This is a genomic window from Arthrobacter sp. AL12 (genome assembly GCF_029960645.1).
GTDB lineage: Bacteria > Actinomycetota > Actinomycetes > Actinomycetales > Micrococcaceae > Arthrobacter.
In genome coordinates this window covers 21641-133916 of the sequence record NZ_JASBQY010000001.1, presented here as the reverse complement: position 1 = coordinate 133916, position 112276 = coordinate 21641, and the positions used below count along the sequence as shown (strand labels likewise).

The following is a 112276-nucleotide window of genomic DNA, read 5'->3' as shown; positions in this document are numbered from 1 at the left end:
CGACGTCGAGCAGCAGGGCCAGCGGGGGAGCCGACGGCGAGAGGGACGCTGAGGTCTCGGGAATTGTCATGGCCCCATTCTCCCAGCAGCCGGGCATCTTTGCATGTGTTGTGGACCGTACCGCCGGCAAGGTGTTGACTGTGGCAGCAAGGGCCTTGCGGTGTGACACATGGTTACTGTTTGGCTACAACCTCCCGGCACCGGGAGTCGTGGATTCCCTTGTCGGTCCAAGTTCCCTAGTCTTGCAGGGTGATATTCAAAGCCGTGGGCGAGGGACGCCCGTACCCCGACCATGGTTACAGCACGCCCAAGGACTGGGCAACGCTGCCGCCGCGGCCGGTCCGGCTGGATGAGCTGGTGACCACCAAGCGCACGCTGGACCTCGAGGCGCTGCTGGCGGAGGACTCGACGTTCTTCGGCGACCTGTTCCCGCACGTGGTGGAGTACCGCGGCGTCCTGTACCTGGAGGACGGCCTGCACCGGGCCGTTCGAACGGCGCTGCACCAGCGCACAGCGATCCACGCGCGTGTGCTGGTGATAAATGGCTAGGAAGCCGAAGGACGTCACCGTCCTGCACGGGCACCAGGTCATTACCGGCTCGGATCTGCGGGCCACCTTCGTGGAGGATGACGAGATGCACAACAATCCCGTCAGGATGCGACGACGCATCCTGCACGGAGTAGTTCTGGTGCTGCTCGTCGGGCTGGTGGCCGCCGCCATTGTGGTTGCGCTGGCGATCATGAACGGCCAGATCAAGATTCCGACGGCGGAGCGCAGGCAGGCGGCCGCGTCCGTCTGCCCGGAAGCGCGCTTCGACTACACGCCGCCGGAGACGATCAACCTCAATGTCTTCAACTCGACCTCCCGCCCGGGACTGGCCCGCTCCGTGGCCGATGAGTTCGCGGCCCGCAAGTTCATCGTCGGGGCCGTTGCCAATACGACCTCGAGCTACCGCGGGGTGGCGTTGGTCGTCTCCGGCGCCGCGGGACAGTCCGCGGCGTTCAGTGTGCAGCGGAACCTGCCGGGCTCGGATTACTTCCAGGACGGCCGGACGGACCCGAGCGTGGACGTCATCCTGACCGGAGACTTCCAGCAACTGACGAAACCGGAACTCGTCGACCAGACCCCGGGCCAACTCAGCTGCCCGCGCGAGGACCGGCGGATCGTGGACGAATCCGGGTTGCCCGTGACGCCGACGCCGTCGGCCGGGTAGCGCGGGGAGCCGGGCCCGGACGTCAGGAGGGCGCGCGGAGGGGCCTGCCGTCGTCGTCGAACCGGGCCCCGGCGCCGAGCTGGACGAACCGCACGGTCCGGGCAACCCGGGCCTCCGCCTCGGCGTCCTGGCCGGCGCCGTCACCGCGGGCCGCGCTGGAGGACAGGGTGCCGTGGATGAGCTGCGCGAGCTGGGTGATGTCCGACTCGGGCAGGTAGCCCTGGGCAATGCCGTCCCGGAGAATGCCCTGCAGGAGCACGCTGAGCTCCCCGACGTGGTCCGCCAGCTTCGCGAACGACGCCGGCGAGAGCACGGCCCCCATCGCGGGGCCCGGCGGCAGGTGCCGCCGGCTGAGGTCCTCGACCTGGGCGCGGACGTACAGGGCCAGGCGGTCCACCGGGTTCTCCAGCGCAGCCAGGGAATCGCGCAGGTCGACCAGGAACCGTTCGGTCTCGTCCAGCGCGTAGGCGATCAGCAGCTCTTCGATGTCCGCGTAGTAGTTGTACACGGCGGTGCGGCCGATCCGGGCGTGGCGTGCGACGTCGGTCATGGTCAGCCCCGGGAGCCCATGCGTGAAGAGGAGCTCACCGAACGCGGTCAGGATGCGGTGCTGGGTCTCGGCTCGTTGGGCGGCGTTGCTCGCGGCCGAAATCCTGGGCATACGGACACTTTAGCGCGATCTGTCAGTAAACCGGCGTTCATTGCCTGAAGCGACCCCCGGCTGGCGTGCCTGTCAGGGACGCGCCACTACAGCCGCCGGGCCTGGGTGGAGATCCGAGAAGGGGGCCGGCTGCGTTTGTTGGCCGCGTTCTGTGAGCCATGCGTCCAGTTCCGCGGCAGGGAGTGGCTTTGACATGAAGTAGCCTTGCGCCAGGTCGCAGCCGTAGTCGCTGAGTGCGCGGTATGCGCCGGCGCTTTCCACGCCTTCGGCGGTCATGTCCAATCCCAGGCTGTGCGCCAAATCTATCGTTGAAACCACCAGTGCCGTGGCGCGGGAGTCGTCCGTCATGGACAATATGAACGATTTGTCGAGTTTGAGCTCGTCGATGGGAAGTTCCCGCAGGTAGGAAAGGGAACTGTATCCCTTGCCGAAATCGTCGACGGCGATCCGGACGCCAAGATCTCGCAGCGTGGTCAGTACCGTGCGGGCCCGGTCGCGGTCGGCGACGAGGACGTCTTCGGTGATCTCCAGTACGAGGACGGAGGGGGACAACCCGCGCGCCGAGGTCATGGTGCCAATTTGGGCCGGCAGGCCGGAGTCGATGATTGAGGGCGCGGAAAGGTTCACGGCCACGGTCAGGTCCCGGCCCTTGGCTGCCCAGGCTGCGGCCTGGTCCAGGGCCTTGCCCAGGACGATGCCCGTCAAGGCCGGCATGAGTCCGGCTTCCTCGAACCGTTTCAGGAAGTCGTCTGGCTGTAGAAGGCCCAAGTCCGGATGTTGCCAACGGACCAGGGCCTCCACGCCCCGGACGTCTCCCGTGGCGAGATCGACCTTTGGTTGGAAATGCAGGAGTAGTTGGTCCCCGCACACGGCCTCTTTGAGCGTCTGCACGGTGTGGGCCTGGCGTGGGTCGAAAATGATCTCACCGCCGTCGTAGACGAAGTGGCCGCTGTGCGTCGATTTTGCCGTGTACATCGCCAGGTCTGCCCTGCGCAGCAACATCGTCAGGTCTTGCCCCTGGTCCGGGTAGCACGAAATTCCAATGCTGGCGTTTACGTGGACAGTGACGCTGCCCAGATCGAAGGGTTCAGCCAGTGCAGACCTCAACTTCAGGGCCACGGCCTGTGCTTCCCCGGCTCCGACGTTTTCGACATGCAGAACAAACTCGTCGCCGCCCATTCGTGCCAGCAGGTCCGTGGGCCGAAGCTGTCCAGCCAGGCGCGCGGACACCTGGCTGAGGAGGGCGTCGCCGACATCGTGGCCGAGACTGTCGTTGATCTCCTTGAACTTGTCGAGGTCCAGCAGCAGCACCGCACTGCGCCGCCGGCCGTTTGCGGCAAGACGCTTGGGCACGTCCGTGTAGAGGGCCCGCCTGTTGGGAAGCCCTGTCAGCTCATCAGTCCGCGCCTGACGCTGCACGTCCGCGAGCCGGATCCGTTGCCGGAAAACCAGCGGCAGCGCCGCCAGCGCCAGAGTCAGGCTGGCCAAAACCACAGCGAGGACGAGCACTCGCACCTGCGTACCCAAAATCAAGACGAACAAACTCGCCAGCGTTGCCAGGGCAGGAACTGCCTGGGACGGCAGGGCCCTTGCCTCGGCGCCGGGGGCATCGTCAGTGCGGCCCTGCATGACGACCCATGCGCCTATCAGGGCGATGCCCAGCGCCCAGGAGGCGTCCAAGGGGGTTCCAACGGCGTAGACACTGTTCAGCTCCAGCAGGGCATAGCCGATGTCGGCGCCGGCAAAAGTGAGCAGGCCCAGGACCAGCAGACCCCATCCCCGTCCGATGTTGCGCCCCGTGGTCGCTGCGATGCCAATCACCGCGGCCACCAAAACGAGGTCCAGCAAGGGATAGGCGGCGCCGAGAGCCATGGCCAGCGAGCGCGGGCCATCGAGGACCGTGTTCAGGATGGGGTCCAGAACGACCGCGAGCATCGCGGAGGCCCCAAGGGCGCCGACGGCGCTGTCGAGGACGACGGGCCAAGTCATGTCAGGCAGGCGGCGGCGGATGACCACGGCCAGGGTGGCCAGCATGAACACATAGAACCCTGTGTAGCCCACGTCGGCCGCCGAAGGCAGCGGCACGTCCTCGCCGGTGGCAGACTTCAACACGTAATAGGTTTCCCCGGCAGCCTGGCAGGACAATGCGCCCGCGGCGAGGATGATTTCCAGTCGCCGGCGCCCGGTGCGGTGCACTACCAGCCATCCGACCGCGGCGGGAACCCAAACCGTGAGCAGGGCAAGGAGACCGTCGACCAGCGGGCTGAACTCTTCAGCCGAACGAAAGGCTAGGCCGGCCGAAAAGGCCGCGGCCACGGCAAGGAGTCCGAGGATCCAGACCCGGGAATGACGCCCGTCAATCGCGGGGAATCCCCGCCGGCCAGCGGGCTCTTCGGTAGTCATCGATCTCCATCTTGTTGGTCGCCTGTCGTCGCCATTCAAGGACAGGAATCGATCGTCGGAACATGGAGTCAATCGACTGCCTGGGTCCACTATGCAACAACAAGGGCACGGCTCATGGCCGCGGCGCACGGACTCGCGGAAAGTTCAGCACGACAACGTCAGCTGGCTCGCGAACTGTCCAATCCGCCTTCGGCGGCGCAGCCTTCCGGGCCGCAGGCGTCGTCGGCTCCGTGGGCGTCCCCGCCGCCGGCGGCGCCGACCATTTCCAGCGGGCGGCTCTCCTGCCACGCCTGCTCGAGGGCGGCCGTGAAGGTTTCGGCGGGCTGGGCGCCGGAGAGCCCGAATTTCCGGTCGATCACGAAGAACGGGACGCCGGTGACGCCCAGGGCGCGGCCTTCCTCGAAGTCCAGCCGGACGTCGTCGGCGTATTTGTCCGTGGTGAACAGTTCCGCCAGCGCGGCCGCGGGGATCCCCAGATCCAGTCCCAGTGAGGTCAGGTAGTCCCGGCTGCCGATGTCCAGGCCCCGCTCGAAGTGGTCGCTGAGCAGGCGTTCCTTGGCGGCGTCCTGCTGCCCGTGCGTGGCGGCGAGGTGGATCAGCCGGTGGGCCGTGAAGCTGTTGGCGACCACGACGTCGTCGAAACGGTAATTGAGGCCCTCACCCCGTGCCTGCTCCGCCACATGCGCGAACATTCCGGCGACCTGCGCCGGAGCCAGGCCCTTGCGGGTGCTCAGGTAGTCCAGTTCGGTGCCGTCGTAGTGGTCGGGCAGCGACGGGTCCAGCTGGTAGCTGCGCCACGTCACCTCCACGGCCTCGCGGTGCGGGAAGGCCGCCAGCGCGGTTTCAAAGCGGCGTTTGCCGATGTAGCACCAAGGGCAGGCGACGTCGGACCAGATCTCAATCTTCATGCTCGCCACAACCCCGACGGGGGCGGCTCCATTCCCCGGCGGACTGTCGGGTTGGTCACGGGCGGGTCAGGCTGGGGGGAGGCGGCCCGGCATGCGCGCGTTCACGCACCCGCTCCCAAGGTGATCCGGCGCTCCATGACGAAGTCGTGTTCCACGGTGTTGCCGAGCGTGAAGGACTTGGTGCCGACCTTGCGGAAGCCGGACTTCTCGTAAAACCGGATGGCCCGGGCGTTCTGGCTGTTCACGCCGAGCCAGAGCCCGCGGGCGCCGCCGCCCGCCGCCGCGCCGATGCTGGCGTGCATAAGTTCGGCTGCGGCGCCGAGCCCGTGGTGGTCGGGGTGGACGTAGCACTTGCTGAGTTCGGTGGACGGCAGTTCGGTCAGGACCGAGGCCACGTCCGGGCCGCCGGCGGGACGGGCCACCAGCAGGCTGTAGCCGCGCAGCTCGCCGCCAGCGTCGATGACCAGGATGGTGACGTCAGGGTCGGCCAGATAGGCCCGGAAGTGGGCCTCGCTGAGGGTGTTGGCCAGGTGCGCCGCGATGTCCTCAGGCCGGGACTCCGGCGGACATGCGAGCGGGAAGGTGACGGCAGCAAGAGCAGCCAGCCTCCCGGCGTCGTCCGCTGTTGCTGTCCGGATCTGGTGCGTCATAGCTAAAACCCTAGCCCCGGACGTAGCCGACGCAGCTCCCGGGCTGCGCACGAACCCCTGGGCCCGGAAGACCGGCTCCGCCTCGTGATGCCGCAGGTCGGTGCTCCGGGGTGCGGCGGTATCAGTGATTCGGGGCCCCTTCCGGCGTGGCGTCGGCTTCGTAGCTGAGGCCGATCTGCCGGCGGATCTCGTCCATGGCGGCCATGACGGCCACGCTCTCGCTGGGCGGAAGAACCGTGCCGGCGGTGGCTCCCGCGTGGATGAGGCGTTCCATCTCGGCTGCCTGGAATTGCATCCCTCTGCCCTTGACCGGCTCGTCAAACCTCTCCAGGACGTTTCCGTGCGTGTCGAACCGGGTGAACGGCGTGGGATTGGACCAGATGGGTTCGATGTCGATCCAGCCTTCCGTCCCGATGACGACTGCCCGGGTGGCTCCGTCGGCATCCAGCGCGCAGTCCACGAGGGCCTGCTGTCCTTGTGGGTATTCGAAGATCGCCGCCGTCTGGCGGTCCACCCCTGTTGCCGTCATGGAGGCGCTGGCCCGGATGATCTCCGGAACGCCAAGGACATCAAAAGCGAAGGAGACCGGGTAGATGCCGAGGTCCAGCAGCGCTCCGCCGCCCAGGGCAGGGTCGTTCAGCCGGTGGGCGGGGTCCTTGGGAAGGTTTTGGTTGTGGCTGGCAACGATCTTCCGGATCTCGCCGAGCGTGCCGTCATGGATGATCTCGCGGATCCGGACCATGTGCGGCAGGAAGCGGCTCCACATGGCCTCAAGTGCCACCAGCCCCTTGGATTCGGCCAGTTCGACGATTTCCCGGGCTTCGCGGGCATTGATGGTGAACGGCTTCTCGATCAGCACGTGTTTCCCGGCATTCAAGGCGAGCAGTGCGTGGGCGTGGTGGAAGGTGTGCGGCGTGGCGACGTACACGACGTCGACGGCCGGGTCCGTGACCAGTGCTTCGTAGCTGTCATTGGCGGTGGGAATGCTGAACTTGCCGCTGAACACTTTGCTTGATTCCAGCGTGCGGGAACCGACGGCCTGCACCGTGAATCCGTTGTCGATCAGGTCCTGCGTCTGCAGCCCGGCGATGAAACCGGTGCCGAGGATTCCCCAGCGGATCTGTCCGTCGGAGGTTCCAGGTTTGGGGTTGGTCACGTCATTGGTCCTTTGTTGTCAGGAAACTGTCAAGCGGGTAGGCGACGTACGCGAATCGGGTGGAATCAGGGGACCAGCTGTTGACGTTCAGTGTGCCCTGGCCGCCAAAGAGCGGCCAGGTGTGCAGGGGTGCGGCCCAGTCGCCGGTAGAGACAAGCACGACGTCGACCGGCAGGTCAGCGGGGTGGCCCACGGTTCCGCCGGGGAATCGGATGTAGCTGGCCAGGCGGCCGTCAGGGGACAAGTGCGGGAACCAATCGGCCGTTTCGCTCTCCAGCAGCCGCTCGGCTACCGCACCGTCCGGGGCCCCGCCGCTGGCCCGGTTCAGCCGTTCGAGTTGTGCGTGGCCGGGTTGGATGGTGAAGGCTTCGGTGTTGAAGTAGAGCCATTCGCCGTCCGGGGAGTACTCGGGTCCGTCGCAGTGGCCATCGATGTTCGGCCCGGTGGCGGCGCCGCCCCCGGCCGGGATGGTGATGAGCCTGCCGGGCTGGGTGAAATCGCCGGCCTGGATCCCCACGTAGGCCAGTTCCTGTCCGTCCGGGCTCACTCCGTGCAGGAAGTGGAAGCTCCCATCGTCGTCGGTGATGCGCGTTGCCGCACCGCCGTCAAGGGCCGCACGGTAGATGTGGCCGTCGTTCGCCGAAAGGCAGATGCCGGTGCCGTCCGCCGGAGCCGGCGCGGCGCGATGCTGGATCTCGCGGCGGTTGTGCGCGGGACGGACGTGTGCGGGCCATCCGGCATGACGAGGCTCCTGACGATGACAACTGTGGACGGTGGCGTGTGTGACGATTGCCCGAAGATTCCGCTACCAAATCGGCCCTGGGCGTCCGAAAAGGTCCGGCGCAGCGCGGATCCACGATGCGCCGGACCGGTTGCGTCGCGGGTGTCCGGAACCGTAGCGGATCCTGGGCGCGCGGCGTGCGGTTACTGCTTGAACGCCGCGTCGAAGGAGGTGTTCGACGCCGGGAAGTCGTACTTCTTGAGCGCGGCGAGTGCTTCGGGGGCGCCGTGGAGCCGGTCCATGCCGGCGTCCTCCCATTCGATCGAGATGGGGCCGTCATAGCCGATCGCGGCCAGGGCGCGGAAGGACGATTCCCAGGGCACGTCGCCGCGGCCGGCGGAGACGAAGTCCCAGCCCCGGCGCGGGTCGCCCCAGGGCAGGTGCGAACCCATCACGGTGTTCCGTCCGGTGGGCCGCAGCTTCGTGTCCTTGCAGTCCACGTGATAGATCCGGTCCTTGAAGTCCCAGATGAAGGAGACCGGGTCGATGCCCTGCCACATGAAGTGGGACGGGTCCCAGTTCAGCCCGAAGGCCTCCCGGTGGCCGATCGCCTCAAGGGTGCGGACCGTGGTCCAGTAGTCGTAGGCGATCTCGGAGGGGTGGACCTCGTGGGCGAAGCGGACGCCGCATTCGTCGAAGACGTCCAGGATGGGATTCCAGCGGTCGGCGAAGTCCTGGTAGCCGGCCTCGATCACCTTCTCCGGAACGGGCGGGAACATGGCGACGTACTGCCAGATGGAGGAGCCGGTGAAGCCGACGACGGTGTCCACGCCCAACGCGCGGGCGAGCCGGGCGGTGTGCTGCATTTCCTCGGCGGCGCGGGTGCGGACGCCTTCGGGGTCGCCGTCGCCCCAGACCCTGGCGCCGACGATGGCCTCGTGCCGGAAGTCGATCGGGTCATCGCAGACGGCCTGGCCCTTGAGGTGGTTGGAGATGGCCCAGACCTTCAGGTTGTACTTCTCCAGGACGGCGAGTTTGGCCTCGACGTAGCCGGGTTCGTCCCAGCGCCAGGCGTCCAGGTGGTCACCGGAGACGGCGATTTCCAGGCCGTCGTAGCCCCAGCCAGCGGCCAAACGCGCGACTTCCTCGAAGGGCAGGTCGGCCCACTGGCCGGTGAACAGGGTGTACGGGCGGGCCATGTCAGGCTCCTTCAGTTGGCGGAATGGTGGCGGGGCCGGAGGCCAGTTGGATGATGGCGCTCTTGGCCGCCGCGCTTTCCTCGACTGCGGCCAGAATACGCTGGACGGTCAGACCGTCCTCGAACGACGGCGAGGGCTGGCTGCCGCTGCCGATAGCGACGAGGAAGTCACGGATTTGATGGGTGAAGGTGTGCTCCCAGCCGATCACGTGGCCCTGCGGCCACCAGGCGGCCGCGTACGGGTGAACCGGTTCGTTGACCAGGATGCGCCGGAAGCCCTGTTCCCGGACCGGGACGGTGGCGTCCAGGAAGCCCAGTTCGTTCAGGTCCTCCAGGTCGAACAGGATCGAACCCTTCTCGCCGTAGATCTCCAGTTTGAGCGAGTTCTTCTGGCCGGTGGCCATCCGGGAGACCTCCACCGAGGCGACCGCCCCGGACGCGAGGGAGAGCGTCGCCCAGGCGGCGTCGTCGACCGTCACCTTTTCCAGGCCGTGGGCGCCCGGCCGCTGGGTGGTGAAGGTGTGCAGCCGGCCGGAGACCTCGGTGACCTGGTCGCCGAGCAGGAAAAGCACCTGGTCGATGGCGTGGGAGGCAATGTCACCCAGCGCCCCGGAGCCTGCGGTTTCCCTGTTCAACCGCCACGTCATCGGCGACTCCGGGTCCACGAGCCAGTCCTGCAGATAGGCCGCCCGGACATGCCGGATCGCGCCCAGCCGGCCCTCGCCGATCAGTTCCCGGGCCAGGGCCAGGGCGGGGATGCGCCGGTAATTGAAGCCGACCATGGACTGGACGCCCTGGCTGCGGGCCGACTGGGCCGCCGCGGCCATGGACTCGGCCTCCGCCAGGGTGTTGGCGAGCGGTTTTTCCACCAGCACGTGTTTCCCGGCGGCGAGCGCGGCGACGGCGATCTCAGCGTGCATAAAGCCGGGGGCGCAGATGTCCACGATCTGGATGTCGTCGCGGGCGATCACCTCGCGCCACTCCGTGGAGGACTCCGCCCAGCCGTACTTGGCGGCGGCTTCGGCGACCCCGGCTGCTTCGCGCCCGACCAGGACGCGCTGCTCGAAGGCCGGGACATCGAAGTAGCTGGCCACATTGCGCCAGGCGTTCGAGTGGGCCTTGCCCATGAACGCGTAGCCGATCATGGCCACGCCCAGCGGTGAACCGGTCCCGGCGGGCGGGCCGGGCGGGGCATGGGGGGCCGCGGAATCTTGGGAAGTCATGACTGGGTTCCTAGAGGGTGGAGGCGGTGGGGTCCCAGTCCTCGGGGAGGGCTGCGGACGCGGGGGCGGAGCTGTCGACGTCGATGAAGGTGCCGGATTCCATCGACTCGGAGATCGAGACCATGGTGTCCAGCACGTGGTATGCGAGGTTGCCGGTGGCGCGGTGCGGGACCCCGGCGCGGAGGGAGCGAGCCATGTCCAGCACACCCATCCCGCGGCCTTGGCTCGGTCCGGTTGCCGGGATGACCGTCCACTCCTCGTCGCCGGCACGCCAGAGGCGCACCTCGCCGGTGAAATGGTTGGGGTCAGGCAGGGAGATGGTCGCCTCGGTCCCGGTGATCTCGACGAACCCCATCCGCTGCCGGGGGGATTCGAAGGAAAAGACGCTGTGGGAGGACCGGCCGTTCTCGAACTGGGCCATCGCGGACACATGGGTGGGAACCTCGACGGTGAATTCCTCCCCGGCCTTCGGCCCGGACCCGATCACGCGGATCTCCTTGGACTTGGAGCCGACGGCAGCGACCTTCCGGATAGAACCGAAGGTCTGCACCAGGGCGGTGAGGTAGTACGGTCCCATGTCGAACAGCGGCCCGGCGCCGTACTGGAACAGGAACGCAGGGTTCGGGTGCCAGGATTCCGGCCCGGGGGTCTGGAACGTGGTCATGGCGGTCAGCGGGGTGCCGATGTCGCCGCGTTCGATCAGCCGCCGTGCGGTCTGGAGCCCGGCGCCCAGGAACGTGTCGGGGGCGCAGCCCAGCCGGATGCCGGCGGCGTCGGCGGCCTTGAGCAGCCCGAGTCCCGAGTCGCGGTCCAGGGAGAACGGCTTTTCAGTCCAGACGTGTTTGCCCGCTTTGACGGCCGCGGTGGCCACCTCGACGTGCGCGGCCGGGATGGTCAGGTTCACGATGATCTCGACGTCGGGGTGGTTCAAGGCCGCGTCCACACCGCCCCACTCGGCGATGCCGTATTCCTTGGCGCGCGCCTGGGCGGCGTCCTCAAAGAGGTCGGCGATGACGTGGACCTTGAGGTCCGGGAAGACTGTCAGGTTGTCCAGGTACTGCTTGCTGATGTTGCCGGCGCCGATGACGGCGACGCCCACGGGGCCGCGTCCGGTTGCCTGGTTCGCTGCGGCACGGTTCGCTGCGGCGCTCATGCGTTCGCGCCCTGGGTGCTGGCGGAACCGCTCTGCAGGTATGTGAGGCTCTCGGCAATGCCTTCGAAGATGTCGCCCGCGTAGTCGTCAAACTCCACCACGCCGACTTCCAGTGACTTGGCGGCGCCGACAACGTCCCAGACGGCGATTTTGCCCTGGCCAGCCGGCTGCTGCGCCTTGGTTTCGGCGGTCAGCGGGCCGTCCTTGATGTGGATGAACTTTACCCGGTCGCCGAGTTTGGTCAGGATGTCGACGGGGTCCTGGCCGCCTACGGCAACCCAGTAGGTGTCCACTTCCAGGACCAGTTCGGGGTCCAGGAGATCCGCGAAGTATTCCAGTGCCGTGCGGCCCTCGATGGTGGACTCGAGCTCCCAGGCATGGTTGTGGTAGCCGACCCGGATGCCGTATTCGGCGCCCTTTTTCGCGGCTGCATTGAGCTTCGCGGCGGTGGCCTGGATGTCCTCGGCCTTCTGCCAGTGCTCGGCGGGCAGGAACGGATCGATGACGGTGCTGATACCCAGTTCTTTGGCGGCGGCGAAGATTTCGTCCTGGTCCTGGCCCAGCAGCGGGGCGTGGCCGGACGGTGCGGTGAGGCCGTTCTCCTTCAGTGCGGCACCGAGTTCCTTGGCCGTGGCCACGAAGTTGTAGGGCTCAACCTGGGTGAAACCGATCTCGGCGACTCGTCTGATGGTGCCGGGAAGGTCCGCCTGGATGGCGTTGCGGAGGGTGTAAAGCTGGAGTGAGTAGGACATGGTTCTCCTGGATTTGTAGCCGCTGGCTGTGGGCTGGTGCTGCATCTTCTCCAAGCTAGAAGTACTTTTGCCAGACGTCAATCAAAAGTCACGACAGCAGCGACAGCATATCGGGTTGTGACACTCATAAGCATCCGTGCTATTCATTCTGGTATGAATCGAAGCGCGGTCTCAGGTCCCGTCCGGGAAGGTACCAGTGGCAGCTCAGCGCTACAGGTCGCCGGCAGTCTGTCCCGTGCCGGGGACCTGTTCCAGCTCCTCCGCGACGGCAAAGCCCGCACCCGCGCCGAACTGGCTCTCACCACCGGGCTGGCGCGTTCCACCGTCGCGTCCCGCATCGACGCCCTGATGCACTCCGGACTGGTCGGCCCGGCAGGCGAGGCCAGCTCGAGCGGCGGCCGGCCGCCGTCGCGCTTTGCCTTCAACCCCGCCGCCCGTGTGGTTCTGGCGGTCGACGTCGGGGCCACCCACGTCATCATCGCCGTGACGGACCTGGGCGGGACGGTGCTGGCGGAGTGCCGGCTGGCCCAGGATGTCGCCGACGGCCCGGAGGCCGTGCTGGACCGGGTGGTGTCGGAAGGCATCAAGCTGCTGGGCCAGGCCGGACGCGGCAAGGACGGCCTCGCCGGCATCGGCATCGGCCTGCCCGGCCCGGTGGAGCATGCCACCGGGATGCCGGTGAAACCGCCGATCATGCCCGGCTGGGACGGGTTCGACGTCGTCCGGCACGTCCAGCGCTCGCTGCCGGTCCCGGTGCTGGTGGACAACGACGTGAACATCATGGCGCTGGGGGAGCGGACCGCCTACTGGCCGGAACACGAGAACTTCCTTTTCATCAAGGTCGCCACGGGAATCGGCGCCGGCATCATCAGCAGCGGCCAGCTCCAGCGCGGTGCGAACGGCACGGCCGGGGACCTCGGCCACGTCCGGGTGCCGCGCGGCGACGACGTGCTCTGCCGTTGCGGCAACTACGGCTGCCTTGAGGCGCTCGCCTCCGGCCCCGCCGTCGCGCATGCCCTCACCCTGCAGGGACTGGAGGCCGACAACGGGGGCGACGTGCTGCGGCTCGTGGCAGAGGGAAACCTGCGGGCGATCCAGGCCCTGCGCCAGGCGGGCCGCGACCTGGGCGACGTGCTCGCGACCGTCGTGAACCTGCTCAATCCGTCCGTCATCGTGATCGGCGGCAGCCTCGGCCAGGCCGGCGAACACCTCATGGCGGGGGTCCGCGAGGTGGTCTACCGGCGCTCGCTGCCGCTGGCCACCACCCACCTGCGGATCGGGCTGTCCATCGCGGGGGACCAGTCCGCGATCCTTGGTGCCAGCCAGATGGTCACCCAGTATGTGCTCTCGCCGGCCGTGATCGAGGCGACCCTGCAGGCGACGGGCTGACGCCGGAGATCCGCGCGGGTGTCACAATCGCCGGGTCCGGCCGGGGCCCGTGATAGCAATGGGACTGATGAAAGCATATTTCTGCCCGCCGGCCGAGCCGCGGCACCCATGAGCGCCAACGTCCTGGCGAACGTGCCCCGCAGCTGGATCCTGCTGGCAGCCATCGGGCTCATCGCCCTGAACATGCGCGGCCCGTTCGTGGCCGTGGCGCCGGTGGTCGGCCTCATGCAGGCGGAACTGGGCTTTTCCCCGGTGGAACTGGGTCTCCTGACCGGCATCCCGGTGCTGTGCTTCGCCCTCGCCGCGCCGCTCGCCGCCCTGACCGGACGCAGGCTCGGCGCGGAAGTCGCCATCACGCTCACCCTGCTGGGTGTCCTGCTGGGCGTGATCGTGCGGTCGGCCGGCAATGGCGCCGTCGTTATGCTCGGCACGGTGATTCTCGGCGTCGCCATCACGATCGGCAACATCGTGGTGCCGCTGATCATCCGGCGCGACTTTGCCCCCGCCCGGCAGGGCACGGCGATGGGCATCTATACCGCGGCCCTCAACATCGGCTCCTTTGTCACCGCCATGGTGATGGCGCCGCTGGCCGAGCTTCTTGGCTGGCGGCTGGCCCTCGCCGCCTGCGGGCTCTTCGCCGTCGCGGCCCTCATTGTTTGGGTGCTCGCCTTCCGCAGCCGGGCGTTCCGGCCCGAACCGGTTCCCGCCCCGGAGCCGGCCCGTGCCGGAATCAAGCGCGCGTCGCGCTGGATCACGGTCGGGCTGACCGCAGGATTCGCCGGGCAGGCGTTCTCCTATTACGGTGTGACCGCATGGCTGCCCAGCATCCTCGCGGACGAACTCGGCATGACGGCCGCGGAGGCGGGCGCAGGCTCCTCTCTGTTCCAGATCCTCGCCATCGTGGGCGGCCTGGGCGTGCCGCTCGTGGCCCGTTTCGCCAGCACGACGACGGTGGGGCTCACTCTGGGGCTGTTGTGGGTGACCGTCCCGGTGGGCCTGTTGCTGGCGCCGGAGCTGTGGTGGCTGTGGTCCTCCTTGGGCGGCATCGCCCAGGGCGGCGGCATCACGCTCATCTTCATCGCCATCATCCGGCTTGCCCGGGACCAGGCCTCGGCCGGCCGGATGTCCGCCGTCGTGCAGGGTGTGGGCTACTCCTTCGGTGCCCTGGCGCCGACCCTGCTGGGCTATGCCAACGGGGTCTCGGGCTCGTGGACCGGGCCGCTGCTGATGGTGCTCGGCTCGGTCGCGATGTTCATCCTCGGGACCGCGCTGTCCCTCCGGCACGTCCCGAAGGCGCACTGACCCGCGGGCCCCCCTGCCCGCGCTGCCCCGCGCTGTCCCCCCGGACTGCCTGGGCTGCCGCGCCGAGGTCCCACGCGCCGAGGTGACAGTTAAGGCCCATGTTCATGGCGAACATGGGCCTTAACTGTCACCTCGACGCCGTTGTCGAGTCCCCGAGGGGTCTTCCGTCGCTGGGCCACCGCCCCGGATCTCGGGGGTGCCTGTTGCGAAGGGCATGGCAGCCCAGCAGACGGAAATCTGTACCTTCCGGTGTGCTCCTGGCCTTAGGCGGCGACGAGGGCGGAATCCTCCGTGGGGAGGTGGCCGCCGTCGCTCGCTTCATGCAGGAACCTGTCGTAGGCCGGAAGTGTCAGGAAGGCGGGGAACGCCGCGGTGAGGGTGACTTCCTCGAAGATTTCCCGCGAATCGGCGAAGCGGTCGCCTTCGAAGCGTTCCAGCCTGACGAACTCCTCGTCCAGCATGTCCTCGACCCATTCGCGGGTGATGACCTCGCCCTGGTCCGTGATGGCGCGGGAGAAGATCCACTGCCACAGCTGCGAGCGGGAGATCTCCGCGGTGGCGGCGTCCTCCATCAGGTTGTGGATGGTGACGGCGCCATTGCCGCGGAGCCAGGACTCGATGTAGCGGATGCCGACCTCGATGTTGTTCCGGATGCCCTGTTCGGTGATGGTGCCGGTGGTGGAGGCGATGTCGAGCAGCGCGCGGTCATCCGGGGTGACGTCCTCGCGGAGGCGGTCCAGTTGGTTCGGACGGTTCCCGAGGACACCGTCGAACACCTCGCGGCAGACCGGAACCAGGTCCGGGTGGGCCACCCAGGAGCCGTCGAAGCCGTCGGCGGCGTCGCGGGTCTTGTCGATGCGGACCTTCTCGAGGGCGATTGCGTTGGCCCCGGCGTCCTTGCGGTTGGGGACGGCTGCGGCCATTCCGCCGATCGCCATGGCGCCGCGCTTGTGGCAGGCCCGGACCAGCTGTTCGGTGTAGGCGCGCATGAACGGCTGGGTCATGGTGACCTGGCTGCGGTCCGGCAGGACGAAGCGCGGTCCGCGGGTGCGGAAGTTCTTGATCAGCGAGAAAATGTAATCCCAGCGGCCGGCATTCAGGCCCGCGGCGTGATCGCGCAGTTCGTAGAGGATCTCCTCCATTTCGAACGCGGCCGTGATGGTTTCGATCAGCACGGTGGCGCGGATGGTGCCCTGCGGGATGCCGAGCAGGTCCTGGGCGAGGACGAAGATGTCGTTCCAGAGGCGGGCTTCGAGGTGGTTCTCGATCTTCGGCAGGTAAAAGTACGGGCCCTTGCCCTGGGCGATCAGGCGGCGGGCGTTGTGGAAGAAGTACAGGCCGAAGTCCACGATCCCGCCGGCGATCGGGGTGCCGTCAATGAGCATGTGCTTTTCCGGCAGGTGCAAGCCTCGGGGCCGGACCACAATTGTGGGCAGCTCCCCGGCGGGGCGGAGCTTGTACTCCTTGCCCTCGGGGGTGGTGAAGTCGATCCGGCGCTCAAGGGCGTCAGTGAGGTTGAGCTGGCCTTGGATGACGTTGCGCCACGACGGGGTGGAAGCGTCCTCCATGTCCGCGAGCCACACCTTGGCGCCTGAGTTCAGCGCGTTGATGGTCATCTTCTTGTCCACCGGACCGGTGATCTCCACGCGGCGGTCCGTCAGGCCCGGGGCCGGGGGAGCAACGCGCCAGTTCGGGTCGTTCCGCACGGACTCGGTCTCGCGGAGGAACCGCGGGTCCTGGCCCTTGCCGATCTGCTGGCGGCGGTCCCGGCGGGCCTGCAACAGCTCCAGGCGCCGACCCTTGGTTGCCTTGTGCAGCTTGGCAACAAATGCCAAGGCATCAGGAGTCAGGACCTCGCTCTGCCGGCAGATCGGCTGTGCGGTCAACGTAACGCCGTTGATGGTGTAGTCGTCAGTGAAGCTGTTCATGGTTGTTGCTCCTTGAATGTCCGCCGTTGCCCTATCACTTTTGGTCTCCAAGGGAGGCCGATGGGGACCAAAAGTGATAGGGCAACTGGCGGGAAAAGCTGGGGTTTAGTGGAACTGGCCTTCTTCGGTGGATCCCACCAGAGCCAGGGTGGATGCGTTCGGGTTGAGCGCGGTTGCGATGTCGTCGAAGTAGCCGGTGCCGACTTCGCGCTGGTGCTTGGTCGCGGTGTAGCCGCGGGATTCGGAGGCGAATTCCTTCTCCTGCAGCTCGACGTAGGCGCTCATGCCTTCACGGGCGTAACCGTGGGCGAGATCGAACATCGAGTAGTTCAGTGCGTGGAACCCGGCCAGGGTAATGAACTGGAAGGTGAAGCCCATGGCGCCGAGTTCGCGCTGGAACTTGGCGATCGTGGCGTCGTCGAGGTGCTTCTTCCAGTTGAACGACGGGGAGCAGTTGTAGGAAAGCATCTGGTCCGGGAAGTCGGCCTTGACGGCTTCGGCGAACTTGCGGGCCAGCTCCAGGTCCGGGGTGCCCGTCTCCATCCAGATGAGGTCGGAGTAGGGGGCGTAGGCCTTGGCCCGGGCGATGCAGGGTTCGATCCCGTTGCGGACCTTGTAGAAGCCCTCCGCGGTGCGCTCGCCGGTGACGAATTCCTGGTCGCGCTCGTCGACGTCGGAGGTGATCAGGGTGGCTGCCTCGGCGTCGGTGCGGGCGATGATGACGGACGGGGTGCCCGCGACGTCGGCGGCCAGGCGGGCGGCGTTCAGGGTTCGGACGTGCTGCTGGCTGGGGATCAGGACCTTGCCGCCGAGGTGGCCGCACTTCTTCTCCGAGGCGAGCTGGTCTTCCCAGTGCACGCCCGAGGCGCCGGCCTGGATCATGGACTTCATCAGCTCGTAGGCGTTGAGGGGGCCGCCGAAGCCGGCCTCGGCGTCGGCGACGATCGGGACCATCCAGTCCTCGACGGTCTGGATGCCCTCGGAGAACTCGATCTGGTCGGCGCGCAGCAGGGCATTGTTGATGCGGCGGACCACGGTCGGAACCGAGTTGGCCGGGTACAGGGACTGGTCCGGGTAGGTGTGGCCGGAGTTGTTGGCATCGGCGGCGACCTGCCAGCCGGAGAGGTAGATGGCGCGGAGGCCGGCCTTGACCTGCTGCACGGCCTGGTTTCCGGTCAGGGCGCCGAGGGCGTTAGTGTACTTGCCCTCTTTTTTCTCCTCGGTGAGCTGCTTCCACAGCTTCTCGGAGCCGCGGCGGGCCAGGGTGTGTTCCTCGGAGACGCGGCCGCGGAGGCGGACGACGTCGGAGGCCTTGTAGTCCCGAGTGACACCTTCCCAGCGCGGGTTGGCAGCCCACTCGAGCTCCAGTGCGGTGGCCTGCTGTTCGGGCGTCTGGGTGGGCTCAAATGCTGCAGTCATCTTTGTCTCCTTAGTGGGGCCCGGGCCGGTCTTACTGCTTCCTCGCAGTGCGACTGGATGATCCGGTGCGGTGTAACTTTTCCGTAAGACCTACTTTTCTGTACTTTCAACCGGCTTTCTAGATGAAAAGAGTGGAAAGAAATGCACTTCTTCGCGTATTCTCAATAAATGCACCCCGCCAGCTGGAATCGTCCCGCCTCCGCCGCCTCGCCCGCCGTCCCGGAGGTGGACGTCATCAGCATGGGCCGCCGTGTCCGCCACCTCCGCAAGGCCGCCGGGCTCACGCTCGATGACCTGAGCGCCACGGTGGGAACGGCCCCCAGCCAGCTGAGCCTGATCGAGAACGGAAAACGCGAGCCCAAGCTCGGACTGCTCCAGCAGCTCGCCGGGGCACTCGGCGTGAGCATCGACGAGCTGCTGGGCGCGGAGCCGCCCAACCGGCGCGCCGCGCTGGAGATTGAGCTGGAGCGCTACCAGCGCAGCCCCATCTACGAGTCCCTCAAGCTGCCCAAGATCCGCATCAGCTCCCGGCTCCCGATGGATGTGCTGGAGTCCATGGTGGGGCTGCAGCACGAGCTGGAGCGCCGGCTCAACGAGCAGGTCGCGACGCCGGAAGAGGCCCGCCGCGCGAACGGGGAACTGCGTGCCATGATGCGTGAGCGGAACAATTACTTCCCGGAGTACGAGGCCGAGGCGCAGAAGGTGCTGGCCTCCGTCGGGCACACCAGCGGCCCGCTGTCCCATCACGTCATCGCGGATATCGCCGGGCATCTCGGGTTTACCCTCCACCACGTGGGCGACCTGCCGCACTCAACCCGTTCGGTGACCGACCTGAAGAACCGCCGGATTTATCTCACCCAGAACGCGCGCAGCGACCACGACCCGCGTTCGGTGCTGTTGCAGGCGCTGGGCCACTACGTGCTGGGGCACCAGACGCCCACCAACTATGGCGACTTCCTGATGCAGCGCGTGGCCACGAACTACTTCGCCGCCGCGCTCCTGCTGCCGGAGCAGGCCACCGTGGAGTTCCTGCAGAAAGCCAAGCAGGCCAAGGAGATCGCGGTGGAGGACATCCGGGACGCCTTCGCGGTGTCCTACGAGACCGCCGCGCACCGCTTCACCAACCTCGCCACCCAGCACCTGGACCTGCGGACGCACTTCCAGAAGACCCACAAGAGCGGCATCATCTACAAGGCCTACGAGAACGACGGCGTGACGTTCCCGCAGGACCACACCGGCGCCATCGAGGGCCAGCCGTCCTGCAAGAACTGGACCTCCCGGGTGGTCTTCGACGTGCCGGACAAGTTCTCCGCGTACAACCAGTACACGGATACCCCGGCCGGGACGTTCTGGTGCACGGCGCGGACCGAGCGCTCCGCGAACGGCGAGTTCTCGCTTTCGGTCGGCGTCCCGTACGCCCAGGTGAAGTGGTTCCGCGGCCGGGACACCGCGGAGCGGTCCAAATCGACCTGCCCGGACGAAAGCTGCTGCCGGCGCCCGCCGGCGGCGCTGACCTCGGAGTGGGCCGGCAACGCCTGGCCCTCGGCGCGGGCGCATTCGCACCTGCTCGCCGCGATGCCGCCGGGCGCGTTCCCCGGCGTGGACGAGACCGAGGTCTACAGCTTTCTTCAGGCCCACTCGGGGAGCTGACACCTGACGCTCCTTCACGTTTTTGCGCGTTTTGCCGTGACGCTCCCTCGGGTTCTGTGCGGGTGGCCGGACTATATTGGGCGGTGTCAGCTAATGGATTCGTTCGCGGCGGCCGCGGGGGCACAGCGGACCGGACGTCTGGCCGTCTGCGCAGGATCCTGCGGGCCAGGAAACCTGCACCTGATCAACGGCCTGTATGACGCCAACCGCTCCGGAGCACCGGTGCTGGCCATCGCATCGCACATCCCCAGCAAGCAAATTGGCAGCAGCTTCTTCCAGGAGACGCACCCAGGCCGGCTGTTCAACGAGTGCTCGGTGTATTCCGAGCTGGTCAGCACCGCCGAACAGGCCCCCCGGGTCATGCACAGTGCCATCCAGCACGCGGTCGCCCTCCGGGGCGTCGCCGTCGTCACCCTGCCCGGGGACATTGCCGGGCTGGCGGCAACGGCTCCCACCCCGGTCCCTGCCGCTTTCCGGCCGGCGTCGCTGACGCCGGATCCCGCCAGCGTTCAGGAACTTGCCGATGCCATCAACGCAGCCGAAAAAGTGGCGATCTTCGCCGGCGCCGGTGTCCAGGGCGCCCACGACGAGGTGATTGCCCTGGCGGAAGCCGTCAACGCACCGATCGGGCATTCGCTCCGCGGCAAGGACTTTATGCAGTACGACAATCCGTACGACATCGGCATGACCGGGCTGCTGGGCTACGGCGCTGCCGCCGAGGGGATCGAGGACGCGGATCTGCTGGTCCTCCTCGGCACCGACTTTCCCTATGACCAGTTCCTGCCCGAAACCCCTACCGCGCAGGTGGAACGGGCGGCCCATAAACTGGGCCGGCGCACCGACGTCGACATCGCAGTCCACGGCGACGTGCTGCCGACCCTCGCCGCGCTGATACCCTTTGTCAGTTTCAGAAGTCGTCTGCACGGAATGTCAGAAGTCGTCTGCACCCGCCGGCTACCGTCTATGCCCCTATTGCTGTCAAACGCTCCGGCGTCGCCCTGTCACGACCCATAATGAGGCCAGAGACAACGCATTTCGGACCTGCCGGACCTCATCCGGATCCAGGCCTGAAGAAGGGGACGGCACGACGTGGAACCATCCAAGGCGGACATCCTGGCCGGATACTGCCGCGCGCGCCATGCCCTCGACGCCTGGCTGGAGAGCGCGTCGGCCGCGGATCTTCGACGCAGGAGCAACGGAACCCGGTGGACCAACGAGGAGCTGCTGTTCCACATGGTTTTCGGATACATGATTGTGCGCGCCCTGCTTCCGATGGTCCATGTCATCAGCAGGCTTCCCAAGCCCGTCGGTAAGGTCTTCGCCGCCGTCCTCAACGCGGGAACACGTCCGTTCGACGTCGTGAATTATTGGGGCTCCCGGGCCGCTGCCCTGGTCTACAACAGGCAACGGATGGGCCGGAAACTCGACAAGACCTTCACCGCGATCACCCGCAGACTTGAACGCGAGAGCCCCACGTCGCTTTCAAGATCTATGCCATTCCCTGACCGCTGGGATCCGTTCTTCGCCCCGACCATGACACTCAATGACGTCTACGCCTACCCCACACTTCACTTCGACTTCCACGCCCGACAGTTGAGTCCCAGTCCTCCGCCGCGGTAGGCGGGCCAAACGCAGGGAACGATCAGCCCGGGTGCTGCCGGTGGCGTGCGGTCATATCCGCCCGTGGGCACCTCCGGGGTGCGAGTGCCGGGGCAAAACCTGCTGACCGGTTGGACAGTCCAGCCTGGACTGCCGACCGCTCATGCGTCCGGGCCGACACCACGCACGGCGGCGCGCAACATCTCGGCGGAGGGAAGCCCCGCCATTTTGTCCTCCGAGCGATAAACGCGGCAGCTCAGGGCGGGTGTGGACCCGGCAGGAAACAAGTCCCGTCCGTCCGCGATGAACGACGGTGAACCGTGGAAACGCAGCGCCTGCGCCTCGTCCTCGGAAGCTACCTCACGGACCGTTACGCGTCCGGTGTCTTTTCCTTCGGCTGCCAGTGCTTGACGGAACAGATCCAGGGCCGGACCGCTGTTCGGGCAACCCTGGATGGTACGCAGTTCGTAGTCCATGGCTCAGCCGTTCCCGGGGCGCAGGGACAGACCGAGAGTCTTCGGTTCAGGACTGGAACCACAGCCTTCGCAGCAGCCCGTGGCCCCGGATTCCTCAGCGTCCCTCTTCGATGTGAGGGGTGCGTCCGAATCAGCCCGGCCGCCGACGTGGAGCCCGTCCGCGCCCATTTCAGGGGCGGAGCAGCAATCGTCCGTTTCGGCGTCGGGGGCATCTTCGGTGTGCGGGACGGTGCAGCAGAGGTCTCCGCGCCAGGCGTTGATGCCCTCGCGGACGGCGATCGCGGCGATGACGAGGGCTGCGCCGGCGTCGGCCCACCACCAGCCCAGCGTGCTGTTCAGCACCAGTCCCACCAGCAGGACCGCGGAGAGGTACGTGCACAGCAGTGTCTGTTTGGAATCTGCCACCGCGGTCCTGGAGCCCAGTTCCCGGCCGGCCCGGCGCTGAAGCCAGGACAGGACCGGCATGATGGCCAGGGACAGGGCCGCGATCACGATGCCCGGTGTCGAGTGCTGGGCTTCGCCGCCGCCGGTCAGGGACCGGACCGAGTCCACGGTGACGAACGCGGCGAGGGCGAAGAAGGAGAACGCGATGATCCGCAGGGTCAGGTGTTCGCGCTGTTCAGGGTCCTTGGCCGAAAACTGCCAGGACAGGGCGAGGGCGGACGCGACCTCGATCACCGAGTCGAGTCCGAAACCGATCAGTGCTGAGGAATCAGCCATGTTGCCCGCCCAGAGCGCAACGGCGGCCTCGAGGATGTTGTAGGTGATGGTCGCGGCCGCGAACAGCCGGATCCGCCGGCTCAGAACGGCACGGCGGACGGCCGTCGGCGCAAGCTGAATCGTCGTGGTCACGCCAGGCACGTCCCGTCCGGTGCGCAGCAGGCCGGGTCAACGGCCAGCACCACACCGAGCAGGTCCGTGATGGCGTGACCCAACCGGGCGTCGGCGAGCTCATACCGGGTCCGCCGGCCATCCGGGACAGCCACGACCAGGCCGCAGCCGCGAAGACAGGTCAGGTGATTGGACATGCTCTGCCGTGAGACCCCGAGGGAATCGGCCAGGTTCGACGGGTAGGCAGATTCGGTGGCCAGCGCCAGGAGAATCCGGGCCCGGGTGGGATCCGAGACCGCGTAGCCGAACCGTGCCAGCACCGGGGCGTGCGTGAGGGTTTCCATACAGCAAAAGTACATCCACGCGTGTATTCATGCAATTGTGTACTGGAACCGGGGATCAGCCGGCGTCGCGCGGAGCGAACATGATCACGGCCACGCCGAGCAGGCAGATCACCGAACCCGTGATGTCCCACCGGTCTGGCCGGAAGCCGTCGAAGATCATTCCCCAGGCGAGGGAGCCGGCGACGAACACGCCGCCGTAGGCGGCGAGGATCCGGCCGAAGTGGGCGTCAGGCTGCAGGGTCGCGGCGAAGCCGTAGATGCCCAGGGCGAGGACCCCGAGTCCGGCCCACCACCATTCCTTGCCCTCGCGGACTGCCTGCCACACGAGCCACGCCCCGCCGATCTCGGCCGCCGCGGCCAGGACGAACAGCAGGATGGTTTTTGCGATAGTCACGGATTCATCATGGCAGTGCCTGGCTGCTCATCCGTGACGGGCCTCGCCGGTGACGATGTGGTCTGCGTGGTTGATGGCTTCGTGAATGAGCCGGATGAGGTGCCCGTCGCGGAGGGAATAGATGATATGCCGGCCATCTTTGCGGGTATCAACCAGACCGCCGAGGCGGAGCTTTGCCAAGTGCTGGCTGACCACGGTGCGGGGCACCCCGGAACCTTCCGTCAGCTCCGTGACGGTCCGCGGGCCCGCACTCAGTTGCCACAGCAGATGGAGGCGGGTGGGTTCGGCGAGCATCCGCAGCGTTTCGCTGGCCGCTGCCAGATGTTCCGGTCCGGGGGTGACCGGATGGACCAGGGACGGCTGTTCATCGGCTGTGCTCAACGGATTCCTTCGGTGTGGCGGATGCGGTGATCGGCATGGGTGAGTGCCGTGGCCAGGACAGGAATGCTCCTGCACTGCCGATTATCGCAATGATTGCCAGGGCCAGCGCGGCCCAGCCCAGTCCGGCCTGCGCGCCGACCCAGCCCGCGAGGGGGTAGGTCAGGATGTAGCAGGCGTGGGACAGGGAGAACTGGGCCGTGAATACATACGGGCGGGTGTGCTCATCGGAGGCTTCGCGCAAGAGGCGCGCCGACGGGGTGAGGATCGTTGAATTTGCGGCCCCGAGCAGGATCCACAGTGCCAGCAGCAGCCACCACCCGGCGTCCGGGGTTGCCAGGAATGTCACGGCTGTTACGCCGGCAAGAGCCAGCGGGATCACGGCGGCACCGGTGAGCATCACTGCGCGGTCCCCGAACCGGTCGAGTATCCGCGGCGCGGACAAAGCGACGAGCATCGACCCGATACCGAAACACGCCAGAGCCAGGGCAAGATCAGCGTCGGGACGGCGCAGCACGTCGCGGACGTAAATCACGGTATTGACCAGCACCAGGGCAGTCGGGGCGGCGACGACCAGGTTCAGGGCCAGCAGAGACCGCAGCCGCCGGTCGATCCAGAAGATCCGCGCGCCCAGAGTCGTCCTGTGCCACACGGACGATTGCGGCCCGGCCGGCGCAGCGACCCGGGGCAGAACCGTGATGGCGACCATGAACGCCGAGAACAGGAAGCCGGCTACCGTGCCAAGGAACAGCTTGTTGTAGCTGAGAACGGTCAGAAGCAGCGCCGCGGCGGCCGGGCTGACGAGTGCCTCCATGTCATAGGCCAGGCGGGACAGCGAGAGTGCGTGTGTGTAGTCCCGCTGGTCCTTCAGGATCGTGGGGATCAGCGACTGGAAAGCCGGCGTGAAAGTTGCGGAGGCGGACTGCAGCAGGAAAATCACCACATAGATCTGCCACGTCTCCGTGATGAAGGGCAGGCACAAAGCCATAGCCGCCCTGACCAGGTCCGCGCCGATCAGCACCGGCCTTTTCGGCAGCCGCGCCACCAGGGCAGTGATCACCGGCGCCAGACCCACGTAGGCCAGCATCTTGATCGTCAGCGCCGTGCCCAAGACCGCACCCGCGTTGCGGCCCGCCAGGTCGTACGCCAGCAGCCCGAGGGCGACCGTCAGCAGCCCGGTCCCAATCAGGGCCACGATCTGGGCGGCGAACAGTCGCCTGTAGGTCACATTCCGCAAAATCGACAGCATCAGTCCAACTCCATTAAGTGCATATGTGCATTGCTATGCACCTATGCTACTCCGGCCGGTCCCCCTCATTCGCCGCGTGTAAGGAATTCTCTATACCGAAGGATTTCAAGAACAGGTTGATTCGAGAATGGTGGTGCCCGCCGCGCACTGCTAAACACCGGCGCCGTTCCGTGGAAAACCGCCCTTGCGATGACAGCCGCCGACCATGCCCGCATGACTACTCACCGCATCGGATACGCCAGAGTCTCCACACGGGACCAGAACCTTGACCTCCAGCGCGGTGCGCTGCGGGCTGCAGGATGCCACCGCATCTATGAGGACACCATCAGCGGAACCAAAGCCACGCGCCCCGGACTCGCCCAGGCACTGGACCAACTACGCAACGGTGACACCCTCGTCGTATGGAAGCTGGACCGCCTCGGGCGGAGCGTGAAAGACCTGCTGGACTTCGCCGGCGGGTTAAGCGACAGCGGCATTGGTTTTATCAGCCTGACCGTTGGTGCACGCGACTTCTGACGATTTACATGTCGGTGCACGGGACTTCTGACAGCCCGATGTCAACAGTCCTCTGCACTCGCCCCGTACTTCCCCGGGATCCAGTGCACACGACTTCTGAAACTGACACCCTTGCTTCAACCAAAGAAGAACCGCCGCTTCCTGAATGCGATGCTGAAGAAGCACGACCGGCTGATGAACAAGGCGGTCGGCGCCTACACCCGCAAGGTGGAGACCAAGGAGCCGATCCACCCCGAATACGCCGCGTCGGTGCTGGACCAGGTAGCGGCGAAGGACGCGATCTTCACCGCCGACACCGGCATGTGCAACGTCTGGACCGCCCGGTACATCAACCCGCTCGGCACCCGCCGCCTGATCGGCTCGTACCTGCACGGGTCGATGGCGAGCGCGCTTCCGCACGCCATTGGCGCCCAGCTCGCCTACCCGGGGCGCCAGGTCGTGTATCGGGCGACGGAGGTCTGTCGATGCTGCTGGGGGAGCTGATCACGGTGGCCGCACACCGGCTTCCCGTGAACGTGGTGGTCTTCAACAATTCCACCCTGGGCATGGTCAAACTCGAGATGCTGGTGGACGGGCTCCCGGACTTCGGCGTCGACGTGCCGGACGCCAACTACGCCACGGTGGCCCGGGCGCTGGGGTTCCACGCCGTCCGCGTCACGGACCCGACCCGCATCGAGGCCGCCTACCGGCAGGCCTTCGCCCATCCTGGCCCGTCCCTGGTGGAGCTGATCACCGACCCCAAGGCGCTCTCCCTACCGCCGAAGATCAAGGGCGCCCAGGTCCTGGGATTCGCCACGGCAATGTCCAAGGCGCCGGCGAGGCCGTCAGCATGGCGCGCAGCAATCTCCGCAACATCCCACGGCGCTGAACCGGCTCCGCGGCGGTGCGCCAATCAAATGGAGGGCAAATCGTGACCCGGACGCCGTCGCCTTCGGTCCGACTCGCTGGTTTACTGGCCCTAGGTGGAGCGCCGCCGTTCCACTGTCACCGTAAGGCGGGCCCTGGGGCATGATGAAGCAGAAGGCGTTGGCGAGGATCGGTTCCGGGGCGGCGGCCGTGGCGCTGGCGATCACGGCTTGCTCAGTCTCGCCGCCAGCGCTGCTGATGGCCGACGGCGTCAAACGCGTTTCGGCGGAACAGTCCGCCTACCCGGCGGAGCTGGCCCAGCTCCGGGCATCGGCGCGGAAGCTGGGCGCCGCGCTGCTGGCAGACGGCGGGGACGCCCGAAAAGGAAACATGGTTTCGTCCCCGGGCAGCCTGCTGATTGCCCTGGCCATGCTGCGGGCCGGAGCGTCCGGCGCGACGGCTGCCGAGATGGACAGCGTGCTGGGACTCCCCGCCGAGCACCGGGACGAAGCGGTCAACGCGCTGTTGGCATCCCTGGAAGCCTTCGACGGCGACCCCGGCTCGGTGGACGAAAAGGACCCTCCGCGCCAGCCGGTCCTGCACACCGCAAACGGCTTGTTTGTGGACACAGGCGAGCCCACCGGGGAGGGCTACCTGCAGTCCCTGGCCCGGCATTACGGGACCGGAGTGTACCCAGTGGACTTCCAGGACGAGGCCGCCACCAAGCCGGCGATCGACGCCTGGGTGAACGAGAACACCGGCGGACGGATCAAAAAGGCACCCGCGAAGTATGACCGTAGGAACACTTTCAGCATGCTCAACGCGGTGTACTTCGCCGCGGCGTGGAAGACCCCCTTCGACCCGGCAGATACCGCCGAGTTGCCGTTCACGACGCCCGAGGGCGGGCAGGTTTCGGTCCCCACCATGTCGGGCGTGCAGGATCTTGCCTTTGCCGGGGGCGCGGGCTGGCAGGCAGTGGACCTGCCCTATGCGGAGGGCTTTGTGATGCGGCTGGTGCTGCCCGGCCCCGGGGCTTCCTGGCCGGGCGCGCAGGATCTTGCCGACGTTGCCCGGGACCTTGAAACGGCCGCCCCGTCTCCAACGCAAATCTTCCTGCCGAGGTGGGACCAGCAGAGCAACTGTGAGCTCCGCAAGGTGTTCACCGCATTGGGGCTGCGGGAAATGCTGCACACCGGGGCCGGCTTCGACTCAATCCAGCGCGGCCTTAAGCTCCAAGAGGCCGCCCAGTCCGCCAACATCACGGTGGCGGAAAAGGGCACAATCGCCGCGGCCGTCACCCAGATCAACGCGCGGGCCGTCAGCGGTGTGGCCGCGAAGAACGTGGTCCGCTTCGACCGGCCGTTCCAGTACGAAATCGTCCACGTCGAGACCGGGCTGCCGCTGTTCATCGGCAGGGTGTCCGATCCCCGCCCATCATGAGACGCTCCCTCTGATTCTGCAAGCAAAGACCGGACGCTTCCTCAGGACGTGAGGGGGCCTCCGGACGGGAGCTGCCGGACGTGAGGGGGCGTTGTATGTACGGCTAGCGCGGGCCGCCCTGCCAGAGGGCGTCGAACGGCGCTCCCGAGGCCACCCGGTTCCGGATCCCGGCGGTCACAAAGGCCTTGGCTGTCCTCGCTGCCTCCAGCGGCGTCGCGCCCTTGGCGAGCTCGGCCGTCACGGCGGCGGCCAGCGAGCAGCCGGCACCGGAGACTGCCACTTCGCCCACCTTCGGGGCCGACAGGACTTCCAGCGTCTCGCCGTCGTAGTAGACGTCGACGGCGTCGGGTCCGGCCAGGCGCACGCCGCCCTTGGCGAGCACCGCGGCGCCGCTGAGCTCGTGGATCCGGACGGCGGCAGCCTGGAGCGATTCGAGGTCGGTGATTTCGAGGCCGGAGAGGGATTCGGCCTCGAAGTGGTTCGGCGTGACAAACGTGGCCAGCGGCAGGATCTGAGCTTTGAGGGCCTGGTCCGTATCCAGCGCGTGGCCGGGCTCCTGGCCCTTGCAGATCAGCACCGGATCCAGCACCACGTTCCTGAACGCAGCGCCGGCCAGCGCCGCGGCGACCGTCGATATCGTCGCGGGACTGCCCAGCATGCCGATCTTCACGGTATCCAGCATGGACGGCGCGCCGGACGCGGCACCGTAGGCCGCCGTCGTCGCCTCGAGCTGGTCGGCGATGACCTGCTGGTCGATCGGAACGAAGCGGTGGTTCCAGTTGTCCTGCGGATCGAAGGAAACGATGCATGTCAGGTTGGCGATGCCGAAGACGCCGAGTTCCTGGAAGGTCTTCAAGTCAGCCTGCGCGCCGGCGCCGCCGGTCGCTTCGGAGCCGGCGATGGTCAGGACAACGGCGGGGGTGGCCGCGGCGGCGTCGGGGGCGGTGCCGGAAACAGCCGGCGTGGCGGAGTCAGTGGCGTTGGAAGTCATGGACCTATCCTGCCATTCCAGGAAAACCCGCCGCATTGTGCGTATGACCAATATGAACATAACCCACGTGTCACGGATCACGGGGAATAGGGTGGCGGACGGTGTTGCCTCTTGCGGCGCCGGATCCAGGAAGGTTCATTGATGAGCACCCAGCTGTCCGAATCGGCGCAGACGAGAAGAGCCGTCAGCAATATTCTCAAAGGCTCTGCCGGCAACCTCGTGGAGTGGTACGACCTCTACGTTTACACAGTTTTCGCGGCATATTTCCAGTCGCATTTCTTCAATTCCAAGGACGAGCTGCAGGCGGGCCTTGAGGCCATGGCCGTCTTCTCTACGTCGTTCCTGATGCGCCCGGTCGGCGCCTGGTTCTTCGGCCGCTATGCCGACCGCAAGGGACGCAAGGCGGCCCTGACGCTCAGCGTGACGATCATGTCCGCCGGTTCCTTCGCCATCGCCATCCTTCCGACGACCCAGCAGATCGGCGTCTGGGCACTGATTCTGTTGATCGTGGTGCGGCTGGTCCAGGGCTTCTCCGTGGGCGGCGAATACGGCACCAGCGCCACCTACATGTCCGAGGCCGCCACGTCCAAGCGTCGCGGATTCTTCTCCAGCTTCCAGTACGTCACCCTGATCGGCGGCCAGATGCTGGCCCTGCTGGTCCTCGTCATCCTGCAGAACACCATGGACAAGGGCGCCCTGACCGAGTGGGGCTGGCGTATCCCGTTCGCTATTGGCGGCGTGGCCGCGCTCGTAGTCCTGTGGCTGCGGCGCTCGATGGAAGAAACCGTGTCCGCCGAGCAGGTCGAGGCCGCCAAGGTTCCGGCCGTGGCCGGCGTTGCGCAGCCCGGCACCATGAAGCTGCTGTTCACCCAGCACTGGAAGCCGCTGCTGATCTGCATCGGCGTCACCCTCGGCGGCACCGTGGCGTTCTACACGTACACCAACTTCATCCTGAAGTTCATGAACGATACCTCCGGGATCGCCAAGACCGACACCTCCGTGATCAACTTCTGGGCGCTGTTCATCTTCATGCTGCTCCAGCCGGTCTACGGGATCATCTCGGACAAGGTCGGGCGCCGGCCGCTGCTGCTCTGGTTCGGCATCACCGGTGTCCTGTTCACCTGGCCGCTGCTCTCCACCCTGGCCGGCACCAAGGATCCGTTCACCGCGTTCCTGCTCATGATGGGCGGCCTGCTGATCGTCGGCGGCTACACCTCGATCAATGCACTGGTGAAGGCCGAGCTGTTCCCGGCCTCCATCCGCGCCCTCGGCGTCGGCCTTGGCTACGCGATCGCGAACTCGCTGTTCGGCGGAACGGTTCCGCTGCTGGGTGCGGCGTTCCAGAAGGCCGAGCGCGTGGACCTGTTCTTCACCTACGTCACCGTGGCCATCGCCATCTCGCTGGTGGTCTACATCTTCGCGCTGAAGAATAAGAAGTCCACCCACCTGGACCACGAACAAGGCCACGCGTGGGAGCCCGCTGCCGGACCGGCAGTTTCCGGCGACGGCCGCAGGGACGATGACAAGGACCTCGTCGACTCCTCGCGCCGCTAGCGTTTGTGGACCGCCGAACCGGCGGTGAGTACGACGACGGCGGGTTGCCGGCTCCGGGACTTTGCTCCGGCGGCCGGTGGCCCGCCGTCGTCGTTGAGAGGGTAGCCGGATGGGAGGCCGCCGCGAAAGCCAGGCCGGTCGGCGTGCCTGCAGACGGGAGGCGGGCCCGTGCCGCAACTCCAACAACAACTCCAGACCGCGGGTGAGAGAATGGTAGACGGTTCCGGCAGCCAGTTCTCCGGACCCGTCCAGTGCTAATACAGCCGGCTGGCCAGCGAGGTTCTCCCCGAGGACCCAGGACGCCGAGCGAACCACTATGAATGGAATACCCATGACTTCCGCCCAGACGTTCCCGGCCGCTGCGCCGCCAAAGTTCGCCTCCATTGGTTCCTCCTACTTCGGCATCCTGCTGGCCGTCATGGCGGTCGTGCTGATTCTGTCCAACATCGGGGCATCGAAGGGCGTGGCGATCGGCCCGGTCATCACCGACGGCGGCTTCTTCCTCTTCCCGCTGGCCTACATCCTCGGGGACGTCATCAGCGAGGTTTATGGCTTCAAGGTGGCCCGCAAGGCCATCATTACCGCCTTCGCGCTCTCCGTCTTTGCATCGCTCTGTTACTGGATCATCATCGCCTTGCCGGGCTTCGACGACGACTTCGGTGTCGCCAAGCAGACCGCTCTGGAAGGCGCGCTGGGCCCGGTTCCGCTGATCGTGCTGGCCTCCCTGCTGGCGTTCCTGGCCGGGCAGACCATCAACGCCTGGATCCTCGTGAAGATGAAGGCACGCACGGGGGAGAAGTCCCTTTGGGCGCGCATCATGGGGTCCTCGGTCGCCGGCGAGTTCGTGGACACGCTGATCTTCTGCAGCATCGCCGCTTCCGTGATTGGGATCACCGACGTCGGCACGTTCGTGAACTATGTCGTCGTGGGTTTCCTCTACAAGACCCTCGTGGAGTTCCTCTTCGTCCCGGTCACCGCGGCCTCGATCGGCTGGATCAAGAGGCGCGAACCGAGCTACGGCGCGTAGGGCGGCGGCCAGCGGCTCAGGGCGTTGGGCGGCCAGCCAACGCGCGAAGAATGCGGTTCTTGAATTCCTGCTCCCGGAAGAGGTCCTTCCACTCAACGCGAACAAACCGCCATCCCTCTTCCTCGAGGGCTTTCTCCCGGCGCCGTTCCTCAAAGATCACCTCGGGTGTGGGTCTGTAGTCGAAGTACTTGGTTCTGCCATCGAACTCGAGAGCGACCATCTCCTCCTTCCACGCAAAGTCCAGGCGATGCCGTCCGGCGCGGCTTGACACTTCAAACTGCGGCACCGGGGGCCTGATCCGTAGGCGGAGAATCAGCTCTCGGCTCAGGCTTTCGCCGGGAGATTCGGACCGCGGGTCGGCCGTGGCCAGCACGCGGCGGAACGTCCGGATCCCCCGACGGCCGTCCAGCGAGTCTGCCAAGGCCTGCAGTGCGGATTGGTCCGCGCCCAGCCGGAGCGCGTGGTCCGTGAGGATCAGTGCCTGCCTGAAGTGCAGCATCATGGCGCAGTCAGCAACGGTGCGCTCCAGGGATGTTGTCCGTAGTCCGTTGACAACGGCGACGTCGTCATCGGCGAAGGGACGCGTGTGGCAGCGGACGTCCCTCCCGTGGCGCTCGTTCGACGGTCGTACCTTCTGGAGGACATGGATTGCGTCATCCACGTCCCACAGGTGAAGCCGGCGGAGGCGCGCTGCGGACGTGTGGCTATAGAGGAAGCGGCCAGTCGACGTCGTCCGCGTTCCGTGGGCATGCGCATAGATGAGCTGCCTGCTCCGGGCACTCGGGGTCTGGGCGAGCCACACGCTGGCCCGGACGTAGCAGCCGTGTCGGAGCCGGACGAGCGTGCCCGACTCCAGGAGTGAACGGATGGCCCGTGAGCCATAACCGAGGTCCAACAGTTGCTCGGTGCGCCAGAGGTTGCCCGTCGGCGGCAACTCAAGTGGGTGGATCGTCATACGACCAGCTTCAACTCCCAAGCGCGCGGGCGGCAGGCTCTGACTTCGCTATGTGGAAAACCCGAGATCGCCGGATGGTCGCCCGATCGCCGTAAGTTTTCGGCGGTTTCGGCGGCAACCGGCGACGTCGGTGTAGCCGGAGTCATTGCCGCGCTGGTGTGGCCCGAGATCGCCGGATAGTCGCCCGTTCGCCGTAAGTTTTCGGCGGTTTCGAGTGCAACCGGCGAGTTCGACGGCTGGGACCACTGGCCGTGGCGGGCAGTTCTGCGGCCGGTGGTGGCTGTCAGCGGGAAACCCGGGCTGTGGTGCCGCGGACTACAAGGACCGGCTCGATCAGCTTGCGCTCGGGCTCAAGCGTCGGGTCCTGGATCCGTGCCAGCAGTGTCTGGGCGACATCGACGCCGACAAGGTCGGTGCGGTTTGTCCACGAACGACATGTTTAGGTACCGCGACTTGGTCAGCTGGGAGTTGTCGTAGCCGATTACAGAGAAGTCCCCCGGGACGGAGAGCCCGGGTGCCCTGGCGGCGGCGAGGGCACCCGGGCCATAGTGTCATTGGCCGCGAACAGGGCTGTGGTGTCGGGGCGGTGGTCGAGAATCCAGCAGGCGGCCGCGTAGCCGTCCTCCTTAGAGGTCCCCTGGGCTTCGCCGGCAATCCGGACCTCGACGCCGGCCTCAGCGATGCGGCTACGGAACCCTTCGCGGCGGTGGGCGGCGGCGCCGCCGGAGCCCGAAAGGTGCCCAATCCGCGTGTGGCCGAGCTCCAACAGGTGGTCCGCGCCCAGGCGGCCGCCCTCGTCGTCGTCAATTGTGATCAGACTTGCCGCGGCGGGGACCCCTGCGCGACGACGACGCGGCCGCCCTCGTCGTCGCTGCATCTCACGAACTGACGGCCCGGCAACCCACTTCGACGCCGAGTCGCCGGAACGCTGCGGGGTCGCCGGAAACTTACGGCGATCGGGCACGCTTCCGGCGACTTCGATGCCGGAGCGCCCCTTGTCAGCCCCCACCCCTCGGTCCGGGACGGGGGGACCCGGACCGGTGCCTGCCGCCGAAGGGGTGCGGACCCTGGAGGTCCCTCGACGCCGACTGGCGCAGCGCACCGCCGTCGTCCGTGCAGAACGCGCGAGGTCGCCGGAAAGGTGCGGGGTCGCCGGGACGTTCCGGCGATCTGGAACGCTTCCGGCGAGTTCGAGGGCGGGCGACGGCGGGCGGCGCCCATGCGGTGGGCGGCACCGGGGAGCTGGGCGGCGCCCAGGGGTCGGGCGCGCCCCTAGGAGTAGTACTGCCCCAGGGTCTCGGCCTTGAACTCGAAGAAGTTGCCAGCCTCGATGGCCAGCCTGGCGTCGTCGACCATTTTCACCACGAAGCGCTCGTTGTGGATCGAGATCAGGGTGGCGGAGACCATTTCCTTGGCCTTGAACAGGTGGTGGATGTAGGCCCGGGAGTAATTCAGGCAGGCGTAGCAGTCGCAGCCTTCCTGCAACGGCCCGAAGTCGCGCTTGTACATGGCGCCGGAGAGGTTGTAGCGCCCGGTGGGGTGGTAGAACGCCGAATTCCGGGCCACCCGGGTCGGGGAGACACAGTCGAAGGTGTCCGCGCCGTTTTCGATCGCGGTGAAGATGTCGTCCGGCTCGGAGATGCCAAGGAGGTGCCGGGGCTTGTTCTCCGGCAGTTCCTCGTTGCACCAGCGCACGATCGTGCCCAGGTTCTCCTTCTCCAGGGCCCCGCCGATGCCGAAGCCGTCAAAGTTCATCGCGCCGAGGTCGCGGCAGGCCTTGCGGCGCAGGTCCTCGTACTGGGCGCCCTGGATGACCCCGAAGAGCGCCTGGTAGGTCTTGCCGGGACGCTCGGACGTCAGCCGGAAATGCTCGGTGATGCAGCGCTCGGCCCAGCGCCGGGTGCGCTCCAGGGATTCCTCCTGGTAGCCGCGGGAGTTCTGCAGCGTGGTGAGCTCGTCGAACGCGAACATGATGTCCGCGCCGATCTGGTGCTGGACGTTCATGGAGATCTCCGGGCTGAAGCGGTGCCGGTCGCCGTTGAGGTGGCTCTTGAACCACACGCCTTCCTCGTCCACGTGGGCCAGGCGTTCCTTGCCGGGGGCGACGGCGTCGTCGGGGACTGCGGTGTCCGCAACAGGCGCAGTTTTCATGTCGATGACCTTTTTGAACCCCGAGCCCAGGCTCATCACCTGGAACCCGCCGGAATCCGTGAACGTGGGCCCGCGCCAGTTCATGAAGGTACCCAGCCCGCCGGCCGCGTCCAAAATGTCTGCGCCCGGCTGCAGGTACAGGTGGTAGGCGTTGGCCAGCACGGCCTGCGCGCCCAGCTCGGCGACTGACTCCGGGAGGACGGATTTGACCGTGGCCTTCGTGCCGACCGCGATGAACGCCGGGGTCTGGATCTCGCCGTGCGGTGTGGTGATGGTGCCGGTGCGGCCGAGGAAGTCCCCGCCATTGGCGCTGACCTGGGCCGCCGACGGCGAGCAGCTTTCGCTCAGGCGTTTGCCCACGCGGAAGGAAAACTCGGACTGCTGGGCCGGCAGGAGCGATGACACGGGTGATTCAGGATTGGCTGGCACGGTTCAAGTGTGCCAGCTAACAGCCGCCAACCCTTAGTGCAGCGGATCGGATGTGGGGTAGTTCTCAGCCCGCCACTTGTCCCAGTAGTTGCGGATGGACTCCAGCTGGTGCGCCCCGAGGTCATAGGTGGAGACGATGACCAGGGATCCGCCCTCGGGACGGATGTCCTTGATAACCGGCTGGTCCGCCACGATCACCAGGCCTTCGCCGTGTTCCGCGTAGTGGTGGACCGTGAGCCCCACCTGGTGGTTGCTGCGGAACCAGACCTTGCCGGAGACCTCCTCGCCCGTGGCCAGGGTCAGCGAGTACGGTTCGCCGGGCTTGGGGACGTCGGACAGGCCCAGCTTTTCGATCGCGGAACCTTCGTTCCCCGGGACGGAGAAGAAGAAGGTCCGGCGTTTGCCGTGCGGATGCCGTTCGAGGGCAAAGCGGAGCTGCTGGATGAAGGTCAGCCAGCCCTGGGTGATGTCCTCGTCCCAGGCGGCCCACTCGGAATTGTGGTCCACCGCGGCCCGCGTGACACTGACCTCCGTGCCGCCCGGGACCGGTTTTAAGGTGAACACGTCCCCGCCGTCGACCACCAGGGACGTGTGGTCGGCGCCTTCGATGACTTTGGGGCTGAAGTAGATCTCATTGATCTCGGCCGCCTGGTCGTCGGCGTCCCAGCCGTGCCACTGGGCTACCTTGGTGGGCTCGCGCAGCATTGTCCAGACCTGCTGCGCGTCGGAGTTGATCACAACGCTCAGATTGTTCGTCATGTGGTGAATCTACAACGCCCGGCCGGAAGGGGGTAGGGGTCAAATCCCTCAGGAACGGACGGACTCGAGTTCGTTGCCGATCCGGCGGTCCAGCTCCGGGGCGCCGATGGTTTCCGAGCCGCCGTGGGCGCGCAGGAAGAGCAGCGCCTCGAGCCGCAGGAGCCGCCACTCGCGTTCCGCATCCGGATTCGAGTTGTCCATCGAGCGGAAGATTTCCTTGTCGTACAGGTTCGGTTCGTTGAGCGAGCGCTGGCGGACCTTGGTGTTGATCCGGGCCTTGAACGGATCCGTTTCCATGGCATCGGGGGCGCGCAGGAACTTCTCGTAGACAGCTGCGCGTTCCTCCTGGCCGAGCTGGCGGCAGATGTAGCTGGAGAGGGCGAGGGAGGCCTCCACCGAGGCCCAGCGGCCGCGGTTGCCGTCGAAGGGCAGCACATTGAGCAGGTCCGCGACGGCGAGGGCGCTTTCGGCGTCCTTGAGGATGATGAAAAGCTCCTGCGCGAGGTCGCTGAGGTCCTTGAGGCAGCTGCCGGACTTCGTGTTGATGCCCTTGGCCAGCCGTTCGCTGAGCAGCAGCACCCCAGTCGAATTCGGGTGGGCCTCGGCCACAGCCTGCACCACGGACTCCGGCGTGCCCTCCAGGGCAGGGATGAGCGCCAGGTCCTCTTCGCTGGGGCCGCTCGCCGCCGGCGGCACGGGCGGCAGCGGAGGGACGACGACGGCGGGAGCCGCGGCTTCCGCGCCCTCGTCCTGCCTGGTCCGGTCATGCCTGGTCCGGTCCTGCCCGCGGGCGCCGCCCTTTGCCTCGGACGCATCGCCGGCCGGGACGCCGGACGCATCGCGGGCCGGTTCGGGCGGCAGCGGGGAGCCGGCATCCTCGACGGTGGGTTCTTCAGTCGTGGCGGTAGCGGCGACGATCAGGACGGTGGAGGACGCCGCGATCCGGAGTCCGCCGCCTCCTGTGAGGGTCGCCAGGACCATGGCAGGGGTGCCGAAATCGTCGGTTTCGACGTCAATGCGCTGGATTTCGGCGGAGCGGTTGCCGTCGGGCAAAAGCAGATGATCGCCGCTCTGCAGATATCCAGCCTGCTGTTCGATGTAGTTCGGGGCGGCCGGGGGGTGGGTCATTGCAGTCCTTAAATTCTTTTGCGGTCCGCCCAACAGTCTACAAAGGCGCGCGCGGGAAGTCGGGGACGCAGCCGCCGTCGGTCAGTTCCCGACGCCGGCGAAGGCCAGGGCCTGGCGGATCAGGGCACCGCGGCCGCCGCTGAATTCCAGCTGGACATCCGAGCTCATGACTTCCTGCGGGGTCATCCAGGTCAGTTCCAGCGCGTCCTGCCGCGGCGAGCAGTCGCCGGTAACGGGGATGATGTACGCCAGGGCGACGGCGTGCTGGCGGTCGTCGGTGAACCCGGTGTGGGACGGGGACGGGAAGTATTCGGCGACCGTGAACGGCACCGGGCTGATCGGCAGCTGCGGGAAGGCCAGCGGGCCGAGGTCCTTCTCCATATGCCGCAGCAGGGCCGCGCGGATGGTCTCGCGGTACAGCACCCGGCCGGACACCAGGGAGCGGACCATCGTGCCGTCCTCGTCGGCCTGCAGGAGGGTGCCGACCTCGTTCACGAACCCGAGCGGATCCAGCCGGACCGGGACGGCCTCGACGTAGACCATGGGCAGCCGGCCGCGCGCCTCGAACAAATCTTCGTCGGAGAGCCAGCCGGGGTTCGGGTCAGGAGTGCGAACGTTCATGGTTAAGTTCTACCCCATACCTGCGGCTGGGGCGTGGTCCCGCTCACCCGGCGGACGGCGCCGCGGAGATCCAGAGTGGCGGGTGGGCGGCGATGCCGTCGGCGTCGGGGTTGGCCACGTGCAGGGTGGGGATGGCGGCTTCCTCGATGATCGCGGCCTCGTTCCCGGCCTCGTTCAGACGCCCACGGAGTGCGGCCAGATCGCCGGCGTATTCGAAGCCCAGGCCGGCGCTCCCGGTCCCGGAGCCGGCGCCGACCATCAGGATCCCGCCGTTCTTCGCCACAAAGGCCTCGGATTCGGCAGTGTTCATGTCGGCGCTGCCGACGGCTCCGCTGCCCGGCAGCGGGCGAGGCTCGGCGCCGATGTCACGCAGCGTCCGGGCGGCCGCCACGGCGTCCTCGGAGAACCAGACCCCGACGACGGCGATGCCCGGGTCCGCTTCGGCGGACCCGCCCCAGCTTCCGTCCGCGGCCCGGGCGGCCGGGTCGGCGAGGAAACTGAAGCCGTCCGCGGCCGTGATCCGGCAGGACTGCCCGTGGTCCGCGTCGATGAGTTCCGCGGCGGTGCCCCCTTCGGCGGCGCCGGACTCCTTCGTCCGCCGGGCGAATTCCTTCAGGTCGCCCACCTCGACTCCGAGGGATGTGGTGCCGTCCTCGGCCGAGCCCTGCTCGACAAAATGGAGGGCGAGCCGGCCGGAGCCGGCGTCGAACTCCCGCCAGGTGGGCTCGTCGACGGTCTTGACCATGCCAAGTCCGGTGAGCAGCCGCTCCCATTCATCAAGGCGGGAGGTGAAGTGGATCGGGCGGACACGCAGCATCTTTGCTCCTCAAGGTGGTGACGGTTTTCGGCTCTCAGGGATATAGTCCCACCAAATGGGTGTCCGTGGTCAGTGCGGAGCAGAATGGTGCCATGGCTGGTGAACTAGAGGAACTGCTGGTGAAGGATGCCGCCGAGTGGCGGGCGTGGCTGGAGCGCCACCACGCCCAGAGCCCCGGCGTGTGGCTGGTGCTGCACAAGAAAGGCGGCTCGGTGACGGAGCTGGACTACGAGGCCGCCCTGCAGGAGGCCCTGTGCTTCGGCTGGATCGACGGCCAGGGCCGGCGGCGCGATGAGCATAGCTCGTTCCAACGGATGACCCGCCGCGGCCCGAAGAGTATGTGGTCGGCCCGGAATGTGGAGCGGATCGGTCGCCTCGAGGCCGCCGGCAGGATGGCGCCCGCCGGGCGCGCCGCCGTCGAGAGCGCCAAGGCCGACGGCCGCTGGGAAGCCGCCTACTCCGGCCCGGCGACGGCGGAAGTGCCCGAGGACCTGGCCGCGGCCATCGCCGCCGAGCCCCGGGCGCAGGCGATGTTCGACGTCCTGACCTCGGTGAACAGGTACGCCCTGATTTACCGGACCAACGCCGTCAAACAGGCCACCACGAGGGCGAGGAAGATCGCGGGATTCGTTGAGATGCTCGCGCGGCACGAAACGCCCTACCCGCAGAACAAACGGCCGCCTGCCCCCTGACCGGCACGGCCCCTTCCGGCCCCTGCGCAGGGGAAGCCCGGTCTGCCCCTAGAACCCGACGCCCATGGCCTGGGCGATCACCACGGCAGACGCCGAGGACCACGCCTGCGGATGGCACGACGCCGGATAGGGCACCGCGTGGCCGGACTCCTCGGCGGTGATGCCGGCGAACAGTTCCGGCAGGCGGTGTCCGAAGGAGCCGGACGCGGCCAGCAGGCCTTCGGCTATGGTCCGGGCTTCGGCGAGGAACCCCTCGGCAAGCAGCCCCCGGACCGCAATCGCCGTGTCATGGCTCCAGACCGAACCGCAGTGGTAGCTGAACGGCCAGAAACCGGCGGCGCGCCGGGAAATCGTGTGCACCCCGTAGCCGGAGAACAGCTCGGGGCTGAGCAGCCGGTCCGCCACGAGCCGGGCTTCCGAGGCGTCAAGGATGCCGGTGCCGAGCAGGTGCCCCATGTTGGATCCCGGGACGTCCAGAGGCTCGCCGTGCCCGTCGAGGGCCATCGCGGGGAAGGGGCCGTCGTCGTCCTCGACCCAGAATCGCTCGCGGAAGTTCTGTTGCAGCACCTCGGCAAAGTCCCGCAGCGCCTGGGCGCCCGGCTCGCCGTAGGCGTCGAAAAGATCGGCGGTGTCCACGGCGGCCTGGTAGGCGTAGCCCTGCACCTCGGAGAGCGCGATCGGGCCGTCGGCCTGCCGGCCGTCGCGGAACTGCATGGCGTCCCCGGAGTCCTTCCAGCCCTGGTTGCTGAGCCCGTGGCCGGTCGCGTCCTGGTAGCTGAGGAACCCGCCGTTCGTGCTTCCCGGCGCGCCGGCGGCGGCCAGCAGCCATTCCACGGCCCGGGCGGCGTTGGGCAGCAGTGAGCGGACGGCGGCGTCGTCCTGGCCGGCCTGGCCGAGCTCGGCCAGAAGGCACAGCCACAGCGGGGTGGAATCCACGGCGCCGTAGTACACCGGGGGCAGGCGCAGGCCCTGGCTCTCCAGGACAAGTTCCTTGGCCCGGAGTTCGTGCAGGATCTTTCCGGGTTCCTCCGCGGCACCCGGATCCTGCTTCGATCCCTGGAATGCCGCCAGGGCGCGCAGTGTGCCGGTGGCGAGCCCGGCATCGAGCGGCAGGAGCAGCCGGGCGGTCCAGAGTGAATCGCGGCCGAACAGGGTGAAGTACCAGGGCGCCCCGGCGGCAGCGAACGGCGCGTCCGGCAGCGCCCGGGTGGCCAGGCGGAGCCCGGCGAGCTCATCAAGGGCATTGTCCAGCAGCAGGCCCAGGGAGCCGGACGGTTCGGCGCGGACCCGGCGCGAGGAGGGCGGCGGGGCCGCCACCACGGCGTCCTCGCTGTCGGCCAAGACGGCCTGCCATTCCACCTCGAACGCGCGGCCGCGTCCTGCTTTGCCGCGCCAGAGGAGCCGTTCGCCGGACACGACGCTGCCCGGAGCGGCGACGGTCAGGGTCCGTGCGCCATCGCGCCAGCGCAGCGTCGAATCGTCCGCGAAGAACGGCTCGGAGGGTTCCCGGAAGCGGCTGAGCCGGATCGCGGCCATGTCGGTGAAGTCCGCGGCGAGCTGGACTTCAATTTCCACGTCGAGTGCCTCGAGGGACGTGCTCAGCCGGAGGGAGTGCCGGACGACGCCGGGCGTGACCGTCCAGGTCTGGAATAGTTCGACGGCGGGGTCCTCGGTGGGCCCGGCGATGCCGCGGACCAGCCCCCGCACCCGCAGCACGCCGCCGGCCTCGGCCTCCACCGTGGCGGGCTCCGGCTCAAGGCCGTTCACGCGCACCTCGGCCCGGGACAGCATCCGGGTGTCCCCGTGCAGCAGGCCGGTGAACCAGCCGCCCCCCGCGGCGCCGGCGGAGCCGTGGGCGTCGGCGGAGCCGTGGCCGCTGGCGAGCCGCCCCTCGGCGTCGAGCCACAACTGGGTGGGGGCGGCAACGGAGCAGTGCTGGCGGTGGAGCGCTGGCTGAACAGTCATGCGCCCCACCCTATGCCGGGAGCCGGACCGGCTCAACGACGGGGCCGCCCCGCGGAGGCTATTCCGGGGGCAGGTCTTCCATCGGGAAGGCCACCGCTTCGCCGACGACACGGAGGCACAGTTCGGTGCCCGGGCGGGCGATCGAGGCGTTCCAGTGCCGGATGGTGATGATTTCGCCGCCGCCGGGGTAGCGGTGGTCCGCCACGGCCCCCTCCGCGAGGACGGGCGGGACGGCGAGCTTGAGCCGCACAGTGGTTTCGGGTCCGAAATAGTCGGTGTCCACCACAACGCCGCGGATGGGGCCATCCTCGGCGATCCTGATCTGTTCCGGCCGCAGCATGAGCTGGACCCGTCCCTGTGCCGGGGGCCGGCGCACCGGGATTCCGCCCAGGGAACAGGTGGCGAGGGAGCCTTCCATCCAGGCGTCGAGGATGACGGCGTCGCCCAGGAATTCCGCGGTGGCGCGGTCCGCGGGGCGGGTGTAGACGATGAACGGGTTGCCGATCTGCGCCAGCCGTCCGCCGCGCATCACCGCGACCTGATCCGCAAACGACAGCGCCTCGCCCTGGTCATGGGTGACCAGGATGGTGGTGACACCGGCGTCCTGGAGCACCTTGCCCACCGCGCGGCGGGTCGCCACGCGCAGGCCGGCGTCCAGGGCGGAGAACGGCTCGTCCAGCAGCATCAGCTCCGGCTCGCGAGCGAGGGCGCGGGCCAGGGCGACCCGCTGCTGCTGGCCGCCGGAGAGCTCGTGCGGGCGCCGCTTGGCCATGGTGGAGTCCAGAGAGACCATGTCCAGCAGCTCGGCGACCCGGGCCTTGACGCCGCGGTGCCCGCCGGGGAGCTTGCCGGCATCGAGGCCGAACGAGATGTTCTGCCCGACGCTCAGGTGCGGGAAGAGTGCGCCGTCCTGCGCCACGTAGCCCACCTGGCGCTTGTGCGCGGGCACCCAGACGCCATCGCCGGCCACCTTGGTGCCGTTGAGCAGAATGCTGCCGGTGTCCGGGTGCTCGAACCCGGCGATCAGCCGCAGCAGCGTGGTCTTGCCGGAGCCGGAGGGCCCCACGATCGCCGTTGTGCCGCCCTTGGCCACCGACAGGTTGACGCCCATGAGGACGGCCTGGGGGCCGAAGTTCTTGGTGACGGCGTCGATTTCCAGGTGGTTGTTGGTGCTGGTGGCCACAGAGGCGGCGACCCGCGGTTGCGGGAGCCGGGAAGGGCTGTACTGGGTCACTGTCCCGCTGCTTTCTTGGACTGCTGGAAGAGGAGGTAGGTCATCGGCGCCGATATCAGGATCATCAGCAGGGCGTACGGCGCGGCGCCGGCGTAGTCGATTTCGCTGCTTTTGCTCCAGAACTCGGTGGCGAGCGTGGTGGTGCCGTTGGGGGAGAGCAGCAGCGTCGCGGTCAGTTCGTTCACGATCGCCAGAAACACCAGCGCGGCGCCGCCCGCGGCGGCGGGGGCGGTGAGCCGCAGCGTCACCCGGAGGAAGGCCAGCAGCGGCGGCTTGCCGAGCGCCTGGGCGGCCTCGTCGAGTTCCTTCGGTGCCTGGGCCAGGCCGGATCGGATGTTGACCAGGGCGCGCGGCAGGAACAGCAGCACGTAGGCCGCGATCAGCAACGCGGAGGTCTGGTAGAGGCTCGGCGCCGCCTTGATGCTGACCGTCACGAAGGCCAGGCCCACCACGATGCCGGGCATGGAGCTGGTGATGTAGTTGGACAGCTCCAGGGCCTTGCTGAACCAGCTGGGGTGCCGCACGGCCAGATACGCCATCGGGAACGCCACCACGGTGGTGGCCAGGGCGCCGGCGAGGCCGTACATCAGGGTCTGCAGCAGGGCCGGCAGGAACTCGTCGGCGGCCCAGATGTCCGGGCCGCCGGCGATGATCCAGCGCAGCACGAAGGTCAGCGGCAGACCGAAGGCCAGCCCGGTGAGCGCGATGAGGAACAGCTGGGCCGGGAGCTGGTGGGCGTGCAGCGGAAGGCGCAGGGCGCGGGCCTGGGCGCCGGAGCCGATCTTGGCGTAGCGGGCGCTGCCGCGGCTGCGGACTTCCACCAGCAGCAGGATCAGGCACAGGAACACGAGCACGCTGGCGAGCATGTTCCCGGCGGTGCCGTTGAAGGTGGACTGGTACTGCACCATGATCGCGGTGGTGAAGGTGTCGAACCGGATCATCGCGAAGGCGCCGTACTCGGCCAGCAGGTGCAGGGAGACGAGCAGCGCCCCGCCGGTCATCGCGATGCGCAGCTGCGGCAGCACCACGCGGAAGAAGGTGCGCCACGCGCCCAGGCCCAGGGACGCGGCGGACTGTTCGATGGCCGGGTCCAGCCGGCTGAGTGTGGCGGCGGCCGGGATGTAGACGAGCGGGAAATAGGACAGCGTGGCGATCAGCACCCCGGACCACAGACCCTCAAGCGACGGCACCGCGGAGACCCAGGCGTAGCTGTTGACGAAGGCGGGGATGGCCAGCGGGGCGGCGAGCAGCACCGCCCACCATTTGTGACCGCGGAGCTGGGTTCGTTCCACCAGCCAGGCGCCGCCCACGCCGAGGACCAGGCACAGCGGCACGGTGACCAGCATCAGCAGCACGGTGTTGAGCAGCAGCTCGCCCACACGGGCCCGGAAGATCAGGCCCACGGCGGTGTCCCAGCCGGTGGCGGCCGTCATGACGATGACGTAGCCCAGCGGAATCAGCGCGAACAGGGCGATCAGGACCGCCAGCACGGCAACAATGGATACGCCGAAAGGCGGGCGGGGGCGCTTGCCCCGGCCCGCCGTCATCGTGCTTCCGGGTGTTCCGGGAGCCGCCAGCTTGGTTGTCACGTGGTTAGAGCAGTCCTGCCTTGGTCATCAGCTCGGTGACCTTGGCGGAGTTCAGCTTGGCCGGGTCCACCGTCGGTGCCTGCAGTTCCGCCAGCGGGACGAGCTTCTCGTTGGCCGGGACGCCGGAGGCGATGGCGTACTCGAAGGAGGTGCCCTTCTGCAGGACTTCCTGGCCTTTCTTGCCGGTGATGAACTTGACGAAGGCTTGGGCCGCCGCCGCGTTCTTCGAGGAATTCAGCACGCCGCCGCCGGAGACGGACACGAACGCGCCCGGGTCCTGGTTCTTGAAGTAGTACGGCGTGACGTTCTTGGAGTTCTCGCCCGTCTTCGCCTGGTCGCCGTAGTAGTAGTAGTGGTAGATCAGGGCGGCATCGACTTCGCCGGCGTTGACGGCCTTCATGGCCGTGCTGTTGCCCTTGTAGGCCTTGAAGTTCTCCTTCATGCCCTGGAGCCAGGCCTCGGTGGCGGCTTCGCCCTTGAGCTCAAGCAGAGACGCGACGATGGCCTGGAAGTCGGCGCCGGATGGCGAGGCGGCCCACTTGCCCTTCCACTCCGGGTTGGCCAGGTCCAGCATGGACTTGGGCAGCTGGCCTTCGCTCAGCTTGGCCTTGTCGTACACCAGGACGGTGGAGCGGGCTGCGATGCCGGTCCACTTGTTGGTGGAGGGACGGAATTCGGCGGGCACCTGGTCGACGGTGGCCTTGTCGACGTCGGCGAAGAGCCCGGCGTTTTCCACCTGCGCCATGGCCGGGGAGTTTTCGGTGAGGAAGACGTCGGCGGGGGAGGCCTGGCCTTCCTGGATGATCTGGTTGGACATCTCGGTGTCGGAGCCCTGCCGCATGGTGACCTTGATGCCGGTTTCCGCGGTGAACGCGTCCACCCATTCCTTGGTCAGGGACTCGTGCTGGGCGTTGTAGACCGTGATTTCACCGGAGACCGCCCCGCCAGCGGCGGCGCTGCTGCTCGGGGCGGTGGCGGCTCCGGCGCCGCAGGCGGCCAGGCCGAGAGTGGCGGTGGCGGCAAGTGCGATACCTGCCAGCGCGTTCTTGCGGATCTTCATGGGGCTGCTTTCTGGAGGAAGGTCGTAGGAGCCCTAGCCCCCTGTGAGCGGGGAAGTTAGGGCATGCTCACTACGAAAAACTGTAGGTTAGCCAAACCTAAGCAACCAAGCTGAGAACGCCTTAAGTGATGAGGATCACATCAATTACGCAACTATTGCGTGACTTAATTCCCGGCGGCGATGGCGGCGGCCGCTTCCAGCACCATCCAGGCCTGCAGTTGGGTAGAGAGTTCGACGGCGGCGCCCGCCGGGTAGGTGTCCAGCGCGGGAAGTTCCGGGCCGGTGGAGAACACGATCCTGCCGCCCCGCCGGGCGAGCGGGTCCCCGGCCGGCACCAGGCGCCGGCCCTCCCAGAAGGCCTCTGCCGTGTCGTTGACGAGCGCCGCTGCCGTCGCCCGGGTCGCGGCGGGAAGCCGCCCGTCAACCGCCGCGAGCGCCAGGTACCGGGCGAGGATGCCGGTGAAGAGGCCGCCGTCGCCGGTGCCCTCGGCGCGCAGTACCGCGGCGCTGCGCCCCGGCAGGGGTGCGGCGAGGGTGAGGCTGCGGGCCACCGACGCCACGAGGGAGGCCGCGCGGGCCAGGTTGGCCGCGCCGCCGAGCTCCAGCAGGGCGCCGAGGACGGGGCCCTGGTTGTAGGTGTAGATGGCGCTTTCGAGCACCACGCCGCCGCCGGGGGCCATCCGCAGGCCGTCCCGGTACAGGCCCTGTTCGGAGTCGAACAGCCGGGCGTCCAGCCAGTCCAGCAGGGCCTGTGCCTTCGCCGTTTGGCCGGTGCGCGCGTAGTGGAGCGCCACCGGTGCCGTGGCCGGGGTGTTCTTGAAATCCCGCTTCTTGCTCCAGAAGGTGCCGCCCCCGAGGTCGTCCGTGGAGGCGGAATCGAACTGCAGCGTGAGGCGCTGCAGGACCCTGGCGTTGCGGCGGCGGCCGGCTTCCGTGCGGCTGTCCCTGGCGAGGTGTTCCAGCCGCAGCGTGGACAGCGCCAGCCAGGCCATGTCGTCGTAGTAGTTGTTGACCACGGTGAGGACGTTGCGGAGCCGGATCCCGGTGACGAGCCGGGAGGCGAGCCGGCCGGCGCTGGGCCGGTCCGCGCCGTCGAACCGAGCCCCGGGCCGTCCGTCCGTGCCGAGTTCGCGGCGTCCGGTGTCCACCAGGCAGTCCACGTAGTGCGCCTGCCACCAGTAGTGCCAGGGCCGGGCCAGGTTCTTGAGCCGGCCCGAGGGCCGGACGATCGCTGCGATGTGGGTTCCCGGCAGGAAAAAGAGCCGCTGCCCGAACAGCCTGGTCACCGAGCGGGCGGCTTCGTCGGCCCGGAAGGACCAGTCGGGGCAGGTGGAAATGTCAGCCGGGGTCATGGTCCCAGCCTAGTGGCGGCAGGGTAAAGGTGCAGAAAGCCCGCATTCCAGTTAACATTCACTAACTAATGTTCGCGGTAGTTCGTGACGCTGCCCACAGTGTCGCGGCGGGCTTGGGTTCCACATCAAGGAGGATGCATGGACATCAAAGGTACTGTTGCGCTGATTACGGGCGGAGCCTCCGGTCTGGGGGCCGCGACGGCGCGTCGCCTGTTCGACGCCGGCGCCTCGGTGGTCCTGGTGGACCTGCCAGGCTCCGCCGGCGCGGCCTTCGCCGCCGAGCTGAACGCCGGGGGCACTGTCCGTACGGCGGCCCCCGAAGCCGGCAGCGCGATGCAGCCGGGTAACCGGGCGGTCTTCGTTCCCGCCGACGTCACCAGCGAGGACCAGATCCAGGCCGCCGTCGACGCCGCCGTCGCCCTCGGTCCGCTGCGGATCGTGGTCAACTGTGCAGGGATCGCCACCCCCGGCAAGGTGCTGGGCCGGGAGGGCGTGTTGCCGCTGGAGAAGTTCAACCGCGTCATCCAGATCAACCTCGTGGGCACCTTCAACGTCATCCGCCTCTCGGCGGCCGCGATGGTGGCCACCGAGCCGGCCGTGACCGAGCTCGGCGGGCCGGAGCGCGGCGTCATCATCAACACCGCCTCCGTCGCCGCGTTCGACGGCCAGATCGGCCAGCCGGCCTATGCCGCCTCCAAGGGTGCGGTGCACGCGATGACACTGCCGATTGCCCGCGAACTGGCGCGCTCGCTGGTCCGGGTGGTCACAATCGCGCCGGGCATCTTCGAGACGCCCATGATGGCCGGACTGCCGCAGGAAGCCCAGGACTCCCTCGGCCAGCAGGTGCCGCACCCCTCCCGGCTGGGCCGGCCGGCCGAGTACGCACACCTCGCCGCGCACATCGTGGAAAACGCCATGCTCAACGGCGAGACCATCCGCCTCGACGGCGCCATCCGGATGGGGCCGAAATGATGCCTGCCGGGCTCGCCACTTCCCCCGCTCCCGCGGATTCCGTCGCGGGGCTGCCGACCGCCGATTTCTTCGACTTCGAGTCGATGCTCAACGCCCGTGAACAGGCGAAGCTGGCAGAACTGCGGGTGTTCCTGGCCCGCGAGGTGGCACCGTTCGCGGGCGAGTGGTGGAACAAGGCCGAGTTCCCCGCCCACATCCTGCCCAAGCTCGCGGCCCTGGAACTCAGCGCCCCGGCCCAGCGCGGATACAGCAACCTGTTCGCCGGTCTGGTCATTGCCGAGATGACCCGCGTCGACACCTCGCTGGCGACGTTCTTCCTGGTCCACCACGACCTCTTTGTTGAATCGCTCTACGGCTTCGGCTCCGAGGAGCAAAAGGCGCGCCTGCTCGAGGACGCCGCCAGCCTCCGGACCACCGGCGCATTCGCGCTGACCGAACCCGGCCATGGCTCCGACGTGGCCGGCGGCATGGAGACCGTCGCCCGGCGTGTGCCAGGCGGGGCGCCCGACGGCGGCGACAGCTGGGTGCTCAACGGCGCCAAGCGCTGGATCGGCAACGGGACGTTCTGCGACTACATGCTGGTGTGGGCTCGTGACGAGGCCGACGGTGGCGTCCGCGGCTTCATCGTCGACGCCACCCTGCCGGGGGTGAGCCGGAGCAGGATCGAGAACAAGATCGCGCTGCGCACGGTGCAGAACGCGGACATCGTCTTCAAGGACGTTCAGGTGGCCGAGTCGGACCGCTTCGCCGGAATCAACAGCTTCGAGGACACCAATGAGCTGCTGCGCGGTTCGCGGATCATGGTCGCCTGGCAGGGTGTTGGCCAGCAGCTGGCGGCGTTCGACGTCGCCCGGCAGTACGCCGTCGAACGCCGGCAGTTCGGGCGGCCGCTGGCGAAATTCCAGCTGGTCCAGCAGCAGCTGGTCACAATGCTCGGCAATGCCGTGGCGAGCATGGGCATGATGGTCCGGATCGCCCAGCTGCAGGACCAGGGCGCCGCGGACATGCCGCAGGTGGCGCTGGCGAAGTCCTACGTGAGCGCCCGGATGCGGGAGACCGTGGGGATGGGCCGGTCCCTGCTGGGCGGCAACGGCATCGTCACCGACTACCGGATGGCCAAGATCTTCGCCGACGCCGAGGCGATCTACACCTACGAGGGCTCGTTCGAGATCAACACGCTGATCGTGGGCCGGGCCGTGACCGGCGTGTCCGCGATCGTCTAGACCCGGTCGTCTAGAACAGCGCGGGCTCCTTCTCCCCGGCCTCGATCCGGTAGTCCAGGCTGTTGTTTTTCACCGGCATCGGGCACGTGCCGTACGGGGTGAAGGCGCTCGGGTAGTTGATCGCCCGGTTGAAGTCCAGGACCACGGTGCGGTTTCCCTGCGGGTCGACGCGCGGCCGGGCCGTGGAGACCTTCCGCCACTCATCCGTACTTTCGCCATTGGTCTCATCGTGGAACGTCACCGTCAGCGCGCCAAGCTTCTCCTCCTCGGCCTGCAGGTGGAACTCGTGGTCCTCGCCGGGGAGCCGGAACACCAGTTCGCCGACGGACCGGTGGACCCCGTCGACCAGCGGGTTGGCGGTGCCGATCGGGACCTCGACCGGCTCTGGATAGGGGTGGAAGGTGGCCTCGACCACCAGGTCCGGCCGGTAGTCAAAGGTGGGAACGCCGTCGAACCCGGTGAACACCGGCGACGCCGAATCCCGGGTGCGCACCGCGTACTTGTCGGCGCGCCTGGCGAGTTCCACCACGACCCGTCGGCCGTCCGCGCCGCCGTACTGGACCCACAGCAGCGATTCCTCATTGGCCAGCGCCGCGCTGATCGTGCCGTCCACGGGCTCGCCGGTCTCCACCAGCGTCAGGCCGTCGGCCGCGGCGGCGGTGAGGATCGCCGTCGGGCCGTCCGTGGACCACAGGCCGGGGACGAGTTCGACGGCGGCCGGCGCGCCCTCAAGCCACTGGAACGAGGTCAGGGTCAGCCAGCCGTAGTCGCTGGCGAGGGCCGTGTCACGGCTGTTCCGGAAACGCTGCCAGCGGGCTAACTGGGCTTCAAGATCAGGGTGCGTGGTGTTCACGGGTTCCTCCCAGACGGTACACGGCGTTGGCTACAACCCTAGGCCCCGCCCCGGCTGGCCGCTAGGTGCCGGGGCGGGGAACGCGGTCAGTTCCAGATGGCTTCGGCGTACTCCGGGTGGTCCACGAACGGGTTGCGGTTGCCCTGCCACTGCTCGTAGATTCGCTGGTTGCGGCGTTGCTCGAAGGCGTCCGGCGGATCGATCCGGTTCCAGTCCAGCAGCACGCTCATCTTCCCCATGTAGGGGGCCGTGCCGTTGTTGACAAGGTTGTTCATCTCCAGATCGGCGAAGCCGTCACCGCCCTCGTACCGGACCGCCATGTACATGATCATGCGGGCCACATCGCCTTTGACCGCGTTGCGGGGCTCCCAGGAATCCGCGTCGGTGTAGTTGCCCGGCGCCTCGGCGGACTGTGCCCCGCCAAGGTCGAAGTCCTTGTTGCCGCGTTCGGAGTTGACGGTGACGTCGGTGGGGCGCAGGTGGTGCACATCCGTTCCCGGGCCGGTGGCCGTGCCGAAGTCCCCGTGCGACTTGGCCCAGACGTGTTCCCGGTTCCAATCATCCACGCCGCCGCCGTTGGTGAGCTTGGACTGCGAGCGTCCCGTGTACAGCAGGATTACGTTGTTGCTGTTGGACGGGTCCTGGTCCGTGTCCTTCAGTGCAGCCCAGACCTGGTCGTAGCTGAGTTTCTGCTGCGCGGAGATGATCTGGTGCAGGCTGCTTTTCAGGGCCAGGCCGGTCTTTCCGGCAGCCGGAGCGTAGTAGCCATCGGACGTCGGGGTCGGGGTGGGCGTCGGGGTGGGCGTCGGTGCCGCCGACAGCGCCATGCTGGTGGGGCTCTTCAACCCGGCGTGCGAGAAGTAGGCCGTCAGTAATCCGGTGACATCTATCTTCTTGCCCATCAGGGACGGGGTGCTCTGCAGCCCGAACGGCGTGCGGTACGCCGTCGTGATTTGGACATAGAGCATCTTCGCCGTGCTCGTCTCGGCAGCCGAGTCGGCGATCGCTAGGGCCGTGTCCGCAGTGAAACCGCTGCGCAGTACGGTGGTGGCCGACGTCGGCTGGCCCACAACGTAGCCGGTCACCGCGGCCGCCGAGCCGTTCTGGGTCGCAATGGCCTGGGCAACGGTGAGCGGCGCGGCAGCGTGCGATCGGGGTGCAGACGCGGACTGCCCCACAAGTCCGGCGAACAGCAGGCTGAGGACGAGGGCGACGGCGATCAGCGGCCTGAGCCTGGTTGCGTCGGCCGGTGGCCATCCCGGGCGGGCGGGCAGGGCGGGGGGAGGCGGGGCGGTATTCACGGGGGGCTCCTTGAGGCAGGCTGACCGCCAGAGTGACGGCAGCGTGTATTGACAGAAGTTGTCAACAAAACCTCAAGATATGTCAATATAGAGTTGCCCGGAAGCACCGGCAGGCCGGAGAGCCCGGAGATTTCCCGGATGTTAGGCGGCGCTTAGGGCGCCGTTCAACAGTGCCTCACGGCTCCTACTTCCCGGACTGGCTGCTGGAGCGCCGCCGCCGTGCCGAAGCCGCCCTGACGACCGTGGTCTCGACCTGCTGCCTGCTCGGGGTCTCCACCAGGCGGATGGAAAAACTCGTCGAAACCCTGGGCATCACCCGGCTCTCGAAGCCCCAGGTCTCCGTCGTGGCCCAGCTGCCCGGGCCCGGGCAGCAGAACATCAGGCTCTACCAGCGGAAGGGACTGCTGACGCCGGACCGCACCGCCGGGGGCACGCGGCAGGACAGCGACTCGGACCTCAAAGTGCTGCGGCGGATCAGCGAGCTACTGGAGGAGGGGCTCAATCTGGCCGGCGTGGCCAAGGTGCTGGAGCTGGAAGCGGTCAACGCACGGCTGCAGAGCGAGCTGAAGCGCCTCCGCCCGCGCCGTGGCCAGTGACTACGCCTAGCGCCTCCGGCGATGCAGTGGGATTCCTCTAGCAGGTGACCCTGGCTGTGCGCGTAGTCGGCCGAAGCCGACCGGGCCAGCGAGGACTTGGGATGCGCGGCCATCACGGTCGCAATATCCTGCGTCGCGGACCGGTCGGGGCACCGGCGAATCACGGGATTAGGCGAGCAGGCGACCGGAGAGGGACTCCAGGATGGTGGCTGACACCTCGTCGCGGTGGCGCTCCGGTTCGAAGACGAGCCACTCCAGGCCCGCCATCAGCACGGCCCCGAAGACGCTCGACGCCATCAGGCCGCTCGTGCCGGCCGCCGAAGTAGCCGGCCGGGACTCGGCGATCGCCGCGGCGAAGACCGCGAGTGCGTCGTGCCGGAGAGCGAACAGGGTCTTCTGCCAGGCCCGGTCGGTCCGAAAGATCTCGGCCGCCATGAGCTTGGCCAGACCGGCATTGGCCTCGATGCGATCGAGCAGCACGATGATCAATGCCTCCAGAGCGGCACGGCCGTACAGGCCGATCCGCGCCGCCTGGAGGGAGTCGGCGAGCGCGCCGACCCCCTCCTGCAACAGAGCCTCGAAGAGCTTGTCCTTGGAGCTGAAGTTGTAATACAGACTGCCTTTGGCCACACCGGCGCGCTCGGCGACGTCGTCCATCGTGGTGCCGGTGATACCCCGGGTGGCGGCCAGTTCAAGCGCGGCATCCAGAATGGCCCGTTTTGTTCCTGTCGCCCGGGGCATTGCCAGTCCTTTCGTCGGTGTTGCTGCGGGCCCAAGGCCTAGATGGACAGCTCGGGGTGCAGCCGGGTGATGGTCCACATCCGCTGACGGGACGCGCTCCAGGCGCTGATGGCGATGGAGCCGACCAGGATGCCCACGAGCACGAGCACGGACAGCCACAGTCTAGAGTCGATCCCGCCCGTGATGAGCTGCCGCAGTCCGGAGACCACGTATGAGGCGGGCATCCACGGGTGCATGACCTGGAAGAAGACCGGGGTCGTCTCCACCGGATAGGTGCCGCCTGAGGAGCTCAGCTGCAGCATCAGCAGCACCAGACTGACCACGCGGCCGGCCGCGGTGCCGAGCAGGATGATGAACATCTGCTGCAGCGCCAGGAACGCCAGAGTCGTGAGGTAGATGAACGCCGACATACCCAGCCAGTGCGCCGGGGTGAGGCCGATGCCGTAAACGAGCACCAGAACCATAATAACGACCTGGCTGAGGCCGATCGCCATGGCAGGAAGGAAACCCGTCATGGTGGCACGCAGACCGGAGGCGGCGCTCGCCAGTGCCCTGGTGGGCAGAGCCCGAAGGATCAGCCAAGTGATCAGCGCACCAACGAAGGTGGCCAGGGCGATGAAGAACGGAGCGAAGCCCTCACCGAAGCTGCTGGAGGCATTCTCCCAGGTCTGGTTGAGGTCGACCGGGTTCGAGATGACCGAGGCCTTGGCGGCGATCTGCGCATCACTGTCGTCCGGTGCGGCTGCCGCACCGTCCCGGAGGCCATCGGCGAGAGTGCGGCTGCCGTCGGCGAGCTGCACCGTGCCGTCCTGAAGGGCGGTACCGCCGTCGACGAGTTGGTTGCTGCCCTCGACGAGCGAGCCGGTCCCGGCGGACAGGGCCGAGCTGCCGTCTGCGAGGGTGTTCGCTCCGGTTGCGGCCGTGGCTGCACCGCTGGCGAGTTGGCCCGTTCCGGCGGAGAGCGCGCTGGCGCCGGCGGCGACATCGGAGGCACCGGAGGCGACCTGGGCGGCACCGGGGGCACCGGCCGTGAGGGCATCCGAGAGCGTGGTGACGCCGGCAGCGAATTGGCCGCTTGACGTGGCATAGCTGGCAGTCTGGCCTGCCGCACCCTGGGTCTGGGTGTCGAGCGTGAGCGCGCCGTCGGAGAGTTTCGTCACGGAGGGCAGGAAGGCGGACGCCGGGGTTCCGGCCGGTGCAGCAGCCATGGCGGCCGCGAGGTCGCTCAGGCCTCCCGAGAGTGATGCAGTTCCCGTAGCGAGCTGTTTGGTGCCGGAGGAAATGCTGGCGGCCCCGGCAGCAAGTTGGTCTGACGAGCCCGCAAGAGTGGCTGCCCCTGCGGCGGCGGCGGCCATTCCATCTGACACCTGCTGGGTGCCTCCGGAGACTTGCTGAGCGCCATCCGCCAGTTGAACGGATGAGCTGGAGAGGGTGCTGGCGCCGTTGGACAGCGTCCCGATTCCGGTGGCCAGTGTTGACGAACCGTCGGCCAACTTAGCCGCCCCGTTGTCGAGGGTCACTGCGCCACTGGACAGCTCGCCCAGCCCGTCGACGAGCCTGCCCGTGCCGGTCTCGGCTGTCGTGAGGCCGTCGGCAAGGGTACCCGCGCCCTCTGCGGCGCTGCGGATGCCGTCACCGGCTTCGTTCACGGCCACGAGCATTGCGTTGACGGTCTGGTCGCCGATGTTCAGGGATACTGCGTCACGCAGCTGAACCATGGCCTGCTTGCCCATGGTTGAGGCCAGGAAGCTGTTGCTGTCGTTGTAGTCGACCTGCACTTCAGCCGGGGCGGGGGTGTCGGTGCCGGCAGAGACGGCATCCGTGGAGAAATCGGCGGGGATGGTGACGGAGAAGTAATAGTCGCCGTTGTTGACTCCGGTTGCGGCGTCGGCCGCACTGGTTTCGACCCAACCCAGATCGTTGCCTTCGATGAGCTTGTCGACCAGGTCATCTCCGGCGGTGACAGCTTTGCCGTCGCGCATGGCGCCGGTGTCGGAGTTGACCAGGGCGACGGGGAGGTGGCTGAGCTCCTTGTCGGGTGCCCAGAACGCCCAGAGATAGAGGGCGCCGTAGATCAGGGGGATGAACATCAAAACGACAAGCGCGATCTTGGGCAGCGTGCCCTTACCGAAGCGGCGCAGCTCCGTGCCGGTTGAGAGGAAGGCGAACATCTAGCGGATCTCCTGGTTCATGTACTGGACAGACGGGCTGATACCCAGATCCGCCCACATTTCAAAGTCGGGTGCGATGGCCGAGGCCACCACGGGGGTGCCGGCGGCCACAATGGCGCCGAGCCGGTCCCAGAGCTGCCGGCGAGCGTCGGCAGAGTGCACCTGTTCCACCTGGTCGAAGAAAAGCATCCGGGGCCGGCTCATCATGGCCAGTGAGGCACGCAACAGCACCATTCCGACCTCGTCGAGATCCCAGATCATGGTGCTTGCGGCCGGAATCGGGATATCGCCGAAGATCGGGCCGCAGACGCGGGCGACCTCGGCGTCGTCGACGGCGCGGATGAAGGCCCACCACGGTGCAAGCCAGGCGTGGCGCTCGCGGATGGCCGCGCCCACGCTGACCGAATCCTCGAGCGTGTCGATGCCGTGGAACCCAGAGACTCCGGTGCTGCGCTGAATGCGGCGGGCGTGCCGTGGCAGCTCCTCGCCTAGTACGGAGAGCGTGCCGGTACTGGGCTTCATCCGGCCGGCAAGGGTGAGCAGCAGGCTGGTGCGGCCGCTGCCCGCCGGACCGCAGATCACTGTCAGGCCATCGTCGGCTCTGAAACTCACCGGGCCGTAGACCGCGCCTCTTTTGTGACTCACGGTCAGGTCATCCGCCACCAGTGTCGTCTGCACGTCATTCCTCTCTCGTCAGCACTTTTGTACCGACTAGTCAGTATAGGACGATCCTCTCGAAGGCGCAACGGAGCGGGTTTTCAAGTCCATGGCTGAGTATCCCTCCGGAAACTGACCAGGTAATGCATGACGACCAGCACGGCACGGCCGTCTTGGTCCTGGCTGCGCTCACCAAACGGTGCCAAAGTGCTCGGTAGGGAACACTCGTCACTCCGCGTCGTGGTATCCGGCGCCGGCTCTCGCCGGTGCGGATGTCTTCGTCGGCGTCTCCTCCGGCACAGTGGAGGAACACCTGTTGGCGACGATGTCGAGTGATGCCATGATCTTCGCCCGGTCGAAACCCCAACCGGAGGAGGCCCCGGACGTGGCAGCGCGGTACGCGTAAATCGTGGCGACCGACGGCGTGTTCGTCGCCCTCGCCGAGAAGCTGCCCCGCGTCGCGGACCACCTCGAAGCCGCCCGAGAAGAAATCCTCGCGTTCACGCCCTTCCCCAAAGGCCTCTGGCGACAAGTCTGGTCAACAACCCGCAGGAACGCCTCAACCGGGAAATCCGGCGCCGCACCGACGTCGTCGGGATCTTCCCGGGCAGGGCCGCGCTGATCCGGCTCGTCGGCGCCGTCCCCGCCGAACAGCACGATGAACGGATCGAAGCCCGCCGCCACCTCAGACTGGGCCTCATCCAACAATCACAGACCGACGGCGCCATTCCCGCAGCAACCACCGAACACGAGGGCCCCAACCCGAACTGGCGCTCAGCGCCTAACCAAAATCAAGAAACACGCGACAACCGCGTTACACCACGCGAATGGACTTGACCTGCCCCGGCGTTGCCGTGAGGGCCGGTGCCGTTAAGGCCGGTGCGGTGAGGGTGCCGCGTGGCGGCTGAGGCTGGCGGCCACGAGCTCCGCCGCGGTGGAGCGGGCGGCTGAGGCGGCTGCGGGGTCGGCGTCGAGGACCCCGCTGGCCAGTCCGCCGTCGAGCAGCAGGGTGAGGCTGCGTGCGAGCCGGTCCGGATCCCGGGCGCCGGCCTGTTCGGCCAGCCCCCGGATCCATGCCAGGACGTGCTGTTTATGCGCCACGGTACGCGCGTGCACACGCGTGCCGGCGGCGGCCTCGGCGGCGGCGTTGATGAAGGCGCAGCCGCGGTAGCCGTCCCGCCGGCAGGCTGTGGCGAGGGCGTCGAAGAGTCCCGCGAGCTGGTCTGCGGGGTCCGGCCCGGCGGCCTCGGCGGCGGCGTGGAGCTGGCCGGTCCAGACGCCGTCCACCTTTTCCAGGTAGGCGAGGATCAGATCGTCCTTGGCCGGAAAGTACTTGTAGGACGTGGCCTTCGCGACGCCGGATTCGGTGATGATCGTATCGATGCCCGCCGCGCGCAAGCAAGGCGCCGTTCTTGCGGATCAGGAAGCGTTGACCGTGGAAGTCCTGTGTCATGGGCACGCGCCGGCGGAAGAAGCCGAGGACCTTGGACTCCTCCGCGTCCAGTTGCTCGTTGCGGTGGCGGATCATCCGGTAGCCGGTCAGCAGCAGGAACGCCGCAAAGAGGTAGAGCACCCACTCCGCGCTGGCGATTATCGCGGCGCCGGCGGCGATGAAGACACCGCGAAACACCCAGGCGCCGAGAACGCCGAAGAACAGCACCCGATGCTGGAATTCGCGGGGCACCGCGAAGTACGTGAGGATGATCGCCCAAATGAACTCATGATCGACGGCCAGCGACTTCTCGATAAGGTATCCGGCGAAATACTGCTGGCCGAACTCTGCCCCGTAAACCTGCCATACCGGGGCGCCGAAACCAACTCCTAAGGCAACCCATGCAGCAGACCATAGCGCCGCTTCACGGACACCGATCACATGTGTGTGGCGATGCGCGAACAGGTCCACAGCAAGCATCAGAACGATGACGCCAAGGACGGCCAACCAGGCCCAAAAGGGAACATTCATCAGGGGGAACCCGCTTCCAGTCAGTTAATACCAACCGGAGGTCTTTCCCGCCACAGGGGGCTTGCCCGCCGGGCCGCTCAAGGGCCGGACTGACGACGGAACAACGTGGGGATACTCCCCTCCACGGAGTTACACAACCACAGATGGACCTGGTTGGGCAACGGGCCGGCGGGTACAGTGCGGGTCGACTCCGCCGGCCGGATCGCCGTTCCCCCGGCCTGAAGGCCCGCCTCCAATGCCCGGGCGAGGGATCCCCGTCGCCGGGCTGACACTAGCTGAGACGGATTCCCAAGCTGCCGACGCTGCGGGTAACATCCCATAGGAACACGTAACCCGGCTCACAGTATCCAGCGCAGTGTACGAGCCTCGCCGACCCCTCGAAAGACTGTTGACATGGCTGACACTGCAATGAATACCGGCACAGATCTCGCCTCCGAACTGCGCGCGGACGTCCGCCGGGTCTCCACCCTCCTTGGCGAATCCCTGGTCCGCCAGCACGGGCCAGAACTCCTGGACCTGGTGGAGCAGGTACGCCTGCTGACCAAGGAATCCAAGGAGGCCGCCCGGGGCGGTGCGGATGCCACCGGGCCGTGGAGTTCGCACGACGTCGTCGCGCAGGTCCGTGAACTGCTCGGCTCCCTGCCCCTGGATCAGGCCACCGATCTGGTCCGCGCGTTCGCCTTCTACTTCCACCTGGCCAACGCCGCCGAGCAAGTCCACCGCGTCCGCGGGCTGCGCACCCGCCAGGAGAAGGACGGCTGGCTGGCCAAAGCAGTGGACGAGATCGCGGGCCAGGCCGGCGCGTCCGTGCTGCAGGAGGTCGTGAACGAACTCGACGTCCGGCCGATCTTCACCGCACACCCCACCGAAGCCTCCCGCCGATCCGTGCTGGACAAGGTCCGCCGGCTCTCGGACATCCTTGCCGAATCCACCCCCGAGGGGACCTCCGCGCGCCGCCGCCAGGACCGCCAGCTCGCAGAAGTGATCGACCAGATGTGGCAGACGGACGAGCTCCGCCAGGTCCGGCCCACCCCGGTGGACGAGGCCCGGAACGCGATCTACTACCTCACCGGCATCCTCGGCGACGCCATGCCGGAGATGCTCTCGGACCTCTCCGAACTGCTCGCCGAACACGGAGTCAGCCTCCCCGTGGAGAAGGCGCCGATCCGGTTCGGCTCCTGGATCGGCGGCGACCGGGACGGCAACCCCAACGTCACCGCTGCCGTCACCCGCGAAATCCTGCAGATCCAGAACCAGCACGCCATCCGGATCAGCATCGGCCTGATCGACGGGCTGATCTCCATCTTGTCCAACTCGACGGCCCTTGCCGGGGCGGACCAGGAGCTGCTGGACTCGATCGACGTCGACCTCAAGAACCTCCCGGGCCTGGACCGCCGGGTCCTGGAACTGAACGCCCAGGAGCCGTACCGGCTCAAACTCACCTGCATCAAGGCCAAGCTGCTCAACACGGGCCGTCGCGTGGCGGCCGGATCGACGCACGAACCCGGCCGCGACTACACCGCCACCGCGGAGCTCCTCGCCGAGCTGGGCCTGCTGGAGCGCTCGCTGCGCAACCACCACGCCGCCCTCGCCGCCGACGGCGCCCTGGCCCGGGTCCGGCGCGCCATCGCCTCCTTTGGCCTGCACCTGGCCACCCTGGACATCCGTGAGCACGCCGACCACCACCACGACGCCGTCGGGCAGCTGATGGACCGCCTCGGCGGGCCTGGCGTCCGGTACGCGGAACTCAGCCGTTCCGAGCGGCTCGAGGTGCTCGGGTCCGAGCTCGCCTCCCGCCGCCCGCTCTCCGGCCACCCGATCAAGCTCGACGGCGTCGCCGACGGCACCTATGACGTCTTCCGCGAGATCCGGCGGGCCCTGCGCACCTACGGCCCGGACGTGATCGAGACGTACATCGTCTCGATGACCCGCGGCGCGGACGATGTCCTTGCCGCGGCGGTGCTGGCCCGCGAGGCCGGCCTGGTCAGTCTCTTCGGCGCGGCCCCGTATGCCAGGATCGGCTTCGCCCCGCTCCTGGAAACCGTGGAGGAATTGCGGGCCTCGGCCGAGATCGTGGACCGGCTCCTCTCCGATTCCTCCTACCGCGAGCTGGTCCGGCTGCGCGGCGACATCCAGGAAATCATGCTCGGCTACTCGGACTCCAACAAGGAATCCGGCGTGATGACCAGCCAGTGGGAAATCCACAAGACCCAGCGCAAGCTCCGGGACATCGCGGCGAAGCACGGGGTCCGGGTGCGCCTCTTCCACGGCCGCGGCGGCTCCGTGGGCCGCGGCGGCGGGCCGACCTACGACGCCATCATGGCCCAGCCGAACGGGGTGCTGGAAGGCGAGATCAAGTTCACCGAACAGGGTGAGGTCATTTCGGACAAGTACTCGCTGCCCGAACTCGCCCGCGAGAACCTGGAACTCTCGCTCGCGGCGGTCATGCAGGGCTCCGCGCTGCACCGCACACCGCGCACCTCGGAGGACCAGCGCGAACGCTACGGCCACGTGATGGAGACCATCTCGGACGCCGCCTTCGCCCGGTACCGGACGCTGATCGATGACCCGGACCTGCCGGCCTACTTCATGGCGTCCACCCCGGTGGAACAGCTGGGATCCCTCAACATCGGGTCCCGGCCGTCCAAGCGGCCCGATTCCGGCGCGGGCCTTGAAGGCCTGCGGGCCATCCCTTGGGTGTTCGGCTGGACGCAGTCCCGGCAGATCGTTCCGGGCTGGTTCGGCGTCGGCTCCGGGCTCAAGGCCGCCCGCGAGGCCGGCCACTCGGCCCAGCTGGTGGAGATGATGGAGAGCTGGCACTTCTTCCGCTCGGTGCTCTCCAACGTGGAAATGACGCTGGCGAAGACGGATATGGACATCGCCGGCTACTACGTCTCCACCCTCGTGCCGGCGGAACTCCACCACCTGTTCCGCACCATCCGGGCAGAATACGAGCTGACCGTTACCGAGATCCAGAAGCTGACCGGCGAGGACCTGCTGCTCGACGCGCAGCCCGTCCTGAAGCGTTCCCTGGAGATCCGGGACCAGTACCTCGATCCGATCAGCTACCTCCAGGTGGAACTGCTGCGCCGGATCCGTTCCGAGGCCGCCGCAGGGAGCATGCCCAACGGCGAGATCGACGAACGGCTCCAGCGCGCCATGCTGATCACGGTCAACGGCGTTGCAGCGGGCCTGCGCAACACCGGCTGAACCGGTGCGGGGCGGGCGGCCCGTCCCGCTAGGGTTGTTCCATGCCGTCGTTCCAGACCAGACTGAAGATCACCGGGCTTAAGCCGGGCAACCCGCCGGAGGCCGTGATGGCCGCGGCCGTCGAAGCCCTGGAGACCCGGCACCACGTCGAGGCGAACCAGCTGGACCTGGCCGGCGGGGTTCCGCAGCTGAACCTGCGCTTCCTGGTCGAACCCACCTCGTACAGCGGCGAGAACCGCCAAGCGCTGGAGTCGGCCGCGATGATGCGCGACTCCGTCGAACGCGTTGCGGTGACCGGCCACCTGATGGTGCTCCGCCGCAACCGCGGCCGCTGGGCGCCCGTCTAGGCGGGTTCCGCCCGCCTCAGAAGTCGAGTTCCTCGTCGGGTCCGTCCACGACGGGGGAGCGATTACCGCGCCTCCGCGTGACGATCACGCCGAGGACGACCCCGACCAGGACGCCGACGCCGACTCCGATCAGGGAGCTCGCCCAGAACGGCAGCCCGGTGGCTGCGCCGGTGACATAACCGAGACCGACGGACCAGACGGCCCAGAGCAAGCCGCCGAGGGCCGCGCAGAGGCTGAATCCGCGCGTGGAGACGTTGGCGATGCCGGCGGCGGCAGTTGTCGCCAGCCGTCCGCCCGGCATGAAGCGGACCCCGATGATCGCCCCATAGGTGGTGGAGCGGCCGGCTTTCGCGATGGCGGTGTGCACGGCCTGATGGAACGACCGGCCCCAGCGCCAGCGGTCCAGGGTGTGGCTCAGGCGCCGTTTGAAGAGCTGGAACACGAGGATGTCGCCAAGCCAGGACGCTGCGGCGGCAAGGAGCACCACCAGGAAGGCGTTGGCGCGTCCGACGGCGGACAGCGCGCCGCCGGTGATGACCACCATTTCCGAAGGGAGGGGCGGAAAAATGGCATCGCCCATAACAACCGGGATGATCCAGAAATAGATCGCATCCCGCCAGCCGTCTGCGCTGCCGAAGTCCATGGGCACAAGTTACCGCATTTCCGGGCCGGCGCCCGTCCGTGAAGTGACGTGGCGGCCGGCTCGGGACTGTTCCCAGGTGGGGTCAGCTTCCTGCCGCCGATGAGCGCGCTTCGCTGAGCTCCAGCCCGCTGCGGTACGCTACCGGCTTGCCGGTCATCGGGTCGGTGAACCGGATCCCGCGCGCGAGCAGCTGGAGCGGTTTGGTGTAATCGTCCGGCGCCTTGTCCAGCAGTTCCGGGTAAAAGGCGTCGTTGACGATCCCTAGCCCCAGGGACGCCATGTGCACGCGGAGCTGGTGGGTCTTGCCTGAGTGCGGCTCCAGCAGGTACAGCGCACGGCGCCGGGTGGCGCCGTCGGCCGCGCTGCCGGCGAGGTGGCCGGCGGGAGTTTCCGGGCCGGGGTCGTCGTTTGCTGCGTCGGGGTCGGGGAAGGTCTGCAGCCGTTCGATCCGGGTTTCGGCGTTGGGTTCGCCGTCGATCACCTCGGCGAGCAGGTAGCTGCGGGACTTCGTCATCCGGTTCCGGACCACCAGGGGGAAGTCGGCGGCGGGGTGCCCGGGCGCCGGCTCGGCAGCCGCCACACACTCGTATTCCTTCTGGATCTGGCGTTTCTCGAAGAGCACCTGGTACCTGCCGCGGGTTTCCGGATTCGTGGAGAGCAGCAGGATCCCGGCGGTCATGCGGTCCAGCCGGTGCATGGGAATGAGGTCCGGCAGATTCAGCTGGTTCCGGAGCCGCACCAGCGCGGACTCCTGGATGTAGGTGCCGCCGGGGGTGGTGGGCAGGAAATGCGGCTTGTCCACTACGAGAAGGTGGTCGTCCTGGTGCAGGATCTTCAGTTCCACCGGGATCCGGAGCTCCGGCGGCAGCGTGCGGTAGTACCAAATGAAGGTGTGTTTCCGCAGTGGGGTGGCGCGGTCCAGGGGGATGCCGGCCTCGCCCACGATCTCTCCGGCGTCGAAGCGGTCCTCGATGCCCTGGGGGTCGATATGGCCCCAGCGGTGCATCATGTAGTCCATCGCGGTGTCCCAGGGGCCCTCGTCGGGGAGGCGAAGGCGGGTCGCATTGACGCCGTCGCGCACGGGCAGGGGGGATTGCATCACCGGTCCATTCTACTTTGCCGGCCCCGCCGCTCTGTTCCGGTGCCGCCGCGCTTGCGCGTGGGTGCGCCTCGGTGCCAGCCCGCCGAGGCGTGGGCTCGCCGCGTAGTGCTCCCGGGCGGCGAGATCGCCGGAACCTGCTGGCTTCGCCGTAAGCTACCGGCGATCGGGCACGCCTCCGGCGAACTCGGCGCATCGTCCCTCCGACGGTAAAAAAGTTCTTGACAATTAAAACTGTCGGTAGCCAGACTGGAGGCATGTTGGACATCGAAGTGATCGAAGACCCGGCCGCGGCGGAGGCCTCGCTGGACCCGATCCGGACCCGCATCCTGATGGAACTCGCCGAGCCCGGCTCGGCCACGCAGCTCGCCGCGAAGGTGGGTCTGCCGCGCCAGAAGGTCAATTACCACCTCAGGGCCCTGGAACGCCGCGGGCTGGTGGAGCTCGTGGCGGAGCGCCGCAAGGGCAACGTCACGGAGCGTATCCTGCAGGCCAGCGCCGCCTCGTACCTGATTTCCCCGGCGGCGCTGGCCTCCGTGGCACCGGACCCGCACCGGTTCTCCGACCGTTTTTCGGCGTTCTGGCTGCTGGCGCTCGCCGGCCGCATGGTCCAGGAGATGGGACAGCTCATCACGGGCGCCGCCGCGGCCAAGCAGCCCCTCGCCACCTTTGCCATCGACGGCGCGATCACCTTCCGCACGGCCGCGGACCGGGCCGCCTTCGCCGAGGAGCTGGGCATCGCGGTGACCCGGCTCGTGGACAAATATCACGACGGCGGACCGGGGGCCCCGGCGGACGGCGCCACCGCAGGCGGCGGACGCAAGCACCGCCTCGTCGTCGCGCTTCACCCGACACTGAATACGGCAACACCCAAGGCACCACCCACAAACCCGCCAGCTAAGGAACAGGACAATGACTGACAAGCGCAACTTCGAAATCGTCGTAGACACGGAACTGCCCGCCACCCCGGAGCGCGTCTGGGAGGCAGTCACCAAGAATGAAGCCGGCTGGATGTTCCCCACCGACGAGTGGCCGGCCGTGCGGCCCGTAGAGGACTACCCCCGCCACTTGGTGTCCCGGATGGAGGGACCGGCCGGCTGGTTCAACCAGCTGGAGCACGTGCTGGAGCCGCTCGACGGCGGCCGCGCCCGGCTGCACTACGTCCACAGCGGCGTCTTCACCGAGAACTGGGACCAGCAGTACGACGGTGCCAGCAAGCACACCGAGTTCTACCTGCACACCCTCGGCCAGTACCTGAAGTACTTTGACGGCCGGCCGGTGGTGTTCACGGACATCCAGGCCCCGCCCGCCTCGGCGGCGCCGGACGGCTTCGTGCGGCTCAAGAAGGCCCTGGGTGTTGACGGCGCGGAGCCCGGCAGTACCGTGGAGCTGGAGCTCGACGGCATCGGCCGGCTCTCGGGGGAGGTGGACTTCGCGAACGAGAACTTCCTCGGTCTGCGCACCGCGGACACACTGTACCGGTTCTTCGGCCGCAATGCCTTCGGTGCCACGGTCGGCATGACCGTCCACGACTTCAGCGGCGGCGGGGATTCCGAACCCACGGCGAAGGCGTGGGGCGGGTTCCTCGAGAAGGTCTACGCCTAGCCCGTCCGCACCTCCCGGTGCCGTCCCCGGCAGGGCAGCGTCGCCGAGCCGGGTCGTAAAAGCGGCGGGTGTCAGGCGATGGCTGCCGCGGGCGGGGCTCCGAGGCTGCGCCGCAACTGCGGGGACGCCTCCAGTTTGTCCTGGGCGGACCGCAGCGCCGCCACCGCGGTCTCTAGGTGCCCCGGTGGGAGCGTAAACGGCACCCGGAGATAGCGCTCGAAGGCGCCGCCCGTGCCGAAGCGGGGTCCGGCCGCCAGCCGGATGCCGAAGTCCGGGGCCACCACGGCGAGGGCTGTGCTGATCGGGGCCGGCAGTCGGCACCACACGGACAAGCCGCCGTCGGGCCGTTCGCTCTGCCAGCCCGGCAACCGTCCGGCGATGAGCTCCAGCAGTGCGTCCCGGTTGTCCCGCAGGGAGGCCAGGCGTGCCGGGAGGGGTTCGGCGAGGGCGTTGACCAGGTGTGCCGCCGCGAGCTGTTCCACCACCGGGCCGCCGAGGTCCATGGTGGTGCGGGCTGCGGCGAACCGCTGGATGAGGGGCTCCTCGGCCCGGATCCAGCCGGTCCGCAGCCCGGCCCAGTGCGACTTGCTGAGTGAGCCGATGGAGACGACGGCGGGGCTGAACGCGGCCAGCGGTGCGGAGGCGACGCCGTCGAGGTTCAACTCCCGGAGCGTCTCGTCCACGAGGAGGACGGTGCCGGCTGCAGCGGCGGCACGCACCAGCCGGCGCCGCTGGGAATCCGGCATCAGCCGCCCGGTGGGGTTGTGGAAATCCGGGACCATATAGGCCATGGCGGGCCGCTGCTGCCTCAGCGCGGTCTCGATCGCTTCCAGGTCCCAGCCCGGCCGGACGCCGGAGGCCCCGGATCGGGGGTGCGGGTGGGCGGCGGGCATGGCCACCGGCACCAGCCGGCAGCCCGCGGCCCGAATGGCGTCGAGCGCATTCGGGTAGCTGGGATGCTCCACCAGGACCTTGTCGGACCAGCTGGTCAGGGTGCGGAGCACGATGTTCAGCGCGTGCTGCGCGCCGGACGTCACGAGAATCTGCCGCGCGGTGGTGGGCACCCCGGCCGCGGAATAGTGCCGGGCGATGGCCTCCCTCAGCGGGTTCACGCCGAGCGCGTCATAGCCGAAGCCGGGCAGCAGCGCCGGCAGCTCGGTCAGCGCGGAGGCGAACGCCCGGTGCACCACCTCGCCGCTGGCCGGCAGCGAGGCATAGGCGAGATCGAGGATTCCGTCCGGAACGGCCAGGCCGGGAGCGCCGCTGAGATCCGCCCCGCCGCCGCCGCCGTTGCCCGGCGGACCGGACTGCGGGATGCACGTCCGGCCCCGGCTGCCTTGGCCGCTGCTGAGGAAGCCCTGCTCGCGCAGCAGGGCGTAGGCGGCGGTGACGGTCGTCCGGCTGATGCCGAGTGTTGCGGCCAGGGCCCGTTCGCTGGGCAGCGCGACATGCAGCGGCACCCGGCCGTCGAGGACCAGAAGGCGGACGACGTCGGCGAGCTCCCGGTAGGCGGGGGCCGCGCCGAGGTTCCACTCGCCGAGCAGTCGGGTGAGCGAACTGGGGTTCAGGGATCCGGACATAGGGCCAGTATTTCAAACTGGCTATGGAATGCAAGGCCAGTTGTCCGGGAGGATGGGGTGCATGATGACCCGCAGGCTCCTTCAGCTCCTTATCGGCCTCGCCATGTACGGCATATCCCTGGCCATGTTCATCCGCGCCGGCCTCGGCCTGGACCCGTGGGACGTGTTCCACCAGGGCCTCGCGGTCAAGACCGGGCTGAGTATTGGCACGGTCGTGGTGATCGTGAGTTTCCTGGTGCTGCTCCTGTGGATTCCGCTGCGGCAGTGGCCCGGCTTCGGCACCTTGTGCAATGCCGTGCTGGTGGGCGTCTTCGCCGACGTCGGGCTGGCGCTGATCCCCGAGTTCTCCCACCTTGGCGGGCAGGCCGGCATGCTCGCGGGCGCCATCGTGCTCAACGGGATCGCCTCCGCCTGCTATATCGGTGCCCGGCTGGGTCCCGGTGCGCGGGATGGCCTGATGACCGGACTCGCCCGCCGGACCGGCTGGTCGGTCCGGACGTCCCGGACCGGTATTGAGATTGTTGTCCTCGCCGCGGGCTGGCTGCTCGGCGGCTCCGTGGGCATCGGGACCGTGCTCTACGCCCTGGCCATCGGCCCGCTGGTGCAGCTCCTGCTGCCGCGGTTCACCGTGCCGGAGTCGAAGGAGTCCGGGCTGCCGGCGGCAGCCGATCCCGCGGTCGCAGCACCTTAGGCGCCGCACCTAAAGTGCTGCACCTTAAGGCGCCGCGCGCCAGTCCGCAGCAGCCTAGCGCCGGGCCGCCGCAGCCTGGCGCTGCCGGCCAGGCCGCCGCGGTACGAACCGCGGAGTGGAACTACGCGGGCCCCGGCAGCGGCTGGCATGTCGGGCACCAGTAGATGTCCCGCTCTTCGGTGCCGGTGGCTTTGGCGAGGACTCCGCGCCTTACCGGGGTCCGGCATTTCAGGCATGGCTGGTTTTCACGCCGGTAGACCCAGTAGCCGGGCAGCCCGAAGCTCCGGCCGACCACAGCGCCGCGCTGGTTCAGGACGGTGGTCCGGCGCCCGGCTCCCAGGTTGGCCTCCAGCAGCACCTTGGCGTCGGTGATCATTGCCGCCACGTCAGGCACCGCCGAGACGGGCGCCGCCGGGTGCACGCCGGAGAGGAAGCAGGCCTCGCAGCGATAGATGTTGCCGATCCCGGCGAGGTTCCGCTGGTCCAGCAGTGCGACGCCGATCGGGACGTCCGGCGCCGCGCGGATCCGCCGCTCCGCCTCGGCCAGGTCCCAGTCCGGACCCAGCAGATCGGGACCGAGGTGGCCGACCACGGAATCTTCCTCCGAGGTGCGCACCACCTCGAGGATGCCCAGCGAGAACCCGACGGCGTCTGCCGCCGCAGTGCGCAGCACGCAGCGAGCGGTGAACCCGGGCTTCCGCCAGCGGCCGCCGGGCGGGTAGACCTGCCAGGTGCCTTCCATCTTGAGGTGGGAGTGGATCGTCAGCCGGTCCGGCGCCTCGTGGCTCCCGCCGCCACCGGCCCGGGCCGGTCCCTCGAGCCGCATGAGCAGGTGTTTGCCCCGCGGGACCACCTCGGTGACGGTCCAGCCGCCCAGTTTGAGCGTGGCGAACCGCGGCACGCGGAAGTCTGAGGAGATGAGCTGCTGGCCCGCCAGCGCGGCATGCAACTGGGCGGCGGCGCGGAACACCGAATCGCCCTCAGGCACGGATCCTCAGTCCCTTGGGCGTGGAGTAGGCGCCGGCGTGGGCCAGTGCGGCGGCGACGGGCGTGTCGAGAATGCCGTGGCCGTTGACCTTTTCCATGATGAGTTTGTCCACCGCGCCCCGGGTGACCACTCCGACCAGGGCGGCCCCGGCCGCGGCCAGGACTTCGGTGTCCTCGCTGAAGGCCAGCAGGGTCTTGCCGCCGCGTTCCACGTAAAGGGCCAGGGCGCCGTCGACCAGCACCACCAGGGCGCCGGCCTTCCGGCCCGGACGGTGTCCGGTTCCCGCCTCGACGTTCAGGGCAGGCCAGGGAAGGGCGGCGCCGTAGGGGTTGGCGGGGTCCGTCGCGGCCAGGGCCAGGGCCACCGGGTCGGGTTTGTGGAGTTGGGTGTCTTCGGCGTAGGAACGCAGCCGGTCCACGGTCGCGGGGACGGCGAACTGTGCCGCGCCGAGGTGCTCGATGAAGTAGCCACGGCGGCACCGTCCGGCCTCCTCCAGCCGGGCCAGGACCTTGTACATCAGCCCGAAGCCGCCCAGGATGTTCTCGGCCATGACCGACCCGCGGGTGACCACGCCGTACCGGTCCAGCAGGAGTTCCGCGGTGGCCCGGGCGTGGATGGTGGCATCGAGTTCGGGGGCGGGCAGCGCGGACCAGCGGCCGGCGGCCAGCGGGGGAGTGGCTGCCGCGCCGCTCGCGGAGCCGTACCGGCCGCCGGTGAGCCCGGGGGATCCGAGCAGACCGGTCCCGTGGGCGCGGCCCAGCCTGCTCAGCCGGGGGGCCCGGGCCCGCGGGGCGCGGGCGACCTGACGGTGCGCGGTGTGGCCGCCGGCAATCATGGCCCGGACCGGGGCGAAGGTATCGCCCGTGATCCGGCCCGCCCAGGCGAGGTCCCAGAGCGCGGAGACGACGTCCTGGTCGCTGAGTACGGAATCCATGCCGCCGGCTACGTCGGTCAGCTGCCGGAAGAAGTAGCCGCCGCCGTTGTTGCGCAGGTGGTCCAGCAGCCGCTGCTGCGCGTCGCCGGGTTCGAAGTCGATGGCCGGGTTCAGGGTCAGCTCGGCCGAATCGGCCAGGTGCAGGCTGACCCAGCCGTCGTTGCCGGGGAGCGCGCCGGCGCCGGACCAGAGCACCTCACCGGCGGCCATCAGCTCATCGAGCATGGCGGGCTGGTAGTCGGACACCCGGCTGGCGAGGACCAAGGGCTCCCATGCGGAGGCCGGAATGGGCACACCGGACAGCTGGTCGACGGCCGTGATGATCCCGTCCAGTCCCCGCAGGGCCGACTGCCCGCGCTTGCCCGGGACCCGGACGTTCTGCCAGGCCGGCAGGAAGCGGCCGTACGCGGCGGCATCCACGGGCTCGACCTCGGCACGGAGCGCGGCGAGCGAGCGGCGCCGGAGCTTGCGCAGGACCTCGGCATCGCACCATTCACTGACGCCCGCCAGCGAAGGGGCCGTGGGCGCGGTGGCCAGGGTCCCGCCGGAGCCCGCGTCGCCGTCGCCGTCGTCGGCTCCGGGAGCTAGCGCAGCGGCCGGGGCTTGCGGAGGTGCGGCGTGCGGGCGGAACTCGCCTTCCACCACCCGTCCGTCCGCGGCGAGCCGCTTCAGCGCGGTGCCGACGACGGCGACGCCGAGTCCCAGCCGGGCGGCGGCCTCCGCGGAGGTGAACGGCCCGTGGGTGCGGGCATAGCGTGAGACGAGGTCCCCCAGCGGATCAGCGACCGGCTCGATGAAGGCCAGCGGCACACCCATCGGCAACGGGACGCCGAGGGCATCGCGCAGCCGTGCGGCGTCCTCCACCGCGGCGTAGCGTTCGGCGCCGCCGATGTTGACCCTGATCGCGCGGTTGGCGCGCTGGAGCGCCACCAGATGCGCGGTGGCATCGGCGATGGGAGGCACGACCTCGACCGCCGGTTCCGTTTCCGGAGCCTCGACCAGCCCAGCCTCGTCGCCAAGGGCTACCTCAGGTCCGGGCCCGGCCGCCGGACTAATCCCGGCAGCCGGTTCGAGCCGGGCGGCGACGTCCTCCGGGGTCAGCGGGCCCAGCAGGCGCAGCAGGTCCGCGACACCCTCCAGCCCGCGCACCTTCCGGTCCGGCGCGAGCCGCTGCAGCTCCCGCTCGGTGGCGTCGATGACCTTGGCGTCGAGCAGCTCGCGCAGCTCGACCCGGCCGAGGAGCTCGTTGAGCAGGGTCGAGTCCAGCGCCAGCGCGGCGGCCCGGCGCTCGGCGAGGGGCGAATCGCCCTCGTAGAGGAATTGCGCGACGTAGCCGAACAGCAGGGACTTGGCGAACGGCGAGGGCTGCTGGGTGGTGGTCTGCAGGATCCGCAGCTCCCGGCGCTCGATGGACGCCGCGATGTCTTTGAGCGCCGGAAGGTCGTAGACATCCTGCAGGCATTCGCGGACGGTCTCGAGGACGATCGGGAAAGTGGGGTACTTCCGCGCGACGTCCAGCAGCTGGGCGGAGCGCTGCCGCTGCTGCCACAGGGGTTGCCGTTTGCCCGGGTTCTGGCGGGGGAGCAGCAGGGCCCGGGCGGCGCACTCGCGGAAACGGGAGGCGAAGAGGGCGCTGCCGCCGACTTCCGCCGTCACGATCTGTTCGAGTTCTTCCGGATCGAAAAGGAAGAGCTCGGCCCCGGGCGGCTCGTCCTCCATCATGGGCACACGCAGCACAATGCCGTCGTCGGCGGCCATCGCGGAGCCGTCCATCCCGTAGCGCTGGTGCAGCCGCTGACCGACGGCGAGGGCCCACGGCGCGTGCACCGGCATGCCGAACGGGCTGTGCAGCACCACCCGCCAGTCGCCGAGTTCGTCGTGGAAGCGCTCCACCACCAGGGTGGTGTCGCTGGGGACCACCTCGGTGGCCAGCTTCTGCTCGGCAAGGTACTGGATTAGGTTGTTCGCGGCGAAATCGTCCAGGCCGCTGGCCTTGCAGCGTTCCATGGCCGGCCCGACGTCGGACGCGGACAGTTCGCGCACGAACGCGCCCAGGGCGCGGCCGAGGTCCACCGGGCGGCCGAGGGAGTCGCCCTTCCAGAACGGGAGCTTCCCCGGCTGGCCGAACGCGGGGGAGACCAGGACCCGGTCGTGGGTGATGTCCTCGATCTTCCAGCTGGTGGCGCCGAGGGCGAACACGTCACCGACCCGGGATTCGTAGACCATTTCCTCGTCGAGCTCGCCGACCCGGCGGCCGCCCTTGGCCGCAGCGGCGGCCGGACTGGCCGCCCGGCCGTCGCCGCTGGCGGAGCCCGGGGATCCGGAGGAACCGGTCCCTTCCGTCTCGGTGCCGATGATGTAGACGCCGAAGAGCCCGCGGTCCGGGATGGTGCCGCCGGAGGTGACCGCCAGCCGCTGGGCGCCGGGGCGGCCCTCGATGGTGCCCGCGTTGCGGTCCCAGATGATGCGGGGCCGCAGTTCGGCGAATTCGTCGGACGGGTAGCGGCCGGCGAGCAGGTCCAGGGTGGCCTCGAAGGCGGAGCGGGGGAGGGAGGCGAACGGCGCGGACCGGCGCACCGTGGCGAACCATTCCTCCACGTCGATGGAGCCCAGCGCCGTGGCGGCCACGGTCTGCTGGGCCAGGATGTCCAGCGGGTTCGCGGGGACGAAGAGCCGCTCAATTTTGCCTGCAAGCATCCGTTCCACGGTGATGGTGGTGTGCACCAGGTCGGCGCGGTGTTTGGGGAACAGGACGCCCTGGGAGATCTCGCCGACCTGGTGACCGGCGCGGCCCACCCGCTGCAGCCCGCTGGCCACCGACGGCGGGGATTCCACCTGCACCACCAGGTCGACGGCGCCCATGTCGATGCCGAGTTCCAGCGAGGAGGTGGCCACGACGCAGCGCAGCCGGCCGGATTTCAGGTCGTCCTCGATCAGGGCCCGCTGGTCCTTGGAGACCGAGCCGTGGTGGGCCCGGGCCAGCACCGGATCGGCCCCGGCGGTGCTGCCGGCCTGCGCCATCATGTGCGCCGGTGTCGCGGTGGAGGAGGGTACCGCAGCGGAGGCTGGCGCGGCGGGAGTGCCGCCGGCCGGTGCTCCCGCGGGCTCGAAGTCGGGAGCCCCCGCACCGGACCCGTCCCAGCCGCCTGCGGTCATCATCTGCCGCTCGGCGTAGATCTCGTTGAGCCGGGCAGTCAGGCGTTCGGCGAGGCGGCGGGAATTGGCGAACACGATGGTGGACTGGTTCGCCAGCACCAGGTCCACGATCTTCTCCTCCACGTGCGGCCAGATCGACGCCTGCGGCTGCAGCCCGGAGGCCGGGCCGGAGTCGAACGCGCCGGCCGCGCCCTGCAGATCGGACATGTCCTCCACCGGGACCGAGACCGTCAGGTCCCAGGTCTTCTTCGAGGGCGGGGCCACGATTTCCACCGGCGCTGAGCCGGCGAGGAACTGCGCCACCAGCTCCTTGGGCTCCACGGTGGCCGAGAGCCCGATCCGCTGGGCGGGTTTCGGGAGCAGCGCGTCGAGCCGTTCCAGGGACACGGCCAGGTGGGCGCCGCGTTTGGTGCCCGCGACGGCGTGGACCTCGTCGATGATGATGGTGTCCACCTCGCTCAGCGTCTCCCGCGCCTTTGAGGTGAGCATCAGGAAGAGCGACTCGGGCGTGGTGATGAGGATGTCCGGCGGGTGGCTGAGCAGCGAGCGGCGGTCCGACGCCGGGGTGTCACCGGAACGGACGCCCACGGTGATCAGCGGGGCGGGCAGGTCCAGTCGTTTGGCGGTCTGGGTGATGCCGATCAGCGGGGCGCGCAGATTGCGTTCGACGTCGACGCCGAGCGCCTTGAGCGGCGAGATGTACAGCACCCGGGTGTTGCGTTTGGGGGCCTTCCGCCGGGTGCCCTTCGCGGTGTCCCGGACGGGGAGTTCCTCGGGTTCGGCGGGGGCTGAGACGAGCAGCCGGTCGAGCGCCCAGAGGAAGGCCGCGAGCGTTTTGCCGGAACCGGTGGGGGCGACCACGAGCGCGTGGGCGCCGGAGGAAATTGCGTTCCAGGCACCGTTCTGGGCGGGGGTGGGCGCAGCGAACGCGCCCAGGAACCAGTCCCGGGTCGGCCGGCTGAACCGGTCCATGGCCTCGGCCGCAAGTGTGCCGCCGGCGAGCTCCTGCCCCTTCATTCCTCCATCATGCCTTACCCCGCCGACAGGAAATGCCGGGCGGCAATCGGGGCGGAATCACCCCCGGGAGGTGAGACTTTGCGCCCATGATCCGGACGGACATCGGCGGGAAATCTCACCTCGGCGTCTGCGTGGCTACCGGGCCTGGAAAACGCCGATGGTGAGCAGCCGGGTTTCGGCGTCGCTGCAGGCATCCCGGGGCTGGGCGATGAATAGCGAGGCGGTGTCTTCGGGCGGGTAGATGCGGAACCCGGCGGCGGGGGCCATTTTGCAGTCGGGGTGGTTCGCCGCCTGGCTGTAGCGCAGTGTGGCGGCACCGGCCTGCCCCGGCGCGAGCAGGATGTCGGCGGCCGGTGTGGACTCGTCGCGGGCTGCGGGGGCGCCGATCGGGGCACCGTTGGCGTCGGCGGTGAGGGAGACGCCTGCGAAGCCCTTCAGCACACACGGCTCGGCGCCGGAATTCGTCAGGATCAGCGTCATGTAGACGCTGCCGGCTGCGCCGCCGCCGGTGGAATCGATGGTGCCCGTCAGGCCGGCGGCTTTGCACAGTCCGGGTCCGGCGGGCGTGGACGCCGCCGGCGCGGGGGCCGGCGAGCCGGGGCCTGAAGAAGCCAGGGCGGTGGCCGCGCCGGTGGCGGCGGGCTGGCTCGCGGAGCCGGCGGGGGACGACGCCGGGGCGCTCGACGTCTGGGCCTGCGGCGTGCCGGTGCCGCAGCCGGCAAGGAGGAGCGCCGCCGCGGCTGCCGCCGTCGTGAATACCAGTCGTGTGTTGGTTCGCTGAGCCGTCATGGCACAACCTTCACCTTCGTTGTGGCCTGAGTCAACGACGCCACGACGGCGGGGCCGGATTGATGCCCGGATTGTGATTTCCGGGCATCAATCGAGGTCAGCTACTCCTTGGGCCCGGAGTTGGGTCCAGCGTTGCGCCCGGAGGTGGGTGCAGGGACACGCACCGGCGCAGGCGTGTTGCCCCGGTTGCGGACCAGCGCGAGGCCGCCGAGGGCGAGACCGCCGACGCCGGCCACCAGCCCGGCCCAGCTGCGGGCCTGGGCTCCGCCGTCGTTCACCGCAGCGGCCTGGACCGTCTCCGGAGTGGTGTCCGGCGTGCTGGCGGCATGGGCGCCGTGTCCGTCAGCCGCAGCAGCGGCCGCCGTAACCGTCACGGAGGGCGCCGGCGCTTTGAGGGAGTGCGGGTCCTGACCTTCGGCAGGGAGTTCGGACCAGTCGGTCTGACCGGCTTCGCAGTTCTGCAGCGTCGGGAAGAACAGGGTCTTCCCTGCGGCGTCGGGCAGTTTCACCGAGAGCACCAGGGCATCGCGGAGCGCGGGTTCCAGCGGCGTCTTGGCGGTGTAGACGATCTGGCGGGTCCGCTTGGTGATGGAGGTCCCGTCCGGAAGTTTCTTTGGTTCGGCTAGCTGTTCCGTTACTTTCGCGGCGGTCCAGCTGGGGTTGACCGTGGGCTGCGCGTCGTTGAGTTCGGCGGGGAGGGTGATGGTCACCTTCGTCGTGGCGGACTCCCCGCAGCCGTGCGGGATCCCGAAGGTCAGCAGGGAGTAGGAGTTCGCCGTGGTTTTGTCCGGGGTGACACCGACGTGCGCCGAGGCGCCGGTCATTCCGGCGAGCATCAGGGCAGCGGTGCCGCCAGCCACGGCCGTGGCGGTGAGGGTGCGGCGCAGGACGGAGGGGGATGCAGTTTGCACAGGGGTTGCCTTTCAGGCGTGCGCTGCCCAGCGGCGGGCGCACAAAATGGGGAGGGTGGCGCGGCGGCGAGGCGGATGGTCCGGGCCCGAGCAGAAGGCACAGGACGGCAGGGCACAGGGGCGGCCGCGGCCGGGAAAGGAGTCAGGAACGGACGACGGCGGCGGGCGGCCCGCGGCGGCAGTCGCGCCGGAGGTTCCGCCACGGCAGCGGTACGGACCTCGTCGGCCAGCCGGTGGCTGCCGGCACCGCGACGGCGCCGGGCGTCACCGCAGCCGGGAGCCGGAGCAGCGGGCGGAGCCAGGCCGCCAGGGCCCACAGGGCCGACTCGCCCCGGGCGAGGAGGAAGGCGCAGAGGAGCGTTGCGAGGGCGTGGCCGGCCAGCATCATCACGGAAAGTCCGGAATCCAGTCCTGACGCCGCGAGCGGGCTGTCAAGGCCGGTCGGGAACGACAAGGGCCCGGCGTGGTGCGCGAGGTCGCCCGCCGGTCCGGCTGCGGCGCCGGAGCGTGCGGAGGAAAGTGCAGGGGCGCCGAAGGCGGTGAAGGCCTCGTGCAGCACGAGTTGTCCCGCGCCGAGCAGCCCTGCCACGGCCGGGAGGTTCAGCTTCAGCCGGGTGGCGGTGGTGGCAGCCAGCCCGGTCAGAGCCAGCAGGGCCAACAGGATGCCGGGTGACGGCAGCTGTCCGCCGGCGAGCGTGTGCGCGCCGGCCGCCAGGGACAGGACGGTCAGTGCGCCCATGGCCGAGCGCAGGGCGTGGAAAGGTGCTCTGGCGGCTGTGCGCACGGGACACTCCCTTCACCAGCGGCGGCCATGGTTGCTCCCGCGGACGCTACCGGCTGCGGGCTGTACCCTGATTCTACCGGCGAGTTCTACCGGGCTGCGAAAAGCATCCCGGAAGGGGTCAGTCGGTCTCGGGGCCCGAGCAGAAGTGGCAGTCGTCCGGGCACGGTGCGTCTGCCGGGAGGTCTTCAAGACGGTCGCCGGTCCGTACGTCGGGCCAAAGTCCGGGGGCGCCGATGGCCCGATCCTGCTGCAAAGTCATGTGGTGTCCTGAACGTCATTGGTGCGGAACGCTGATGGATCTTAGCTAACCGTGGGCGGGGGCCGTCGCTCAATGGACTAATTGACGGCGGCGCCGGGTCGGTCTTGTGCAGCAGTCCAGCAGCTGTTCCGGGATTCCGGCGGCCCGCCGCGCGGCGCCGTGGCGGCGGAGGGCGGCCGGGCACAAAGAGACACCCCGGTCCTATGACCGGGGTGTCTCTCTGCGCCGACAGCGTGTCAGTTGAGCGTGTCTCTCAACCGTGTCAGCCGGCGGTGCGTGGTGACAACGTCAGCTGGCTGCCGCGCCGGCGAGCCGGAGCCAGGTGTCCACCACGGTGTCGGGGTTCAGCGAGACGGAGTCGATGCCCTCCTCGACCAGCCATTCGGCGAAGTCCGCGTGGTCGCTGGGCCCCTGGCCGCAGATGCCCACGTACTTGCCGCGCGCCTTGCAGGCCTTGATGGCCATGCTCAGGAGCTTCTTGACGGCCGGGTTGCGCTCGTCGAAGCTGTTCGCGACGATGGCCGAATCCCGGTCCAGGCCCAGGGTCAGCTGGGTCATGTCATTGGAGCCGATGGAGAAGCCGTCGAAGTAGTCCAGGAACTCGTCGGCCAGCAGGGCGTTGGACGGCAGTTCGCACATCATGATGACCTCGAGGCCGTTTTCGCCGCGGCGAAGTCCGTTCTCGGCGAGCAGGTCGATCACGCCGCTGGCCTCGTCCAGGGTGCGCACGAACGGGATCATCAGCTTGACGTTGGTCAGGCCCATCTCGTTGCGGACGAAGGACAGGGCCTCGCACTCCAGGTCGAAGCAGTCCCGGAAGGACGGCTCCAGGTACCGGGAGGCGCCGCGGAAGCCGATCATCGGGTTCTCTTCGTGCGGCTCGTAGGCGGGCCCGCCGATGAGGTTGGCGTACTCGTTGGACTTGAAGTCAGACATCCGCACAATCACCGGCTCCGGCGCGAACGCCGCGGCGATGGTCGCCACGCCCTCTGCCAGGCGCTTGATGTAGTACTCGCGCGGGCTGGCGTAGGCCGCGATCCGCTCCCGGATTTCCACAATGACCTCGTCCGGCTGCTCGTCCAGGTTCAGCAGTGCCTTGGGGTGGATGCCGATCTGCCGGTTGATGATGAATTCCAGCCGGGCCAGGCCCACGCCGTGGTTGGGAAGCTGGGCGAACGTGAAGGCCTGCTCGGGGGTGCCGACGTTCATCATGACCTTCACCGGGGCCTCGGGCAGCTGGGTGATTTCGGTTTCCTCGACGCTGAAGTCCAGGAGGCCCTCGTAGATGACGCCGGTCTCGCCGTCGGCGCAGGAGACGGTCACCTCGAGCCCGTCGGAGAGCACATCGGTGGCGGCGCCGGTGCCGACGACGGCGGGAATCCCCAGTTCCCGGGCGATGATCGCCGCGTGGCAGGTGCGTCCGCCACGGTTGGTCACAATGGCGGAGGCGCGCTTCATGATCGGTTCCCAGTCGGGGTCGGTCATGTCCGCGACGAGGACGTCGCCGGTCTTGAACGCGGCCATCTGGTCAATGGAGGTGAGGATCCGGACCTTGCCGGCGCCGATGCGCTGGCCGATGGCGCGGCCTTCGACCAGGACTTTGCCGGTCCCGTTGAGGCGGAAGCGGCTCAGGCTGCCGGAGGTCCTGCGGGACTGCACGGTTTCCGGGCGTGCCTGCAGAATGTACAGGCCGCCGTCGATCCCGTCCTTGCCCCATTCGATGTCCATCGGGCGTCCGTAGTGGTTCTCGATGGCGACGGCGTGGCGGGCGAGCTGCTCGACGTCGTCATCCGTGAGGCTGAAGCGGTTCCGGAGGGACGCCTCCACAGGCACGAAGTCGATGGTGTGGCCGATTTCGCGGTTGCTCGTGTAAGTCATCTGGAGGGCTTTTTCGCCCAGTCCGCGCTTGAGGATGGCCGGGCGGCCGGCCTCCAGTGCGGGCTTATAGACGTAGAACTCGTCCGGGTTGACGGCGCCCTGGACGACGGCCTCGCCCAGTCCGTAGGAGGAGGTGACGAAGACGGCGTCCTGGAACCCGGATTCGGTGTCCATGGTGAACATGACGCCGGAGGCGCCGACGTCGGAACGTACCATACGCTGGACGCCCGCCGAGAGCGCCACCTCGGCGTGCTCGAACTTGTGGTGCACCCGGTAGGCGATGGCCCGGTCGTTGTAGAGGGACGCGAAGACGTCCTTGATGGCCACCAGGATATTCTCGATCCCGCGGACGTTCAGGAAGGTTTCCTGCTGCCCCGCGAAGGAGGCATCGGGGAGATCTTCCGCCGTCGCGCTGGAGCGCACGGCCCAGGAGAGATCTTCGGAGCCGCCGTGCTTGTCCACCAGCTTCTGGTAGGAGGCGCGGATCTGCGCTTCAAAGTCCGGCAGGAAGGGCGTCTCGCGCATCAGCGCGCGGATTTCCTTGCCCGCGGCCGCCAGGGCCGTGACGTCGTCGGTGTCCAGCCCGACCAGCCGGTCGGCGATCTTCTGGTCCAGGCCGGAATCGGCCAGGAAGACGCGGTAGGCGTCGGCTGTCGTAGCGAAGCCGTCAGGCACCTGGACGCCGGCAGAAGTCAGGTTCTGCACCATCTCGCCGAGGGAGGCGTTCTTGCCGCCCACCCGATCCAGGTCCTTGAGACCGAGTTCTGAGAACCACAGGATGTCTGTCGTCATGGTTGCTGCTCCTTTGCAGATGGTGGCATGGGGTATCGCTGCCCCGCGTGGGGCGATCGCCGTTTTGAAGGCGCAAGTCTTGTCCACAGTGACAGGTCTAGGCCGGTGTTTCCACATGATGTGGTCCACGCAACACTCGTGGACCTGTTGTCCTAGTGCTTGAGGTTCATTTTTTGGAGGATGGTGGCGGCCATTTCCTCCACCGAGACGCTGGCCGAATTGAGGTAAGGTATCCCGTGGGACACGTACAGCCGCTCGGCGCTGCGGAGCTCAAAACCGCACTGGCGCAGCGATGCGTAGGGCGAGCCTCGGCGGCGTTCGGTGCGGACCTGGCTCAGGCGCAGGGGATTGGTGGTGAGGCCGAAACACTTTGAAACAAACGGCCGCAGCGGCCGGGGGAGCCCTTCGCGCTCAAAGTCCTCGTCCACCAGCGGGAAGTTCGCGGCGAAGATGCCGTGCTGCAGCGCCAGGTACATGGTGGTGGGGGTCTTGCCGCAGCGGGACGGGGCCACCAGGATGACCTGGGCCTTTTCGAGCGCGCGCAGGCTCTGGCCGTCGTCGTGCTCCATGGCGTACTCGACGGCGGCCATCCGGGACTGGTAGCGGGCGGCGTTGCCCAACCCGTGGGCACGGCCCGGTTCCCCGCTGGCCTCCGTTCCCAGCGCCCGCTCCAACAGGCCGACGTGGGTCCCGATCAGGTCCACGATGATCCCGTCGCAGGTGCCCAGGGTCTGGCGGATGTCGCTGCCGACGGCGGTGGAGAAGACGATCGGCTGCAGGCCGGTGGCGGCGCGGTGGTCGATCACCTTGACCACCGCCCGGGCCTGGTCGGCGGTGGTGATGAAGGGGATGGTGATGCGGTCAAACTCGGTCGCGGGGAACTGCGTCAGCAGGGTGTTGCCGAGCGTTTCTGCGGTGATGCCCGTACTGTCCGAAAGGAAGTAGACCGGGCGGGGAGCGTCATTGGTCATGAACGCATTGTGCACCAGTGCGGGCTGCTCGGTCTTCCATGACGCACCGCCGGGCGCCCGGTGCGGGCTGGACTGCGGGGAGTAGGCTGTGTCCCACGTCACTAAAGGAGCCCAAATGAGCTACAAATACCGAACCGTCAGCGTCCGCGGCACGGACCTGATCGGCACCATTGCCCGCCGGCATGGCGGTGCGCCCGAAATTTACGAAACTTCGAAAGACCCGAGCACGTCTGTCGTTCCCGTGTTCTTTCCGGACACCGGGGAGATCCGCTTTTTCGACCGGACGGTGCTGGAGGACGTGGTGATCCCGGCGGGTTAAGTGCTGCCGCGAATTTCGCTGGCACGCGCACGTAATTCTAAAAGCGTGGTCGCATAAACCACAGTAGGACGGAATTTTCAAGTCAAATTGAACCCTATTGCCTGTCAAAGCCAAGCCGTTTAGCCTGACGTTGGGATCTGGCCCGGGCATCTTTCTGGGGAGAGACCACATCGGTGTTCCGATCGAGTCGGATTCCGCAAAGGCTGGCTCCATGGTCTCAAAACGATGGAGCCAGCTGCGGGAATTTTCGGACCCGGCGGGGCCTTCCACCGAACCCTCCGATGAGAAGCTGCGCACCGTTCCCGCCTCAGGCGGGACTGCACCACTCCAAACCGGGCTGCCGATGGTCACTGTTGGGACACTGTGGATCGCTGCACTTGAAGGGGACCGTGATGAATTGCTTCGCCCGATCACCCAGCGAGGTGGATTCCACTTTTCGGTTGGTTGTCCTGGCGCCGCAGTGGTCGCACGTCCATGCATCTGGCATTTTTCCCCCGGTTTTGATGAAAGGCAGCTGTCCCGGTTTGAAGCTTAGGGTCGCTACGCCTGCTAGGGAATGGCTGGCCACCGGTAATCCAAAACTGCCGGGATATCCGGTCGTGCGGACGGTGCCCTTCTCCTTAAGGCGTCGGTGTTCCTTGCGGTAGGGGTGGTCTACACATTTCTCGTGGTTCGCGTCGTCTCACAATCATTCCGGGGCGTTCACGGTGATGCTCTGAACGTTCCTACTGAACTACTGGACGTTGATCTCGCTCCACGTCGATGGTGCCCTGGTCAGCGCGCATGCAAAACCGCACCAGTCGGCCCGACGCCGACGCCAGGTTCACCGGTGGGCGGCGCCTCGCACTGATCAATGGAGCGTGCGCGCTCACAGACCCGTTGGCCCTTCCCCATGCGAGGGCGTACGGCGTCCTCGCCGGCATCTTGCTAGGCGGACGGTACTGGGCCGGTCCCCCGCTCGGCGAGCCGCGGCCGCCGATCATCGGTCCAAGCCGGCGCCGGGCAATCGTCGACCCAAGTCGAAGCAGTCGAAACAGAAGCAAACGCAGAAGCGCGTCATGGCCTCAGCCGATGACCACTAAGACCAGAGTGCTCCGCAACATGAGACGTTGGGAGATCTGGGGCTCAGCCCTGCTGCGGCGGCACGCGCGTTGCCCCGGCGAGGCTGAAGACGGAGCGCTGCGGGAAGTTTATTACTGCTGCGTTGCCGCTGTCTTCTCCCGGAAAAGCAAAAGGCCCTGCTTCCCTTTTTTACAAGGGGAGCAGGGCCTTTCTCATCCGCGGTGACGGTGGGATTTGAAACCTCTCCCGCGCCCTAGCTGGCACGGAAAACCGCTAGAATTCGGGGTTTTCCATCATCCCAAATCACCCGTTTTCAGGGATGATGTGCCCAAAATGTGCCCAAAGTGTGCCCACGGCGAGCGCCTAAGAGAGTATGAGCGAGGGGACCAGTTGAAACTCCTCCGCCCAATACTGATGCATGTGCTGGAAGTCTGACTTCCCGATGATCACCGGCGTCCGGGTATGCGCCAACCGGCGGACGACAGAGGCCCGGTCCTCTGCAGGGATCATGTGCAGGGTGTTGCGGCAGAAGATGAGTTCAACTTCCGGATAGAGGTCCCGTATGAGGTCCCCTCGTGCCCACGTAATGCGCTCCAGGATGGCCGGAGTCACCTGCAGCCACGCGTCGGATGCGCGGGACGGGAGAAAGGCCCTGCGGGCGTCCTCCTGGGTGAAGTCGCCGTCAGCGATAGCGGCGTCAACCATGGCTTTGGGGTACTTACCTGCCTCGCACGCCTCCAGGGCGTCGGGCCTGATGTCGGTGGCGATGATGGACACAGACTCAGGCGTCCTGGCTGCCAGTGTGATCACTTCCTCTCCGGTAGCGATACCTGCGCACCACACACGAGAGTTCGGTGGTACGAATTCAAGGAATCCGGGCCATAGCTCAGGGTCGCGGGCCCAATCGGTCATACCCGTGGACCAAACCCAGGGCCTGCCGGCCGCACGCGCTGCGCCAGTGTAATCTTCCAGAAAGCTCATCTAATCCTCACTGTCATTTGCGACAGCAGAGGCCCGGACTCTGGGAGTCCGGGCCTCTGCTGGCGGCGCTGGCAGGGGCAACGGGGGGTGAAAAGTCCCCCGCACCTGCCATCGTTCCCTTTGCTGGTAGGTGCTCGCAAAAGCGCTACCGGGTGACGTTGACGCCTGGTCTGTTAGGCCTTCTCCTTGGCCGGAGCTGGTGCCGGCTTGGTCGCCCTGAGGGGCTTGTGAGCCAGCGTCACCTCTCCCGGGCCCGTGGGGGCGTTCCGCTCATCCTGGACGGCGAGCGCCCAATCTGGCAGGGCCTCACCGGGCACGAAGACGACGGCGAGGCCGGTGTCCGGGTGCGTGGTGTTGAGGTAGCCCACACACACGCGGTTGGCGCTGGTGCGCCTGCTCGGCGCGGGGGCTTCCGATACGGCGACGCTGCGGGCCTCTTCGCGGTCGATGCCCAGCTCCTCGACGAGCTGCTCCACGGTCAGAGAGGTGCTCATACTGCGCCCTGGATGGACTTGAAGACGGAGAACGCTCCGAGTCGTGCCGGCTGAACGTCGCCGCGCCAGTGAGCAATGATGCTGATCTGGCCGGTTTCGGCGTAGCGCTCCGTGAGTACCTGGATGGTGACTCCAAGGCGCTGGCCGATCAGGAGCTGGGACCAATCGCCTACGAAGAGGTCCGTCGCGCGGCCGGCCATCGTGCCCTGGGTGTAGGAAGGGATCTGGTTGGAGCTGTACCGGGGGATATCCTCGACGGCGGCGGGGATCTGGAGCGGCTGTCCGGTGGTGTCGGTGGCCTTGGCGTACTGCCGGCCAATCTTCGTGTTCCAAATCAGGCCGGTGGGCTCTTCGTTCGAGTCGCGGACCGTGTAGATGGCGTCCAGAACTTCGCCCCAGTAGGTGGCCGCGGTCTGGGTCGTGCCGTTGGCGGCTGCTCCCAGCACGTTGGCCGGACGGCCGGCGTTCAGTGCAGCCAGCACGCCGCGGGGGTTCGGCGGGGTGGGCAGGTTGATCGCGCCGGCACCGGCCACGATGCCGCCGTAGAGGGCAACGAGGTCGATGCGCTGCGCCAGGGCGCTGGCCAGGGCGTTGACAACGAGGCTTTGGCCGTTGTCGGTGTCCTGGAACCACTCCATGGAGGCGATGACCTGCGAAGACATGGTCTTGGCGTCCAGCGTCACATTGTCGAACGTGGGGTCTGACGCTGTGATCAGGCTGCCCTCAGCGCGGAAGGTGGCCGTGGGGTCGCCGGTAATGCGGCCAATGTTGACGGTCTTGGCATCCATGGGAACGATCGACGCGCCGGCCTTCAGCACAGCGGAGGTGTTCCGGGCCAGGTCGATGAGCTGGCTGCTCCATGCGGTGGGAATGGTGGCTGAGCCGCCGCCAGTGGTGGCCAGGGCGCGGATCATGTCCCCAAGTCCCTCGAACTGGGACAGCGCGGCCGCCTCAGAGCCTGCGGAGCGCTGCGAGTAGGTCTGTGCCACATCATGCTCAGCGAACCGCTGGCCGGAGCGCAGCGCCGCGGGGGCCATGGTCTCAGTCCGGACCCACTGGGCGGACTGGTCGACGCCGCGGGCCTCAGAGCTGCCGGGAGCGCCGGGGATGCGAGAGAGCGACTGCTCAGCGCTGCGTACGTCGTCCTCGAAGGATTTCAGCCGGCCTTCCTGGCTGCGGTAGCTGTCGAGCTCGGCCGTGAGGCCATCGAAAGTCTGGACCTCTTCCGGCGTGAGGCTCCGAGTCTCGGACTCGGCTACGTTCAGCAGGGCGGTTGCCTTGGCGTGAGCGGTTTTTCGCTTCTCGGCCAGCAGTGCAATGAGGTGCTTGGACAAAGGAATCAACTCCTGAAGTTAGCGCGGGATGCGCTGAGAGGGGGCTACAAAGGGGAATTTGATGCTGCTACGTCGCCGCGCCTGGGGAAATGGCGCTTCAGCTGGTGCGGTTAGCGCTGCCAGCGGCGGTATGCGGTTATCAGTTCCTGCTCTGCGGTGCGTTTCGCGCTGCCGCCTCTGCCGGGAGAGTTTCAGTCAGCCGTTCCGGGTCCGGTGCGTTTCGCGCTGCCGGCTTGTCCTGGCCTTCTGAAATTAGCGTAACAGGATCGGCGGACAATTCGTCAAGGGAACCGGCTGTGTTCGATTCTGCGGCCCTCTCGGGCTTCCGGCGGGCATCCGTCGTCCAGTGCTTCCGAACCAGCTCCAGCGACTCTGCGGCGGCTCCGAGAGATGCCGCCTTACTGCCCTCGGGATCGAGTCCGCCGTCAGTGAGAAATCCGGAGACCTGGCGAATAGCGGCGAGCGCCTGGTCAAGCTGGTAACGGGTTGGTGGTTTTGCCATGGTGGTGGGTCCTTCCGGTGGGTCTTTATGGTCTGTAGGGTCGCTACCCGGGGTTTCGTGTAGGCCCAACTTCCCCTAGATCTAGAGGGTTTCCCTACTAAAAAGGGCGCTACCCGGGGTTCTGCGAGGGGAAATAAAATGGAACATGCGCGGGTCGCCCGCATGCCCGATTCCTAAAAAATCGGGCTCTAATTCTCGGCGGCGATCGCTTGCTGTCTCTCCGCGAGCCAGCGGGCCCCGTCGATGCCGCCATGGGTCAGGGCTGCAGCTGCGAGGCCACAGGCCACGAGGGCCAGCGCCCGGGGGTTGGTGCTGCCAGTGATCATCAGGAAAGCGTCAGAGTCCCTGTCTTCCATCAATGCCTTGGTAACTGCGAGCGCTTCCTGTTCGGATAGCCGGCTGTCTGCTGTGGTGCTCATGCTCTCTCCCTGGTGTGTGTGGTGGGCTCACTGCCCAGTGCTTCCCGACCCGTCCCGACCCAAGACCCGACCCGACAAATCTAGATCCGGTGGGAAGGTGATCTGCCGGGATCTACTGGAATCAGGCGGATACCCTTACCGACTACCGACCCGACCCGTCCCTACCCGTCCCGACGAATCTGGATCCGGGATACCTCTGACCTGGATCCGGATTGGATTCGGTGGTTGATCGGTGGCTGGTCTTGTATCTACAAGCGTTACCCTGCCCTGCCCTGCCCTGCCTGGGCGCGTGCCCGTACGCGCGCCCGCGGGGATACCTTTTTGCTCTGATATCAGGGCTGATTCTGTTCTGATATCAGGCTGATCCCTGGGCCTGATTAGCGGCGGGCTTGCTGCGTCCCTGCGTCAGCTGTGCTGGCGAGACTGGCAGCCGCCCTGCGGCGCTGCTGGTGGGGCTGTTGCCCTGGCGGCGCCCGGGCGAGTCCTAGGCCGTGTGGTTGGCTGCTGTGGTCCGGGGTGCTGGCTCTGCGGATCTGGCCGGATGGTGCTTCCGTTGCGCGTGATGTGGCTGGAGCTGTCTGGCGGGGCAGCTCAACAGCGGGGAGAGCCTGCGGGCCGTTGGCCTTGGCAGTGTCTGGGGAGTCCTGGCGTCGGTTCGCCGGCCATATGGCCGCGATCAACGTCGCTAGGACTGCTATGAGTCTGATCATCGTGTTTCCTCCTTCCTTGGCTGGTGGGGTGGGTGTGTTCCTGGCGGACGTTACGGGACAGCTCCGACGCTGTGGGCCAGTCGTCTCAGCCGGATCTGTTCCCGGTAGGACGCTCCCTCAGCTGCTGCATGCTGGCCGATGCCCAAGCAGTCAGCGCAGATGCCCGACGCGCTCAGCTCGGACTCCGGCCGTGCCCGTTCGCACTGCCTGCACTCGGCGTCCGGCGGGGCGCTGGGTTTTTCTTTTGGGTTAAAAGGATTGGGTGCCACGGTGGCACCCCTCTTGGGACCCCCCAAAGGCAACATTTGGGACCCCTCAGCATGGGACCCCCCAGCATGGCGGGGGTCAATTGGCGGAGCCATCAGGAGTTTGTAGACCTTGGGGCGGTTGCCGGCGCGGTACTTGAGCGCCGCGGCCTGGTTGCCGTAGTCCATCAGTCCACAGGCGATCAGGTGCTTGATGTGGCGGCGGATGGTGTTCTCCCCAAAGCCGGTGTCAGCCATCAGCGTGGCGATGCTCGGAAAGATGTCATTGCCTTCCGGGTCGGCGTAGTTCGCCAGGATGGTCAGCATCCACCGATGGCTGGGCTCCAGCTCGTAAGCCTTGCCCTTCTCGATTGCCCACGTCTGGGCCTGCCAGCTCACCGGGGCCCATGCCCACGCGAGGACCTGGACGGGATAGCGACGGCGGGCAGCAGGTCGAGGCCGGCGCGGATCTGCTCCGGCTCAACCAACAGATACTTGGTCGTCGTCTGCATCATGGAGTGCCTCATTCCGTTCTGGATCGTGAAAGCGCTCACGCCGGCACGGTGCATTTCCGTGGCCGTGGCCGCCCTCAGCTGGTGGGGCCGGTGGTCGAGGCCGGCGCGCTTGATTGCGTCGCTGAGAACACCGGAGATTGAGTTGCCCATGACGTGCCCTTCGCCTGCGGCAAAGAGCTTGTTGGCAACGTAGTTCGGGAACCAATAGCCGTCCTCAGGCATGGACTGGGCAAGCTCCCACAGCGGATCAGGGATAGGCAGCGTTACTTCCTTCCGTCCCTTGCCGATGGTCTTCAGGGTGCGGGTAGCGCGGTTGATATCGCGGCCGTGGACTCGAGCTATTTCCGAGACCCTCAGGCCTAGGTAGTAGTGCAGCGCAACCATGGCGCGAGTCCGGCGGTAGATGCCGCCATTCAGCAGGGTGTTGATTTCGTCCACCGTGAACGGGTTCGGGGCGACAGAGCGCGTCGCTACCCTGGGGAGCTTGGCCGCCGGGTTATCCACGCGGTGGTCCTCATCCTGCAGCCAGGTAAAGAACGTGTGGAAGTCTGCGCGACGCTGGGCCCGCGTCGAGCTGGCCCACGTCTTGCCGGCCATCCACCGGACAAGCTCCCTTTTCGTCAGCGTCAGCAGAGGCCCAACCTCCCGCCCTACCGTCCGCATGAGGATCAGACGCTCTCGTATGGTCTTGGGGCTCAGGTCCTGGGCCTGCATGCTGTAGGTCCATTCCTCCAGTACCTCGGCGCTGGCTGGATCGAGACCGGCGAGCGCCGGGGCGGTGGTCAGTGTCTCGCTCATGCGGTCACGTCCTCAACTTCGAGGATGGTTGCGCCTAGCAGCTGGTGGAGGGCTTTGGCGGCGGCGAGGTCGAGGCGCGCGCCCGGGCGCTGGTCGATGTAGAACTCCACGCCGTCAGCGGCGCTCCACGCCGTGGTGATGCCCATGGAGCCATCCTGGGCGTACAGGTGCGGGCCGGAAAACGTCTGGGGGCAGTCGCAAGGGCTACAGATCCCGCATCCGGAGTCAGGGACAAAGCCTGCCGGCGGTTCCTGCCTGGCGGCGAGCGCGAGGCGGAAGCCCTCCTGCTCGGCTGCGTATTCGTCGGCTGCCTGCGGGGTGGTGAACCAGCGGTCAGCGTGGGAGTAGGCCTGGGAGTACTCCATTTTCCAGACGTGGCCGCCGTAGAAGTTGGCGTCGCGGGTGGTGTCGAGGTACACGCGCTGGATGCGGTCCTCGTGGGCCTCTGTGGTTCCCTGGGCGGTGGTGCTAGAGTCCTTCATAGCGATTCCTTGCTCTTGGTGGGTAGTGGATCTGCGAGCGCTTCCGGTGGGTTGTTTGGCGACAACACCGGGGGCGCTCTTTCTTTGTCTGCGGGCAGCTGCCGGCGGTCTGCGTCTAGGCACTGGCGAGTGCCTGGCCGGTCTGGGTCTGCGTCTGCGCGTCCAGCCATGCCTCTACGTCGCTGGCACGGTAGCGGACCGCGCTGCCAATCTTGACGAACTTGGGGCCAATGCCCTTGTAGCGCCACTGCGCCAGTGAAGCGGCCGGCTTGTGCAGCTTCAGGGCCAGCTGGGACGGGGTCAACAGTTCATCCATGGCGATCTCCTTGATATCTCAGCGATCGTTTTGATCGCCTGAGAATCAAGATACACGGCCGGAGTGTTTGAAACAAGTAGATCTTTGATAGATCATTTTGATCTGTCAGAATGTGGGCATGGCAGAGAAGAAGAATCCCCTGGGGCCCACGGGAGAATACGTGCGTGAAAACGTCGCGCGGTTGCGTGGCCGCATGCAGTACAAAGAGCTATCGGAACAGCTGGGGGAGCTTGGCCGGCCGATACCCCCTCTTGGGTTGCGCCGGATCGAGGCGGGCGAGCGGAGGGTTGACGCCGATGACCTTATGGCGCTGGCCGTAGCGCTAGGAGTACCGCCGAATAGCCTCCTGCTCCCGCATGTTGATCCTGGGGAAGCGCCGCCGGCCACCGCCGTGGGGGAAGTCGATTTTCAGGAGCTCTGGCATTGGGCAGACGGCATCATGCCCCTTCATGGCGCTGATACGGAGACGGCCGGGCAGCGAGCGGAACGGCGAGCACGGTCGCGGCCTGCTTTCCCTGGAGCTGGCAGCCCGGAACTGAGGGAGCTGCTGGACCGGATGGAGACCCTTTCTCACGAGGTCCAGTCCGTGGCCGAAAGGGTGCGCGACGTTGGCGACGATTGAGCCCTACGACACTACGGCGGGCAAGCGGTATCAGGTCCGCTACCGGAAGCCGGATCGGACCCAAACCAAGAAGCGGGGTTTCCGGACCAAGCGCGACGCTGAGTTGTTCCTGGCGTCGGTGGAGGTCTCTAAGGCCCGCGGGGAGTTCATCGACGCTACCGCTGCCAAGGCGCTGATAGGGCCGCTGGGGGCCGCGTGGCTGGCTCGGCAGACCCATTTGAAGCCGTCCGCGTACAGGCCGATTGAATCTGCCTGGAGAGTCCATGTGCTGCCAGCGTGGGGGAGTGTGGCCGTGGCCGATGTGCGGAGAACCGCTGTGCAGCAGTGGGTGTCCGAATTGACGGTTGGAGATCCGGACGCGACGCCGCCGAGGAAGCCCAAAGGGGCGACGCTGGTTATCCGGGCCTACGGAGTGCTTGCCGCCGTCCTGGACGACGCCGTGAGCGATCGGCGTACCCTCAGCAATCCGGCGCGTGGCGTCTCGCTGCCTCGGAAGGTGAAGAAGCCCCACGTCTACCTGAGCCATGAGCAGGTGCACGCACTGGCGGCCGCGAGCAAGTATCCGGGCTTGGTGCTGGTGCTGGCCTACTGCGGTATCCGGTGGGGTGAGGCGACGGCGCTGCGGGTCAAGCATCTGGACATGCTGCGGCGCCGGCTGATGATCGAGGAAAACGCGGTGCAGGTCGGATCTGTGATCGAGGTTGGCACTCCGAAGAACCATAAGAAGCGGACAGTGCCCTTCCCGCGGTTCCTGGTGGAGCAGCTGGCGCACCAATGCGAGGGCAAGGGCCGGGATGATCTGGTGTTCCCTGGGGAAAACGGGCACCACTTACGGCTGGCGCGGGTGCATGCGGACAATATGAGCTGGTTTGCCGGAGCGGTGAAGCGGGCCGGCGTCCCGCGGATCACTCCCCACGACTTGAGGCACTCGGCCGCGAGCTTCGCCGTGTCGGCCGGCGCTAACGTCAAGGTGGTCCAAAAGATGCTGGGGCACAGCTCGGCGGCCATGACGTTGGATATTTACGCGGACCTGTTTGACTCGGACCTGGACGCCGTTTCAGACGCTCTGGATCATGCCGTCTCTCTGGCGAATGTGCCCAAAATGTGCCCACGGGGCTGATTTCGGACAAGAGAAAGGCCCCGCATCCCTTGCAAATAAAGGGATGCGGGGCCGTTCTGTTTCGCGGTGACGGTGGGATTTGAACCCACGTTGGCTTTCACCAAACAACATTTCGAGTGTTGCACCTTCGGCCGCTCGGACACGTCACCAACCTGACTAGGGTACCGGAGCAAAGCACTCATCCACAAAACGGCGGGTCCGGGGCACCGAACGCAGCGAAGGGCAGACCGCCCACCGCGGCGCGCCCGGACCTCCGGGACTTCCCCGCGCATGGGCAGGGGACTAGATTCGTCAGCAAGATGACTCACTCAGACCAACAGCCCGCTACCGCCACCGCCTACTGGACCGTCGGCCCCGGGAAGGGGGAGCTCCGGCGCGAGGACCTGCCCGCCCCCGGCCCCGGCGAGGCGCTCGTCCGCACCCTGTTCACGGGCATCAGCAAGGGCACCGAACTTGTCGTGCACAACGCCCGCGTCCCGGAATGCGTGGCTCAGGAGATGGCCGCCCCGAACCAGGAGGGCTCCTTCCCGTCCCCGGTGAAGTTCGGCTACCTCTCCGTCGGCATCGTCGAGGACGGACCGGCGGAGTGGCTGGGCACAACCGTCTTCTGCCTCTACCCGCACCAGGACCGCTACGTCGTGCCGGTGGGTAAGCTCACCGTGGTCCCGGACGATGTCCCCGCCCGCCGCGCCGTCCTGACCGGCACCGTCGAGACCGCGATCAACGGAATTTGGGAGGCCGGGCCCCGGCTCGGGGACCGCGTCGCCGTGATCGGCGCCGGACTCGTCGGCGGCATGGTCGCCAAGCTCCTGGCCTCGTTCCCGCTGGCACGGCTGCAGCTGGTCGACGTCGACCCCGCCAAACGGGCGTTCGCCGATACCCTCGGCGTCGAGTTCAGCCACCCCGACGACGCCCTGCCGGACTGCGACATCGTGATCCACTGCTCCGCGTCGGAGGCAGGCCTGGAGCGGGCCCTGCAGCTCGCGGGCGACGACGGTGACGTCATCGAAATGTCCTGGTACGCCGACCGCAAAGTCACGGTGCCGCTCGGCGAAGACTTCCACGCCCGCCGGCTGTCCATCCGCGCCAGCCAGGTCGGCGTCGTGGCCCGCGCACGCCGCCACCGGCGCACCAACGCCGACCGGCTCCGGCTCGCCGTCTCGCTGCTGAGGGATCCCGGGTTCGACGTGTTCCTCACCGGTTCGTCCCCCCTCACCGGACTGCCCGACGTCGTCCAGCGGCTTTCCGACGGCGCGCTGGACGCCCTCTGCCACGTCATCGAGTACCCGGCCGGCGCTGACGCTGTCCCCACACACCCGGTCCGCGCAAACCATGCCACCGAATCCGCCCCCACAGAAGCCACGAGGTAATTTGTGTTCAACCTGACCGTCCGCCGCAACTTCATGATCGCCCACAGCCTCCCGCGCCCGGTCTTCGGCCCGGCCCAGGGCATGCACGGCGCCACCTTCGTCACGGAAGTGACCTTCCGCCGCCGGACTCTGAACGCCGACTCGATCGTCCTGGACATCGGCGAGGCCGGCGAGGTGCTGGATGCCATCCTCGAAGGCCTGAACTTCAAAAACCTGGACGAGCACCCGGACTTCGCCGGCAAACTCAGCACCACCGAGGCCCTGGCCCAGTACGTCGCCGACGCCGTTGCGGCGAAGATCCGCACCGGCGCGGACGGCCGGACGCTGGCCGGACTGGACGTCACGCTGCGCGAAACGCCCGACGCGTGGGCCAGCTACTCGCTCGACTTCGAGGCCAGCTAGGACTCCGGTGCCAGCCGGGAAGACCTCGCCGGCGGGGAACACCGCGCCGGCGGGGAACACGGTGCAGCCGGCCGGGCTCCGCATCCGCCTCGTGGTGCCCGGCAACGTGCGCCACAACTCGGGCGGCAACGTCTACAACACCGCCCTCGCCCGGGAGCTTGCCGCGCTGGGGGCGGACGTGGACATCCGCCCGCTCGACGGCGGTTGGCCGGTGGGCAGCCCGGAGGACCGGCGGCGCTTGGCTGCCCTCCTGCGCGGCGGCGACAGCGGTGCCGCCAACGACCATGACGCCGCCCACCATGTCGATGGCGGGGTCGACGACGCCGGCGGCACCAACGACCATTCCGCCGCCGATCGCCGGGTCACGCTCGTCGACGGGCTCCTCGCCTGCGGGGCGCCGGAGGAACTGGCGGCGGCCACGGCCGCCGGCCAGCCCGCCTGGATCCTGCTGCACATGCCGCTCGACGACACCGGGCACGGCGAAGCCGGGCTGGAACGCAGGGCGCTGCGGGCCGCGGCCGGGGTGATCTGCACCAGCACTTCGGCGGCGGCCGGGGTCCGGGCCAGGCACGGGCCGGACGGTGTCCGGACCGCCCTGCCCGGCAGTGACCCTGCCGCACTGGCCGCCGGATCGGAGCCGCCGCACCTCCTGGCCCTGGCCGCCCTGCTGCCGAACAAGGATCAGTCGCTGCTCCTCGCCGCACTGTCGGACCTGACAGACCTGCCGTGGACCGCTTCCCTGGTCGGATCCGACACCGCGGATCCGGCCTACGCCGCGCGCATCCGGGACACGGTGAACCGGCTGGGGCTGCAGGATCGCGTCAGGATCCCGGGGGAGCTGCGGGGCGGGGCGCTGGAGGCGGAATGGGCCACGGCCGACCTCAGCCTGCTCATCTCGCGGGCCGAAACCTTTGGGCTGGTGGTGACGGAGTCGATTGCACGGGGGGTGCCGGTGGTGGTCCGGGCCTGCACCGGCGCCGTCGAGGCACTCGCTGCCGGCACTCCGGAAGCGGCCGTGCCGGGAACCGCCGTCGCCCTCGGCGCAGATCCGGCGCCCCTCACGCGCGCGCTGCGGCGCTGGCTGTCCGAACCCGGCCTCCGCACCCGCTGGCGGGCCGCGGCGGTTGACGCCCGGGACCGTCTGCCCGGCTGGGACGCCACGGCACGGGCCGTGCTGGCAGCCCTGGACCCGCAGCATTCCGTTCAGGATCACCTGGACCCGCAGCATTCCGTTCCGGATCACCCGGACCCGGAGCGCCCCGCCGTGCAGCCCCGGGCTGCTCCGTGGGCTGCCCCGTGGGATGCGCCGCCGGAAAAGCCGCCCGCGGAAGATTCCCCTGCCGCGCCAGCGGGTGGACAATGACCCCATGACGCCGCAGCCCCTGACCACGCAGCCCCTGATGGCGAACGCGCCGCCGGCCCGGACCCTCACCCCGGAGCGGCTCCGCGCCTGGGCCTGGCACAAACAGGGCCTGGACGGTTCGCTGGCCGGCTGCACCGCCGAGCAGGTGTTCGCCCGCGCCGGCTGGGCCCGTTCCGTGGGCGGCGCCAACCCCTACCTGACGCTTTTCGCCCGCGCCGGGATCCGCCGTGAACAGGTGGACGCCGACGTCCTGGCACGCCGGATCCTCGAACTCCCGACGGCGCGCGGCTGCACCTACGTTCTGGGCCGGGACGACTTCGCCTGGGCGCTGCGGCTCGGGCTTGACGCCGCGGAGGCGACCGTCAAAGTGGTGGGCAGGCTCGGCGTGGACCGCGGCGAAATCACCCTCCTGGAGGAGCAGGTGCTGCACACGCTCGCCGAGGCCGCCGTCCCGATGGATCCGCGGCAGCTCAAGGAGGAACTCGGCGAATCCGTGCGGAACCTCGGCGAGGAAGGCAAGAAGAAGGGCGCCACCACCACGCTGCCCACGGCCCTGGGCATCCTGCAGTCCCAGGGGCGGATCCGCCGGGTCCCCGCCAACGGCGGCCTGGACCAGCAGCGCTACGCCTACGAACTGTGGAACCTGCCGTCCAGCCCGCTCGATGACGACCAGGCCCGCACCGAACTCGTCCGCCGCTACCTGGGCTGGACCGGAGGTGCCACCTTCAAACAGTCGCAGTGGTTCACCGCTTTCACGGTGGCCCAGAGCAAGGCGGCGCTGGCCGCCGTCACCGCGGTGGAGGTTCCCACCGCCGCCGGGGAGACGCTGTGGATGCTGCCCGACGACGTCGAACAACTCGCCGCGTTCCAGGAGCCGGCCGAAGAGCAGATCCAGCTCCTCGCCGGAACGGACTCCCTCGCGCTGCTGCGGCGCAATGCCGCGGAACTGCTGGCCGAGGAGGACCGGCACACGAATACGCTGGGTTCGCTGGCGTTGCAGGCGGACCTCCCGGACCATCCCATCTTCGACCGGGGCCAGATCATCGGGCTGTGGCAGTACGATCCGGGCACGGAGCGGATCGTGCCCTGGGTGTTCCATGGCCCCACGCCGGCGGTGACCCGGCGGATCTCCGAAGTCGAGGACTGGATCCGCGAGGACCTGGGTGACTTCCGGGCCTTCAGCCTCGACTCACCGGCCACCCGGCAAAAACGGATCAACAACCTGGCGGCCGCAGCGACAGGCTCCGCCGCGGCCAGTTAGCGCCGGAAGCCACGGGCACGGGCGAGCGGCGGTGGCCAGGGCTCAGGCGCCGCGGTGACCGGCGAAGAAGTCCTGCAGCAGCGCCGCGCATTCCTGCTCCCTGATGCCGCCGTACACTTCCACCCAGTGGTTGAGCCGGCGCTCGCGGAGGATGTCGAACACGGAGCCGGCGGCCCCGGCCTTCTCGTCCCAGGCGCCGAACACCACCCGTGGGATCCTGGCCAGTACCACCGCCCCGGCGCACATGGCGCAGGGCTCCAGGGTCACCACCAGCGTGCAGTCCGCCAGCCGCCAGCCGTCGCCGGCGCTCCCGTCGCGGGCGCTGAATTCCTGCAGACGTGCAGCCGCCGCGCGGATGGCCACCATCTCAGCGTGCGCCGTCGGGTCCCCGAGGGCCTCCCGTTCGTTGCTCCCGCTCCCGAGCACCGTGCCGTCGGGTCCGATGACGACGGCGCCGATCGGCACGTCCGCCGTGGCCAGCGCGGCACGCGCCTCGGTCAGGGCAAGACCCATCCATTCGGCATGGCGGGGCTGGGGGGAAGTCATTGCTCAATGATAGTTTCGATGGTGAGCAAGCTGTGCAGGCAGGCTGCCCGGCAACAACATTCGGGAGAAACCGTGAACACCGGAACACTGAGCTGGTGGGCGCGCCGGTGGGGCAAATGGGTGGTGCCCTACGCAGCGCTGTGGGTCACCATGCTGATCGGCGGCGTCGTCGTAGTGGTCCTGGCGCTGCTGAGTGCCGAGGTCTATGACGACGTGGTGGACGACGCAGGCCTGGCGAACCTGGACAAGCCCACACTGGGAATGATGGAACAGCTCCGCAGTCCCGGACTCGATGCCTTCGTCACGGGATTCACCAACATCGGGGGCGGGATCGGGATGCCCATCCTTGCCAGTATCCTCACCGCCTGGCTCATCTGGACCAGCCGGACCTGGCGGCCGCTGATCCTGATCGGAGGCGCCGCAGCGGTCTCCGTGACCGCCACCTCGCTGGGCAAGACACTGATCGGCAGGGCCCGCCCGGACCACTCCGACGCCGTCCCGCCCTACGAAAATTCCCCGTCGTTTCCGAGCGGCCACACGCTCAACACCACGGTGGTGATCGGGCTCGTGGTCTACCTCGCCTGTCTGCAGATCCAGAGCACCGCCGCCCGGGCCGGCCTGATAGTGGCCGGCGGGTCCTTCATCTTCGCGATGGGCATGAGCAGGGTCTATCTGGGCCACCACTGGATGACCGATGTGATCATCGGGTGGGTGCTGGGCCTGGCCTGGGTGGGCATCGTGATCCTGGCGCACCGGCTCTTCCACGCGATCCGGCACCGCGAGCACGCCGGTCCCGCGCCCACGTTCGACCACCCTGCGCACCTGCGCGACGGTGCCGCGGGCGGGGGTGCGGGCGGGGGTGCCCCGGAGGACGGGGACGACGTCGGCGCCCCCGGTCCCGCGGGAAGGCCCCCGGCCGCCGGGTGATAGTTTTGACCCATGCGCACTCTCGTTGTGGACCACCCGCTGGTCGCCCATAAGCTCACTGTTCTGCGGGACAAGAACACGCCGTCCCCGGTCTTCCGCCAGCTCACCGAGGAACTCGTCACGCTCCTGGCGTACGAGGCCACCCGTGAAGTGCGCACCGAGCCGGTGACCATTGAGACGCCAGTCAGCACCACCATCGGCACGGCTTTCACCAAGCCCACGCCGCTGGTGGTCCCCATCCTCCGTGCCGGGCTCGGCATGCTTGAGGGCATGACCAAGCTGGTCCCCACGGCCGAGGTCGGATTCCTGGGCATGGCCCGCGATGAAGAGACGCTGGACATCATCACGTACGCGGAGCGTCTGCCCGAGGACCTCACCGACCGCCAGATCTTCGTCCTGGACCCCATGCTCGCCACCGGCGGCACGCTGCGCGAGGCCATCAAGTTCCTGTTCAAGCGCGGCGCTTCCGACGTCACCTGCATCTGCCTGCTCGCCGCCCCGGAAGGCCTCGCGAAGCTGGAAGAAGAGCTCGCGGACGCCAACGTGACGATTGTGCTCGCCTCGATCGATGAGAAGCTCAACGAGAAGTCCTACATCGTGCCGGGCCTGGGCGACGCGGGCGACCGCCTCTACGGCGTGGCCGGCTGACCCAGCCGGCCGGCGTTGGACCCGCCCTCGCGGGCGGGTCCAGAGGCAGGCTCCGCGTAAGCGGGCCGGCCTACCCGATTGCACCGCCCGGTACTACCCTGAGCCCATGGACTGGAAACTAGAACTTGTTTATGTTCCCGTGTCCGACGTGGACCGCGCTAAGGATTTCTACGTCAACAAGGTGGGCTTCCATGCCGACTTCGACGAGCGGCCCATGGACGGCATCCGATTCGTCCAGCTGACCCCGCCGGGCTCCGGCTGCTCGATCGCCATTGGCGAAGGCCTCACGGACGCCCCGCCGGGCACCGCCCCCAGCCTCCAGCTCGTGGTCAGCGACATCCAGTCCGCCCACCGGCAGCTCAAGGACCACGGCGTGGACGTCAGTGACGTCGACGCGCAGGACTGGGGGCATTTTGTCTACTTCGCCGACCCAGACGGCAACAAATGGGCGGTGCAGTACATCCCCAACCGTCCCACCGGCTAGGCAGGCTGGTCTGGCCGGGCCGGGTGTTTAGTACCAGTTGTTGGCGTGGTGGAAGTTCAGGGCACCACACGGTGAGCCGTAGCGATCCTTGACGTACTCCAGGCCCCAGTTGATCTGGGTCCGGTAGTTGGTCCGGTAGTCGGCGCCCGCGCTGGCCATCTTCTCGGCCGGCAGCGACTGGACCACGCCGTAGGCACCGCTGCTCGGGTTCGTGGCGGTCGTTTTCCAGTCCGATTCCTTGGTCCAGAGCTTCATCAGGCAGGGCATCTGGCTCGGGGCCCAGCCATAGGATCCCAGCTGGCCAGCCGCGAACGCCTGGGCGCCGGCAGGATCATTGACGGCAACGGGGGCCGGTGCAGGCGCGGGTGCCGGGGCAGGCGCCGGTGCGGGGGCCGGGGCAGCCGGCGGTGCAGCGGGCGGTGCAGGCGCGGGTGCTTCGGCAGGAGCCACCGCGGCCGGCGGGGCCGGAGCTTCCGTGCGGGTGGCGGCCTGGTTCTCGACCCGGACGCGTTCAAAATCAAGGTGCGTCAGCGGATCCGCCGTGGCGGCTGCCTGCGTGGCACTGACCGCGTCGGCATGGCGGGCGGCCGTCTCGGACGCCTGGCCGGCCGCGCCGGCCCCCACGAGCACCGCGCAGGCGGCAACAACAACGGCTGCCCGGCGTCCGGTCGAGCCGGCGTGGCGGGCCAGCCGTGCCAGCGCTGATGCCGGCTTCGCCGGTCCGGCGGCGCGGTGGCGCGACAGCTTGGAGCTGGTGGAGTTTGCGGTGCCGTCAGGGCGCGGTTGGGCCTTGGATTCAGTCATGAATGCCTCTCAACGCCTGCGGAGTTAGCTGTCGGGTTCGGGTGAGGTCACCCGGCCGCACGGAAACTCACGTGTCGGCTTCACCCCAAGGGCGCAATGCGCAAAAATGCCCGGGAACTCTGGGTCCCCCGCCTCTGCCTGTCCAGCGGAATCCGGGAGGCGGCAGAGCTTGGCGTACATCCGGATATGCGGCCCTAGAGATGGCCGCACCCTAGAAACCGTACAGGAGTTGGAAGGCGAAGTCACATTTCGGTAACAGGAGTCCCGGCCGCGGCGGGTCGGCTTGCGCTCTGAACGGCGACTATCGTTAGTCAGGCCGCGGGCGGAGCCTCCGGCAGCCGAACGGTGAACTCGGTCCGTCCGGGCACGGAGGTCACACTGACGGTCCCGCCATGGGCGCCGACAATCGACTGCACGATCGACAGGCCCAGCCCGCTGGTTCCCTCGGCGGAAGCGCTCGGAGCGGGGGCCGTTGTGGTGGCGACTACGGCGACTCCGGCGGCTGCCTCGGACGACCGCTCTGGGTGTAGCGGACGCCGCGGAAGGGACCCCCTGCCGGTTGCCGGCGTCGCGAGGGCTGCCGGATTCCTGCGGGAAGCGTCCGCGCGTGTGAAGCGTGCAAAGACCCGGTCCACGAACTCGGGAGCAATCCCGGGGCCGTTGTCCGTCACGGTCACCACGGCATGTCCGTCTGCGGACCGCTTCACGCCGGTCACCACCGTGGTGCCGGGGCCGGTGTGTTTGCGCGCGTTGGACAGCAGGTTGGCCAGCACCTGATGCAGTTGGGGCGCGTCACCGCGGACCACCACAGGCTCTGCCGGGAGCTCCAGGCGCCAGACCCGGTCCGGGGCCATGACCTTCTCGTCGCTGACCGTCTCGATGGCCAGTTGGGTGAGGTCCACCTCGCTGAGCCTGAGCGGCTGGCCCTCATCCAGTCGGGCGAGCAGAAGCAGGTCCTCCACCAGGGCGGTCATGCGTTCGGACTGGCTCTGCACCCGGGCCAGGGACCTCTGGCCGTCAGGGGTGAAGTGTTCGGTCATTCGCATCAACTCGGTGTAGCCGCGGATGGCGGTCAGGGGCGTACGCAGCTCATGCGAGGCATCCGCGACGAACTGGCGGACCTTCATCTCGCTTGTCTGCCGGGCTTCCAGGGCATTGGAGACGTTATCCAGCATCATGTTCAGGGCATGGCCAACACTTCCCACTTCGGTGCCCGGATGCGCTGCGGACGCCGGCACGCGAACGGCAAGCCCCACTTCTCCGGCGTCGAGCGGCAGCCGGGAGACCTGCGTCGCCACCTCGGAGAGCTGATCGAGCGGTTTCATGGTCCGGCGGATCAGTGCCGTCCCGGCCAGTCCGATGACCAGGAGTCCGCCCGCGGAGACGACCACCATGGTCCAGACCATGGTGGCCAGGGTGTTCTGCTTCTCTGCGAGCGGGAGGCCGGTCACGATCACGTCGCCGCCCGGGGCCCCGGCGGCGACCAGCCGGTAGGCTCCGGCGGACAGGGTCCGGTCCACCGGCTCGCCCCACGGGGTGAGCCCCAGAAGCGCCTCGTCGTCTTCGCCGGTGAGGGATTTCCGGGTGGCATCCCCGGCGAGGAAACCGGCGCTGCGGACTGAATCGTTTTCGATTCTCGCGTTGAGGGTGCCGATGGCCTGTCCCCGCGCCTCGAGGGGGTCGGCGCGGCCGGGACGGCCGAACTCGCGGGCGCGGACCGCGGCCTGCTCCAGCTGGGTGTCGAGCTGCCTGGCCAGGAAGAAGTCCATCGAGGCATAGCTGACGATACCGACGGCCCCGCAGATCGCCACGAGCAGGGCCATGGTGACGAGGACAAGCCGGGTGCGGAGGTGCCAGGTGGACGGGTGGCGCCAGTTGAGCCCCGAGGGCCGGATCCTGGCGGAGCGTTTAGGCACGGTTCAGTCCGCCGGTTTCAGGACGTAACCGGCGCCCCGCACCGTGTGGATCATGGGTAGGCGGTTAGCGTCGACCTTCTTGCGGAGGTAGGAAATGTAGAGCTCCACGATGTTTGCCTGCCCGCCGAAGTCGTAGTCCCAGACCCGGTCCAGGATCTGGGCCTTGCTGACTACCCGCTTCGGGTTCTCCATGAGATAGCGCAGCAACTCGAACTGGGTGGCCGTGAGGTGCAGTTCCTCGCCCGCGCGCCGGACCTCTCTCGTGTCGATGTTCAGGACCAGGTCACCGACGACGAGTTCGGCCGTATCCATCGCAGCCACTCCGGAGCGCTGGACCAGCCGGTGCAGCCGCAGCAGCACTTCCTCCATGCTGAAGGGCTTGGTTACGTAGTCGTCCCCGCCCGCGGCCAGCCCGGTGATGCGGTCCGGGACAGCGTCCTTCGCTGTCAGGAACAAGGCCGGCACTTCCGGTGCGAAGCCGCGGATCCTGCCCAGCAGCTCGACGCCGTCGAATCCGGGGAGCATCACGTCGAGCACCAGCACGTCGGGGCGGAATTCCTTGGCAAGCTTCAACGCTTCGGGGCCGTCGGCGGCGACGGCAACCGACCATCCCGCCATGCGCAGCCCCATGCTCATGAGCTCGGAGAGGCTGGGCTCGTCGTCCACGACCAGTGCGCGGATGGGGGAGCCATCCGGATGGGTGAGCTGGGGCAGGTTATTGGTCATGGAGTGCGAAGTGGCCATGGGACAACTCTCCGTTCTGCCGGTTAGGTGCGGCTTTGGGGACCCTGTGTGGCGCCTGTGAATCCCAGCCTAGCGAGCTGGACATCCCCGGGGGCGGCCGGCAGGGCGGCACTTTTCGTTGCCCCGGGGTGACCACTCTGTGGAACGCTGGACTTCCAATGATAAGTAGGCGAAGGGTTTGCTCGGCCCGGCTTACCGTGAATGATTCCGGCCAACCGGAGGGTCGGTTCGAATTAAGTTCGGCGAGAAGGGCAAAATCTGCATGCACTGACCAGTATGCTTGTTATTTTATTGACGGCGGAGAATTGTGATCTGCACTACATTCCCGCGTTATGTCTCATATCGTGGACTTCCGCGTCCATTGTTACTTGCAAGTTTTCATTGTTACGTTGCACACTTCAATTGTGAACAAGAACTCAACAGCACCTGCAGCCGCAGTTTCCTGGATCAGCGCACCAGCTGATACCGAGAAGCCCTGTTGTCGAATGCACGCCTAACTTTTACACCCCAAAGGTTTCTAGGCATTCGCCCCCAGCCCAGCGTCGGGCGCCCTCCCCAGTTTTCATTGCGGGGACAAACAGCATTCGAGCCGCGATGACGGCCATTCACATTGAGGTAAGCAATCCATGTCAGTTGCATCCGGATACGTCCACATCTCCGTCCGAAACGCCAGCAAGGCCGGCCAGGCCTCCGGTATCCGCCAGGGCTTCGGCGGCCGGGCATCCTTCGCCCCCGCCGGATCCGGCAACAGCTTCCCCGCCCCGGGCTATGCCCCGCAGGGCTACAACCCCAACTCCTACGGACAGCTCCGCGCTGTCCCGCCGGCACCGGCCACGGCCCCGACTCCTGTGATTGCCCCGGGCGACGGCAGCCCCGTCCGTCCCGTCCCGAACGACAACGTCGCCCGCGGATTCGTCCTTTACATGGGGATCGACGAGGAAACGGCCGCGGCCGCCGGGACGTCCATTGCCAAACTGGCCCAGGAAATCCGGGCCTACGCCCAGTCGCTGGTCTCCGGCGCCGAAAGCTACGCTGCCGTCGCCGTCGCCCCGGCCAGCGCCCCGGGCTCCGCGCTCGACGTCGTCCGTTCCACCTTCGGTGACCCCACTGTCGGCGCCCGCCAGCGGTCCGACGCCGCCCGCCTGCAGCAGCCGCAGGAACCGCGTCCTTCCGGCGTGCTGATCGACCTTGCCCGCCGCGAGGTGGCGCTCGACGGCGAATCCCTGAACCTCACGTTCAAGGAGTTCGAACTCCTCAACTACCTCGTCGAGAACGGCACCCGCACCGTGGGCCGCGACGAGCTGCTAGAGGGCCTGTGGCGCAATGCCGAAGAGGTGCCCAACGAGCGGACCATCGACGTGCACATCCGCCGCCTGCGCTCCAAGCTCGGCCGCCTCGCCAACACCGTGCGGACGGTCCGCGGCCAGGGCTACCGCTTCTACGAGCACCCCGAAGTTGTTGTCTGGGCCGCTCCGGAATACTCGATCTAGGCTTAGGCCAGCAAAGCGCCCGTCCCTGAACTGGGGCGGGCGCTTTGCTGTCTCCGGAAGCTTCACGAGTGGCTGTTGGACTCTTTTGCGTTTCGGTGGTGGGGCGTAGTCTCGGACCCGTTGAGCCGATTATTGGGAGGAAGACATGTCTGTTGCACGGATTACTACCCTGAGCGCGAACTCCAAGACCTCGTTTGATGCAGCCATCAAGGAGGGCGTCGACCGGGCGAACAAGACCTTGCGCAATGTCACGGGGGCGTGGGTGAAGGAACAGAAGGTTGAAATCAGCGACGGCGCCGTCGTGGCCTGGCACGTTGTGCTGGAAGTAACGTTTGTCCTTGATGACTAAGCGGGCGCTGGCGGGATGCGTGCTCGGGGATCAGCCGCCCCACTAGGATTGATCCATGAGCGCGCATCACATCAAACGGCTGGTGATCATGCGGCATGCCAAGTCGGATTGGCCCGGCGGCGTCGCGGATCACGACCGGCCGCTCGAAGAGCGCGGCCACCGCGATGCCCCGCAGGCCGGAAAATGGCTGTTGAAGCATGGTGTGGTCCCCGACTTCATCCTCTGCTCCAGCGCCCTGCGCACCCGGCAGACGTGCACCTGGGTGTGCAGTGAACTCGGCGACAAGGCTCCGACGCCGAAACTCGAGGACGGGCTCTACGCGGCCTCGGCGAAGCGGATGCTGACCGTCATTAACCACGTCCCGGACACCGTGACCACCCTCATGGTGATCTCGCACATGCCCGGGGTGCAGGACCTCGCCATGCACCTTGCCTCCCGCGATTCCAACCACGACGCCTACATGGACGCCGCCACGCGGTGGCCCACGAGCGCGCTGACCGTCATGGAGACGGAGAAGTCCTGGGACGAGCTGGACGGCCAGGACGCAAGGCTCACGCACTTCAAGGTTCCCCGGGCCAAATAGCGCCACGGCCCGGCGCGCATTGTCCGTTTCCCGGTTCCATGGTCATGCAGGTGATTCTGCGGTTTACTGATGCTGTTTACTCGTGGACTTATGCCGATCGGGAGAATAAGGGGAATCATCGTGGATTCAGGACAGCTCATAGGGATCATCATCGGCGTCGTTGTGGTGATCGCGATCGTCGTGGTGGTAACCATGCTCAGCCGCAAGCGCAAGGTGGAGGCGAACCGCAACAAGGCGGTGGAAATGCGTGAAGAGGCCAGGACCGAAGAGATCGGCGCCAGGGAGCGCGAGGCGCAGGCTGCCCGGGCCGAAGCGGACGCCAAGCAGGCAGAGGTCGAGGCCGAACGGCTCAGGGAGGAAGCCAGCGCACGGCAGCAAGAGGCCGAGAAGGTCCGCGCCGGCGCGCAGGACCAGCTGCGAAAGGCTGACGAGCTGGACCCCGACGTCGTCACCACCGAACGCGATGCCCAGAGCCGGGACCAGGCGCCCCGGGAAGCCGCCGGCACCGAGGAGCTGCGCCGGGACCGCAGTGACCGGAACCCTTCCACCGCCGAACAGGCCGCCACTCCGGGCGGCACTCCGGGTAGCACCACAGGCGGCGGTCAGGCCCCCGGCAGCCAGGTTCCCCCCGGGACTGCACCCCGAGAACCGGTCCGCACCGACGAGCCCCGCGGTGACAACCCCCGGAACCTCTAACCATTCACACCGCACTTAATCTCCGGCCCGCAGGCCCGATCCGGCCCCGGCGCCGGACGGAACCGGCATAGTGGCAGGGTGAACCCTCGTCATTCCGCTCTGGCCCTGCTCGTCGCCGTCCTGTGGGGCGTCAACTTCGTCGCGATCGACCTCGGCCTGCACCCGGACGGAGCGGAGATGCCGCCGCTGCTCTTCGTCGCCATGCGGTTCACCCTGGTGGTCTTTCCCTGCATCTTCTTCATCCGCAAGCCCGAGGTGAGCTGGAAGGCGATCATCGGCGTCGGGCTGTTCATGAGCGCCGGACAGTTCGGCCTCCTGTACCTGGCCATGGCGCTGGGCATGCCCGCGGGCCTGGCCTCGCTGGTCCTGCAGGCGCAGGTGCTGCTGACCGTGCTCCTGGCCGCCGGTTTCCTCGGCGAGCGGCCGAGCCGGCGGCAGTTCGCCGGTGTGGTCTTGGGCGTGGCCGGACTCGCCGTGGTGGCCATCGGCCGCAGCCTGGTCGCCCCGGTGCTGCCGCTGATGATCGTGCTCGCCGCGGCGCTGTCCTGGGCCGCCGGCAACATCGTGGCCCGCAAGGCGAAGGCGGCGTCCGGGCTGGGACTCGTGGTGTGGTCGGGGGCCGTGGTGCCGCTGCCCCTGCTGGGCTTGTCGTTGCTGGTGGACGGGCCGGGGACCGTGTCGACGGCCCTGCTGGAAGTTCAGCCCGTCACCCTGGTGAGTGCCCTGTACACCGCCGTCTTCGGTTCCCTGGTGGGCTACGGCGTCTGGAACAGGCTGCTGGGGCTGTACCCGTCCTCCGCGGTGGTCCCGTTCACCCTCCTGGTTCCGGTGGTCGGGATGACGACGGCGTGGCTCGTCCTGGGCGAGGTGCCGACCGCCGCCGAGGTGACCGGCGGGCTCCTGCTGCTCGCCGGCGTGGCGACAGCGGTGCTGCGCCCCTGGAAGCTCCGACGGCGGGAGTCGCGTCCGCGCGCTCAGCGGCCGGGCGAGGTCCGTGCCGAGGTCCTCGCCGAGGATGTGGCAGGGGACTGGGTGGGGGACCTGGCCGCGGCGGTTCCCCCGGCCGAAGACGCCGGCCGGGGGAGGCCGGGGGATGCCGGCCGAGGGGCGGGAACCCGGGCCGGCTGAGGCTTGGCGGCCTGGGCCTTCGTTCCGGTCCTGGTTCCGGCCGCGGACCTGGGCGCCGGACGAGGGGCAGCGGTCCGGGTTGGTGCGGTCCGGGACGGTGCCGTCCGGGTTGGTGCGGTCCTGGACGGTGCGCGCCGGGCGGGTGCCGGCCGGGACGCCGGACCCCTCGCGCCTGACGCCGGTCGCCGCCGCGGTGCATGTCCGGCGGCGCGCGGACGCCGGTTCCTGCCGGGAAGGACGGTGCCGGCCACCAGCAGCAGCAGGGTGGCGGCGCCGGCGGCTGCCGCGAGGTAGAAGTACAGGTCCGGGTGCTCGGAATCCACCGGCGTCGACATCGCGTCCGGATCGGTGGTGAAGGCCAGTCCCCACTGCCGCAGGAAGGCGATGCTGAACGCAATAAACAGGATGCTCCCGATCCCGCTGGCTGCCAGGGTCCGGTGCCGGCGGCGGATAATCACCTCGGAGACGCAGGCGACGTAGGCCGCCGCGCAGGCCGCCAGGAACCACAGGAACACGGTTTCGTGGAGGGTGATGCCGGCCAGCGCCAACAGCCCCAGTGCGGCGAAAAACGCGCCGATGGCGATCTTGGTGTTGTGACCCATGTGACCCATGTGGTCAATCATCCCCGAGAGGGACTACTTCCTGACGTAGCCGCGCATGGACGCCATGATCGCGGTGACACTTTGCTCGCGGGTCCGCTCCGGGTTGTAGGTCTGCCGGTCCAGGCCCACCACGAAGCAGGCCCCGAAGATGGCCGTCTCCAGGCTGCCCCGGGACACCGCCGGATCCACCGGGTAGACGGCGGCCACCGCATCGATCGCTGCGCGGACCACGGTGAACAGCCGTTCCCGGAGCTCGGTGAAGGTCTCCTGCCACTCGCTGGGGGTCCGCCAGTTCTCGCTGACCCACAGCCGGGCAAAGGACGGGTATTCATCCATGAAGTCCATCGCCTGGCCGATCATCTCGTCCATCGCCGCCAGAGGGTCGGCCGAATCGTCACTGACGCTCAGCAGCCGTGCCAGCAGGATGTCCACGCCGTGGCGCAGCAGCTGGGCGATCAGGTCCGACTTGCTGCCGAAGTTGTAGTACACGGTGCCCTTGGAGACCCCGGCCGCCGCCGCGATCTCATCGACTGTCACCCCTGCCACTCCGCGCTCGCCAATTAGGTCCATCGAGGCCTCGAACAGCTTCTGCCTGGTCGCGTTGGTGCGGGCCGGCCGGAGCTTTTTCGCGGTCCCCGTGCTTTGGGCGGGAACCGCGGAAGCCGCCCTGCCCCCGGACGGCGCCGCGGCGCCGGAAGGGGCCCTGACCCCGGATGGCGCTGCCCCGACGGAAGGCGCCATGCTGCTGTCCGTGCGGCTGCTCATACGGCGATCTCCGGTTTCAGGGTCTTCAAGGTCCAGTACTTGTGCTTCCTTACGGCCAGGGTGGACAGGGCCGTGCCCAGCAAAGTGTAGCCAAGCAGCCCCAGCATCGTGGGCAGGATGACTGCCAGGTCAGCGCCGTAGATCAGGTGCCGCATGCCGTTGACGACGTACCCCATCGGCAGGAGCTGGTGCACGACGTGGAGCGGCTGGGGCGTGGTCTGCCAGGGGAAGGTGCCCCCCGAGGAGACCAGCTGCAGCACCAGCAGGATGAGCACCACGAGCTTGCCGGGGGAGCCGAGCAACGCCACGACGCCCTGGATGATCGCGCTGAACGCCATCGCGGCAGCCAGCATCAGGAACCACATCAGCCAGGGGTGGGCGGGGCTGAGGCCCAGGCCCACATCGACCACCAGGGTCAGCAGGCTCGCCTGGACCGCCGAGACGGCCAGGAACGGCAGCCACCCGCCGACGGCGATTTTCCACGCCGGGGCGTTCGACGCCAGAGCCCGCTGGGTGACTGGCCGCATCGCCTGGATCAGCATAAAGACGCCGATCCACAGGGCCAGGGTGAGGAAGAACGGTGCGAGGCCCGCGCCGTAGGAGCCGGCCTTGGCCTGCGAGACGTTGCTGACGGCGACCGGATCGGCCATCACCTTGGCAAGGCTGTCCTTCTGGGTGTCGGTGGGGTTGGGGACCTGGCCGGCGCCCCGGGCGAGTTCGGCCGCGAGGGTCCCGGCGCCGTCGGAGGCCGTGGCCGCCCCGCTTTCCAGCTTCGCCGCGCCGTCGTCGAGCTTTTGCGCGCCCTCGGAGAGCTTCGCGGCACCGTCGAGGGCGCCCTGCTGACCGGCGGCGAGGGTGGCGGCGCCGCTGGCCAGCTGGTCCGCCCCGGTGGATGCCTGGGTGATGGCGCCGCCGAGGGCGGGGGTGGCCGCCGCCAGCTTCGTTGCCCCCGCGCTGACCGCGGCGGACCCGTCCGCCAGTTGCTGGATCTGCGCAGCTGCGGCAGTGAGGGTCGCCGCGGGCCCCGCGGGCCCCGCGGGCCCGGGCGGGGCCGGCGGGGCCGGGTGGGCATCGAAGTCCGCGAGGATGGCCTCCGCCTGAGCCGGCGTGAGGGCCCCCGCTGCCACGAGCCGGCTGTTGGACGCGGCCACCCGGCTGCGTTCTGCCTGGGCGGTTGCCTGTGCGGCTGCCTTTTCGGAGGCGGCCAGCTGGCCGGCCAGGCCCTGGACCTTGGCCCCGAGCGCGGCGTTGCCGGCCGATACCCGGGCGGCGCCGTCCGCGAGTGCCCGGGTATCGGCAGGCAGCGTGGCGGTTTTGTCCTTGAGCTGGGACAGTCCGCCGCTGAGCTGGGCCGCCCCCGAATTCAGGGAGTTGGCGCCGTCCCGGAGCTTGAGCTGGCCGGCGTAGAGCTCCGCCGTGCCGGTCCGGAGCCCGCCCGTGCCCTGGTGGAGGGTGACCGTGCCGTCGTGCAGGCCGGCGACGCCGCCGGCGAGCTGCCCTGCGCCGTCGGAAGCCTTGAGCATCTGGGTGTGGATGGTCCCGAAGCCGGTGAGGAGCTGGTTGGCGGTTTCCTCGCCGACCTCGGCGGCCACCGTGGTGTGCACGGCGGTGGTGAGCTTGTCCACGATGGTGCTCAGCAGGTAGTTGTTCGCATCGTTGGTGGTGACGTTGAGCATGGCCTGGTTGGCGGCGTCGAAGCTGCCGGGAGAGACCAGGTTCGCCGAGAAGTCCCGCGGAATCTTCAGGGCGAAGGCGTACTTGCCGGTGCTCACGCCCTGGTCCGCCTCCTCCGTGCCGGAGACGGTCTGCCAGTTGAAGACGTGCCCGTCCGCGAGGCTCTCGGCGACCTTCCGGCCGGCCTCGAGCCGGGTGCCGTCGGCGGACGTGGCACCGGTGTCCTCCACCACGAGGGCCGCATCGATCTGGTTGAGGTTTCCGTAGGGATCCCAGTTGGCGTAGAGGTAGACGGCGCCGTAGAGCAGGGGCACCATGGTCAGCGCCAGGATGGTGAGTTTGGGCAGCAGTCCGCCTGTCATGCGCTTGAGTTCGGAGCGGGCCAGCCGCAGCACCGTCACTGTGCGTCCTCCAAGTCGAGTGCGCCGACCATTCCGAGGGTGCCGGACGTTGCAGGAACGTCCAGGGAAGGGTCCCGGCCGGCGGCGGGGCACGCGTTGCCGATCGCTGCGACCGGCCCGGTCCAGCGGTCCGGGACGCGGATAACGGTGGCGACGACGGCGAGCGGACGTCCGGCGTCGTAGGCCAGCTCCTCCAGCCGCGGCAGCCAGTCCTCCGGGTCCCCGTGGCGGTCCGGTGAGTCCACGACGAGCAGATCGGTGTGCGGATTCGCCAGGGCCAGGGCCGTGAGCAGCCCGATCCGGCGTGCCGGAGGCAGCTGTTCGGTCCACAGCCCGGCGACGTCCTCGAAGCGGTTGACCTTGAGCCAGGGTTTGCTGAGCAGTGAGCCCCGGTAACGGCGCGGGACCAGGGCCAGGTCCTCGGTGACGAGGTCACGGACGCTGAGGTGCTGCTCGGGTTCGTTAACTCCGGGGGAGTCCACCACGGCACTCGCCTGCCGCAGGGTCCTGATGCGGGCCCCGCCGTCCCACTCCGCGCCGTCCCATTCGAAGTGGCCGCCGGAGGGCTTGAGGCGTCCGGTCAGGGCCAGGGCCAGGGCGGTGCGCTGGTCCTGGCGGCTGGCCGAAACCAGCAGGAGTTCGCCGCGCCGGACCTGAAGGGACGTGGCCGGAAGCAGCACGTCCCGTCTGCCGTTCACGGAGAGTTGGTGCACGCGGAGCAAGGGGAGCCTTTCGCAGAAAAATGTCTACACCAAGGCTAACCGAACTGACCGGTCAGTTCAAATACGATCAGGGAAGTGTGATTAAACAGTTGCGGGGCCGGCCGGGCGAATCGTTGCCGCCGAATCGTTCCGCCGAGGTCAGACTTCGCGCCGATGTCCGCGGGAAACATCGGCGCGAAGTGACACTTCGGCGGATCAGAGCCGGGCGCCCCGCCGAGGTCATACTTGGCGCCGATGTCTGGGCGAAACATCGGCGCGAAGTGACACCTCGGCGGATCAGAGCGTGCAGTCGCCCCTCTGCGGATCAGAGGCCGTATTCCTCAAGCAGCCGCAGCCAGACCTCGCTGATCGTGGGATAGGCCGGCACGGCGTGCCACAGCCGGTCCAGCGGGACCTCGCCGACGATCGCGATCGTGGCGGCGTGCAGCAGTTCGGCCACATCCGGGCCGGCAAAGGTGGCTCCCAGCAGCACCTTCCGGTCCTCGTCGACCACCAGCTGCGCCCAGCCCTCGTACCGTTCGGAATGCAGTGAGGATCCGGCCACCTGGATCGGCAGTTCCACGGAGGAGACGCTGAAGCCCTCCCGTTCCGCCTGCTGCACGGTCCGTCCCACATTGGCCAGTTCCGGATCGGTGAACACCACATTGGGCACCGCATGGTCGTCCGCGGTCCGGGCGTACCGGCTCCACGGCGCGGCCTCGCCGCCGAGCTCGCCCCTGGCCCGGGCGGCAATGGCGTCACCCGTGGCCCGCGCACCGTACTTGCCCTGATGGGTCAGCATGACCCTCCCGGCGGCGTCGCCCGCGGCGTACAGCCACGGTTCGGCGTCGTTCCCGGTGCCGCCCGACACCAGACCGGTGGAGTCTGTGCTGAGCCGCAGTTCCCGGCCGTCCGCGGCGGCGAGTCCGACGCTCTCCAGACCGGTCCCTTCGAGGGCGGGATGCCGTCCGGTGGTGACCAGGAGCTTGTCCGCCGTCACGGCGCCGCCGCCCGCCAGCTCGAGGGTGAGGGAGCCGTCGTCGTTCTCGCGGACGCTGTCGGTTCCGGTGTGCAGGTGGAGGCTGACGCCGTCCGCCCGCAGCCCGGCGGCGACCAGCGCGGCTGCCTCCTCCGGGAAGGCCCGCAGCAGGCCGCCGCGGGCCACCAGGGTCACCGAGGAGCCCAGCCGGGCGAAGGCCTGGGCGAGTTCGGTGCCGGCGACACCGCCGCCCAGCACCGCCAGCCGGCGCGGGATCTGATGCGCGGAAGTCGCCTCCCGGGTGGTCCAGTAGTCCACGTCGGACAATCCTTCGACGGGCGGCACCGTGGGCGAGGACCCGGTGGCCACCACAACGGCGTGCCGTGCCGAGAGCACGTAGCTGTTGCCGTCCAGACCCGCGACTTCAACCTTTCGGGGGCCAGTGATCCAGCCGTGGCCGCGGATCAACTCGATGCCGGTGTCCTGGAGCCACTTGACCTGGCCGTCGTCCTGCCAGTTGGACGTGAAGTAGTCGCGGCGTTTCAGGACGGCGGCTGTGTCCAGGGTCCGGGTGATGGCTTCTTCGGCGCCGGGCACGGTCTGGGCGCCGTGAAGGGCGGTGCCGGGGCGCAGCAGTGCCTTGGAGGGCATGCAGGCCCAGTAGGAGCACTCGCCGCCCACCAGTTCTGCCTCAATGATCACTGCGGTCAGCCCGCCCTGCACGACGCGGTCCGCCACGTTTTCGCCCACGGCGCCGCCACCGATCACAATGACATCAAATTCTTGTTCAAGCTGTGCCGTCATGGCAAAAGCCTACGCCCGGTGCAGGGCCGCAGACCCGTGAGGAACGCCCTTTGCAGGACGTGGGACCACCGCTACTGTTGGGAACATACTTGGGGGAGGGCAGGGCCATGTCGGAAGAAAACGCGACCGCCGGAGGCGCGGGCAGGGCGGGCGGCCATGGAGCGGGCGGCCCGCGGAGCCTGGGAGCGGTGGGCGTCACCGGAGCCGGGCCCATGCCACCGGCGAGGTTCAGCGCGCAAGCCCGGCTCCGGGCACTGCAGGCGGACATAATGGAGCTGATCCTGGAGCGTGAGCTGGATGCCGGGGATCCGCTGCCGACCGAGCATGAGCTCTCCGCCGCGCTGGGTGTTGGCCGGAACACCCTGCGGGAATCGCTGAAGGTGCTCCAAGCCCTGGGAGTTATTGAGATCCGCCACGGCTTCGGCATGTTCGTGGCGCCGAGCAATTTTGACGCCCTCACCGACGGCCTCACGTTCCGGGGCCGGTTGTCGCTGCGGCATCACGGAGAGGAGGCCCTGCAGCTGGTGGACGTCCGGCAGGCCTTGGAGGCCGGTCTGATTGCGGCCGCCATGGACCTGATGACCCCGGAGCAGCTGGCGGCGGTCCAGGAAACCGTGCTCCGGATGGAGGGGCTGGCCGGCGCCGGGGCGAACTTCGTCGAAGCGGACGCCGACTTCCACTGCCGGCTGTTCGAGCCACTGAACAACGCGCTGCTGGTCAGCCTGCTGGGTGTCTTCTGGCAGGTGTACCGGCGGCTCCACGTGGAGCTGGGCGGAGCCGAGGACGTCGATCTGCTGGAGACAGCGGCCCTGCACCGCGGGATCTACGACGCCGTCTCGGCCGGCGACAAGGTTCTCGCGGCGCAGCGGCTCAACGGCCACTTCGACGGTATCCGGCTCCGGATCAGCCGGGCCGTCGCACCGTAGGGCGCACCTTGGCGTCCCGCCGTCGCGGCGCGCCGGGGAGTCCCTACGGTGCGACGCACCGGGGCCACCCGGCGTCGGGCGTTAAACAAATGATCCGCACCGGCGGACCGGTGCGGATCATTTTCTCTGTGCGCCCAGAGGGATTCGAACCCCCGGCCTCCTGTTCCGTAGACAGGCGCTCTATCCAGCTGAGCTATGGGCGCATCTTCGGTTCCTGGAACTTCTTGCCCCCGAACCTCGAATTACTTTACGCGAGGTGTGGCCGTAGTGACAAATCGAAACAGGTGTAATCTGGCCGACTAGACCGGTCTACGTGACCTTAGTCACAAAATAGGGCCACTTCGTACCATCTATTCCTTGTATTTCTGCGGTTTTTGATTTCCACGCCCCCGGACATCCCACATCTGTCCCCGATTTCGGGGGGTGATCTAGCCCTACATTTAGGACACACGACTGAACCCGAGGAAGGGAACCGTAATGGGAGATTTGGCGCGACTGCCGTTGCTTGAAAAAGCACCCACCACACATGCTGGCCTGCTGGCATGGGTTGAAGAGGTAGCTGAACTGACCCAGCCGGAGCGGATCCACTGGGTAGACGGCTCCGAAGAAGAGAACACCCGGCTCACGGATGAACTCGTTGCCGCGGGCACTCTGACCCGCCTGAACGAGGAGCTGTTCCCCAAGTCCTTCGCGGCATTCTCCGACCCCGCCGATGTGGCCCGCGTCGAAGAGCAGACCTTCATCTGCTCCGAGAAGGAACGCGATGCCGGCTTCACCAACAACTGGATGGCTCCGGCGGAGATGAAGGAGAAGCTGCACGGCCTGTTCCGCGGCTCCATGCGCGGCCGCACCCTGTACGTCATCCCGTTCGTCATGGGCCACCTTGACGCCGAGGACCCCAAATTTGGCGTGGAGATTACGGACAGCGCCTATGTTGTCGCCTCCATGCGCATCATGGCCACGATCGGCACCGAGGTCCTGGACAAGATCACCGCGACCAACGCGTTCTTTGTTCCCGCACTGCACTCCCTGGGCGCACCGCTGGCCCCCGGCCAGGCCGACGTCGTCTGGCCCTGCAACCCGGACAAGTGGATCGTGCATTTCCCTGAAGAGCGCTCCATCTGGTCCTTCGGCTCCGGCTACGGCGGCAACGCGCTGCTGGGCAAGAAGTGTTACGCCCTGCGCATCGCCTCTGTGATGGCCCGGGACGAGGGCTGGCTCGCCGAGCACATGCTCATCCTCAAGCTGACCTCGCCGGAGAAGAAGAACTACTACATCTCCGCTGCCTTCCCGTCGGCCTGCGGCAAGACCAACCTTGCCCTGCTGGACCCGACGATCGAGGGCTGGAAGGTCGAAACCCTCGGCGACGACATCACCTGGATGCGGATCGGCAAGGAAGGCGAACTGCGCGCCACCAACCCGGAGGCCGGCCTGTTCGGTGTTGCCCCGGGCACCGGCTGGGGCACCAACCCCAATGCCATGCGCGCCATCGCCAAGGGCCACAGCATCTTCACCAACGTCGCCCTGACGGACGACGGCGGCGTCTGGTGGGAGGGCATGACCGACGAGGTTCCCGCGCACCTGACCGACTGGCAGGGCAACTCCTGGACTCCCGACTCGGACCAGCCCGCAGCCCACCCGAATTCCCGCTTCTGCACTCCGATCTCGCAGGTCGACATGCTGGCCGAGGAATACTTCAGCCCCGACGGCGTGGAGCTCTCCGCGATCCTCTTCGGCGGACGCCGCAAGACCACGATCCCGCTGGTCACCCAGGCCCGCAGCTGGACCAACGGCATCTTCATGGGCTCCACGCTCTCCTCCGAGACGACGGCCGCTGCCGCCGGCCAGGTCGGCGTGCTGCGCCGCGACCCGATGGCCATGCTGCCGTTCATCGGCTACGACGCGGGCGACTACCTGAAGCACTGGATCAGTGTCTCCGGCAAGGCCAACCCGGAACGCCTGCCGCACATCTTCCTGGTGAACTGGTTCCGGCGCACGGCCGACGGCGGCTTCGCCTGGCCCGGTTTCGGCGACAACGCACGCGTCCTGAAGTGGGCCATCGAGCGCATCGAAGGCAAGGCGGACGCCGTCGAGACCCCCATCGGCTTCGTGCCGGCCGGGAACTCGCTGGACCTCAGCGGCCTGGACCTAACGCACGCCCACGTGGAAGACGCCGTCCGCGTGGACCGCGGGGAGTGGGATACCGAGCTCGCCTCCATCGAGGAGTGGTACGCCAAATTCGGTGACTCCCTGCCCGACGCCCTGCGCTCAGAGCTTGAGGGCCTGAAGGAACGCATGGCAGAGCACTAACAGCGGGCAGATCCGACTACGGCGGCCCCGCGCCTTTCGAAAGGTGCGGGGCCGCCGTCGTCGGATCAGGTCAAGCCGTGCGGAGCGCCTCGCCGGCAGGCGATCCGCGCGCGGGCAGATCAGGGCGGTTGGCGGGCCTTCATGCGCCCTGATCTGCCCGCCGGGGGCGCGCGTTCGCCCTGATCTGCCCGCCGGGGGCGCGTGTGCGCCCTGATCTGCCCGCCGGGGGC

The 112276-nt window shown here is 68.0% G+C and carries 99 protein-coding genes, 2 tRNA genes, 8 pseudogenes and 1 riboswitch (1 of these 110 only partly in view); of the genes and pseudogenes, 41 read left to right on the top strand and 68 right to left on the bottom strand.

Annotated elements, in window-relative coordinates:
• Nucleotides 1–70, bottom strand: the 5' end (the start) of a protein-coding gene (locus QK291_RS00610) for a hypothetical protein (RefSeq protein ID WP_282378096.1). The gene continues 845 nt to the left of window position 1, outside the view; only the first 70 of its 915 coding nucleotides appear in the window; it begins with the start codon at nucleotides 68–70; the stop codon falls past the left edge of the window.
• 179 nt (nucleotides 71–249) lie between these two features.
• Here QK291_RS00610 and QK291_RS00605 point away from each other — a divergent pair, with 179 nt between their 5' ends.
• Together QK291_RS00605 and QK291_RS00600 are read left to right on the top strand one after the other, a co-directional pair.
• Entirely contained in the window at nucleotides 250–549 is a 300-nt protein-coding gene (locus QK291_RS00605) for a type II toxin-antitoxin system VapB family antitoxin (RefSeq protein WP_282378093.1), read from the top strand.
• Nucleotides 542–1213 (top strand): LytR C-terminal domain-containing protein, encoded by a 672-nt coding sequence (locus tag QK291_RS00600; protein ID WP_282378092.1) that lies wholly within the window; start codon nucleotides 542–544, stop codon nucleotides 1211–1213. Before QK291_RS00605 ends, QK291_RS00600 begins: the two co-directional genes overlap by 8 nt.
• Before the next feature lie 22 nt (nucleotides 1214–1235).
• Here the strand turns inward: QK291_RS00600 and QK291_RS00595 are convergent, their stop codons facing one another.
• The 10 genes from QK291_RS00595 to QK291_RS00550 all read right to left on the bottom strand — a co-directional run bounded on the left by QK291_RS00595 (nucleotide 1236) and on the right by QK291_RS00550 (nucleotide 12038).
• Complete coding sequence (locus QK291_RS00595; RefSeq protein WP_282378091.1) at nucleotides 1236–1874, bottom strand: TetR/AcrR family transcriptional regulator; 639 nt, start codon at nucleotides 1872–1874, stop codon at nucleotides 1236–1238.
• Nucleotides 1875–1946: 72 nt separating this feature from the next.
• Nucleotides 1947–4277, bottom strand: a complete 2331-nt coding sequence (locus QK291_RS00590) for an EAL domain-containing protein (protein WP_282378089.1) — start codon at nucleotides 4275–4277, stop codon at nucleotides 1947–1949.
• A gap of 158 nt (nucleotides 4278–4435) precedes the next feature.
• Complete coding sequence (locus tag QK291_RS00585; protein WP_282378087.1) at nucleotides 4436–5185, bottom strand: DsbA family oxidoreductase; 750 nt, start codon at nucleotides 5183–5185, stop codon at nucleotides 4436–4438.
• A 101-nt stretch (nucleotides 5186–5286) separates the two neighbouring features.
• Entirely contained in the window at nucleotides 5287–5835 is a 549-nt protein-coding gene (locus QK291_RS00580) for a GNAT family N-acetyltransferase (RefSeq protein WP_282378086.1), read from the bottom strand.
• Between the two features lie 121 nt (nucleotides 5836–5956).
• A complete protein-coding gene (locus QK291_RS00575) occupies nucleotides 5957–6991 on the bottom strand; it encodes a Gfo/Idh/MocA family oxidoreductase (protein ID WP_282378083.1) in 1035 nt (344 codons plus the stop codon).
• Between the two features lies 1 nt (nucleotide 6992).
• Entirely contained in the window at nucleotides 6993–7538 is a 546-nt protein-coding gene (locus QK291_RS00570; protein ID WP_282378081.1) for a hypothetical protein, read from the bottom strand.
• A 377-nt stretch (nucleotides 7539–7915) separates the two neighbouring features.
• Nucleotides 7916–8911 carry a sugar phosphate isomerase/epimerase family protein gene (locus QK291_RS00565; RefSeq protein WP_282378079.1) on the bottom strand — a complete coding sequence of 332 codons (996 nt, stop codon included), beginning with the start codon at nucleotides 8909–8911 and terminating at the stop codon, nucleotides 7916–7918.
• A 1-nt stretch (nucleotide 8912) separates the two neighbouring features.
• On the bottom strand, nucleotides 8913–10133 hold the full coding sequence (locus QK291_RS00560) for a Gfo/Idh/MocA family oxidoreductase (RefSeq protein WP_282378076.1): 1221 nt from the start codon (nucleotides 10131–10133) through the stop codon (nucleotides 8913–8915).
• Between the two features lie 10 nt (nucleotides 10134–10143).
• Nucleotides 10144–11286 carry a Gfo/Idh/MocA family oxidoreductase gene (locus QK291_RS00555; RefSeq protein WP_282378073.1) on the bottom strand — a complete coding sequence of 381 codons (1143 nt, stop codon included), beginning with the start codon at nucleotides 11284–11286 and terminating at the stop codon, nucleotides 10144–10146.
• The gene (locus tag QK291_RS00550; RefSeq protein WP_282378070.1) at nucleotides 11283–12038 is read right to left on the bottom strand and encodes a sugar phosphate isomerase/epimerase; all 756 of its coding nucleotides are present in this window, start codon (nucleotides 12036–12038) and stop codon (nucleotides 11283–11285) included. The genes QK291_RS00555 and QK291_RS00550 overlap by 4 nt, the downstream gene beginning before the upstream one ends.
• Before the next feature lie 153 nt (nucleotides 12039–12191).
• On the opposite strand from QK291_RS00550, the gene QK291_RS00545 reads away from it, so the two are divergent.
• Entirely contained in the window at nucleotides 12192–13427 is a 1236-nt protein-coding gene (locus tag QK291_RS00545; RefSeq protein WP_282378068.1) for an ROK family protein, read from the top strand.
• Between the two features lie 108 nt (nucleotides 13428–13535).
• Entirely contained in the window at nucleotides 13536–14729 is a 1194-nt protein-coding gene (locus QK291_RS00540; protein ID WP_282378067.1) for an MFS transporter, read from the top strand.
• Between the two features lie 263 nt (nucleotides 14730–14992).
• On the opposite strand, the gene aceB is transcribed toward QK291_RS00540, so the two are convergent.
• Entirely contained in the window at nucleotides 14993–16657 is a 1665-nt protein-coding gene (aceB, locus tag QK291_RS00535; RefSeq protein WP_282378065.1) for a malate synthase A, read from the bottom strand.
• Between the two features lie 105 nt (nucleotides 16658–16762).
• Nucleotides 16763–18076 carry an isocitrate lyase gene (aceA, locus tag QK291_RS00530; protein WP_282378062.1) on the bottom strand — a complete coding sequence of 438 codons (1314 nt, stop codon included), beginning with the start codon at nucleotides 18074–18076 and terminating at the stop codon, nucleotides 16763–16765.
• Nucleotides 18077–18244: 168 nt separating this feature from the next.
• Here aceA and QK291_RS00525 point away from each other — a divergent pair, with 168 nt between their 5' ends.
• The 3 genes and pseudogenes from QK291_RS00525 to QK291_RS00515 all read left to right on the top strand — a co-directional run bounded on the left by QK291_RS00525 (nucleotide 18245) and on the right by QK291_RS00515 (nucleotide 21346).
• Nucleotides 18245–19726: a helix-turn-helix transcriptional regulator gene (locus QK291_RS00525; RefSeq protein ID WP_282378060.1), complete on the top strand. Its 1482-nt coding sequence runs from the start codon at nucleotides 18245–18247 to the stop codon at nucleotides 19724–19726.
• A gap of 99 nt (nucleotides 19727–19825) precedes the next feature.
• Nucleotides 19826–20623, top strand: a pseudogene (locus tag QK291_RS00520) (thiamine pyrophosphate-binding protein); the annotation flags it as partial.
• A 192-nt stretch (nucleotides 20624–20815) separates the two neighbouring features.
• The gene (locus QK291_RS00515; protein ID WP_282378057.1) at nucleotides 20816–21346 is read left to right on the top strand and encodes a DinB family protein; all 531 of its coding nucleotides are present in this window, start codon (nucleotides 20816–20818) and stop codon (nucleotides 21344–21346) included.
• 140 nt (nucleotides 21347–21486) lie between these two features.
• Here QK291_RS00515 and QK291_RS00510 read toward each other — a convergent pair whose 3' ends face one another.
• From QK291_RS00510 to QK291_RS00485, 6 genes are read right to left on the bottom strand one after another with little or no spacing between them, the layout of a single operon-like run.
• Nucleotides 21487–21801, bottom strand: a complete 315-nt coding sequence (locus QK291_RS00510; protein WP_282378055.1) for a hypothetical protein — start codon at nucleotides 21799–21801, stop codon at nucleotides 21487–21489.
• A 3-nt stretch (nucleotides 21802–21804) separates the two neighbouring features.
• Nucleotides 21805–22653: a cation transporter gene (locus QK291_RS00505; RefSeq protein WP_282378053.1), complete on the bottom strand. Its 849-nt coding sequence runs from the start codon at nucleotides 22651–22653 to the stop codon at nucleotides 21805–21807.
• Nucleotides 22650–22976, bottom strand: a complete 327-nt coding sequence (locus QK291_RS00500; RefSeq protein ID WP_282378051.1) for a winged helix-turn-helix domain-containing protein — start codon at nucleotides 22974–22976, stop codon at nucleotides 22650–22652. Before QK291_RS00500 ends, QK291_RS00505 begins: the two co-directional genes overlap by 4 nt.
• Nucleotides 22977–23031: 55 nt before the next feature.
• The gene (locus tag QK291_RS00495) at nucleotides 23032–23370 is read right to left on the bottom strand and encodes a YnfA family protein (protein WP_282378050.1); all 339 of its coding nucleotides are present in this window, start codon (nucleotides 23368–23370) and stop codon (nucleotides 23032–23034) included.
• Nucleotides 23371–23397: 27 nt separating this feature from the next.
• Nucleotides 23398–23751, bottom strand: coding sequence for a metalloregulator ArsR/SmtB family transcription factor (locus QK291_RS00490; RefSeq protein ID WP_282378048.1), 354 nt, complete (start codon nucleotides 23749–23751; stop codon nucleotides 23398–23400).
• Nucleotides 23735–24976, bottom strand: a complete 1242-nt coding sequence (locus QK291_RS00485) for an MFS transporter (protein ID WP_348994540.1) — start codon at nucleotides 24974–24976, stop codon at nucleotides 23735–23737. Before QK291_RS00485 ends, QK291_RS00490 begins: the two co-directional genes overlap by 17 nt.
• A gap of 234 nt (nucleotides 24977–25210) precedes the next feature.
• On the opposite strand from QK291_RS00485, the pseudogene QK291_RS00480 reads away from it, so the two are divergent.
• The 3 genes and pseudogenes from QK291_RS00480 to QK291_RS00470 form a co-directional block, all read left to right on the top strand.
• Nucleotides 25211–25492, top strand: a pseudogene (locus QK291_RS00480) (recombinase family protein); the annotation flags it as partial.
• 171 nt (nucleotides 25493–25663) lie between these two features.
• Nucleotides 25664–26427, top strand: a pseudogene (locus tag QK291_RS00475) (thiamine pyrophosphate-dependent enzyme).
• Nucleotides 26428–26524: 97 nt separating this feature from the next.
• The gene (locus QK291_RS00470; protein WP_282378903.1) at nucleotides 26525–27799 is read left to right on the top strand and encodes a serpin family protein; all 1275 of its coding nucleotides are present in this window, start codon (nucleotides 26525–26527) and stop codon (nucleotides 27797–27799) included.
• Nucleotides 27800–27902: 103 nt separating this feature from the next.
• Here the strand turns inward: QK291_RS00470 and QK291_RS00465 are convergent, their stop codons facing one another.
• Nucleotides 27903–28790 (bottom strand): hydroxymethylpyrimidine/phosphomethylpyrimidine kinase, encoded by an 888-nt coding sequence (locus tag QK291_RS00465; RefSeq protein ID WP_282378044.1) that lies wholly within the window; start codon nucleotides 28788–28790, stop codon nucleotides 27903–27905.
• 141 nt (nucleotides 28791–28931) lie between these two features.
• Here QK291_RS00465 and QK291_RS00460 point away from each other — a divergent pair, with 141 nt between their 5' ends.
• Both QK291_RS00460 and QK291_RS00455 read left to right on the top strand, forming a co-directional pair.
• Nucleotides 28932–30344, top strand: coding sequence for an MFS transporter (locus tag QK291_RS00460; RefSeq protein ID WP_282378042.1), 1413 nt, complete (start codon nucleotides 28932–28934; stop codon nucleotides 30342–30344).
• A gap of 331 nt (nucleotides 30345–30675) precedes the next feature.
• On the top strand, nucleotides 30676–31371 hold the full coding sequence (locus QK291_RS00455) for a queuosine precursor transporter (protein WP_282378040.1): 696 nt from the start codon (nucleotides 30676–30678) through the stop codon (nucleotides 31369–31371).
• Nucleotides 31372–31387: 16 nt separating this feature from the next.
• Here QK291_RS00455 and QK291_RS00450 read toward each other — a convergent pair whose 3' ends face one another.
• The 7 genes and pseudogenes from QK291_RS00450 to QK291_RS00420 all read right to left on the bottom strand — a co-directional run bounded on the left by QK291_RS00450 (nucleotide 31388) and on the right by QK291_RS00420 (nucleotide 38231).
• The gene (locus QK291_RS00450; RefSeq protein WP_282378038.1) at nucleotides 31388–32326 is read right to left on the bottom strand and encodes a type IV toxin-antitoxin system AbiEi family antitoxin domain-containing protein; all 939 of its coding nucleotides are present in this window, start codon (nucleotides 32324–32326) and stop codon (nucleotides 31388–31390) included.
• Nucleotides 32327–32676: 350 nt separating this feature from the next.
• Nucleotides 32677–33203 (bottom strand): annotated as a pseudogene (locus QK291_RS00445) (substrate-binding domain-containing protein).
• A 395-nt stretch (nucleotides 33204–33598) separates the two neighbouring features.
• Entirely contained in the window at nucleotides 33599–34906 is a 1308-nt protein-coding gene (gene tgt / locus QK291_RS00440) for a tRNA guanosine(34) transglycosylase Tgt (protein ID WP_282378034.1), read from the bottom strand.
• 33 nt (nucleotides 34907–34939) lie between these two features.
• A complete protein-coding gene (locus QK291_RS00435) occupies nucleotides 34940–35665 on the bottom strand; it encodes an SRPBCC domain-containing protein (RefSeq protein ID WP_282378032.1) in 726 nt (241 codons plus the stop codon).
• A gap of 48 nt (nucleotides 35666–35713) precedes the next feature.
• Nucleotides 35714–36793, bottom strand: a complete 1080-nt coding sequence (locus QK291_RS00430; protein ID WP_282378030.1) for a DUF6707 family protein — start codon at nucleotides 36791–36793, stop codon at nucleotides 35714–35716.
• An 81-nt stretch (nucleotides 36794–36874) separates the two neighbouring features.
• On the bottom strand, nucleotides 36875–37414 hold the full coding sequence (locus tag QK291_RS00425) for an NUDIX hydrolase family protein (RefSeq protein WP_282378028.1): 540 nt from the start codon (nucleotides 37412–37414) through the stop codon (nucleotides 36875–36877).
• A gap of 43 nt (nucleotides 37415–37457) precedes the next feature.
• Nucleotides 37458–38231 (bottom strand): VOC family protein, encoded by a 774-nt coding sequence (locus QK291_RS00420; RefSeq protein WP_282378025.1) that lies wholly within the window; start codon nucleotides 38229–38231, stop codon nucleotides 37458–37460.
• A gap of 92 nt (nucleotides 38232–38323) precedes the next feature.
• Here QK291_RS00420 and QK291_RS00415 point away from each other — a divergent pair, with 92 nt between their 5' ends.
• Nucleotides 38324–38923, top strand: coding sequence for a YdeI/OmpD-associated family protein (locus QK291_RS00415; protein WP_282378023.1), 600 nt, complete (start codon nucleotides 38324–38326; stop codon nucleotides 38921–38923).
• 48 nt (nucleotides 38924–38971) lie between these two features.
• Here the strand turns inward: QK291_RS00415 and QK291_RS00410 are convergent, their stop codons facing one another.
• The 5 genes from QK291_RS00410 to QK291_RS00390 form a co-directional block, all read right to left on the bottom strand.
• On the bottom strand, nucleotides 38972–40888 hold the full coding sequence (locus QK291_RS00410) for a glycogen debranching N-terminal domain-containing protein (RefSeq protein WP_282378022.1): 1917 nt from the start codon (nucleotides 40886–40888) through the stop codon (nucleotides 38972–38974).
• A 58-nt stretch (nucleotides 40889–40946) separates the two neighbouring features.
• On the bottom strand, nucleotides 40947–42122 hold the full coding sequence (locus QK291_RS00405; RefSeq protein WP_282378021.1) for an ABC transporter ATP-binding protein: 1176 nt from the start codon (nucleotides 42120–42122) through the stop codon (nucleotides 40947–40949).
• The gene (locus QK291_RS00400) at nucleotides 42119–43711 is read right to left on the bottom strand and encodes an iron ABC transporter permease (protein ID WP_282378019.1); all 1593 of its coding nucleotides are present in this window, start codon (nucleotides 43709–43711) and stop codon (nucleotides 42119–42121) included. The genes QK291_RS00405 and QK291_RS00400 overlap by 4 nt, the downstream gene beginning before the upstream one ends.
• A 4-nt stretch (nucleotides 43712–43715) precedes the next feature.
• Nucleotides 43716–44771 carry an iron ABC transporter substrate-binding protein gene (locus QK291_RS00395; RefSeq protein ID WP_282378017.1) on the bottom strand — a complete coding sequence of 352 codons (1056 nt, stop codon included), beginning with the start codon at nucleotides 44769–44771 and terminating at the stop codon, nucleotides 43716–43718.
• A 164-nt stretch (nucleotides 44772–44935) separates the two neighbouring features.
• Nucleotides 44936–46123, bottom strand: a complete 1188-nt coding sequence (locus QK291_RS00390; RefSeq protein WP_282378015.1) for a glycoside hydrolase family 76 protein — start codon at nucleotides 46121–46123, stop codon at nucleotides 44936–44938.
• A 138-nt stretch (nucleotides 46124–46261) separates the two neighbouring features.
• On the opposite strand from QK291_RS00390, the gene QK291_RS00385 reads away from it, so the two are divergent.
• Nucleotides 46262–47095 (top strand): 3-hydroxyacyl-CoA dehydrogenase, encoded by an 834-nt coding sequence (locus tag QK291_RS00385; RefSeq protein WP_282378013.1) that lies wholly within the window; start codon nucleotides 46262–46264, stop codon nucleotides 47093–47095.
• Nucleotides 47092–48318 (top strand): acyl-CoA dehydrogenase family protein, encoded by a 1227-nt coding sequence (locus QK291_RS00380; protein WP_282378011.1) that lies wholly within the window; start codon nucleotides 47092–47094, stop codon nucleotides 48316–48318. Before QK291_RS00385 ends, QK291_RS00380 begins: the two co-directional genes overlap by 4 nt.
• Before the next feature lie 10 nt (nucleotides 48319–48328).
• Here the strand turns inward: QK291_RS00380 and QK291_RS00375 are convergent, their stop codons facing one another.
• Together QK291_RS00375 and QK291_RS00370 are read right to left on the bottom strand one after the other, a co-directional pair.
• Nucleotides 48329–49171, bottom strand: a complete 843-nt coding sequence (locus QK291_RS00375) for a DUF1684 domain-containing protein (protein ID WP_282378009.1) — start codon at nucleotides 49169–49171, stop codon at nucleotides 48329–48331.
• An 86-nt stretch (nucleotides 49172–49257) separates the two neighbouring features.
• Entirely contained in the window at nucleotides 49258–50472 is a 1215-nt protein-coding gene (locus QK291_RS00370) for an endonuclease (protein ID WP_282378007.1), read from the bottom strand.
• Between the two features lie 179 nt (nucleotides 50473–50651).
• Here QK291_RS00370 and QK291_RS00365 point away from each other — a divergent pair.
• Nucleotides 50652–50822 (top strand): annotated as a pseudogene (locus tag QK291_RS00365) (transposase); the annotation flags it as partial.
• The gene (locus QK291_RS00360; protein ID WP_282378901.1) at nucleotides 50817–51068 is read left to right on the top strand and encodes a MerR family transcriptional regulator; all 252 of its coding nucleotides are present in this window, start codon (nucleotides 50817–50819) and stop codon (nucleotides 51066–51068) included. The pseudogene QK291_RS00365 and the gene QK291_RS00360, both read left to right, overlap by 6 nt.
• A 168-nt stretch (nucleotides 51069–51236) precedes the next feature.
• Here the strand turns inward: QK291_RS00360 and QK291_RS00355 are convergent, their stop codons facing one another.
• From QK291_RS00355 to QK291_RS00345, 3 genes are read right to left on the bottom strand one after another with little or no spacing between them, the layout of a single operon-like run.
• Complete coding sequence (locus QK291_RS00355) at nucleotides 51237–51809, bottom strand: TetR/AcrR family transcriptional regulator (protein ID WP_282378005.1); 573 nt, start codon at nucleotides 51807–51809, stop codon at nucleotides 51237–51239.
• 38 nt (nucleotides 51810–51847) lie between these two features.
• Nucleotides 51848–53980 carry a YhgE/Pip domain-containing protein gene (locus tag QK291_RS00350; protein WP_282378004.1) on the bottom strand — a complete coding sequence of 711 codons (2133 nt, stop codon included), beginning with the start codon at nucleotides 53978–53980 and terminating at the stop codon, nucleotides 51848–51850.
• On the bottom strand, nucleotides 53981–54658 hold the full coding sequence (locus QK291_RS00345) for an ATP-binding cassette domain-containing protein (RefSeq protein ID WP_282378003.1): 678 nt from the start codon (nucleotides 54656–54658) through the stop codon (nucleotides 53981–53983).
• Between the two features lie 119 nt (nucleotides 54659–54777).
• On the opposite strand from QK291_RS00345, the pseudogene QK291_RS00340 reads away from it, so the two are divergent.
• Together QK291_RS00340 and QK291_RS00335 are read left to right on the top strand one after the other, a co-directional pair.
• Nucleotides 54778–55040: pseudogene (locus tag QK291_RS00340) on the top strand (hypothetical protein); the annotation flags it as partial.
• Nucleotides 55041–55073: 33 nt separating this feature from the next.
• Nucleotides 55074–55474: pseudogene (locus QK291_RS00335) on the top strand (transposase); the annotation flags it as partial.
• Nucleotides 55475–55507: 33 nt separating this feature from the next.
• Here QK291_RS00335 and QK291_RS00330 read toward each other — a convergent pair.
• Together QK291_RS00330 and QK291_RS00325 are read right to left on the bottom strand one after the other, a co-directional pair.
• The gene (locus tag QK291_RS00330) at nucleotides 55508–56035 is read right to left on the bottom strand and encodes a TetR/AcrR family transcriptional regulator (RefSeq protein ID WP_282378001.1); all 528 of its coding nucleotides are present in this window, start codon (nucleotides 56033–56035) and stop codon (nucleotides 55508–55510) included.
• Nucleotides 56031–56600 (bottom strand): annotated as a pseudogene (locus tag QK291_RS00325) (tellurium resistance protein TerC); the annotation flags it as partial. The pseudogene QK291_RS00325 and the gene QK291_RS00330, both read right to left, overlap by 5 nt.
• A 393-nt stretch (nucleotides 56601–56993) precedes the next feature.
• Between QK291_RS00325 and ppc the strand changes: the two are divergent.
• Nucleotides 56994–59810 (top strand): phosphoenolpyruvate carboxylase, encoded by a 2817-nt coding sequence (gene ppc, locus QK291_RS00320; RefSeq protein ID WP_282377999.1) that lies wholly within the window; start codon nucleotides 56994–56996, stop codon nucleotides 59808–59810.
• A 41-nt stretch (nucleotides 59811–59851) separates the two neighbouring features.
• On the top strand, nucleotides 59852–60157 hold the full coding sequence (locus tag QK291_RS00315; RefSeq protein WP_282377997.1) for a hypothetical protein: 306 nt from the start codon (nucleotides 59852–59854) through the stop codon (nucleotides 60155–60157).
• A gap of 16 nt (nucleotides 60158–60173) precedes the next feature.
• Here QK291_RS00315 and QK291_RS00310 read toward each other — a convergent pair whose 3' ends face one another.
• On the bottom strand, nucleotides 60174–60800 hold the full coding sequence (locus tag QK291_RS00310) for a VTT domain-containing protein (RefSeq protein WP_282377995.1): 627 nt from the start codon (nucleotides 60798–60800) through the stop codon (nucleotides 60174–60176).
• 82 nt (nucleotides 60801–60882) lie between these two features.
• On the bottom strand, nucleotides 60883–61899 hold the full coding sequence (locus QK291_RS00305) for an RluA family pseudouridine synthase (protein ID WP_282378898.1): 1017 nt from the start codon (nucleotides 61897–61899) through the stop codon (nucleotides 60883–60885).
• Between the two features lie 257 nt (nucleotides 61900–62156).
• Here QK291_RS00305 and QK291_RS00300 point away from each other — a divergent pair, with 257 nt between their 5' ends.
• Both QK291_RS00300 and QK291_RS00295 read left to right on the top strand, forming a co-directional pair.
• The gene (locus QK291_RS00300; RefSeq protein WP_282377993.1) at nucleotides 62157–62819 is read left to right on the top strand and encodes a winged helix-turn-helix domain-containing protein; all 663 of its coding nucleotides are present in this window, start codon (nucleotides 62157–62159) and stop codon (nucleotides 62817–62819) included.
• A complete protein-coding gene (locus QK291_RS00295; RefSeq protein ID WP_282377991.1) occupies nucleotides 62812–63504 on the top strand; it encodes an SRPBCC domain-containing protein in 693 nt (230 codons plus the stop codon). Before QK291_RS00300 ends, QK291_RS00295 begins: the two co-directional genes overlap by 8 nt.
• A 71-nt stretch (nucleotides 63505–63575) precedes the next feature.
• On the opposite strand, the gene QK291_RS00290 is transcribed toward QK291_RS00295, so the two are convergent.
• Nucleotides 63576–65084 (bottom strand): PLP-dependent aminotransferase family protein, encoded by a 1509-nt coding sequence (locus QK291_RS00290; RefSeq protein ID WP_282377989.1) that lies wholly within the window; start codon nucleotides 65082–65084, stop codon nucleotides 63576–63578.
• Nucleotides 65085–65145: 61 nt separating this feature from the next.
• Here QK291_RS00290 and QK291_RS00285 point away from each other — a divergent pair, with 61 nt between their 5' ends.
• Nucleotides 65146–65775: a hypothetical protein gene (locus QK291_RS00285; protein ID WP_282377987.1), complete on the top strand. Its 630-nt coding sequence runs from the start codon at nucleotides 65146–65148 to the stop codon at nucleotides 65773–65775.
• A gap of 121 nt (nucleotides 65776–65896) precedes the next feature.
• Here QK291_RS00285 and QK291_RS00280 read toward each other — a convergent pair whose 3' ends face one another.
• From QK291_RS00280 to QK291_RS00245, 8 genes are all read right to left on the bottom strand, one after another.
• Complete coding sequence (locus tag QK291_RS00280) at nucleotides 65897–66763, bottom strand: DNA-formamidopyrimidine glycosylase family protein (RefSeq protein ID WP_282377986.1); 867 nt, start codon at nucleotides 66761–66763, stop codon at nucleotides 65897–65899.
• Nucleotides 66756–71870, bottom strand: coding sequence for a crosslink repair DNA glycosylase YcaQ family protein (locus tag QK291_RS00275; RefSeq protein WP_282377985.1), 5115 nt, complete (start codon nucleotides 71868–71870; stop codon nucleotides 66756–66758). Before QK291_RS00275 ends, QK291_RS00280 begins: the two co-directional genes overlap by 8 nt.
• Nucleotides 71871–72005: 135 nt before the next feature.
• The gene (locus QK291_RS00270) at nucleotides 72006–72659 is read right to left on the bottom strand and encodes a DUF4232 domain-containing protein (protein WP_282377984.1); all 654 of its coding nucleotides are present in this window, start codon (nucleotides 72657–72659) and stop codon (nucleotides 72006–72008) included.
• 101 nt (nucleotides 72660–72760) lie between these two features.
• The gene (locus QK291_RS00265) at nucleotides 72761–73495 is read right to left on the bottom strand and encodes a YcnI family protein (protein WP_282378895.1); all 735 of its coding nucleotides are present in this window, start codon (nucleotides 73493–73495) and stop codon (nucleotides 72761–72763) included.
• A gap of 217 nt (nucleotides 73496–73712) precedes the next feature.
• Nucleotides 73713–74354 (bottom strand): hypothetical protein, encoded by a 642-nt coding sequence (locus tag QK291_RS00260; RefSeq protein WP_282377983.1) that lies wholly within the window; start codon nucleotides 74352–74354, stop codon nucleotides 73713–73715.
• 118 nt (nucleotides 74355–74472) lie between these two features.
• Complete coding sequence (locus tag QK291_RS00255; RefSeq protein WP_282377982.1) at nucleotides 74473–74613, bottom strand: hypothetical protein; 141 nt, start codon at nucleotides 74611–74613, stop codon at nucleotides 74473–74475.
• 288 nt (nucleotides 74614–74901) lie between these two features.
• Nucleotides 74902–77283 (bottom strand): phosphoenolpyruvate synthase, encoded by a 2382-nt coding sequence (gene ppsA, locus QK291_RS00250; protein WP_282377981.1) that lies wholly within the window; start codon nucleotides 77281–77283, stop codon nucleotides 74902–74904.
• A gap of 152 nt (nucleotides 77284–77435) precedes the next feature.
• Nucleotides 77436–78254: a pyruvate, water dikinase regulatory protein gene (locus QK291_RS00245; RefSeq protein WP_282378892.1), complete on the bottom strand. Its 819-nt coding sequence runs from the start codon at nucleotides 78252–78254 to the stop codon at nucleotides 77436–77438.
• Between the two features lie 115 nt (nucleotides 78255–78369).
• Here QK291_RS00245 and QK291_RS00240 point away from each other — a divergent pair, with 115 nt between their 5' ends.
• Nucleotides 78370–78573 carry a hypothetical protein gene (locus QK291_RS00240; RefSeq protein WP_282377980.1) on the top strand — a complete coding sequence of 68 codons (204 nt, stop codon included), beginning with the start codon at nucleotides 78370–78372 and terminating at the stop codon, nucleotides 78571–78573.
• 1425 nt (nucleotides 78574–79998) lie between these two features.
• Here QK291_RS00240 and QK291_RS00235 read toward each other — a convergent pair.
• The 8 genes from QK291_RS00235 to QK291_RS00200 all read right to left on the bottom strand — a co-directional run bounded on the left by QK291_RS00235 (nucleotide 79999) and on the right by QK291_RS00200 (nucleotide 86431).
• Nucleotides 79999–80547, bottom strand: a complete 549-nt coding sequence (locus tag QK291_RS00235) for a CheR family methyltransferase (protein ID WP_282377978.1) — start codon at nucleotides 80545–80547, stop codon at nucleotides 79999–80001.
• Nucleotides 80548–80789: 242 nt separating this feature from the next.
• Complete coding sequence (locus QK291_RS00230; RefSeq protein ID WP_282377976.1) at nucleotides 80790–81110, bottom strand: hypothetical protein; 321 nt, start codon at nucleotides 81108–81110, stop codon at nucleotides 80790–80792.
• Entirely contained in the window at nucleotides 81107–82444 is a 1338-nt protein-coding gene (locus tag QK291_RS00225; protein WP_282377974.1) for a phage major capsid protein, read from the bottom strand. The genes QK291_RS00230 and QK291_RS00225 overlap by 4 nt, the downstream gene beginning before the upstream one ends.
• Nucleotides 82445–83134: 690 nt before the next feature.
• Nucleotides 83135–83365 carry a hypothetical protein gene (locus QK291_RS00220; protein WP_282377970.1) on the bottom strand — a complete coding sequence of 77 codons (231 nt, stop codon included), beginning with the start codon at nucleotides 83363–83365 and terminating at the stop codon, nucleotides 83135–83137.
• A 760-nt stretch (nucleotides 83366–84125) separates the two neighbouring features.
• Nucleotides 84126–84719: a helix-turn-helix domain-containing protein gene (locus tag QK291_RS00215; RefSeq protein WP_282377968.1), complete on the bottom strand. Its 594-nt coding sequence runs from the start codon at nucleotides 84717–84719 to the stop codon at nucleotides 84126–84128.
• Nucleotides 84716–85633, bottom strand: a complete 918-nt coding sequence (locus tag QK291_RS00210; RefSeq protein ID WP_282377966.1) for a tyrosine-type recombinase/integrase — start codon at nucleotides 85631–85633, stop codon at nucleotides 84716–84718. Before QK291_RS00210 ends, QK291_RS00215 begins: the two co-directional genes overlap by 4 nt.
• Complete coding sequence (locus QK291_RS00205; protein WP_282377964.1) at nucleotides 85630–86115, bottom strand: hypothetical protein; 486 nt, start codon at nucleotides 86113–86115, stop codon at nucleotides 85630–85632. Before QK291_RS00205 ends, QK291_RS00210 begins: the two co-directional genes overlap by 4 nt.
• Before the next feature lie 115 nt (nucleotides 86116–86230).
• Complete coding sequence (locus tag QK291_RS00200) at nucleotides 86231–86431, bottom strand: helix-turn-helix domain-containing protein (protein WP_282377962.1); 201 nt, start codon at nucleotides 86429–86431, stop codon at nucleotides 86231–86233.
• 118 nt (nucleotides 86432–86549) lie between these two features.
• Between QK291_RS00200 and QK291_RS00195 the strand changes: the two genes are divergently transcribed.
• Together QK291_RS00195 and QK291_RS00190 are read left to right on the top strand one after the other, a co-directional pair.
• Nucleotides 86550–87053, top strand: a complete 504-nt coding sequence (locus QK291_RS00195) for a helix-turn-helix transcriptional regulator (protein WP_282377960.1) — start codon at nucleotides 86550–86552, stop codon at nucleotides 87051–87053.
• On the top strand, nucleotides 87040–88173 hold the full coding sequence (locus QK291_RS00190; RefSeq protein ID WP_282377958.1) for a site-specific integrase: 1134 nt from the start codon (nucleotides 87040–87042) through the stop codon (nucleotides 88171–88173). The genes QK291_RS00195 and QK291_RS00190 overlap by 14 nt, the downstream gene beginning before the upstream one ends.
• Nucleotides 88174–88237: 64 nt before the next feature.
• On the opposite strand, the gene QK291_RS00185 is transcribed toward QK291_RS00190, so the two are convergent.
• A tRNA-Ser gene (locus QK291_RS00185) sits at nucleotides 88238–88322 on the bottom strand.
• 150 nt (nucleotides 88323–88472) lie between these two features.
• On the opposite strand from QK291_RS00185, the gene QK291_RS00180 reads away from it, so the two are divergent.
• From QK291_RS00180 to QK291_RS00165, 4 genes are read left to right on the top strand one after another with little or no spacing between them, the layout of a single operon-like run.
• Nucleotides 88473–89543 (top strand): dehydrogenase, encoded by a 1071-nt coding sequence (locus QK291_RS00180; RefSeq protein ID WP_282377956.1) that lies wholly within the window; start codon nucleotides 88473–88475, stop codon nucleotides 89541–89543.
• Between the two features lie 3 nt (nucleotides 89544–89546).
• On the top strand, nucleotides 89547–89945 hold the full coding sequence (locus QK291_RS00175) for a 6-carboxytetrahydropterin synthase (protein ID WP_282377955.1): 399 nt from the start codon (nucleotides 89547–89549) through the stop codon (nucleotides 89943–89945).
• A 7-nt stretch (nucleotides 89946–89952) separates the two neighbouring features.
• Nucleotides 89953–91308 (top strand): glycosyltransferase family 4 protein, encoded by a 1356-nt coding sequence (locus tag QK291_RS00170; RefSeq protein WP_348994538.1) that lies wholly within the window; start codon nucleotides 89953–89955, stop codon nucleotides 91306–91308.
• Between the two features lie 4 nt (nucleotides 91309–91312).
• Nucleotides 91313–92569, top strand: coding sequence for a crosslink repair DNA glycosylase YcaQ family protein (locus QK291_RS00165; protein WP_282377953.1), 1257 nt, complete (start codon nucleotides 91313–91315; stop codon nucleotides 92567–92569).
• 42 nt (nucleotides 92570–92611) lie between these two features.
• On the opposite strand, the gene QK291_RS00160 is transcribed toward QK291_RS00165, so the two are convergent.
• The gene (locus tag QK291_RS00160; RefSeq protein ID WP_282377951.1) at nucleotides 92612–93115 is read right to left on the bottom strand and encodes a nucleoside deaminase; all 504 of its coding nucleotides are present in this window, start codon (nucleotides 93113–93115) and stop codon (nucleotides 92612–92614) included.
• Nucleotides 93116–93265: 150 nt separating this feature from the next.
• Between QK291_RS00160 and QK291_RS00155 the strand changes: the two genes are divergently transcribed.
• The 3 genes from QK291_RS00155 (at nucleotide 93266) to QK291_RS00145 (ending at nucleotide 95174) form a co-directional block, all read left to right on the top strand.
• Entirely contained in the window at nucleotides 93266–94042 is a 777-nt protein-coding gene (locus tag QK291_RS00155; RefSeq protein WP_282378883.1) for a phosphatase PAP2 family protein, read from the top strand.
• A gap of 12 nt (nucleotides 94043–94054) precedes the next feature.
• Complete coding sequence (upp, locus tag QK291_RS00150; protein ID WP_024366205.1) at nucleotides 94055–94690, top strand: uracil phosphoribosyltransferase; 636 nt, start codon at nucleotides 94055–94057, stop codon at nucleotides 94688–94690.
• 106 nt (nucleotides 94691–94796) lie between these two features.
• Nucleotides 94797–95174, top strand: a complete 378-nt coding sequence (locus QK291_RS00145; protein WP_282377946.1) for a VOC family protein — start codon at nucleotides 94797–94799, stop codon at nucleotides 95172–95174.
• A gap of 27 nt (nucleotides 95175–95201) precedes the next feature.
• Here the strand turns inward: QK291_RS00145 and QK291_RS00140 are convergent, their stop codons facing one another.
• From QK291_RS00140 to QK291_RS00130, 3 genes are all read right to left on the bottom strand, one after another.
• Complete coding sequence (locus QK291_RS00140) at nucleotides 95202–95978, bottom strand: hypothetical protein (protein ID WP_282377945.1); 777 nt, start codon at nucleotides 95976–95978, stop codon at nucleotides 95202–95204.
• 1 nt (nucleotide 95979) lies between these two features.
• Nucleotides 95980–96163, bottom strand: a riboswitch (cyclic di-AMP (ydaO/yuaA leader).
• Between the two features lie 126 nt (nucleotides 96164–96289).
• Complete coding sequence (locus tag QK291_RS00135; protein WP_282377944.1) at nucleotides 96290–97894, bottom strand: HAMP domain-containing sensor histidine kinase; 1605 nt, start codon at nucleotides 97892–97894, stop codon at nucleotides 96290–96292.
• 3 nt (nucleotides 97895–97897) lie between these two features.
• A complete protein-coding gene (locus QK291_RS00130; RefSeq protein ID WP_282377943.1) occupies nucleotides 97898–98638 on the bottom strand; it encodes a response regulator transcription factor in 741 nt (246 codons plus the stop codon).
• A gap of 626 nt (nucleotides 98639–99264) precedes the next feature.
• Between QK291_RS00130 and QK291_RS00125 the strand changes: the two genes are divergently transcribed.
• The 5 genes from QK291_RS00125 (at nucleotide 99265) to QK291_RS00105 (ending at nucleotide 102884) form a co-directional block, all read left to right on the top strand.
• A complete protein-coding gene (locus tag QK291_RS00125; protein ID WP_282377942.1) occupies nucleotides 99265–100128 on the top strand; it encodes a winged helix-turn-helix domain-containing protein in 864 nt (287 codons plus the stop codon).
• A gap of 145 nt (nucleotides 100129–100273) precedes the next feature.
• Entirely contained in the window at nucleotides 100274–100477 is a 204-nt protein-coding gene (locus tag QK291_RS00120; protein WP_024366200.1) for a dodecin family protein, read from the top strand.
• 55 nt (nucleotides 100478–100532) lie between these two features.
• Nucleotides 100533–101060: a histidine phosphatase family protein gene (locus tag QK291_RS00115; RefSeq protein ID WP_282377941.1), complete on the top strand. Its 528-nt coding sequence runs from the start codon at nucleotides 100533–100535 to the stop codon at nucleotides 101058–101060.
• A 120-nt stretch (nucleotides 101061–101180) separates the two neighbouring features.
• Nucleotides 101181–101756, top strand: coding sequence for a hypothetical protein (locus QK291_RS00110; protein WP_282377940.1), 576 nt, complete (start codon nucleotides 101181–101183; stop codon nucleotides 101754–101756).
• Between the two features lie 78 nt (nucleotides 101757–101834).
• Entirely contained in the window at nucleotides 101835–102884 is a 1050-nt protein-coding gene (locus QK291_RS00105; protein ID WP_282377939.1) for an EamA family transporter, read from the top strand.
• Nucleotides 102885–103519: 635 nt separating this feature from the next.
• On the opposite strand, the gene QK291_RS00100 is transcribed toward QK291_RS00105, so the two are convergent.
• From QK291_RS00100 to QK291_RS00085, 4 genes are all read right to left on the bottom strand, one after another.
• Nucleotides 103520–104251: a TetR/AcrR family transcriptional regulator gene (locus tag QK291_RS00100; protein WP_282377938.1), complete on the bottom strand. Its 732-nt coding sequence runs from the start codon at nucleotides 104249–104251 to the stop codon at nucleotides 103520–103522.
• Entirely contained in the window at nucleotides 104248–106326 is a 2079-nt protein-coding gene (locus tag QK291_RS00095) for a YhgE/Pip domain-containing protein (RefSeq protein WP_282377937.1), read from the bottom strand. The genes QK291_RS00100 and QK291_RS00095 overlap by 4 nt, the downstream gene beginning before the upstream one ends.
• Nucleotides 106323–107048, bottom strand: coding sequence for an ABC transporter ATP-binding protein (locus QK291_RS00090; protein ID WP_282377936.1), 726 nt, complete (start codon nucleotides 107046–107048; stop codon nucleotides 106323–106325). The genes QK291_RS00095 and QK291_RS00090 overlap by 4 nt, the downstream gene beginning before the upstream one ends.
• Nucleotides 107049–107352: 304 nt before the next feature.
• Complete coding sequence (locus QK291_RS00085; RefSeq protein ID WP_282377935.1) at nucleotides 107353–108810, bottom strand: NAD(P)/FAD-dependent oxidoreductase; 1458 nt, start codon at nucleotides 108808–108810, stop codon at nucleotides 107353–107355.
• 212 nt (nucleotides 108811–109022) lie between these two features.
• Between QK291_RS00085 and QK291_RS00080 the strand changes: the two genes are divergently transcribed.
• Entirely contained in the window at nucleotides 109023–109736 is a 714-nt protein-coding gene (locus tag QK291_RS00080) for an FCD domain-containing protein (RefSeq protein ID WP_282378881.1), read from the top strand.
• Between the two features lie 129 nt (nucleotides 109737–109865).
• On the opposite strand, the gene QK291_RS00075 is transcribed toward QK291_RS00080, so the two are convergent.
• A tRNA-Arg gene (locus QK291_RS00075) sits at nucleotides 109866–109939 on the bottom strand.
• A 274-nt stretch (nucleotides 109940–110213) separates the two neighbouring features.
• Here QK291_RS00075 and QK291_RS00070 point away from each other — a divergent pair.
• Nucleotides 110214–112046 (top strand): phosphoenolpyruvate carboxykinase (GTP), encoded by a 1833-nt coding sequence (locus QK291_RS00070; RefSeq protein ID WP_282377934.1) that lies wholly within the window; start codon nucleotides 110214–110216, stop codon nucleotides 112044–112046.
• The last annotated feature ends 230 nt before the right edge of the window (nucleotides 112047–112276 follow it).

Excerpts from the sequence above, each read along its gene's own strand:
- QK291_RS00420 (WP_282378025.1), bottom strand. The coding sequence starts at position 38,231 with ATGCTGCGTGTCCGCCCGATCCACTTCACCTCCCGCCTTGATGAATGG.
- upp (WP_024366205.1), top strand. The coding sequence starts at position 94,055 with ATGCGCACTCTCGTTGTGGACCACCCGCTGGTCGCCCATAAGCTCACT.
- QK291_RS00555 (WP_282378073.1), bottom strand. The coding sequence starts at position 11,286 with ATGAGCGCCGCAGCGAACCGTGCCGCAGCGAACCAGGCAACCGGACGC.
- QK291_RS00305 (WP_282378898.1), bottom strand. The coding sequence starts at position 61,899 with ATGCAATCCCCCCTGCCCGTGCGCGACGGCGTCAATGCGACCCGCCTT.
- QK291_RS00100 (WP_282377938.1), bottom strand. The coding sequence starts at position 104,251 with ATGAGCAGCCGCACGGACAGCAGCATGGCGCCTTCCGTCGGGGCAGCG.
- QK291_RS00390 (WP_282378015.1), bottom strand. The coding sequence starts at position 46,123 with ATGACCCCGGCTGACATTTCCACCTGCCCCGACTGGTCCTTCCGGGCC.
- QK291_RS00195 (WP_282377960.1), top strand. The coding sequence starts at position 86,550 with ATGGCAGAGAAGAAGAATCCCCTGGGGCCCACGGGAGAATACGTGCGT.
- QK291_RS00430 (WP_282378030.1), bottom strand. The coding sequence starts at position 36,793 with ATGACCCACCCCCCGGCCGCCCCGAACTACATCGAACAGCAGGCTGGA.
- QK291_RS00310 (WP_282377995.1), bottom strand. The coding sequence starts at position 60,800 with ATGGACTTCGGCAGCGCAGACGGCTGGCGGGATGCGATCTATTTCTGG.
- QK291_RS00470 (WP_282378903.1), top strand. The coding sequence starts at position 26,525 with ATGAAGCAGAAGGCGTTGGCGAGGATCGGTTCCGGGGCGGCGGCCGTG.
- QK291_RS00525 (WP_282378060.1), top strand. The coding sequence starts at position 18,245 with ATGCACCCCGCCAGCTGGAATCGTCCCGCCTCCGCCGCCTCGCCCGCC.
- QK291_RS00080 (WP_282378881.1), top strand. The coding sequence starts at position 109,023 with ATGCCACCGGCGAGGTTCAGCGCGCAAGCCCGGCTCCGGGCACTGCAG.
- QK291_RS00230 (WP_282377976.1), bottom strand. The coding sequence starts at position 81,110 with ATGAGCACCTCTCTGACCGTGGAGCAGCTCGTCGAGGAGCTGGGCATC.
- QK291_RS00220 (WP_282377970.1), bottom strand. The coding sequence starts at position 83,365 with ATGAGCACCACAGCAGACAGCCGGCTATCCGAACAGGAAGCGCTCGCA.
- QK291_RS00120 (WP_024366200.1), top strand. The coding sequence starts at position 100,274 with ATGTCTGTTGCACGGATTACTACCCTGAGCGCGAACTCCAAGACCTCG.
- QK291_RS00315 (WP_282377997.1), top strand. The coding sequence starts at position 59,852 with ATGCCGTCGTTCCAGACCAGACTGAAGATCACCGGGCTTAAGCCGGGC.
- QK291_RS00160 (WP_282377951.1), bottom strand. The coding sequence starts at position 93,115 with ATGACTTCCCCCCAGCCCCGCCATGCCGAATGGATGGGTCTTGCCCTG.
- QK291_RS00415 (WP_282378023.1), top strand. The coding sequence starts at position 38,324 with ATGGCTGGTGAACTAGAGGAACTGCTGGTGAAGGATGCCGCCGAGTGG.
- QK291_RS00275 (WP_282377985.1), bottom strand. The coding sequence starts at position 71,870 with ATGAAGGGGCAGGAGCTCGCCGGCGGCACACTTGCGGCCGAGGCCATG.
- QK291_RS00395 (WP_282378017.1), bottom strand. The coding sequence starts at position 44,771 with ATGAAGATCCGCAAGAACGCGCTGGCAGGTATCGCACTTGCCGCCACC.
- ppc (WP_282377999.1), top strand. The coding sequence starts at position 56,994 with ATGGCTGACACTGCAATGAATACCGGCACAGATCTCGCCTCCGAACTG.
- QK291_RS00355 (WP_282378005.1), bottom strand. The coding sequence starts at position 51,809 with ATGCCCCGGGCGACAGGAACAAAACGGGCCATTCTGGATGCCGCGCTT.
- QK291_RS00300 (WP_282377993.1), top strand. The coding sequence starts at position 62,157 with ATGTTGGACATCGAAGTGATCGAAGACCCGGCCGCGGCGGAGGCCTCG.
- QK291_RS00200 (WP_282377962.1), bottom strand. The coding sequence starts at position 86,431 with ATGGATGAACTGTTGACCCCGTCCCAGCTGGCCCTGAAGCTGCACAAG.
- QK291_RS00590 (WP_282378089.1), bottom strand. The coding sequence starts at position 4,277 with ATGACTACCGAAGAGCCCGCTGGCCGGCGGGGATTCCCCGCGATTGAC.
- QK291_RS00270 (WP_282377984.1), bottom strand. The coding sequence starts at position 72,659 with ATGACGGCTCAGCGAACCAACACACGACTGGTATTCACGACGGCGGCA.
- QK291_RS00435 (WP_282378032.1), bottom strand. The coding sequence starts at position 35,665 with ATGACGAACAATCTGAGCGTTGTGATCAACTCCGACGCGCAGCAGGTC.
- QK291_RS00540 (WP_282378067.1), top strand. The coding sequence starts at position 13,536 with ATGAGCGCCAACGTCCTGGCGAACGTGCCCCGCAGCTGGATCCTGCTG.
- QK291_RS00410 (WP_282378022.1), bottom strand. The coding sequence starts at position 40,888 with ATGACTGTTCAGCCAGCGCTCCACCGCCAGCACTGCTCCGTTGCCGCC.
- QK291_RS00460 (WP_282378042.1), top strand. The coding sequence starts at position 28,932 with ATGAGCACCCAGCTGTCCGAATCGGCGCAGACGAGAAGAGCCGTCAGC.
- QK291_RS00450 (WP_282378038.1), bottom strand. The coding sequence starts at position 32,326 with ATGACGATCCACCCACTTGAGTTGCCGCCGACGGGCAACCTCTGGCGC.
- QK291_RS00125 (WP_282377942.1), top strand. The coding sequence starts at position 99,265 with ATGTCAGTTGCATCCGGATACGTCCACATCTCCGTCCGAAACGCCAGC.
- QK291_RS00455 (WP_282378040.1), top strand. The coding sequence starts at position 30,676 with ATGACTTCCGCCCAGACGTTCCCGGCCGCTGCGCCGCCAAAGTTCGCC.
- QK291_RS00565 (WP_282378079.1), bottom strand. The coding sequence starts at position 8,911 with ATGGCCCGCCCGTACACCCTGTTCACCGGCCAGTGGGCCGACCTGCCC.
- QK291_RS00130 (WP_282377943.1), bottom strand. The coding sequence starts at position 98,638 with ATGGCCACTTCGCACTCCATGACCAATAACCTGCCCCAGCTCACCCAT.
- QK291_RS00295 (WP_282377991.1), top strand. The coding sequence starts at position 62,812 with ATGACTGACAAGCGCAACTTCGAAATCGTCGTAGACACGGAACTGCCC.
- QK291_RS00265 (WP_282378895.1), bottom strand. The coding sequence starts at position 73,495 with ATGCTCGCCGGAATGACCGGCGCCTCGGCGCACGTCGGTGTCACCCCG.
- QK291_RS00240 (WP_282377980.1), top strand. The coding sequence starts at position 78,370 with ATGAGCTACAAATACCGAACCGTCAGCGTCCGCGGCACGGACCTGATC.
- QK291_RS00115 (WP_282377941.1), top strand. The coding sequence starts at position 100,533 with ATGAGCGCGCATCACATCAAACGGCTGGTGATCATGCGGCATGCCAAG.
- QK291_RS00510 (WP_282378055.1), bottom strand. The coding sequence starts at position 21,801 with ATGGACTACGAACTGCGTACCATCCAGGGTTGCCCGAACAGCGGTCCG.
- QK291_RS00585 (WP_282378087.1), bottom strand. The coding sequence starts at position 5,185 with ATGAAGATTGAGATCTGGTCCGACGTCGCCTGCCCTTGGTGCTACATC.
- QK291_RS00580 (WP_282378086.1), bottom strand. The coding sequence starts at position 5,835 with ATGACGCACCAGATCCGGACAGCAACAGCGGACGACGCCGGGAGGCTG.
- ppsA (WP_282377981.1), bottom strand. The coding sequence starts at position 77,283 with ATGACGACAGACATCCTGTGGTTCTCAGAACTCGGTCTCAAGGACCTG.
- QK291_RS00465 (WP_282378044.1), bottom strand. The coding sequence starts at position 28,790 with ATGACTTCCAACGCCACTGACTCCGCCACGCCGGCTGTTTCCGGCACC.
- QK291_RS00425 (WP_282378028.1), bottom strand. The coding sequence starts at position 37,414 with ATGAACGTTCGCACTCCTGACCCGAACCCCGGCTGGCTCTCCGACGAA.
- QK291_RS00380 (WP_282378011.1), top strand. The coding sequence starts at position 47,092 with ATGATGCCTGCCGGGCTCGCCACTTCCCCCGCTCCCGCGGATTCCGTC.
- QK291_RS00210 (WP_282377966.1), bottom strand. The coding sequence starts at position 85,633 with ATGAGCGAGACACTGACCACCGCCCCGGCGCTCGCCGGTCTCGATCCA.
- QK291_RS00500 (WP_282378051.1), bottom strand. The coding sequence starts at position 22,976 with ATGGAAACCCTCACGCACGCCCCGGTGCTGGCACGGTTCGGCTACGCG.
- QK291_RS00385 (WP_282378013.1), top strand. The coding sequence starts at position 46,262 with ATGGACATCAAAGGTACTGTTGCGCTGATTACGGGCGGAGCCTCCGGT.
- QK291_RS00165 (WP_282377953.1), top strand. The coding sequence starts at position 91,313 with ATGACGCCGCAGCCCCTGACCACGCAGCCCCTGATGGCGAACGCGCCG.
- QK291_RS00145 (WP_282377946.1), top strand. The coding sequence starts at position 94,797 with ATGGACTGGAAACTAGAACTTGTTTATGTTCCCGTGTCCGACGTGGAC.
- QK291_RS00070 (WP_282377934.1), top strand. The coding sequence starts at position 110,214 with ATGGGAGATTTGGCGCGACTGCCGTTGCTTGAAAAAGCACCCACCACA.
- QK291_RS00140 (WP_282377945.1), bottom strand. The coding sequence starts at position 95,978 with ATGACTGAATCCAAGGCCCAACCGCGCCCTGACGGCACCGCAAACTCC.
- aceA (WP_282378062.1), bottom strand. The coding sequence starts at position 18,076 with ATGACTGCAGCATTTGAGCCCACCCAGACGCCCGAACAGCAGGCCACC.
- QK291_RS00550 (WP_282378070.1), bottom strand. The coding sequence starts at position 12,038 with ATGTCCTACTCACTCCAGCTTTACACCCTCCGCAACGCCATCCAGGCG.
- QK291_RS00255 (WP_282377982.1), bottom strand. The coding sequence starts at position 74,613 with ATGACTTTGCAGCAGGATCGGGCCATCGGCGCCCCCGGACTTTGGCCC.
- QK291_RS00180 (WP_282377956.1), top strand. The coding sequence starts at position 88,473 with ATGACTCACTCAGACCAACAGCCCGCTACCGCCACCGCCTACTGGACC.
- QK291_RS00235 (WP_282377978.1), bottom strand. The coding sequence starts at position 80,547 with ATGACCGATTGGGCCCGCGACCCTGAGCTATGGCCCGGATTCCTTGAA.
- QK291_RS00600 (WP_282378092.1), top strand. The coding sequence starts at position 542 with ATGGCTAGGAAGCCGAAGGACGTCACCGTCCTGCACGGGCACCAGGTC.
- QK291_RS00545 (WP_282378068.1), top strand. The coding sequence starts at position 12,192 with ATGAATCGAAGCGCGGTCTCAGGTCCCGTCCGGGAAGGTACCAGTGGC.
- aceB (WP_282378065.1), bottom strand. The coding sequence starts at position 16,657 with ATGAACAGCTTCACTGACGACTACACCATCAACGGCGTTACGTTGACC.
- QK291_RS00290 (WP_282377989.1), bottom strand. The coding sequence starts at position 65,084 with ATGTCCGGATCCCTGAACCCCAGTTCGCTCACCCGACTGCTCGGCGAG.
- QK291_RS00245 (WP_282378892.1), bottom strand. The coding sequence starts at position 78,254 with ATGACCAATGACGCTCCCCGCCCGGTCTACTTCCTTTCGGACAGTACG.
- QK291_RS00085 (WP_282377935.1), bottom strand. The coding sequence starts at position 108,810 with ATGACGGCACAGCTTGAACAAGAATTTGATGTCATTGTGATCGGTGGC.
- QK291_RS00285 (WP_282377987.1), top strand. The coding sequence starts at position 65,146 with ATGATGACCCGCAGGCTCCTTCAGCTCCTTATCGGCCTCGCCATGTAC.
- QK291_RS00350 (WP_282378004.1), bottom strand. The coding sequence starts at position 53,980 with ATGTTCGCCTTCCTCTCAACCGGCACGGAGCTGCGCCGCTTCGGTAAG.
- QK291_RS00595 (WP_282378091.1), bottom strand. The coding sequence starts at position 1,874 with ATGCCCAGGATTTCGGCCGCGAGCAACGCCGCCCAACGAGCCGAGACC.
- QK291_RS00560 (WP_282378076.1), bottom strand. The coding sequence starts at position 10,133 with ATGACTTCCCAAGATTCCGCGGCCCCCCATGCCCCGCCCGGCCCGCCC.
- QK291_RS00205 (WP_282377964.1), bottom strand. The coding sequence starts at position 86,115 with ATGAAGGACTCTAGCACCACCGCCCAGGGAACCACAGAGGCCCACGAG.
- QK291_RS00155 (WP_282378883.1), top strand. The coding sequence starts at position 93,266 with ATGCTGATCGGCGGCGTCGTCGTAGTGGTCCTGGCGCTGCTGAGTGCC.